At 71.3% G+C, this 115,343-nt stretch carries 93 protein-coding genes and 1 riboswitch (2 of these 94 only partly in view); of the genes, 42 read left to right on the top strand and 51 right to left on the bottom strand.

Features of this window, described 5'->3' with window-relative positions; genetic code table 11:
* Positions 1 to 1,414: the 5' portion of a PfkB family carbohydrate kinase gene (locus RAN62_RS01245; RefSeq protein ID WP_305782542.1), read on the bottom strand. The gene continues 152 nt to the left of window position 1, outside the view; 1,414 of the gene's 1,566 nt are visible here — the first part of the coding sequence; its start codon is at positions 1,412 to 1,414; its stop codon lies beyond the left edge, outside the window.
* A 138-nt stretch (positions 1,415 to 1,552) separates the two neighbouring features.
* Between RAN62_RS01245 and RAN62_RS01240 the strand changes: the two genes are divergently transcribed.
* Entirely contained in the window at positions 1,553 to 1,819 is a 267-nt protein-coding gene (locus tag RAN62_RS01240; RefSeq protein WP_305782541.1) for an acylphosphatase, read from the top strand.
* On the opposite strand, the gene RAN62_RS01235 is transcribed toward RAN62_RS01240, so the two are convergent.
* From RAN62_RS01235 to RAN62_RS01225, 3 genes are read right to left on the bottom strand one after another with little or no spacing between them, the layout of a single operon-like run.
* On the bottom strand, positions 1,816 to 3,096 hold the full coding sequence (locus RAN62_RS01235; RefSeq protein WP_305782540.1) for a hypothetical protein: 1,281 nt from the start codon (positions 3,094 to 3,096) through the stop codon (positions 1,816 to 1,818). The two genes, RAN62_RS01240 and RAN62_RS01235, sit on opposite strands and share 4 nt — an antisense overlap.
* Positions 3,097 to 3,119: 23 nt before the next feature.
* Positions 3,120 to 4,286 carry a type III PLP-dependent enzyme gene (locus tag RAN62_RS01230; RefSeq protein ID WP_305782539.1) on the bottom strand — a complete coding sequence of 389 codons (1,167 nt, stop codon included), beginning with the start codon at positions 4,284 to 4,286 and terminating at the stop codon, positions 3,120 to 3,122.
* The gene (locus RAN62_RS01225) at positions 4,283 to 7,084 is read right to left on the bottom strand and encodes a putative bifunctional diguanylate cyclase/phosphodiesterase (RefSeq protein ID WP_305782538.1); all 2,802 of its coding nucleotides are present in this window, start codon (positions 7,082 to 7,084) and stop codon (positions 4,283 to 4,285) included. The genes RAN62_RS01230 and RAN62_RS01225 overlap by 4 nt, the downstream gene beginning before the upstream one ends.
* A gap of 189 nt (positions 7,085 to 7,273) precedes the next feature.
* Here RAN62_RS01225 and RAN62_RS01220 point away from each other — a divergent pair, with 189 nt between their 5' ends.
* On the top strand, positions 7,274 to 10,474 hold the full coding sequence (locus RAN62_RS01220; RefSeq protein ID WP_305782537.1) for a GH92 family glycosyl hydrolase: 3,201 nt from the start codon (positions 7,274 to 7,276) through the stop codon (positions 10,472 to 10,474).
* A 52-nt stretch (positions 10,475 to 10,526) separates the two neighbouring features.
* Here RAN62_RS01220 and RAN62_RS01215 read toward each other — a convergent pair whose 3' ends face one another.
* On the bottom strand, positions 10,527 to 11,084 hold the full coding sequence (locus tag RAN62_RS01215) for a TetR/AcrR family transcriptional regulator (RefSeq protein ID WP_305782536.1): 558 nt from the start codon (positions 11,082 to 11,084) through the stop codon (positions 10,527 to 10,529).
* A 106-nt stretch (positions 11,085 to 11,190) separates the two neighbouring features.
* Between RAN62_RS01215 and RAN62_RS01210 the strand changes: the two genes are divergently transcribed.
* The 3 genes from RAN62_RS01210 (at position 11,191) to RAN62_RS01200 (ending at position 12,707) form a co-directional block, all read left to right on the top strand.
* On the top strand, positions 11,191 to 11,679 hold the full coding sequence (locus RAN62_RS01210; RefSeq protein ID WP_305782535.1) for an FBP domain-containing protein: 489 nt from the start codon (positions 11,191 to 11,193) through the stop codon (positions 11,677 to 11,679).
* Between the two features lie 9 nt (positions 11,680 to 11,688).
* A complete protein-coding gene (locus RAN62_RS01205) occupies positions 11,689 to 12,231 on the top strand; it encodes a DinB family protein (protein WP_305782534.1) in 543 nt (180 codons plus the stop codon).
* Between the two features lie 101 nt (positions 12,232 to 12,332).
* Positions 12,333 to 12,707 (top strand): nuclear transport factor 2 family protein, encoded by a 375-nt coding sequence (locus tag RAN62_RS01200; protein WP_305782533.1) that lies wholly within the window; start codon positions 12,333 to 12,335, stop codon positions 12,705 to 12,707.
* Between the two features lie 151 nt (positions 12,708 to 12,858).
* Here RAN62_RS01200 and RAN62_RS01195 read toward each other — a convergent pair whose 3' ends face one another.
* Positions 12,859 to 13,356: a MarR family winged helix-turn-helix transcriptional regulator gene (locus RAN62_RS01195; RefSeq protein WP_305782532.1), complete on the bottom strand. Its 498-nt coding sequence runs from the start codon at positions 13,354 to 13,356 to the stop codon at positions 12,859 to 12,861.
* Between the two features lie 82 nt (positions 13,357 to 13,438).
* On the opposite strand from RAN62_RS01195, the gene RAN62_RS01190 reads away from it, so the two are divergent.
* Positions 13,439 to 13,813, top strand: a complete 375-nt coding sequence (locus RAN62_RS01190; RefSeq protein ID WP_305782531.1) for a DoxX family protein — start codon at positions 13,439 to 13,441, stop codon at positions 13,811 to 13,813.
* Here RAN62_RS01190 and RAN62_RS01185 read toward each other — a convergent pair.
* On the bottom strand, positions 13,801 to 14,244 hold the full coding sequence (locus RAN62_RS01185; RefSeq protein WP_305782530.1) for a GNAT family N-acetyltransferase: 444 nt from the start codon (positions 14,242 to 14,244) through the stop codon (positions 13,801 to 13,803). The two genes, RAN62_RS01190 and RAN62_RS01185, sit on opposite strands and share 13 nt — an antisense overlap.
* 221 nt (positions 14,245 to 14,465) lie before the next feature.
* On the opposite strand from RAN62_RS01185, the gene RAN62_RS01180 reads away from it, so the two are divergent.
* On the top strand, positions 14,466 to 15,458 hold the full coding sequence (locus tag RAN62_RS01180; protein ID WP_305782529.1) for a class I SAM-dependent methyltransferase: 993 nt from the start codon (positions 14,466 to 14,468) through the stop codon (positions 15,456 to 15,458).
* On the opposite strand, the gene RAN62_RS01175 is transcribed toward RAN62_RS01180, so the two are convergent.
* The 6 genes from RAN62_RS01175 to RAN62_RS01150 all read right to left on the bottom strand — a co-directional run bounded on the left by RAN62_RS01175 (position 15,355) and on the right by RAN62_RS01150 (position 21,772).
* A complete protein-coding gene (locus tag RAN62_RS01175) occupies positions 15,355 to 16,269 on the bottom strand; it encodes a hypothetical protein (RefSeq protein ID WP_305782528.1) in 915 nt (304 codons plus the stop codon). The genes RAN62_RS01180 and RAN62_RS01175 overlap by 104 nt on opposite strands.
* A gap of 177 nt (positions 16,270 to 16,446) precedes the next feature.
* Positions 16,447 to 17,544 carry a glycoside hydrolase family 53 protein gene (locus RAN62_RS01170; protein ID WP_438874459.1) on the bottom strand — a complete coding sequence of 366 codons (1,098 nt, stop codon included), beginning with the start codon at positions 17,542 to 17,544 and terminating at the stop codon, positions 16,447 to 16,449.
* Between the two features lie 36 nt (positions 17,545 to 17,580).
* Positions 17,581 to 18,618 carry a LacI family DNA-binding transcriptional regulator gene (locus RAN62_RS01165; protein WP_305782526.1) on the bottom strand — a complete coding sequence of 346 codons (1,038 nt, stop codon included), beginning with the start codon at positions 18,616 to 18,618 and terminating at the stop codon, positions 17,581 to 17,583.
* Between the two features lie 25 nt (positions 18,619 to 18,643).
* Positions 18,644 to 19,498, bottom strand: a complete 855-nt coding sequence (locus tag RAN62_RS01160) for a carbohydrate ABC transporter permease (protein WP_305782525.1) — start codon at positions 19,496 to 19,498, stop codon at positions 18,644 to 18,646.
* A 1-nt stretch (position 19,499) separates the two neighbouring features.
* Positions 19,500 to 20,474, bottom strand: a complete 975-nt coding sequence (locus tag RAN62_RS01155; protein WP_305782524.1) for a carbohydrate ABC transporter permease — start codon at positions 20,472 to 20,474, stop codon at positions 19,500 to 19,502.
* Positions 20,471 to 21,772: an ABC transporter substrate-binding protein gene (locus RAN62_RS01150; protein ID WP_305782523.1), complete on the bottom strand. Its 1,302-nt coding sequence runs from the start codon at positions 21,770 to 21,772 to the stop codon at positions 20,471 to 20,473. Before RAN62_RS01150 ends, RAN62_RS01155 begins: the two co-directional genes overlap by 4 nt.
* Before the next feature lie 184 nt (positions 21,773 to 21,956).
* On the opposite strand from RAN62_RS01150, the gene RAN62_RS01145 reads away from it, so the two are divergent.
* Positions 21,957 to 24,203 (top strand): beta-galactosidase, encoded by a 2,247-nt coding sequence (locus RAN62_RS01145; RefSeq protein ID WP_305782522.1) that lies wholly within the window; start codon positions 21,957 to 21,959, stop codon positions 24,201 to 24,203.
* Positions 24,204 to 24,241: 38 nt separating this feature from the next.
* Here RAN62_RS01145 and RAN62_RS01140 read toward each other — a convergent pair whose 3' ends face one another.
* Both RAN62_RS01140 and RAN62_RS01135 read right to left on the bottom strand, forming a co-directional pair.
* On the bottom strand, positions 24,242 to 24,661 hold the full coding sequence (locus tag RAN62_RS01140) for a hypothetical protein (RefSeq protein ID WP_305782521.1): 420 nt from the start codon (positions 24,659 to 24,661) through the stop codon (positions 24,242 to 24,244).
* An 82-nt stretch (positions 24,662 to 24,743) separates the two neighbouring features.
* Entirely contained in the window at positions 24,744 to 25,145 is a 402-nt protein-coding gene (locus RAN62_RS01135) for a VOC family protein (RefSeq protein WP_305782520.1), read from the bottom strand.
* Positions 25,146 to 25,236: 91 nt separating this feature from the next.
* Between RAN62_RS01135 and RAN62_RS01130 the strand changes: the two genes are divergently transcribed.
* Positions 25,237 to 27,954 (top strand): HD domain-containing protein, encoded by a 2,718-nt coding sequence (locus tag RAN62_RS01130; RefSeq protein WP_305782519.1) that lies wholly within the window; start codon positions 25,237 to 25,239, stop codon positions 27,952 to 27,954.
* A 35-nt stretch (positions 27,955 to 27,989) separates the two neighbouring features.
* Entirely contained in the window at positions 27,990 to 28,598 is a 609-nt protein-coding gene (locus RAN62_RS01125; protein WP_305782518.1) for a class I SAM-dependent methyltransferase, read from the top strand.
* 107 nt (positions 28,599 to 28,705) lie between these two features.
* Here RAN62_RS01125 and RAN62_RS01120 read toward each other — a convergent pair whose 3' ends face one another.
* The 5 genes from RAN62_RS01120 to RAN62_RS01100 all read right to left on the bottom strand — a co-directional run bounded on the left by RAN62_RS01120 (position 28,706) and on the right by RAN62_RS01100 (position 36,438).
* Positions 28,706 to 29,593 (bottom strand): MerR family transcriptional regulator, encoded by an 888-nt coding sequence (locus RAN62_RS01120; protein ID WP_305782517.1) that lies wholly within the window; start codon positions 29,591 to 29,593, stop codon positions 28,706 to 28,708.
* A gap of 41 nt (positions 29,594 to 29,634) precedes the next feature.
* Entirely contained in the window at positions 29,635 to 29,955 is a 321-nt protein-coding gene (locus tag RAN62_RS01115) for a helix-turn-helix domain-containing protein (RefSeq protein ID WP_305782516.1), read from the bottom strand.
* 575 nt (positions 29,956 to 30,530) lie between these two features.
* Positions 30,531 to 30,950, bottom strand: a complete 420-nt coding sequence (locus RAN62_RS01110) for a TIGR03618 family F420-dependent PPOX class oxidoreductase (protein WP_305782515.1) — start codon at positions 30,948 to 30,950, stop codon at positions 30,531 to 30,533.
* A gap of 61 nt (positions 30,951 to 31,011) precedes the next feature.
* Entirely contained in the window at positions 31,012 to 35,232 is a 4,221-nt protein-coding gene (locus RAN62_RS01105; protein WP_305782514.1) for a GH92 family glycosyl hydrolase, read from the bottom strand.
* Between the two features lie 177 nt (positions 35,233 to 35,409).
* Positions 35,410 to 36,438, bottom strand: a complete 1,029-nt coding sequence (locus RAN62_RS01100; protein WP_305782513.1) for a MerR family transcriptional regulator — start codon at positions 36,436 to 36,438, stop codon at positions 35,410 to 35,412.
* A 179-nt stretch (positions 36,439 to 36,617) separates the two neighbouring features.
* Between RAN62_RS01100 and RAN62_RS01095 the strand changes: the two genes are divergently transcribed.
* From RAN62_RS01095 to RAN62_RS01085, 3 genes are read left to right on the top strand one after another with little or no spacing between them, the layout of a single operon-like run.
* Positions 36,618 to 37,658 (top strand): LacI family DNA-binding transcriptional regulator, encoded by a 1,041-nt coding sequence (locus RAN62_RS01095; RefSeq protein ID WP_305782512.1) that lies wholly within the window; start codon positions 36,618 to 36,620, stop codon positions 37,656 to 37,658.
* 19 nt (positions 37,659 to 37,677) lie between these two features.
* The gene (locus RAN62_RS01090) at positions 37,678 to 38,022 is read left to right on the top strand and encodes a hypothetical protein (protein WP_305782511.1); all 345 of its coding nucleotides are present in this window, start codon (positions 37,678 to 37,680) and stop codon (positions 38,020 to 38,022) included.
* A complete protein-coding gene (locus RAN62_RS01085) occupies positions 38,022 to 38,984 on the top strand; it encodes a DNA polymerase domain-containing protein (RefSeq protein ID WP_305782510.1) in 963 nt (320 codons plus the stop codon). The genes RAN62_RS01090 and RAN62_RS01085 overlap by 1 nt, the downstream gene beginning before the upstream one ends.
* A 3-nt stretch (positions 38,985 to 38,987) precedes the next feature.
* On the opposite strand, the gene RAN62_RS01080 is transcribed toward RAN62_RS01085, so the two are convergent.
* Genes RAN62_RS01080 through RAN62_RS01070 form a run of 3 tightly spaced genes read right to left on the bottom strand, consistent with a single transcriptional unit; the run spans position 38,988 to position 41,402 of the window.
* A complete protein-coding gene (locus RAN62_RS01080; RefSeq protein WP_305782509.1) occupies positions 38,988 to 40,250 on the bottom strand; it encodes an MFS transporter in 1,263 nt (420 codons plus the stop codon).
* Positions 40,247 to 40,798: a winged helix-turn-helix domain-containing protein gene (locus RAN62_RS01075; protein WP_305782508.1), complete on the bottom strand. Its 552-nt coding sequence runs from the start codon at positions 40,796 to 40,798 to the stop codon at positions 40,247 to 40,249. Before RAN62_RS01075 ends, RAN62_RS01080 begins: the two co-directional genes overlap by 4 nt.
* A gap of 43 nt (positions 40,799 to 40,841) precedes the next feature.
* On the bottom strand, positions 40,842 to 41,402 hold the full coding sequence (locus RAN62_RS01070) for an exonuclease (RefSeq protein WP_305782507.1): 561 nt from the start codon (positions 41,400 to 41,402) through the stop codon (positions 40,842 to 40,844).
* 149 nt (positions 41,403 to 41,551) lie between these two features.
* On the opposite strand from RAN62_RS01070, the gene RAN62_RS01065 reads away from it, so the two are divergent.
* Entirely contained in the window at positions 41,552 to 42,502 is a 951-nt protein-coding gene (locus RAN62_RS01065) for a dioxygenase family protein (RefSeq protein ID WP_305782506.1), read from the top strand.
* Between the two features lie 109 nt (positions 42,503 to 42,611).
* A complete protein-coding gene (locus tag RAN62_RS01060; RefSeq protein ID WP_305782505.1) occupies positions 42,612 to 42,986 on the top strand; it encodes a hypothetical protein in 375 nt (124 codons plus the stop codon).
* Between the two features lie 8 nt (positions 42,987 to 42,994).
* Here RAN62_RS01060 and rnhA read toward each other — a convergent pair whose 3' ends face one another.
* Positions 42,995 to 43,450, bottom strand: coding sequence for a ribonuclease HI (rnhA, locus tag RAN62_RS01055; protein ID WP_305782504.1), 456 nt, complete (start codon positions 43,448 to 43,450; stop codon positions 42,995 to 42,997).
* Positions 43,451 to 43,657: 207 nt separating this feature from the next.
* Between rnhA and RAN62_RS01050 the strand changes: the two genes are divergently transcribed.
* The 9 genes from RAN62_RS01050 to RAN62_RS01010 all read left to right on the top strand — a co-directional run bounded on the left by RAN62_RS01050 (position 43,658) and on the right by RAN62_RS01010 (position 50,221).
* Entirely contained in the window at positions 43,658 to 44,578 is a 921-nt protein-coding gene (locus RAN62_RS01050; protein ID WP_305782503.1) for an ABC transporter ATP-binding protein, read from the top strand.
* Positions 44,575 to 45,336 (top strand): ABC transporter permease, encoded by a 762-nt coding sequence (locus RAN62_RS01045; RefSeq protein WP_305782502.1) that lies wholly within the window; start codon positions 44,575 to 44,577, stop codon positions 45,334 to 45,336. The genes RAN62_RS01050 and RAN62_RS01045 overlap by 4 nt, the downstream gene beginning before the upstream one ends.
* A gap of 97 nt (positions 45,337 to 45,433) precedes the next feature.
* On the top strand, positions 45,434 to 46,261 hold the full coding sequence (locus RAN62_RS01040; protein WP_305782501.1) for an ABC transporter ATP-binding protein: 828 nt from the start codon (positions 45,434 to 45,436) through the stop codon (positions 46,259 to 46,261).
* The gene (locus tag RAN62_RS01035; protein ID WP_305782500.1) at positions 46,258 to 47,070 is read left to right on the top strand and encodes an ABC transporter permease; all 813 of its coding nucleotides are present in this window, start codon (positions 46,258 to 46,260) and stop codon (positions 47,068 to 47,070) included. The genes RAN62_RS01040 and RAN62_RS01035 overlap by 4 nt, the downstream gene beginning before the upstream one ends.
* 122 nt (positions 47,071 to 47,192) lie before the next feature.
* A complete protein-coding gene (locus RAN62_RS01030) occupies positions 47,193 to 47,432 on the top strand; it encodes a hypothetical protein (protein ID WP_305782499.1) in 240 nt (79 codons plus the stop codon).
* On the top strand, positions 47,432 to 48,337 hold the full coding sequence (locus tag RAN62_RS01025) for an FAD:protein FMN transferase (protein ID WP_305782498.1): 906 nt from the start codon (positions 47,432 to 47,434) through the stop codon (positions 48,335 to 48,337). Before RAN62_RS01030 ends, RAN62_RS01025 begins: the two co-directional genes overlap by 1 nt.
* On the top strand, positions 48,334 to 48,909 hold the full coding sequence (locus RAN62_RS01020) for a ferric reductase-like transmembrane domain-containing protein (RefSeq protein WP_305782497.1): 576 nt from the start codon (positions 48,334 to 48,336) through the stop codon (positions 48,907 to 48,909). The genes RAN62_RS01025 and RAN62_RS01020 overlap by 4 nt, the downstream gene beginning before the upstream one ends.
* The gene (locus RAN62_RS01015; RefSeq protein WP_305782496.1) at positions 48,906 to 50,030 is read left to right on the top strand and encodes an NADH-ubiquinone oxidoreductase-F iron-sulfur binding region domain-containing protein; all 1,125 of its coding nucleotides are present in this window, start codon (positions 48,906 to 48,908) and stop codon (positions 50,028 to 50,030) included. Before RAN62_RS01020 ends, RAN62_RS01015 begins: the two co-directional genes overlap by 4 nt.
* Positions 50,027 to 50,221, top strand: a complete 195-nt coding sequence (locus tag RAN62_RS01010) for a ferredoxin (RefSeq protein WP_305782495.1) — start codon at positions 50,027 to 50,029, stop codon at positions 50,219 to 50,221. Before RAN62_RS01015 ends, RAN62_RS01010 begins: the two co-directional genes overlap by 4 nt.
* On the opposite strand, the gene phoA is transcribed toward RAN62_RS01010, so the two are convergent.
* Positions 50,211 to 51,557, bottom strand: a complete 1,347-nt coding sequence (gene phoA / locus RAN62_RS01005; protein WP_305782494.1) for an alkaline phosphatase — start codon at positions 51,555 to 51,557, stop codon at positions 50,211 to 50,213. The two genes, RAN62_RS01010 and phoA, sit on opposite strands and share 11 nt — an antisense overlap.
* A 290-nt stretch (positions 51,558 to 51,847) precedes the next feature.
* A riboswitch (cyclic di-GMP riboswitch) is annotated at positions 51,848 to 51,927 on the top strand.
* Between the two features lie 14 nt (positions 51,928 to 51,941).
* Here phoA and RAN62_RS01000 point away from each other — a divergent pair.
* Positions 51,942 to 54,854: a beta strand repeat-containing protein gene (locus RAN62_RS01000; RefSeq protein WP_305782493.1), complete on the top strand. Its 2,913-nt coding sequence runs from the start codon at positions 51,942 to 51,944 to the stop codon at positions 54,852 to 54,854.
* Positions 54,855 to 54,917: 63 nt separating this feature from the next.
* Here RAN62_RS01000 and RAN62_RS00995 read toward each other — a convergent pair whose 3' ends face one another.
* The 3 genes from RAN62_RS00995 to RAN62_RS00985 form a co-directional block, all read right to left on the bottom strand.
* A complete protein-coding gene (locus RAN62_RS00995) occupies positions 54,918 to 56,837 on the bottom strand; it encodes an ABC transporter ATP-binding protein (protein WP_305782492.1) in 1,920 nt (639 codons plus the stop codon).
* A gap of 127 nt (positions 56,838 to 56,964) precedes the next feature.
* Entirely contained in the window at positions 56,965 to 58,701 is a 1,737-nt protein-coding gene (locus RAN62_RS00990; protein ID WP_305782491.1) for an ABC transporter ATP-binding protein, read from the bottom strand.
* Between the two features lie 3 nt (positions 58,702 to 58,704).
* Positions 58,705 to 59,331 carry a TetR/AcrR family transcriptional regulator gene (locus RAN62_RS00985; RefSeq protein WP_305782490.1) on the bottom strand — a complete coding sequence of 209 codons (627 nt, stop codon included), beginning with the start codon at positions 59,329 to 59,331 and terminating at the stop codon, positions 58,705 to 58,707.
* A gap of 106 nt (positions 59,332 to 59,437) precedes the next feature.
* On the opposite strand from RAN62_RS00985, the gene RAN62_RS00980 reads away from it, so the two are divergent.
* Positions 59,438 to 59,836, top strand: coding sequence for an Atu4866 domain-containing protein (locus tag RAN62_RS00980; protein WP_305782489.1), 399 nt, complete (start codon positions 59,438 to 59,440; stop codon positions 59,834 to 59,836).
* Between the two features lie 289 nt (positions 59,837 to 60,125).
* Here the strand turns inward: RAN62_RS00980 and RAN62_RS00975 are convergent, their stop codons facing one another.
* Complete coding sequence (locus RAN62_RS00975) at positions 60,126 to 61,301, bottom strand: SGNH/GDSL hydrolase family protein (protein ID WP_305782488.1); 1,176 nt, start codon at positions 61,299 to 61,301, stop codon at positions 60,126 to 60,128.
* Between the two features lie 95 nt (positions 61,302 to 61,396).
* On the opposite strand from RAN62_RS00975, the gene RAN62_RS00970 reads away from it, so the two are divergent.
* The 3 genes from RAN62_RS00970 to RAN62_RS00960 are packed head-to-tail and all read left to right on the top strand — an operon-like array spanning position 61,397 to position 64,418.
* Positions 61,397 to 61,921 (top strand): PadR family transcriptional regulator, encoded by a 525-nt coding sequence (locus RAN62_RS00970; RefSeq protein ID WP_305782487.1) that lies wholly within the window; start codon positions 61,397 to 61,399, stop codon positions 61,919 to 61,921.
* Entirely contained in the window at positions 61,918 to 62,592 is a 675-nt protein-coding gene (locus tag RAN62_RS00965) for an ABC transporter ATP-binding protein (protein ID WP_305782486.1), read from the top strand. The genes RAN62_RS00970 and RAN62_RS00965 overlap by 4 nt, the downstream gene beginning before the upstream one ends.
* Positions 62,589 to 64,418: an FtsX-like permease family protein gene (locus tag RAN62_RS00960; RefSeq protein ID WP_305782485.1), complete on the top strand. Its 1,830-nt coding sequence runs from the start codon at positions 62,589 to 62,591 to the stop codon at positions 64,416 to 64,418. The genes RAN62_RS00965 and RAN62_RS00960 overlap by 4 nt, the downstream gene beginning before the upstream one ends.
* On the opposite strand, the gene RAN62_RS00955 is transcribed toward RAN62_RS00960, so the two are convergent.
* Entirely contained in the window at positions 64,415 to 65,221 is an 807-nt protein-coding gene (locus tag RAN62_RS00955) for an SAM-dependent methyltransferase (protein WP_305782484.1), read from the bottom strand. The two genes, RAN62_RS00960 and RAN62_RS00955, sit on opposite strands and share 4 nt — an antisense overlap.
* 53 nt (positions 65,222 to 65,274) lie before the next feature.
* A complete protein-coding gene (locus tag RAN62_RS00950; RefSeq protein WP_305782483.1) occupies positions 65,275 to 65,550 on the bottom strand; it encodes a YggT family protein in 276 nt (91 codons plus the stop codon).
* Positions 65,551 to 65,731: 181 nt separating this feature from the next.
* Here RAN62_RS00950 and RAN62_RS00945 point away from each other — a divergent pair, with 181 nt between their 5' ends.
* Positions 65,732 to 66,679, top strand: coding sequence for a hypothetical protein (locus RAN62_RS00945; RefSeq protein WP_305782482.1), 948 nt, complete (start codon positions 65,732 to 65,734; stop codon positions 66,677 to 66,679).
* Positions 66,680 to 66,718: 39 nt separating this feature from the next.
* Entirely contained in the window at positions 66,719 to 67,522 is an 804-nt protein-coding gene (locus RAN62_RS00940; protein ID WP_305782481.1) for a PrsW family glutamic-type intramembrane protease, read from the top strand.
* A 7-nt stretch (positions 67,523 to 67,529) separates the two neighbouring features.
* Here RAN62_RS00940 and RAN62_RS00935 read toward each other — a convergent pair whose 3' ends face one another.
* The gene (locus RAN62_RS00935) at positions 67,530 to 68,381 is read right to left on the bottom strand and encodes a helix-turn-helix transcriptional regulator (RefSeq protein WP_305782480.1); all 852 of its coding nucleotides are present in this window, start codon (positions 68,379 to 68,381) and stop codon (positions 67,530 to 67,532) included.
* A 242-nt stretch (positions 68,382 to 68,623) separates the two neighbouring features.
* Between RAN62_RS00935 and RAN62_RS00930 the strand changes: the two genes are divergently transcribed.
* Positions 68,624 to 69,619 (top strand): aldo/keto reductase, encoded by a 996-nt coding sequence (locus RAN62_RS00930; protein ID WP_305782479.1) that lies wholly within the window; start codon positions 68,624 to 68,626, stop codon positions 69,617 to 69,619.
* A 295-nt stretch (positions 69,620 to 69,914) separates the two neighbouring features.
* Here RAN62_RS00930 and RAN62_RS00925 read toward each other — a convergent pair whose 3' ends face one another.
* The 5 genes from RAN62_RS00925 to RAN62_RS00905 all read right to left on the bottom strand — a co-directional run bounded on the left by RAN62_RS00925 (position 69,915) and on the right by RAN62_RS00905 (position 78,112).
* On the bottom strand, positions 69,915 to 71,204 hold the full coding sequence (locus RAN62_RS00925) for a multidrug effflux MFS transporter (protein WP_305782478.1): 1,290 nt from the start codon (positions 71,202 to 71,204) through the stop codon (positions 69,915 to 69,917).
* Positions 71,205 to 71,567: 363 nt separating this feature from the next.
* Positions 71,568 to 73,223: a beta-1,3-glucanase family protein gene (locus RAN62_RS00920; protein WP_305782477.1), complete on the bottom strand. Its 1,656-nt coding sequence runs from the start codon at positions 73,221 to 73,223 to the stop codon at positions 71,568 to 71,570.
* A gap of 539 nt (positions 73,224 to 73,762) precedes the next feature.
* Entirely contained in the window at positions 73,763 to 75,232 is a 1,470-nt protein-coding gene (locus tag RAN62_RS00915) for an ATP-binding protein (RefSeq protein ID WP_305782476.1), read from the bottom strand.
* A 1-nt stretch (position 75,233) separates the two neighbouring features.
* Entirely contained in the window at positions 75,234 to 76,892 is a 1,659-nt protein-coding gene (locus RAN62_RS00910; protein WP_305782475.1) for an NAD(P)/FAD-dependent oxidoreductase, read from the bottom strand.
* A 29-nt stretch (positions 76,893 to 76,921) separates the two neighbouring features.
* The gene (locus RAN62_RS00905) at positions 76,922 to 78,112 is read right to left on the bottom strand and encodes an NAD(+)/NADH kinase (RefSeq protein ID WP_305782474.1); all 1,191 of its coding nucleotides are present in this window, start codon (positions 78,110 to 78,112) and stop codon (positions 76,922 to 76,924) included.
* A 184-nt stretch (positions 78,113 to 78,296) separates the two neighbouring features.
* Here RAN62_RS00905 and RAN62_RS00900 point away from each other — a divergent pair, with 184 nt between their 5' ends.
* Together RAN62_RS00900 and RAN62_RS00895 are read left to right on the top strand one after the other, a co-directional pair.
* Positions 78,297 to 79,817, top strand: coding sequence for a ricin-type beta-trefoil lectin domain protein (locus tag RAN62_RS00900; protein WP_305782473.1), 1,521 nt, complete (start codon positions 78,297 to 78,299; stop codon positions 79,815 to 79,817).
* A 191-nt stretch (positions 79,818 to 80,008) separates the two neighbouring features.
* Positions 80,009 to 82,969 carry an MXAN_6230/SCO0854 family RING domain-containing protein gene (locus RAN62_RS00895; RefSeq protein ID WP_305782472.1) on the top strand — a complete coding sequence of 987 codons (2,961 nt, stop codon included), beginning with the start codon at positions 80,009 to 80,011 and terminating at the stop codon, positions 82,967 to 82,969.
* Between the two features lie 45 nt (positions 82,970 to 83,014).
* Here the strand turns inward: RAN62_RS00895 and RAN62_RS00890 are convergent, their stop codons facing one another.
* The 6 genes from RAN62_RS00890 to RAN62_RS00865 all read right to left on the bottom strand — a co-directional run bounded on the left by RAN62_RS00890 (position 83,015) and on the right by RAN62_RS00865 (position 92,197).
* Positions 83,015 to 83,518, bottom strand: a complete 504-nt coding sequence (locus RAN62_RS00890; RefSeq protein ID WP_305782471.1) for a mycothiol transferase — start codon at positions 83,516 to 83,518, stop codon at positions 83,015 to 83,017.
* Positions 83,519 to 83,642: 124 nt separating this feature from the next.
* On the bottom strand, positions 83,643 to 84,482 hold the full coding sequence (locus RAN62_RS00885) for a hypothetical protein (protein ID WP_305782470.1): 840 nt from the start codon (positions 84,480 to 84,482) through the stop codon (positions 83,643 to 83,645).
* Between the two features lie 125 nt (positions 84,483 to 84,607).
* A complete protein-coding gene (locus RAN62_RS00880; RefSeq protein ID WP_305782469.1) occupies positions 84,608 to 85,906 on the bottom strand; it encodes an MFS transporter in 1,299 nt (432 codons plus the stop codon).
* A 102-nt stretch (positions 85,907 to 86,008) separates the two neighbouring features.
* On the bottom strand, positions 86,009 to 87,766 hold the full coding sequence (locus tag RAN62_RS00875; protein ID WP_305782468.1) for a S9 family peptidase: 1,758 nt from the start codon (positions 87,764 to 87,766) through the stop codon (positions 86,009 to 86,011).
* A 21-nt stretch (positions 87,767 to 87,787) separates the two neighbouring features.
* Entirely contained in the window at positions 87,788 to 89,554 is a 1,767-nt protein-coding gene (locus RAN62_RS00870) for an N-acetylglutaminylglutamine amidotransferase (protein ID WP_305782467.1), read from the bottom strand.
* A gap of 60 nt (positions 89,555 to 89,614) precedes the next feature.
* Positions 89,615 to 92,197: a carboxylate--amine ligase/circularly permuted type 2 ATP-grasp protein gene (locus RAN62_RS00865; protein ID WP_305782466.1), complete on the bottom strand. Its 2,583-nt coding sequence runs from the start codon at positions 92,195 to 92,197 to the stop codon at positions 89,615 to 89,617.
* 246 nt (positions 92,198 to 92,443) lie between these two features.
* Here RAN62_RS00865 and ppdK point away from each other — a divergent pair, with 246 nt between their 5' ends.
* On the top strand, positions 92,444 to 95,089 hold the full coding sequence (gene ppdK, locus RAN62_RS00860) for a pyruvate, phosphate dikinase (protein WP_305782465.1): 2,646 nt from the start codon (positions 92,444 to 92,446) through the stop codon (positions 95,087 to 95,089).
* Positions 95,090 to 95,197: 108 nt separating this feature from the next.
* Here ppdK and RAN62_RS00855 read toward each other — a convergent pair whose 3' ends face one another.
* Positions 95,198 to 95,452 (bottom strand): sigma factor-like helix-turn-helix DNA-binding protein, encoded by a 255-nt coding sequence (locus tag RAN62_RS00855; RefSeq protein ID WP_305782464.1) that lies wholly within the window; start codon positions 95,450 to 95,452, stop codon positions 95,198 to 95,200.
* A gap of 114 nt (positions 95,453 to 95,566) precedes the next feature.
* On the opposite strand from RAN62_RS00855, the gene RAN62_RS00850 reads away from it, so the two are divergent.
* The 6 genes from RAN62_RS00850 to RAN62_RS00825 all read left to right on the top strand — a co-directional run bounded on the left by RAN62_RS00850 (position 95,567) and on the right by RAN62_RS00825 (position 102,211).
* Positions 95,567 to 97,519: a sensor histidine kinase gene (locus RAN62_RS00850; RefSeq protein ID WP_305782463.1), complete on the top strand. Its 1,953-nt coding sequence runs from the start codon at positions 95,567 to 95,569 to the stop codon at positions 97,517 to 97,519.
* Positions 97,504 to 98,163, top strand: coding sequence for a response regulator (locus RAN62_RS00845; protein ID WP_305783030.1), 660 nt, complete (start codon positions 97,504 to 97,506; stop codon positions 98,161 to 98,163). The genes RAN62_RS00850 and RAN62_RS00845 overlap by 16 nt, the downstream gene beginning before the upstream one ends.
* Positions 98,164 to 98,370: 207 nt before the next feature.
* Entirely contained in the window at positions 98,371 to 100,521 is a 2,151-nt protein-coding gene (locus RAN62_RS00840) for a SulP family inorganic anion transporter (RefSeq protein ID WP_305782462.1), read from the top strand.
* Between the two features lie 234 nt (positions 100,522 to 100,755).
* Complete coding sequence (locus RAN62_RS00835; protein WP_305782461.1) at positions 100,756 to 101,001, top strand: hypothetical protein; 246 nt, start codon at positions 100,756 to 100,758, stop codon at positions 100,999 to 101,001.
* 3 nt (positions 101,002 to 101,004) lie between these two features.
* The gene (locus RAN62_RS00830; protein ID WP_305782460.1) at positions 101,005 to 101,265 is read left to right on the top strand and encodes a hypothetical protein; all 261 of its coding nucleotides are present in this window, start codon (positions 101,005 to 101,007) and stop codon (positions 101,263 to 101,265) included.
* Positions 101,266 to 101,542: 277 nt separating this feature from the next.
* A complete protein-coding gene (locus RAN62_RS00825; protein WP_305782459.1) occupies positions 101,543 to 102,211 on the top strand; it encodes an RNA polymerase sigma factor in 669 nt (222 codons plus the stop codon).
* 661 nt (positions 102,212 to 102,872) lie between these two features.
* Here RAN62_RS00825 and RAN62_RS00820 read toward each other — a convergent pair.
* The 7 genes from RAN62_RS00820 to RAN62_RS00790 form a co-directional block, all read right to left on the bottom strand.
* The gene (locus RAN62_RS00820) at positions 102,873 to 106,415 is read right to left on the bottom strand and encodes a discoidin domain-containing protein (protein WP_305782458.1); all 3,543 of its coding nucleotides are present in this window, start codon (positions 106,413 to 106,415) and stop codon (positions 102,873 to 102,875) included.
* 98 nt (positions 106,416 to 106,513) lie between these two features.
* Complete coding sequence (locus RAN62_RS00815) at positions 106,514 to 108,793, bottom strand: galactose-binding domain-containing protein (protein ID WP_305782457.1); 2,280 nt, start codon at positions 108,791 to 108,793, stop codon at positions 106,514 to 106,516.
* Between the two features lie 10 nt (positions 108,794 to 108,803).
* Positions 108,804 to 110,363, bottom strand: coding sequence for a glycoside hydrolase family 13 protein (locus RAN62_RS00810; protein WP_305782456.1), 1,560 nt, complete (start codon positions 110,361 to 110,363; stop codon positions 108,804 to 108,806).
* Positions 110,364 to 110,393: 30 nt separating this feature from the next.
* The gene (locus tag RAN62_RS00805; RefSeq protein WP_305782455.1) at positions 110,394 to 111,251 is read right to left on the bottom strand and encodes a carbohydrate ABC transporter permease; all 858 of its coding nucleotides are present in this window, start codon (positions 111,249 to 111,251) and stop codon (positions 110,394 to 110,396) included.
* A gap of 103 nt (positions 111,252 to 111,354) precedes the next feature.
* Positions 111,355 to 112,254: a carbohydrate ABC transporter permease gene (locus RAN62_RS00800; RefSeq protein ID WP_305782454.1), complete on the bottom strand. Its 900-nt coding sequence runs from the start codon at positions 112,252 to 112,254 to the stop codon at positions 111,355 to 111,357.
* The gene (locus RAN62_RS00795) at positions 112,251 to 113,597 is read right to left on the bottom strand and encodes an ABC transporter substrate-binding protein (protein WP_305782453.1); all 1,347 of its coding nucleotides are present in this window, start codon (positions 113,595 to 113,597) and stop codon (positions 112,251 to 112,253) included. Before RAN62_RS00795 ends, RAN62_RS00800 begins: the two co-directional genes overlap by 4 nt.
* A gap of 183 nt (positions 113,598 to 113,780) precedes the next feature.
* The gene (locus RAN62_RS00790; RefSeq protein WP_305782452.1) at positions 113,781 to 114,758 is read right to left on the bottom strand and encodes a LacI family DNA-binding transcriptional regulator; all 978 of its coding nucleotides are present in this window, start codon (positions 114,756 to 114,758) and stop codon (positions 113,781 to 113,783) included.
* A gap of 158 nt (positions 114,759 to 114,916) precedes the next feature.
* Between RAN62_RS00790 and RAN62_RS00785 the strand changes: the two genes are divergently transcribed.
* Positions 114,917 to 115,343, top strand: the 5' portion of a protein-coding gene (locus RAN62_RS00785) for a methyl-accepting chemotaxis protein (protein WP_305782451.1). Its footprint extends 35 nt past the window's final position; only the first 427 of its 462 coding nucleotides appear in the window; it begins with the start codon at positions 114,917 to 114,919; its stop codon lies beyond the right edge, outside the window.

The raw sequence follows: 115,343 nt of genomic DNA, 5'->3' as shown, positions 1-115,343 counted from the left end.
ACAGCGCCACCTGCTCCGAGAAATCGCCGCTCTGGTCGATCAGCTTTGCGGCGAGTGCGGCACAGAAGGCGTCGCGGGCCGCCGCCGACTCCCGGTAGGGCGAAGGGATGGTCGGCACGTCGAAGGTGCCGGCCGCGGTCGTCGAATAGATCCGGCACCCACCGGGGACCGGCATGCACACCGTTTCCACCCCGTAATAACCCAGCAGGCGATCGGCCGCCGGGTCGGTGTCGAAGGGGGGATCGCCCGGCGGACCGTACTTCCCGATTTCCCATGGGTGGGCCACCAGATAGTCGACCTGGGCCAGCGCATTCCCGGACACGAGACCGTCCTCGTAGGGCTGGCCCGGGGTGACGATGACCAACGGTCGGTCGTCGCCTCGCTCGGCGATCAGGCTCATGATGCGCTGGAGGCTCTCCCGGGGAATCTCGAACGTGACGAGAAGGACGTCCGCGGCGACGAGAGCAGGAAAGGCGTGTTCGATGTCGCGGACGGCGAGGTGGATCTCGCGGTCGTTGCGCCAATTGACGGCAAGGCTGTCGCCCAGCTCGAACTCGATGACGCCGGTAAACGGAGATCGCGCGTCCTCCACTACCTTGACCATCGACGTGTCGACCCCATTGCGACGGAGGTGCTCGAGGATCTGCCGGCCGAAGGGGTCGTCCGCGACCGCGGTGAGCAGCGAGACTTCCAGGCCCAGCCGGGACGCCGCCATGGCTTGCATCAGCCCCTTGCCGCCGGGTGACAGGTCGAAGGCGTACGCCTCGCTGGACATCTCCCGGGCGGGCAGCACCCTCGTCTTGAACGTTACGTCCATGACCGCGCCGCCAATCACGACGACCCGCCCCCGATGATGCCCATTGCGCAAGGCCGGGGGACGGCTGTCCGCGACGGCCGGAGCGGGCGCTTGGGAGGAGTTCGACAACAGGCGCCGGGCCAGTTCGCGAAGCACTCGACCCTCGTGGTTGCCGCGCAGGCTGCGGTCGCTGGGCGTCTCGTCCGGCTCGGCCCCGAGGGCGTTGTGCAGCCGCAGCCAGGCCCCGAGCAACGCGCGCCGGCGGCGGCTGAGCAGGTCCGAGGCGATGTCGGCGACCACCTTCGGGTCGACGCCGGCCCGGGCGTACTCCGGGCCGAAGGCGCCGAGCCCGAGCACCGCGTCGGCGACGATGCGCTCGGAGCCGTGCAGGCCGGTGCGGACGCACTCGGTGACCACGGCGACCGCGGCGTGCGGGAGGTCGAGGTCGTGGAGGGTCGCCCAGCGCCGAACCGCCGCCAGGTCGAGCAGCGGCTCCGCGATGCCCTTGGCCTCGGCCCGCAGCCGGGCCGCGCGTAGCCCGCCCCGCCCGCGCAGCTTCTCCAGCGCGTGGCAGAGCACCTGTTCGTCGGCCGAGCCGGGCCGTAGCCGATCGCTCATGAGACATCTCCGCCGTCCACGGGCCGAAGCGCACAGTATGCGGTCAGTTACGCATTCTGGATAGGCGGCTTTCGCTGATCCGACGCCCAACCCGGAACGCCTCCTCCGGGCGGCAGACGCGTTCCGTACCCTGAATGAATGATCCAAAGGCGGGTGCTCGTGTCGGGCCGGGTGCAGGGCGTCTACTACCGCGACACCACGCGGCGGGTCGCCCGCGAGCACGGCGTCGCCGGCTGGGTGCGCAACCTGCCGGACGGTCGGGTCGAGGCGGTCTTCGAGGGCGAACCCGACGCTGTCGCCGCGACGGAGAAGTGGGCGCACGACGGCCCGCCGCACGCGGCCGTCACGGGTGTCGAGGCCGAGGACGGGCCGGTGGAGGGGTTGACCGGCTTCGAGATCCGCTAGACGTGAGCCTCGGCCCGGCGGATCCACGGCATCGTCGTCGCGGCCCATAAGGTGAGCGCCGCCAGGCCCAGGAGCAGGACGGCCACGCTCACCGCCTGATCGATCCGGTGGGCGGTCACCAGGGTCGGGAGCATCTTCACGGCGATCGAACCGCCCAGGGCGCGGACCGACGCGCTGTACGCCAGCGCCGTCGTCACGCCGTCGGCCGGCGCCTCGGAGGCGATCAGGGCGTCCATGTCGCCCTCGAAGGCGGTCTGGCTCAGGCCGGCCAGGAACTGGGCCGCGATCACCGCGCCCGCGTGGAGCGGGGCGCCGAGCCAGCCGATCAGCATGACGAGGCCCCACAGGATCCAGCGCAGGGCGGGCGACAGGTTGGACTTGTTCAGGAAGCTCACGGCGGCGGTGGCCAGGAGGCAGCCGACGCTGAAGGCCACGGCGGTGAGGGCGACCAGGTGGCGGCCGTGCAGCTCGGTGGTCAGGGGTACGGCCAGCAGTGTCGGACCGGCCGCGAGCAGCATCACGCCCCCGCCGGCGGCCAGCACGCGCGGGGAGACGGCGAGGCGGCGGCGCCGGTCGAAGTAGGCGCGGCCGAAGAACGCCCGGTCGAAGGCGCGGTCGGTGACGATCCGGGGCGCCGCGACGACCGGGCTGATGGCGCCGTAGCCGAGGGTGCGGGCGGGGATGACCCGGCGGGCCGCGCCGAGCGGGGTCATGCGGGCGCGGCGGGCGCTGAGCAGGGTCGGGATCAGCGAACCGCCGTAGACGACGTAGACGGCCACGAGCAGCGGGCCGTCCAGGGTGGCCGGGAGGAGGGCGGCGACACCGGTGCCGGCCGCTTCCACGGCGGCGATCGCCAGGGCGTACCTGGTCATGGCCCGGGGCCCGGCGTCGACGGCCGCGACCTCCGCGCGCATGGCCGCGAAGCCGGTCCAGGCGACGATGTTCATGGCGACGATCGCGACGGCGATCAGGGCCGACGGCAGACCGGCGAGCAGCCCGGCGAGGGCGCCGACGCGCAGGACCAGCTCCGTGCCGGCCGCGCCGCGCAGCAGCCCGCGCCCCGGGAAGCGGCGGGACAGCCAGCCGGTGACCGGCGCCGACAGGACGACGCCGAGCAGCATGGCCGCGTTGTAGAGGGCGGCCTCGGCCAGCCCGCCGCGCGAGACGGCGAAGAGGATGAGGATCGTCCAGCCCAGCGCCATGCCGAACGAGTCGGTGACGCCGGCGACGAGCAGCTCGCGCAGCCGCCCGGCCCGGCGCAGCCCGACCGCGCCCACCCGCCGGTGTCCGCCCCCGCGTTTCACCGCACCAGGGCCGCGTGCACCGACGACCCGACGAACAGGGGAGTCGGCGGCGGGAAGCCGTTGAACGAGGACGCGTACGAGACGGTGTAGGCGCCGGCGGCTCCGAGGTACAGGACGTCGCCGACGTCGATCGACGCGGGCAGGTGCAGGCCGTGGAACATCGTGTCGGAGCTGTCACAGCTCGGGCCGGTCACCGTGAAGGGCAGCGTGGGCATGGCGCCGTGGCCCGGCGCGGTCGTCCACACCGGGTAGTCCCAGCCGGTCGGCAGCTGGATCGCCTCCATCAGGCCGTGATAGGCGCTCACGTCGACGAACAGCCAGTTCTCGCCGCCGCGCACCTCGCGCCCGATCACGCCGGCCGCCATCACGCCGGACGAGGCGACCAGGTGCCGGCCGGGTTCGGCCACGAGCAGAGGCGGACGGTACGGCAGCAGCTCATCGACGGCTTGAAGCACAACGTCGCCGATCGAGGAGATCGCCGGCACCGGGGAGACATAGGAGGAAGGAAACCCGCCGCCGATGTCGAGCATGTCCAGCACGATGCCCTCGTCGAGCAGGTCGGACATGATCCGGCCGGACAACCCGATCGCGGCCCGCCAGGCGAGGGGATCCGGGCACTGCGAGCCGACGTGGAAGGTGATCCCGTACGGGCGCAACCCCAACCGCCGCGCGAGGACGACCAGGTCGCGGGCTTCGGACGGCTCGGCGCCGAACTTGCGCGACAGCGGGAACGAGCTCGACGCGTCGTCCACGTGCAGCCGCAGATAGACGGCGGCGCCGGGGGCGTACTGGGCGATCTTGCGCAGCTCGTTGGGGGAGTCGAAGGCGAAGCGCCACACCCCGGCGGCGTACGCGTCGGCGATGTGCGCCGGCGGCTTGACCGGGTTGCTGTAGAGCACCTCCGCGGGGTCGACGCCGGCGCGCTCGAGCATGCGCAGCTCGCCGAGCGACGCGATCTCGAAGCCGCCGCCGTGCGCGTGCACGGTCGCCAGGATCTCCGGCGACGGGTTGCACTTCATCGCGTAGTGCACGTCGAAGCCGGGCAGCGCGGCCCGGAACGCCAGCAGCCGGTCCGCGACGGTGTCGAGATCGGTGACCAGATAGGGAGTGGGCAGGTCCACGAGCGCCAGGAACTCGGGGGACAGCGCGTCGGGCCAGGTCATCGGGTCTCCAGGGCAGCGGCGGACTCGGACAGCAGCCGGCCCGCTTCGGGCGCGGGCACGGGACGGGAGAAGTAGAAGCCCTGCGCGAACGTGCAGCCCATGTCGCGCAACGCGGCGAGCTGCCCGTACTCCTCGATGCCCTCGGCGACCGTCGACATGCCCAGGCTCTGCCCGAGCTGGACGATCGTGCCGGCCAGCGCGGCGTCGTCGGCCTGGCCGCCGAGGTGCATCACGAACGAGCGGTCGATCTTGAGGGTGTCGACCGGGAAGCGCCGGAGGTACGCGAGCGAGGAGTAGCCCGTACCGAAATCGTCGATCGCCAGGGTGACGCCCAGCGCCTTGAGCCGGACCAGCTGCGCGAGGTTCTCCTCGGTGTCGGTCATGAGGACGCTCTCGGTCATCTCCAGGCACAGCTTGTCCGCCGGCATGCCGGTCTCGGTGAGGACGCCGCGGACGACCTCGGCCAGATCGGTCCGGTCGAACTGCCGCACCGACACGTTGACGGCCATCTTCACCGGGGGCTGCCCGGTCTCGGCCGCCCATGACATGGCCTGGCGGCACGCCTCGGCGATGACCCAGTGGCCCAGGGGCACGATCAGCCCGGTCGCCTCGGCGATCGGGATGAAGCTCAGTGGCGGGATCAGTCCGCGTTCGGGATGACGCCAGCGCACCAGCGCCTCGAAACCCACGACCCGGCTGTCCGTCATGTCGATGGTCGGCTGGTAGTGCAGCTCCAGCTCGCCGCGGTCGAGGGCCCGGCGCAGGTCGGCCTCCAGCTCGAGCCGCTCGACGAGCCCGGCCAGCATGGCCGGGTCGTACGTGGCCCAGCCGCTGCCGCCCGCCGCCTTCGCCTTGTACATGGCCAGGTCGGCGTTGCGCATCAGCTGCTCGGCGTCGTCCGCGTGGTTGTCGTCGCGGTCGCCGTCGCCGGGCCGCACGTCGGTCCGGGTGCCCGGGGCGGCGCCCAGGTCGCTGTACGCGGCGAGCCCCGCACTGCCCCGCACGTGCAGCTCGCGCTCGTCGATGCGGAACGGCTCGTGCAGCCCGTCGACGATGCGCCGGGCCACGGTGGTCGCGTCGTCGGTGCCGTACTCGGCGCAGATGAGGACGGCGAACTCGTCGCCGCCGAACCGGGCCACCACGTCGCCCTCGCGCACCGAGCCGGTGAGCCGGGCGGCGACCTGCACCAGCAGCTTGTCGCCGGCCAGGTGCCCGAGGCTGTCGTTGACCTCCTTGAACCCGTCGAGGTCGAGGAAGAGCACGGTCACGTCCTCGGCCGCCGTCCGCCGGGACAGCGCCTCGGCAACTTTCTCGCGGAAGAGCGCGCGGTTGGCGAGCTGGGTCAGCGAGTCGTGGTACGCCTCGTGGACCAGCTGCTCCTGCAGCTCCTTGCGCTCGGTGATGTCACGGGTGTTGAGCACGAGCCCGCCGACGCTCGCGTCGTCGAGCAGGTTCGTCACGGTGATCTCGGCGCGCAGCTGCCGCCCGTCGCGGTGCGGGAGCGTCACCTCGACCACGGTCGTCGCGTAGGGCCGGCGGGCGACCGAGGCGAGCGCGTGCATGAGGGTCCCGCTCGCGTCGGGGTCGAGCGCGACGGTGACCTGCTGCCCGGTGAGCATCGCGGCGGAGTAGCCGAACACCCGCTGCACGCTCTCGCTCTGGTAGAGCACCTCGCCGGTCGGGCTGACCACGCTCACGACATCGGAGCTGTGCTGCACGAGCGCCTGGAAGCGCTGCTCACTGGCGTAGAGCTCGGCGGTCCGGCCGGCGACGCGCTCCTCGAGCCCGCGGGTCAGACCCCGGTTCTCCAGCAGGGTGAGCAGCTGCCGGCCCACGATCAACAGGATCAGAGCAGACCGGCTGTACGCGACCACGGCGCTGCTCTGACCCGTACGGGCGAAGTAGACGACGCTCGTCACCAGCGCCGCGAGCACCGCCACATAGGGGAGCAGCACCCCGATCGGACGGGTGCCGTTGTCGGCGTCCGGGGTCTCGGCGGCCGCGGCGACCGGGCGCACGGCGGCCAGCAGGATCAGCGAGAAGCCCGCGAACCAGCCGATGTCCGTGACGCCGCCGGAGCGATAGGCGCCGATGAGGTTCAGGTACGCGTACCCGATGTCGGACATCGCGAAGGCGACGATGCCGGAGCCGACCAGCGCGAGGTGCGCCGTGTTGCGCCCGCCCCGCCGTTGCAGCGCCAGCATGTAGATGACGATCGTGACGATGACGACGTCGCCGAGCGGGTAGGCGAGGCTCACGTACAGGGCGAGGCGGTTGTCGTTGCCCGCCCGCAGCAGCGGCTCGACGACGAAGAGCCAGGCCATGAGCATGAGCGACGTGGCGACCATCAGGCCGTCGAGCACACTGCGGGCGCGTTGCGCGGCGGTGCGGTCGGCGACCGGGAGCACGAGCAGCCCGGCCGGCGCTAGCAGCACCATGCCCAGATAGCCGAGGTCGGCCTGGGACGGCAGCGGCACCGAGCCGGTGAACGTGTCGAGCCAGATCGTGCAGGCCTGGCCGAGCCCCCACGAGAGGACCGCCAGCCCGATCAGGCCCCAGCCGGCGCGCAGCCGGCCGCGCAGGGTGGTGGCCCGGCGCAGGCAGCCGGCGGCCGCGGCGACCGCGGCGACGCACAGGCCGAAGTTCGAGACGGTCTTGGCGACGTCCGGGGTGCCGGCGCTGAGCACCAGGCCGAACGCGGCGACGACGGCGGCCACGGCGACGCACAGGCGGAACCAGCGGCGGGTGCCGCGGGGCCTGGGTCGCTCGGCCGGCGCCGGCGATTCGGTGGTAGCCATCGCCCTCGTCTCCATCGGGGGAGGGCCGCCCGGGCGGGACGGCTCGCATGTGCCGCTATCGGGCGGGCGGAGGCGGGCTTGAGGCATCCCGGCGATCTTGTAGGTAGCAAGTCGGGAGCGCATTGACAGGCGTGATTGATGATGACAGCGTTGTCACGGACTCTTTGCAAAGTTGACCGGAGGTTCACCGTGCTCCGTTCGCTCCTGACGACCGCCGTGCTGCTCGCGGGGGTGGTCCATGCCTCGCCCGCCGCGGCGCAGGCCGATCCCGAACCCGTCGACCTCGTGCATCCGTTCGTCGGCACCCAGAACTTCGGGAACACGTTCCCGGGCGCGAGCGCGCCGTTCGGCATGGTGCAGGTCAGTCCCGACACCGGCGGCCAGGGCGGCTACGACTACCAGCAGACCTCGATCTACGGCTTCAGCCAGACGCACCTGTCGGGCGTCGGCTGCGGCGTGGCCGGCGAGCTGCCGATGCTGCCGACCACGGGCGCCGTCACGAGTACGGACGTCAACGTCTACAAGTCGCCCTACTCGCACGACGACGAGGACGCGTCGCCCGGCTACTACCGGGTCGGCCTGTCCAAGTACGGGACGCAGGCCGAGCTGACGGCGACGCAGCGCACCGGCTGGCAGCGCTACACCTTCCCGTCGACGGACGCCGCGAACGTCCTCTTCAACACCGGCAAGGCCAACCAGTCCGTCTTCGACTCCGAGATCCACGTGGTCGGGGACCGGACGGTCGAGGGCCGCGTGCACGCCGGGAACTTCTGCGCGGGCAAGGATCAGCACACCGTCTACTTCACCGCCACGTTCGACCGGCCGTTCGCGTCGTACGGCTCGTGGCAGGGGTCGTCGATCACGCCCGGCGGCCGCGACGGGACCAACGGTGCCTACGTGACCTTCGACGCCTCCGAGGACAAGGACGTCGTCGTCAAGGTCGCCCTCTCGTACACCGGTCTGGACGGCGCGCGGAAGAACCTCGCCGCGGAGACCGCCGACTCGTACGACTTCGACGCCACCCGGGCCGCCCTCCGCGCCACCTGGGCCGGCGAGCTGGACCGGATCAAGATCGACGGCGGCCCCTCGGAGCGGCGCAGCGCCTTCTACACCGCGCTCTACCACTCGCTGCTGCACCCGAACGTGGCCGGGGACGTCGACGGCCGGTACGTCGGCTTCGACGGCGAGGTGCACACCGCGTCGGGCTACACGCCGTACCAGAACTTCTCGCTCTGGGACACGTACCGGCCGCAGAACCAGCTGCTCGAACTGCTGACGCCCGACGTGGCCCGCGACGTGGCGCTCTCGGTCGTGGCGATCGGCCGCGACGGCGGGTGGCTGCCGCGCTGGGCCCTCGCGAACAGCGAGACCAACATCATGACCGGCGACCCGGTCACCCCGTTCCTGGTCGAGGCCTGGTCCAAGGGCCTGCTGAAGGGCTACGAGCAGGAGGCGTACGCGCTCCTGCGCAAGAACGCCACGTCGCAGCCCCCGGCCGACTCGCCCTACAACGGCCGCACCGGGCAGGACTACTACGCCGACCGGGGCTACATCCCGTCGGGCCTCACGCTCGGCGAGGATTGCGTGCACAAGGGCGGCGACAACGACTGCGTGCACCCGGCCTCGGCCACGCTCGAGTACTCGGCCGCCGACGCCGCCCTCGCGCTGATGGCCAAGGGGCTGGGCAAGACCGCGGACGCCAAGCTCTTCGCCGCCCGTGGCCAGTGGTACCGCAACCTGTGGGACTCCTCGATCAAGCAGTTCCGCCCGCGCACGGTGGACGGCACCTGGCTCACCCCGTACGACCCGGTGGCCGCGTCCGAGCAGTTCCACGAGGGCGGCGCGTACCAGTACCAGTGGCTCGTCCCGCAGGACCCGGCCGGGCTGGTCTCGCTGATGGGCGGCCGCAAGGCCACGGAGAAGCGGCTGGACGACTTCTTCGTCTACGACAAGCTGCTGACCGACCCTTCGTCGGTCGTGAAGCAGGACTGGATCGCGGCGCCGTACGAGTACTACTCCAAGAAGACGTACAACCCGAACAACGAGCCCGACCTGCTCGCGCCGTACATGTATCACTGGGCGGGTGAGCCGGCGAAGACCGCCACCGTGGTCCGCGCCGCGATGACGCTCTTCACCACCGGGCCCGACGGCATGACCGGCAACGACGACCTCGGCACGATGAGCGCCTGGTACGTCTTCTCGTCGCTCGGCCTCTATCCGACGATGAGCGGCGCGAACTTCCTCGCCGTCTCCAGCCCGCAGTTCCCGTCGGCGACCGTGCGCACCGGGTCCTCCACTCTCAAGATCACCGCGCCGGGCGCCTCGGACAGCAAGCGCTACATCCAGAAGGTGGCGCTCAACGGCAAGCAGGTGACGAAGAACTGGGTCTCGTGGCAGGACGTCGCGAAGGGCGGCACGCTTGCCCACACGCTCGGCACCACGCCGTCCCGATGGGGCACGGCGGCCAGTGCCGAGCCGCCGTCGGTGAACAAGGCGCCGGCCGACTCGCGTACCCACGTGGATCTGTCGGTCCGCCCGGCGTCGGCCGCGGTCCCGGCCGGCGCGGCGACCAGCTCGCGCGTGACCTTCGAGGCCGACGTCCTCGCGCAGGCGCCGCTGCTCATCGCCCCGCGCGTCACGGCGACGGCACCCAAGGGCTGGAAGGTGAGCGTCAAGCCGGCGCAGAAGGTGCTGCTCAGCAAGCATCTGCCGGTCGGCTGGACGGCGACGGTCACGGCGGAGGCCCCGGCCGGCACGGCGGAGGGCAACTACCCCATCACCGTACGGACGGGAGCAGTCACCCGCACCGCGACGGTCACCGCGGTCAAGCCGTTGACCTGTGTCACGTCGACGGCCGGCTGCCAGGTCGACCTGTCGTCGCTGGCGACCCTCGACGGCACGGCCACCGTGGCCGACACCACGTCCGGCAACTACGACGGGGGCGGCTGGAGCTACGACGCGTCGCTGCTGCCGGCCGCCGGCCCGGTGGCGTGGGGCGGCGTGACGTACCAGGCGCCGGACCCCACGGGCACCAGGGGCAACTTCGTCCCGGCGCGGGGCCAGTCCCTGCTGGTCCCCGGCTCCTCCACCGCGATCAACCTGGTCGCCGCCAGCCACAACGGCCCGGTGACCGGCGCCGTGACCATTGGTTACACCGACGGCACCACGTCGGCCGCCTCGGTGACGATCGCCGACTGGTGCGGCACCGCGGCGGCCGGCACCACCCAGGTGCTCGCCATGCCGCACCGCATCAAGGCCGGCACCGGGGTCGACGGGCCGCCGGTGAGCCTTTTCGCCGCGTCGCTCCCGGCGGCCGCCGGTAAGGAGATCCGCTCGATCACCCTGCCGGACGACCCGCGCATCACCGTGTACGCCCTGACGCTCTCCTGAGCCGTGCTGCCGTGCCCCCGGGTCGCCCCGGGGGCACGAGCGCCGTCCTCGGCTAGGCGCGCAGGCCGGCGACGAGCAGGGTCACCATGGATCGGGCGTCGTAGCGCGGGTCACTGCTGTCGCCCGCGCACAGGTTGCCGACACCGCGCATCAGTGTGTACGCCTGGATGCCCGGCTTGATCTCGCCCGCGCCCGCCGCGGCGGTGAGCAGGTCGGCCAGCACCGGCGCCAGGCGCTCGACGAACAGGCCGTGGAGTGCGGCGAAGCCGGGCGTGTCCGACTGCAGGACCTCGGCCAGCCCGTGCTTGGTGACGAGGAAGTCGGCGAACATGTCGATCCAGCGGGCCAGGGCCGCGTACGGGCCGGTGCTCTCACGCAGCAGGATCGGGCCCGCCTCGGCGCACGTCTCGATCTGGTGCCGGTAGACGGCGACGATCAGGTCGGCGCGGGTCGGGAAGTGGCGGTAGATCGTGCCCATGCCCACGCCGGCTTCGGCGGCGATGTCACGCACCGGGGCGTCGACGCCGGACGTGGTGAAGACGCTCGCCGCGGCGTCGAGCAGGACCTGCTCGTTGCGCTGGGCATCCGCTCGCTTGCGTGCCGGAGGCAACGCGCACCTCCAGGGCCGGGGACACTCCGTCCGATCGTCGCAGAGTGATCGGGTCGCTGCAACCTTCGCCTTTAAACCGATTGCCTAAAAGGTTTAGGCTTGTGCCATGACCCCGTTGACCGAGACCGAGATCCGTCGCGCCTTCGTGAACTGCAGCAAGGGCGAGGCCGCCCGCCTCCACGTGCCACGCGACCTGGCCGCCCAGCCCTGGGCCGACCTCGACTATCTGGGCTGGCGCGATCCCCGGGCGCCCGGCCGGGCGTACGTGGCGGTGCCCGGCACGTCCGTCGTCCTGCGCAGCCCCTCGGCCGGCGCGACCCGGATGCGCCGCAGCATGTGCTCGATGTGCACCGTGACGCCGATCGGCGGGGTGTCGCTGATGGTCGCGCCGCGCGCCGGTAGAGCGGGCAAGCGCGGTGACTCGGTCGGCGCGTACTTCTGCACCGACTTCGGCTGCTCGCTCTATCTGCGCGGCAAGCGGGACGCGGGGCCGGGCGCCCGGCTGCCCGAGACGATCACGCTGGAGGAGAAGACGGCCCGCCTGACGGCCCACCTCGACGCATTCCTGCAGCAGATCGTCCGGAACCCGGGCTAGCGTGCCCCCATGACCGAACCTCCCTTCGCCGGCACCGAGGAAGAACACCTCACCGGCGCCCTCGACCGGCAGCGCGTCACGTTCCGCTGGAAGGCCGACGGGCTCGACGCGGCGGGTCTGAGCGCCCGGGTCGGCGCGTCGGCGCTCACACTCGGCGGGCTGCTCAAGCATCTGGCGCTCGTCGAGGACCACTATTTCCAGGCGATGCTGGACGGCAGCCCCTACACCGAGCGCTGGGACCGGCTCGGTCACGACGGCACCGAGTTCACGCTGTCCGAGGAGGACACTCCCGAGGCGGTTTATGCGCTCTGGGACCGTACGGTGGAAAGGTCGCGGAAGCGGCTCGCCGCGGCCCTGGCCGACGGGGGTCTGGGGCAGGCGATCGCGCTCACCGGGCCGGACGGCAGCCCGGCCAGCCTGCGCCGGATGGTCTGCGACCTGATCGAGGAGTACGCCCGGCACACCGGCCACGCGGATCTGCTGCGCGAGGCGGTCGACGGGCGCGTGGGGCAGGATCCGCCGCCCGGCTGGCGTCCCGCGGGGGAGTTGTAGCCCTACTCTCCCCCGGGTGGGTGACAGAGCGCACGTGGCCGGAGTGGATCGCCGGTGCAAGGATCGTCGCACCGAACGCCACCGTCGTGAGGAGCGCGACCATGTCCGATCCGCTGACCGATCTCGCCTACGCCAACCTGCTCGGCGTCTTCAACGAGCGCGACGACGCCGCCCGCGCCAAGGCGGCCGAGCAGACCTACGCCGAGGACGTCGTCTTCCACGACCCCGACAGCACCGTCACCGGCCGCGCCGCGGTCGACGCCAAGGCCAAGGCGCTGCTGGAGAGCTCGCCGGGCTTCGCCTTCCGCCCCGCCGGTCCGGTCCGCATCTCGCACGACCTCGTCATGCTGCCGTGGCAGTTCGGCCCCGAGGGCGCCGACCCGGTCGTGAGCGGGCTCGACGTGTCGCTGGTCGCGGACGGCCGCATCACCGTGCTCTACACCCTGCTCGACGGGCCGCCGCCTACTCAGGCCTGACTTCAGGGCCGGGGCCGCGCCGCCCCGCACCGCTCTGCCGGGCCGCCACCCGGCCGGGCCGCTTTCCCGCGCCGGGCCGCTTTCCCGCGCCGGGCCGCCTTTTCCTGGCCGGGCTGCCCGCCGCTCGCCCGCGCGCACCCCGCCGAGCCCCTCACCGGCCGATGATGGCGTCGGCGCCGGGCGCGTCCGGGTCGACGGCGTGGACGATGCGGCCGGCGATCGCGCGGAGCTGACGCTGCTGCGCCTTGGTCAGCGGGTCGAAGACCACGCGCCGCACCTGCTCGACGTGCCCGGGCGCGGCGGCGACCACCACCTCCCAGCCTTCCTCGCTGAGCGTGGCGAGCGTGAACCGGCCGTCGTCCGGGTCGGGCCGGCGCCGGATCAGGCCACGCTTCTCGAGCCGCGCGACGACCTGGGACAGCCGGGGCAGCGATCCCTCCGCGAAGCGGGCCAGCACGCTCATGCGCAGCGTCCGCCCCGGCGCCATCGACAGGCCCGCGAGCACGTGATATTCGAACGAGCTGAGCCCCGAGTCGCGCTGCAACTGCGCGTCCAGCGCGCCCGGCAGCCGCATGATCAGGGCCAGGAGCGCGGACCAGACCTGCTGCTGATCCTCGTCGAGCCAGCGCGGCTCCGGGTGGTGCGGCATGCGGTCCAGCCTAGCCGATCACTTGCGCCTTGAAGTGATGCCCCGCTACGGTGACTTCACACATGAACTGAAATGGGGAGCCGTGAACGTCGTACTCTGGGTCATCGCCGCCGTCCTGGCCGTCGCCTTCCTCGCCTCGGGCGTCATGAAGGTGGTGCAGCCGAAGGAGAAGCTGATCGCCTCGGGCATGGGCTGGGCCGCAAGCTTCTCGAGCGGCGCGGTCAAGGCCATCGGTGCGCTCGAGATCCTCGCCGCCATCGGCCTGATCCTCCCGGCCGTCACCGGCATCGCCCCGGTCCTCGTCCCGCTGGCGGCGGTCGGCCTGGTCCTCGTCATGATCGGCGCGATCGTCGTCCACGCCCGCCGCGGCGAGACCCCGATGGCCGGCGCCAACGTCGTCCTGCTGATCCTGGCGGCGATCGTCGCCTGGGGCCGCTTCGGGCCCTACGCGTTCTGAGGGCGGGCCACGTACGCCGTCTTGACATCGCCGGAGAAGCCGCACGCCCGGTAGAACGCGTGCGTCGCCGGGTTGCGCGAGCTGGTCGCCAGCATCGCCTTGTAACAACCGGCGGCCCACGCCACCCGCAACACCCCCGCCATCAGCTGCTGGCCCAGCCCGGTGCCGCGCAGCCCTGCGTCGACCACCACGTTCTCGATGACCGCGTACGGCCGAGCCGAGCGCGACAAGTTCGGAATCAGGTTCAGATAAGCCGTGGCGACGACCCGCCCGTCGACCTCCAGCACGTACAGATCGCACGTGGACGCGGCGAGGATGCCGTCGAAGGTCGCCGCCGCGGTGGCCGGATCAAGGGGCGGGTCATCGGGGTTGAGCTGCCCGTAGAGGCGGAGAATCTCGGAAAGATCGCCGGGACCGGCTGCTCGGATCACGGGTCCGAGCCTATTGTCACTGCCTCCGGCCGGCTTCGGGGGAGCTGCTCGAAACCGGCCGGAACGCCCGGTCGGTCGTGCGATTGTTGATCTGATGGCAAGCAATACTCGTGGGCCGTCCGTTCGTTGGGGAATCGGCGGCTTTGGCGTCATCGTCCGTGGCGAGGCTGGTGTAGCCTCGCGAGGTCCGAGTCCGCCGGATTCTTCGGTGCGGAGGGTAAGTGGAGCAGAGAGCGATCTACGACCTGCGCTATTGCGGCGACGGTTATGACGCGAGATCGGCCGTGCGGGTGTTGACGGCCGAGGCGGTGGCCCTCGACCGCGCGGTCGGGCGAGCGCTTTCCTCGCTTTCCGGGCAGGGGCCCGTGACGCTCTTCGACTTCGGTTACGGAACTGGGCGAGTGACCAATGAATTCCTGGTGGAATTTCCTCGGACATTCGCGGACGCCGGCCGCGATCTCCGGGTGATCGCCTATGACGTGTCCGCTCAGGGCCTGCGGAAAGCGGCGCGCTCGCTGGCCGATGACCACGGCTTCCACCTCGGTGACCTGGTCTTCTCGGACGCGGCGGTGGAAGGGTACGTGGCGGGATCGGCCGGCCGGGAAGACGGCGGGACAAGGGTTTCCGTCACCTTCGTCCATGGGTCCGAGGGCGAGGGCAGTGATGCGGTCCAGAAGCTGATTCTGCGGGCCAACGATGACGTTCCGGTGATGGTGACCACCTCGTGGTACAGCGCCATCGCGCACATGCCGGGTGCGGAGGTGCGTGCGAGCTTCTTCCGCATGCTCAGCGAGGTGACCGACCCGCGCGGTGAGCTTCTCGTAGCGCCTTCGGTCTCCGGTGATCTGCCCGAACTGCAGGAATTCTGGACGAAGAAGCGCCTGGCGGGCGAGGCCGGCGGATTGCCGATCGAGATGGACGGCGACGTCATCTATCGGACCGAGCTCGAGCAGGACAACTATTGTCACGTCTTCGGCCCGGATCTGTGGGAGCTGCTCGAAGCCGTCACGCAGCCCGGCCAGCACGCTTGGCTGGAGGCCATCAGACTGCCCGACGAGGAGTTCCGCTCGCGGGCGGAGGAACAGGACAACTATCGTCGTCTGCGGGCCTTCAACCAGGAGGTGGGCCGTCGTCGGTGGACGGCGGACGACTATCGGCGAGTTCATACGGCGGCCGCGATCCGGAGCGGCTCGCCCGCCGCCGCAGGAGACTGAGCCGCGGTTCCCGGGCCCGGGTCCGTGGCAGCGGGCGCAACGCGACGATGTCCGTCTTCAGGAGTTGCCGCTGATGGACCTGGACGCGGAAGAGACACTCGAAGTTGTCGAGCGGGGCGACGGTGGCGAGGAAGTCGTCGTCGAACGGCAGGCGGGCCCCGGCCCAGGTGCCGAAACCGTAGACGCCACAGATCAGCAACACCATCTTGTCGGGCGCGAAGGGGTTCTGGCTGCGGACCAGGATGCCGTAGTCGGTGCGGAAACGCAGGGCCACCCGTGCGCCCTCGGCATCGGTGGAGATGAACCAGCTGTGATCGAGGTCGTGACGGCCGGAGCCGTCGAGCGGATCGACGTCCCATTCCGCGCGATAGGTCGTCCCGGTCCGCTCGTCCACCATGACCATCACCTTGTCGTCCAGGCGGAAATGAGATCCCACCTTGTCGAGAACGGTCGAAGTCAGGCTGTTCACGTCGGTGCCGCCCAGGACGATGATGTTCTCCCGCGGCTGGCCGTCGGTGATCTGCGAGGCATAGGCGATGCCGAACGACGAGCCGAACGCGGCCAGCCCGGTGGTCAATTCGTGCAGGGCATGGTAATCGCCGAGGCCGACCATTCCGGACGGCTCCAGGTGGTTGAACCGGGGGAACTCACCGACGAAGAGCAGCGTTCGCGAAGTGAGCATTCGCCGGCCCCAGAAGGCACGACCCCGGCGGGAGCGCTGGAGGCGGAAGATCTCCCGGGTCACGATGCCGGAACCAAAGGCGATGACGGCCGCGGCGAGGTTGATCGCGAGATCTCTGAGGTCGCCCACCTGTCGGCTCCGCTCGATCGTCAAGCAGTTGTCGCTCGTTCCCCCATCTGACGGACGGAGGCAAGATCTCCCGCTCGGGGGAGGGGGAGCGGCGGGGGGTGCGAGCCTTCTTCGCCATGATGACATCGGCGGGGAAACGCGGCCCGCTCTCTCGTGGGAAAGCGGGCCGCGTGCGGATCACGGAGTCCAGCGGATGTACGGGTTCACATGTCCCGTCCAGTCGAACGTCGCCATGTTGTCCCAGCCGTCGCCGGTGCCGTTGATGTTCGCCGGGTCCCAGCCGTTGCCGGGCACGGCGTACCAGGTCGGCTCCCAGTAGAAGACGCCGATCGCGCCGGCGTTGCGGGCCGTGTTCTGGACCCAGGCGAACTGCTGGGCCTGGCCTTGCCACGTGGCCGGGATGTTGTCGCACAGCACGGTGCCCGGGATCGAGTTCTTCTCGCTGTCCGCGTCGGCCGTCGTGAACTGGTACGCCGTCTCGGCGATCACGACCGGCTTGCCGTACCGGGTCCGGACGTCGGTGATGACGTTGTAGAGGTTCGCCAGCGTGCCGTGCCACATGCAGTAGTAGCTGAGCGCCGTGATGTCCCACTGGACACCTTGCGCCTTGATGCCGTCGTAGAACCAGCGCGCGTTGGCCATGCTGTCCGCGTCGGCGACGTGGATCATGACCTGGGTGGCGCTGTTGCACGCCTTCGTCGCGTTGTAGCCCTGCTTCAACAGCGAAGCGAGCGGCGCGAAATCATTGTTGCTGACTTGTCCCTGGGGCCACAGCATGCCGACGTTGATCTCGTTGCCGATCTGCACGGAGTCGGGCGTGGTGCCCTGCGACTTGAGCGCGGTGCAGACGTCGTACGTGTAGTTGTAGACGTCCGTGCCCAGCTGGGAGAGCGAGTGTGACGCCCAGGCCGCCGGCTTGAACTGCTTGCCGGGGTCGGCCCACGTGTCGGAGTAGTGGAAGTCGATCAGGAGCTTGAGTCCCTTGGCCTTGATCGCCTTCGCCTGCTGGAGCACCTTGGCCTTGTTGTTGTAACCGCTGGCCGGGTTGTTCCAGATCCGCAGCCGGGCATAGTTGACCCCGGCCGACTTCAGGATGTCGTACGGGTCCTTGCGCGCGCCGGCGGCGTCGTAATAGGGCGCGCCGAGGTCGAGGCTGCGCTGGAGCGACGACACGTCGGCGCCCAGCATGGACAGTGTGGTGGCCGCTCCCGCGGGAGAAGCGGGAGAAACAGAAGCGGCCAGAGCGAGGACAGTGGCGCCGAGAGCAACGGCCAGTGTCCGGACGGATCGGTGCACGGTGGATCCTTTCCGTCAGAAAGAGGGCGACGACTCCCGGAGGACGATCGTCGTAGGAACCGTGATGGAGAGTGGAGTACGTCCGGCGATCACGTCGGTGAGCAACCGGACCATCTCCTCGCTGATCCGATCGAGCGGGTTGCGCACCGAGCTCAGCGGCGGATGTTGAGTGGCCGCCAGCCCGGAGTCATCAAAACCGATAAGTCGGATTTGTGCGGGAACCGCGATGCCGAGCTCGCGCAGCACCGGAAGCGTGCCCGCCGCCATGGAGTCGGACGCCGCGAAAATGCCGTCGATGTCCGGCGCCGCGGCCAGGAGTGAGCGGACAGCCGCGGCGCCACTGGCATGGGACCAGTCCCCATAGGCCACCAGCGACTCGTCGAAGGCAAGACCATGAGCCCGCAAGGCGTCGGAGTAACCCCGGAGCCGGTCGACGCCCCCGGACGTGTCCTGCGGCCCGGCGATGTGCGCGATGCGCCGGCAACCCGCCGCGAACAGGTGCGACACGGCGGACCGGGCGCCGGCCCACTCGTCGGCGGCGACCGAGCTGATCGTCGCCTCGTGCCCGAGCACCTGGCCGCAGGCGACGATCGGCACGCCCGCGTTGACGAGCTGACCGAGCAGCGGGTCGCCGGAGTGCGGGGACACGAGCAGGATCCCGTCGACGTGGCCGCCGCTGAGATAGGTCATCGCCCGGGTGCGCTCCTCGGGCGTGGCGGCGATCATGAGGATCAGCGTCAGCTCGTGCGCGGCGAGGGCCTGGGCGACCCCGCGCAGCAGGACGGCGAAGTTGGGGTCCTCGAAGAGCAGGTGCTGCGGCTCGGTGAGCAGGAACGCGATGGACCCCGAGCGGCCCGTCGCCAGGGAGCGGGCGTGCTGGTTGGCGGTGTAGCCCGTACGCGAGATGGCGTCCCGCACGGCCCGGACCGCCTCCGGGCTCACCCACTCCCGGCCGTTGAGCACACGGGAGACGGTGGCGTAGCTGACCCCGGCCTCGCGCGCGACGTCGCGGATGGTCGGCCGCTTGCGCCCCGCGTTCGGCGAGGTCGGCACGGTAGGGATCATAGCCACGGCCGCCTCAGGCCTTGACCGCACCGGCGGCCAGGTCGACCTGCCAGAAGCGCTGAAGAGCCAGGAACAGAGCCACCAGGGGTACGACCGACAGCAGCGCCCCCGTCACGACGACCGTGTACATCGCGGGTTGCTGCGCGCCCTGGTTGAGCAGCCCGCTCAGGCCCACGGTCACGGGGAAGAGCTTGTCGTTGCCCAACATGATGTACGGCAGCATGTAGTTGTTCCAGATCGCGACGAACTGGAAGAGGAAGACGGTCACGAGCCCCGAGCGCATCATCGGCAGCACGACCGTGGCGAAGGTCCGCCAGTCGCCGGCGCCGTCCACCCGGGACGCCTCCAGCACCTCGTTGGGGACGGCCGCCGCGGCGAAGATGCGGGCGAGGTAAATCCCGTACGGGCTGATGATGCTCGGCAGCAGCACGGACCAGTAGGTGTTGGTCATGCCCACCTTGGCCAGCAGCAGGTACTGCGGGATGGCCAGGATGACGCCGGGCACGAGCACGCCGGCGAGCACCATGTTGAAGACGACGCCCTTGCCCGGGAACGAGAACTTCGCGAGCGCGAAACCCGCCATCGCCGAGACGAGCGTGCTGAGTCCCGCCCCGACTCCGGCGTAGAGCGCGGTGTTCGCCATCCAGCGCCAGTAGAGCCCGTCGCGATAGCCGCTCAGGTCCGCGATGTTGTCGAAGAGGTGCGTACTCGGCAGGAAGGTGAAGGTCGAGAAGAGCTCGTTCGGGCTCTTCGACGCGGCGACCAGCACCCAGAGCACCGGCAGCAGGCAGTACACCGCGCCGACCAGCAGCAGGATGGTGGCGGCGGGGGAGCGGCGGGCCTTCGCCGGCAGTGCAGCAACAGCCATGTCAGTCCTCCTGGCGGAAGGCACGCGAGCCGACGAGCTTCAGGAAGCCGAAGGACAGCGCGAACGTCGCGACGGCGATGATCACCGAGGTGGCCGCCGCGGAGTAGATGTCGTTGCGGATGAACGCGTCCCGGTAGACCTTCATCAGCGGCGTCCACGTCGCCGAGATCGTGTTGCTCAACGGGCGCAGAGTCATCGGCTCGGCGAAGACCTGCAGCGTGGCGATGAGCGAGAAGACGAAGGTCATCACGAGCGAGGGCGCGATGATCGGGATCTTGATGCGCCACGCGATCTGGACCTCCGAGGCGCCGTCGAGCCGCGCGGCCTCGTACATGTCCTGGGGGATGGCCTTGAGCGCCGTGTAGAGCACGATCATGTTGAAGCCGGTCCCGCCCCAGATCGCGATGTTGGCGACCGCGTAGAGGATCCACGAGGAGCCGAGCAGGTTGGGCGACCCGAGGCCGGAGCCCTCGAGGATGTCGTTGAGCGGGCTGATGCGCGGCAGGTAGAGGAACCCCCACAGCAGCGAGGCGACGACGGCCGGCACCGCGTACGGGAGGAAGATCGCCGTCCGCGCGAAGCCGCCGACCCGCGTGCGCCCGGCGTCGAGCAGCAGAGCGAAGAGCAGAGCGAGACCCAGCATCACGGGTACGACGATCAGGCCGTACGCCCCGATCCGGCCCACGCTCGGAAGGAACTCCGCGTCGGTCACCGAGCGGACGTAGTTCTCGACGCCCGCCCACACCTCGCTGCGCGCGCCGGAGCCCAGCCCGAGCCCCTTGACCTGCACCTTGCGGAGGCTCAGGTAGGCCGCGTACACGATCGGGGCCCCGAGGAACGCGGCGAAGAGCACGATGGCGGGGGCGAGGAACGCGTACGGGGTGCCCGCGCGCCGGCCGCGCCGGGGGCGGCCCGCCGCCGGGGTGGCGACGGACCTCTCCGCGATCACTTGCTCGGTGGCCGGAACCGTGGTCATCCGGCGACCTTGAAGCCGGTGTTCTTCATGTCGTCGAGCGTCTGCTGCTGCATGGTGGCCAGCGCCGCGGTGAACTGCGCGCTCTGCTTCGCCTCGGCGGCCTTGCCGAAGGTGTCGTTGAAGGCGCTGTACGCGACGTTGACGTTCGGCCCGTACGTGAACGGGTTGCCCTGCTTCGCGGCCTCGGCGGCGATCGTGTAGAAGTCGGCCTGGCCGGCGAAGAACGCCGGCGGGGTGGCCAGCGCCTCGGACGAGTCGAGCGCGGCGGGGTAGACGTTCGCCGTGCCGGCCAGCAGCTTGAGCGCCGCCGGGTCGGTGTTGAGCCACTGGATGAACTCGGTGGCCTGCTTCTTGTGCTTGCTCTGGGTCGTCACCGCGGTGGCGGAGCCGCCCCAGTTGCCGGTCTTCGGCGTGGCGGCGTCCCACTGCGGCAGCGGCGCGGCGGCCCACTTGCCCTTGGTCTTGCCGGCGTTGCCCTCGAGCACGCCCGGTGCCCAGACCGCGCTGACCCAGCCGACCTGCGAGCCGTCGTTGAGCGCCGCGTTCCACTCCGGCGTGTACTGCGGGGTGTTCGAGATGGCGCCCTCCTGCACGAGGCCGCCCCAGAAGCCGGCCACCTTCTGCGTCGCGGCGTCGTTGATGTTGACGTTCCAGGTGTCGCCGTCGACGCTCCACCAGGAGGCGCCGGCCTGCTGCGCGAGCCCGGCGAACTGACCGGCGTCGGCGGCGGAGAAGGTGCCGAGGTACTGCTTCGCGTCGGCCTGGTGCACCTTGCGCGCCGCTGCTGCGTACTCGTCCCAGGTCTTGGGGGCGGCCAGCCCGAGCTTGTCGAAGACGTCCTTGCGGTAGAAGAACATCAGGGGCGCGTTGTCCTGCGGCACGGCATAGACCGAGTCGCTGCCCACGGTGACCGACGTCCAGTTCGCCTCGGGGAACTTGTCCTTGAGCGAGCCGGCCTCGTCCTTGATGTCGGCGAGCGCGTCGGCCGAGACGAGCGTCGGGATCTTCTGGTACTCGGCCTGCATGATGTCGGGCGCGCCGCTGCCGGCCTTGATCGCGGTGAGCAGCTTGGTGACCGCGGGGTCGCCGCCGTCCTGCTTGTTGACCGTGACCTTGATGTCGGGGTGCGCGGCGTTCCAGGTCTCGACGACCTTGTCCATGTTCGGGGTCCAGGTCCAGTACGAGAGCTCGACCGGCCCGGTGGCCTCGGTGCTGCTGTCGTCGTCGGAACCGCCGCCGCACGCGGCTGTCAGGAGCAGAAGGGAAGCGGCGAGCACGCCGGCGAGAGTCTTCTTCAACGATCCTCCTCGATCATTCAGGCCGCCCGGCCCGGAGAAGGACGTCCGGGCAGGTGCCTGTGACCGGTTACAGTGAGCCTCGTTCACGCGGATGTCAAGGGCTTGATTCCAGCAGGTAAACCCGGTGTATCGTGCGGCGCAGTCGCCTGTGACCGGTTACAGGCCCAGATCCACGGGGGTCGCGTTGCCTCAAGACGAGCCGCTCACTGTCCGGCACCAGCCCTGGACGGCGCCGCTGCGCCGCCCGCGCATGAGCAACGACGAGGACAACCGCCCCGGCATCGCGCTGACCAGCCGTTATCTGGTCCGCGACGGCTCGCCGGTCATCCCGGTCTCGGGCGAGATGCACTACAGCAGGGTCCCCCGCGACCGCTGGGCCGAGCGCCTGCGGCAGATGCGCGCCGGCGGCGTCACCGTGGTGGCCAGCTACGTCTTCTGGCTGCACCACGTCGAGCACCGGGGTGAGCCACGCTTCGACGGCAACCTCGACGTCGGCGCCTTCGTCGACGCGTGCGCCGACGCGGGGCTGGACATCATCCTGCGGATCGGCCCGTGGGTGCACTCCGAGAGCCGCAACGGCGGGTTCCCCGACTGGGTGCAGCAGGCTCCCGTGCGTCACCGGACGGACGATCCGGCGTACCTCGAGCTGGTCCGCGAGTGGTTCGGTCAGCTCGCCGCGCAGGTGGCCGGGCGCGAGCTGCTGGGCATCCAGATCGAGAACGAGCTCTACACCGAGCCCGGGCACATTCTCACGCTCAAGCGCATGGCCCGCGAGGCCGGCTTGTCGGCGCCGCTGTGGACCGCCACCGCCTGGGACAGCGCGGAGCTGCCGCCCGAGGAGGTGCTGCCCCTCTACGGCGGTTACGGCGACGGCTTCTGGGTCGACGCCGAGGCCGACTGGGCGCCCACCTTCCGCGACCACTACTTCTTCTCGCACGTCTGGGACGACCCGGGCATCGGCGCCGACGTCCGCCGCGCGCAGAACATCGCCGCCGCCCAGGGCGGCCCGCGCGTACCGTCGGACCTCTTCCCGCCGGCCACCTGCGAGCTCGCCGGCGGCATGGGCACGGCCTACCACCGCCGCCCGCGCCCCTCCGGCCTCGACACCGCCACGGTCGGCCACACCAAGATCGGCAACGGGTCGGCCTGGCAGGGCTACTACATGTACGCCGGCGGCACCAACCCGCACGGCGACCACGGCATGCAGGAGTCGCACGCCACCGGCTACCCCAACGACATGCAGAGACTGGGGTACGACTTCCACGCGCCGCTGGGCGAGGCCGGTCTCGCCTCGGCGGCGTACGAGCTGTTGCGCCGTCAGCACGCCTTCCTCGCGGCCTTCGGTCCCGCCCTGGCCGAGATGCCGTCGACCCTGCCCGACCAGCGGCCGGCCGGCGTCGAGGACACGACGACCCTGCGCTGGGCCCTGCGCTCCGACGGCACGAGCGGCTTCGTCTTCATCGCGTGGCACCAACCGCACTTCCCGCTCGCCACCTACCGCGGCGCGCAGTTCCGGCTCTCTCTGGACCGCGGCGTGGTCACGTTCCCGTCGCGGCCGGTCGACATCCCGTACGGCACCCTGGCCCGCTGGCCCGTGGGCATCCACGGCTTGTCCTACGCCACGGCCTCGGCCCTGACCGTCCTGCCCGGAGCCGTCCCGACGCTGGTCCTCACCGCCGAGGAAGGCATCCCCGTCGAGGTGGGCGTGGGCCCGGAGGTCCTGGACATCTCACCGGGCCTCGCACCGACCCGCCTGGAAACGGCCGACGGCCCCCTCGACCTGCTCGTCCTCGACCCCGCCGCCGCGGCCACGGCATGGGTCGACGGCGACCGCCTGCTGCTCAGCGCCGACGAGCTCTTCTGGGGCCCCGATGGCAAGGTCACCGCCCGCGCGTCCGGCACCCCACGGGTACGGGTCTACGACCCGGCCGCCCGAACCTTCACCGACCTGCCCCTGGCCCCGCCGCCCGGCCCCACCGGCACCGCCACCCTGGACGCCGTCCTGGTGCGCCCGGCCGCCACGGTCCCCGTCGAGTACGGCAAGCACGACGGCCGCCAGTCCGCCCCGAGCCGCGCCACCTTCGCCGAGCTCGCCGCCGTCCACCGCCTCGACCTGCCCTCCTGGGCCGACGACCCGGGCCTGGACGCCCACCTCGACATCGCCTGGGTCGGCGACGTCGCCGAACTCCACATCGACGGCAAGGTCGCCACCGACCGCTTCTGGGACGGCGCCCGCTGGCAGATCAACCTCCGCGACGCCGGCTACCGCCCCGGCAGCGAGGTCACCCTCCACATCCTCCCGCTGGCCACGGTCTCCGCCGTCCACCTCCCCACCGACGCCCGCGACCGCCTCCTGTCCGCCGAAGGCCAACTCCTGTCCATCGACGACATCCAGCTCATCGGCCGCCGCACCTGGCACGAAGCCGCCTGACCGAGTCCCCGGGGCGGCGACGTTCTCCGTCGCCGCCCTCACGGGGCGAGGTCGTCCCCGAAGGGGGAAGTGAGAACGCGGAGCAGCTCGGGATCGGCGTAGATCTCGGCGGTGTGCTTCCACTCGATCACCATCTGCTGGACAGCCGCCGCCTCACCCGCCTCGACCGTCTCGGCGAACTCCGCGGCGAACCGGCCGACCTCGCCCGCCGGCAGGAACCGCAGCCACGGCAACGCGTCGTGATAGACCTGCGAATCCCGGCTGACGTCGGCGGGCAGGAGCCGGAGGAGAAGTCCGAAGACCTCGCTCTCCGTCTCGGCCACGTCGGCTGCCCGCAAAATGAGGTCGTCGGCCTTGCGGCGGCGTAGCCGCAACGCTCCACTGCGAAAAACTCGCTCCCAGGTCTCGTCCGGCCGCCGGCAGAGCTCCGAGTAGGACACGGCATCAAGCGTCTTCACGCCGCGACCCTAGGCGTACGAGAAATCGCTCGCACGATCCATCCGACATCGCGATGGCTCGTCGTCAGGGGATGACCACGACTCATGGCGCAATGACGGGATCCTTGAGGAGGCAGAACTCGTTGCCCTCGGGGTCGGTCAGGACCCAGAGGCCATCGGTCTCCCAGGCCGCCTGCGCGCCGATCGCCAGCAGCCGCACCAGCTCCAGCACCGGCTCCGGCGCCTCCAGATCGAGGTGCACCCGGTTCTTGACGGTCTTCTTCTCGGGCACCTGGGTGCACCACACACGCGGCCCGCCGTCGGGGCCCGGCAGCAGGAGCACGGCCGTGTCCTCTTCCGGTCCGCTCAGGCCGCGCGCCCGCAAGGAAGCCAGATCCTCCTCCGTGTACGGCGCGATCGTGTAGCCGTCGAGCACGGCGATCCAGAAGCGGGCGAGCGACGCCGGCCGCTCGCAGTCGATGACGATGTCTTTGAGCCGGGCCATGGCGATGTCCTTCGATCGGGTCAGGGATTCCGGCGTCCGCCGCACTACTGTTCCTGGTGTACCGGGTCAGACCCTACCGAGGGGCGATGCCGTGCCGGAGACCTTCGAGGAGACCCCGCTCTGGTGCCGCACGTTGGGTGCCCGCTGCGACGATGGCGACCAGGCGCGCGCCGCGATGGCCGCGGCGTTCCACCAGTTCCGCCGGGTGGTCAAGGACCTGGCGGGCGAGATCGGGCGCACCATGCCGCTGTTCACCGACCACTCCATCGAGCACGCCGACTCGTTGTGGGACATGGCGTCCCTGCTCTGCGGTGCGGACTTCCCGATCAACCCGGCCGAGGCCTTCGTCCTCGGCGGTGCTTTTCTCCTGCACGACCTCGGGATGGCGCTGGCGGTGCTGCCGGACGGCCTCGGCTCGCTGGAACGGGACCGGTTGTTCCCGGCGCTGCTCGCCGAGGCCCGGGCCCGGCAAGGCGCAGACGACCCGGCAGAGCAGGCCGTACGTGACGAGGCGCTGGCCGAGCTGGTGCGCCTTCGGCACGCCGAGAACGCCGAGCGGCTCGCCTTCGAAGTGTTCCGGACGCCGGACGGACAGCCGTTCCATCTGTTGCAGGACGCGGCACTGCGGCAGAACTTCGGCGCACTGATCGGCAAGATCGCCGCCAGCCACGGCTGGGACGTGGCGCGGCTGGCCGGCCTGGATCAGCGGCTCGGCAGTTGTGTCGACCATCCGCCGCACTGGGAGGTGGACCCGCTCAAGATCGCCTGTGTGCTGCGCCTGGCCGACGTGGCCCACATCGACCAGCGCCGCGCGCCGATCTATCTGCACTCCTACCGGCAACCGACCGGAGAGTCCCACCGGCACTGGTACTTCCAGGGGCGGTTGACCCGGCCCCGGGTCGAGGGCGATCGGCTTGTCTACACGGCCATGGACTCGTTCCGCCGGGACGAGGCGAACGCGTGGTGGCTCGCCCAGGAAACCATCCGCACGATCGACGAGGAGCTGCGCCGGGTCGACGCCCTGTGCGCGGATCTCGGCCGGCCCCGCTTCCCCGTACGGGCGGTGGCCGGGGCGGACTCGCCGCAGCGGCTGGCCCGGTACATCCCGGCGCAGGGCTGGGAGCCGATCGACGCTCAGCTGCGCGTCACCGACACGGTGGGGCTGGTCGCCAATCTCGGTGGTGAGGACCTGTACGGACGTAAGCCCGAGGTCGCCCTGCGCGAGCTGATCGCCAACGCCGTCGACGCCAGCCAGGCCCGCCGGCTCGTGGAGGGCGGCAGCGCCGCGGCCGTCCAGGTGGAGTTGCGCGAGGAGGCCGGGTCCTGGTGGCTCACGGTGACGGACCAGGGCATCGGCATGTCCCGCGAGGCGATGGTCGCGGCGCTGACCGATTTCGGCCGTTCCCGCTGGCACGCCCGTGACCTGGTCGAGGACGTCCCGGAGCTGTCCGGCCAGGGGTTCCGTCCGGTCGGCCGGTTCGGCATCGGCTTCTTCGCGGTCTTCATGGTCGCCGACGAGGTACAGGTGCGCAGCCTGGCCTACGGCGCGGCGCTCGCCACGACGCACATCCTCGAGTTCCCCGCCGGAGTCTCCGTGCGGCCGATTCTGCGCCTCGCCGACCCCGCCGAGCGGCTACGCACCTGGGGCACCTCGGTGCGGCTGAAGCTCCGCCTCGATCCGCGTTCCCTGGACGGCATGTTCCGGACCGACCAGCGCGGCCGGACCCACACCCAGTTGCTGCACAGCCGCGTGGCGCGACTGTGTGCCCTGAGCGAGGTCGACATCGCGGTACGCGGACCGGACGACATTGCACCGATCATCCTGATCAACGGTGGGGACTGGACGACGATCCCGGCGGACGAGCTGTTCCGCCGGGTGTACCCGCGCGACGATTTCGGTCGGCTGACCCGGATGATGATCGACGGATACGAGCAGCTCTTCACCGAGCGCGCCGCGACGGTCGAGGACGCGTCCGGTGCCGTCATCGGCCGCGCCATGATCGCCACCGGCTGGGAGCGCGTCTATCCCGACATGTACTGGTTCCAGCCGCCGCCTCAGGGTCATGTCTATGTGGGCGGCTTCCACGCCGACGAGCTGGACTACTGCCTGGGTGTCTTCGTCGGCGAGCCGCTGACGGCGGACCGGCTGCGCTCGTTCCCCGCCTACGACCTGGCCGAGTGGCATCGCTGGCTGGAGGAACAGGCCGACGCGATCACCACCGATCCGGGCGCTCACATCTATGAGCAGGACCTGGCGGGCGATCTGGTGCGGGCCTACGACGCGGGTGGCTGGTCCCTGCCGTGTGCCGGCATGGCGCACGGTCTGGCCGACCGGAGCGCTTTGGTCTCCTGGCTGACGGGCAAGGACGAGATCTTCCTGGTGTCCGGCAACGCGATGAGCTCGCTGCCCGACGCCACCGGCGGCCAGCAGTACTTCAGCCATGACGGCCGTGTCGTCGAGTTCCCGGACAACACGCTGCTGATCAGTCTGAACCCGATGTGGCTGTTCCCCGAGCAGATCATGCCTCGACCGCGGGACGAGCGGTTCGCCGATGCCGTCGAGACCGATGGCGGCTGGGACGTACGGTCCTGGTGGTACGACACGGGGAACTTCGGCACCCCGGGGCTCGTCGTGCGCACCGTCGCGGAGGTCTGGGGCATCGACGTGGTCGAGGCAGTGGGGTGCATGGAGGCGTTGCACGTCAGCGAGGGCCGGGACCGCCGACCGATTCTGCCGACCCGCGACGGGCCCGGAGTGCGGGCCACGGCGATCCGGATGCGGCGGCCCGGCGGGGGAACGGAAGCTTGACCCGGACCCCGGGGGGCGGGTTTATGTTCGCTCGCATGAGTGTCACAGCGGGCGGCGACGTCGATTACGAGACCACCGGACATGGGTACGCGACCCGGCGGCGAGCCGATCCCCGGATTGCCGCCGCGATCCACGCGGCCCTCGGCGACGCCCGGAACGTCCTCAATGTCGGGGCGGGTGCCGGGTCCTACGAGCCGGCCGACCGCTATGTGCTGGCCGTCGAGCCGTCGGCGCGGATGCGGGAACAGCGACCACCCGGAGCGGCGCCGGCGCTCCGCGCGTACGCGGAAAGTCTGCCCTTCGACGACGACAGCTTCGACGCGGTCATGGCCACGATCACCGTGCATCAGTGGTCGGATCCCATGCGCGGGCTGGCCGAGCTGCGCCGGGTCGCCCGGGCGGCCGTGGGGGTGCTGACCTTCGACGGTGACGCACTGGATCGCTTCTGGCTGGCGGACTACGTGCCGGAGCTGATCGTCGCGGAGCGCCGGCGGTATCCGCGGATCGCTGCCATCGCCGCCGCGCTCGGTGAGGGCACGGAGGTTGCCGAGGTGCCGATTCCGGTCGACTGCACCGACGGGTTCGCCGAGGCGTTCTACGCGCGGCCGGAGCAGTTGCTCGATCCGCGGGTGCGGGCCGCCTAGTCGGCCTGGACCTTCGTGGCCGACCCGGCGCCCGGGCTCGCCCGGCTGCGCGCCGACCTGGACTCCGGCGCCTGGGACGCGCGGCACGGCCAGCTGCGCACCCGGCCCTACTTCCGGGGGTCGTTGCGTCTGGTGAGCCAGCGCATGAGCTCGAGGGGGTGAGCGGCCGGGTCGGGGATGGTGGGGAAGACGTGTTCGATCAGGTTGTCCCGGATCACCAGGGTCAGCCGTTCGTAGAGGACGAGGTCCGCGGCGGCGACGGTGGGCAGGCCCATCGCGGCGGCGAGGGTCAGCTTCGGGTCGGGGATCAGCGGGTAGGGCAGGCGCAGCCGGTGCGCGAGCTCGCGTTGATAGCCGGTCGACTGGGCGGACAGCCCGTAGACCCGGGCCGCGCCGGCGGCGAGCAGTTCGGCGTGGTGGTCGCGCAGCCAGACGGCCTGGTCGGTGCTGCCGCGCGCGCCGTGCACCTCGAGCATCCCGCGGGGCAGGTCCACGCCGGGGCGGCCGGTCAGCGGGTAGACGAAGATGACGGTCCGCCCGCTGCCGAGCGCTCGCAGGTTCACCGGCTGCCCGTCGGTGGCGTAGAAGGACAGTGGCGGCAGGGCCGAGCCGATCGCGGGCACGGTGCCGGAGGTCCGGGGGCCGCTCACGACCTGGCGGGCCGCCTCGTCGATGCGGGCGTCGAGCGCGTCCCGCTGGGCGGTCAGCTCCCCGATGCGCCGCTGCAGACTCGTCACGGTGCTGCGGAAGGTCGCCACCGCGGCCGCGCACACGTCGTCCCCGTCGGCGATCGACTCGACGAACGGCCGCGTCTCCTCCACGGCCAGCCCCAGCGCCATCAGCTCCCGGATCTGCGCCACCTGCCGCTCGGCGATCGGCTCGTACTCCCGGTAGCCGTTGCTCAGCCGCCGCGGCACGACCAGCCCGGCCGCCTCGTAGTAGCGCAACGCCCGCACGGTCGTCCCGGTCCGGCGCGCCAGCTCACCCACCCGCATGGCCCGACCCTAAACCCGCACCCGGGGGTACGGGTCAAGTGTCAGGTGGTGCCGGTCTCCTGCTGACGCTTGTACTGAGCGTTCTCGCGCAGTGCCTCCTCGAGCTGGTCCTCGAGGATGATGATCCGGCAGGCGGCCTCGAGCGCGGTGCCGGCGTCGACCATCTCGCGGGCCCGCGCGGCGAGCCGCAGCTGATAGCGGGAGTAGCGGCGGTGGCCGCCGGCGGAGCGGAACGGGGTGATCAGTTTCGCCTCGTCGAGCCGGCGCAGGAAGTCCTGCGAGGCGCCGGTGATCTCCGCGGCGCGGCCCATCGTGTAGGCGGGGTAGTCGTCGTCACCGAACATGTCATCGGGTGGGGCCATACGCACGTCTCTCCATGACGAGGGCCCCGGCGTGAGACGCCGGGGCCCAGGGTTGCGGGTAAGAACACCATCTACCGACAGGTTCGTCGGTTTGTCGTATCCGCACCGGCCGCCGTCGGCGGCATGGGGTGCGAGGATCGCATAAGCGTGACCGGTAACCACCTCTCGTTCGATGGATACTGCGGTGACCGCCCCAGACCGTGTGTGCATCCAGGTAGCGGGCGATCCAACGGTGTGCTCGTCCCTCCCTTTCCTCTGCTTGCGACATTCTGTGGTGCTGTCGTGCTGCTCGCCGGCGCCGGGACCCACGCATTTCCTCGGCCCCGCCGCGTGCGGCGAGCTCAGCCAGAGCGCTGATCCTTACTTTCGCCCTGCCTGCTGTTTCGCGGTGTTACGGCCGATCCGAGCGAGCCACGAGAACATCCGGGCCCTGCTTGACGCTCGATCGGCCACGTCTGCGTCTTTCCGTGACCTCTTTGTTCGACACGAGATACGTTAGCCGCCCCCACCGAGAAAATCTAGCCCGCCGCGCCCAGATTTTCTCGCCGTGGCGCCGAGTATCGACGATCCTGCGGTCAGTCGCGCAGCCAGCCGTAGAGGCGTTCGACCTTCAGCCGCAGGATCAGCCGCCCATCTGCGACCATGGCCCGGCGGTAGTCGGCCCAGTCGGGGTGCTCCTGGCCGGCGATGCGGCGGTAGACGTCGATGAGCTCCTCGACGGTGGCGTCGTCCTCGGCCGACGACGGCGGGGAGAACGACGCGGTCACCTCGGCCGCCACGTAGCCGCCGCCGGGCGGGCCGACCCGGATCGTGCCGCGCGGGTCCCGGCGCAGGTTGTGCACCTTGGCCAGGGTGGCGCGGGTGGAGACGCGCAGCACCCGGTCGGCGGCGGTGTAGCTGACGTCGGAGAGCTGGGGGCGGCCGTCCTTCTTGATGGTGGCCAGCGTGCAGAGGGACGCCGCCTCGACGGCGGCCCACAGATCGTCATCGGACATGTGCCCAATGTAGAACGCCGCGGCCCCCGATGCGGGGACCGCGGCGTCTGCTACGAGCGGGCTACAGCTTGGCGCACTGGCCGAGCTTGAGCGCCTTGCCCTGCAGCGGCAGGCCGTTGTCGACCGGCGCCGGCTGGTTGCCGGAGCAGGTCAGGATGCCGCTGACGGTGTCGGCCGCGAGGACCGTCGCCGTCTTGTTGCCGAGCAGGGTGGCCCCGGCCTTGAGGGTCGACTGCTCCACCTGTACGGGACCCGAGCCGGTGATCGTCACCGGGCCGGTCACCGTGGCGCCTTGCAGCGACACCGAGCCCGCGCCCGTGGCGGTCACGGCCGCCTTGAGCGTGGCCCCGTCGACCCGCAGGTTGGCGCCCTTGGCCACGGTGACCAGGCCGGTGACCGTGGCGTCGCCGGTGATGCAGGTGGTGCCGGACTTGACCGTCACCGCGCCCACCACCTTGTCGGAGATGGTCGTGGTGCAGGCCGCGGCCGGCTTGCCGAGGAGCTCGATCTCGGACAGCGTCGCGCTGCCTTCGAGAGAAAGCTTGTAGTGCGTGTAGTGCCCCGGCGACGTGATCTTGAACGGCTTGGTCTGCTTCCGCCAGTCGAACGTGACGCCCTTGCGGGAGTCGATCGTCGTCCAGGTCGTGCCGTCGTAGGAGCCCGACAGCGTCCACGCCGCCGGGTCGCCGGCCGCCGCACCCGAGGTCAGGGTGTAGTAGTCGGCCTGCGAGCCGGCGTCGAACCGGTAGGTCCACGAGGTCAGCGCGGCCTGCGTGCTGCTCGTGTCGTCGACCAGTTCCGGCGCCGACGACGGGCCGCCCGGCTTGGTCAGGTCACGCAACGGGGCCGGGACAGCGTCTCCCTTGGTGATGGACGGCGGCGCCGCGTTGGCACCGGTGCCCCACGCCGACGGCGACGAGCCCATCTTGAAGTCCAGCGTCGCGCCGTTCGCGAGCAGCGAGTGGGGGAGCGACGTCGACGTGTACGCCTTGCCGTTCACCTTGAGCGACTGCACGTACACGTTGGACTTGCTGTTGTTGGGTGCGTTGACGACGATCTTCTTGCCGTTCTCCAGGTTGATCGTCGCCTTCTTGAACAGCGGCGACCCGATGGCGTACTCCGGGTTGCCCATCTGCAGCGGGTAGAAGCCGAGCGCGCTGAACACGTACCAGGCGCTCATCTCGCCGTTGTCCTCGTCGCCCGGGTAACCCTGGCCGATGTCGCTGCCCAGGTAGAGCCGCGACAGCGCCTCACGGACGATGGCCTGCGCCTTCGACGGCCGGCCGGCGTAGTCGTACATGTAGGGGATGTGGTGCGACGGCTGGTTGCTGAAGCCCCACTGACCCATGCGGACGTCGCGCGCCTCGAGCATCTCGTGGATGGTGCCGCCGTACGAGCCCGGGAACGTCCCGGTCTCCGGCGTCGAGAAGAACTTGTCGAGCTTGTCCGCGAGCCCGTCCTTGCCGCCGTAGAGGTTGGCCAGGCCCTGACCGTCCTGCGGCACGTGGAACGCCATGTTCCAGCCGTTGGTCTCGGTGTAGTCGTAGCCCCAGACCCGCGGGTCGTACTCCTCGGGAGTCCGGCGCCACTTGCCGCTGCTGTCCTTGCCCTGGAAGAAGTCGACGGAGGAGTCGAACATGTTCACGTAGTTGAGGGCGCGGTTCTTGAAGTACTCGGCCTGCTCGGCGTACTCCTTCGCCTTCGGGCCGCCCTTCTTCGCCAGCGCCGCGGCCATGTTCGCGATGCCGTAGTCGTTGATGTAGCCGTCCATCGCCCAGCTCATGGCCTCGCCGGTCTGGTCGAGCGGCGTGTAACCCTTGAAGATCGAGCTGGCCAGGGCCTTGCGGCCCACGTTGTCGTTGGGCGGGGTCACGGTCGCGTTCTTCACCGCGGCCTGATAGGTGGCTTCAAGATCCTTGACGGGTACGCCCTTGAGGTACGCGTCCGCGAAGGCGACATCGGAGCTCGTGCCGACCATGAGGTTGGCGTAGCCCGGCGCCGACCACCGCGAGATCCAGCCGCCGTCCCGGTACTGCTGCACGAACCCGTCGACCATCTCGCCGGCCTCGGAGGGAGTGAGCAGTGAGTAGGCCGGCCACGTGGTGCGGTAGGTGTCCCAGAAGCCGTTGTTCACGTACACCTTGCCGTCCTTGACCGGGGCCCCGGTCTCGGTCGGCGTGCTCGCCGGGCTGCTCACCGCGGACTGCACGGTGTGCTTGTAGACCGGGTTCGCGGCGGTGCCGGTGTTCTCGTAGGCCGAGTTCGGGTAGAGGAACAGCCGGTACAGGTTCGAGTAGAGCGTCACGAGCTGGTCCTCGGTCGCGCCCTCGACCTCGACGGTCTTCATCTTGGCGTCCCACGCGCGCTGCGCCTGATCCCGTACGGACGCCAGCGTCGCGTCGCCCGCGAGCTCCAGCTCGAGGTTGTGCCTGGCCTGGGCCACGCTGATCAGCGAGGTCGCGATCCGGAGGGTGACCTGCTTGTCCGCGCCCGCGTCGACCTTCACGTAGCCCGTGGACGGCCGGTTGCCCTGGGGCAGCATGCCGCTGGCGGTGATCGGGGCGTCGACGGTCGCGTACATGAACATGCGCGTCCACCCGGCGGAGAGGCCGCCGCTGTTGACGTCCGACCAGCCGGTGATTGCGTTGTTGGCGGCGTCGATGGTCAGACCCGCGTTGTTGTTCACGTTGTCGAAGACCAGGTTCGCGTTCGCGTCCGGGAAGGTGAAGTTGAACAGAGCCGCGTGGTCGGTCGGCGCGAGTTCGGTCTTGAGCCCGTTGTCGAACGTCACGCCGTAGTAGTACGGCTTGGCGACCTCGTTGTCGTGCGAGAACGAGAGCGCGCGGTTCTCCCGGTTCGCGTCCGGGGTGCCGGCGGCGGCCGACGGCATGACCTGGAACGTCTGCCGGTCACCCATCCACGGGCTGGGCTCGTGGCTGGCCGCGAACGCCTGCAGCTCCGGGCGGTTCTGCTCGTTGTTGCCCTGGTGGTACTCGTACAGCCAGCTGGTCGAGCCGGCGTCGGTCACCGGGGTCCAGAAGTTGAACCCGTGCGGGACGGCGGTGGCGGGGAAGTTGTTGCCCCGCGAGAAGCCGCCGGACGACTGGGTTCCGCGCCGCGTCTCCGCGTACTCGGCAAGGTGGGCCTTGGGCTTGGCCGGCGCGACCTCGGTCAGCGCGATGTCGTCGAACCAGGCCCGGAAGCTCGAGTCCTTGGTGCCGGACGGCTTGTCGTACGCGACCAGGATGCGGTCGATCGTCTTGCCCTTGGCCACGGCACCGAGGCGGGAGGTCCGCTTGTTCCACTGCGAGGTGTAGAGCGACTGCGACTTGCCCTGCGCGGACGGGCTGACGACGAAGCCGTTCTGGTCGACCGCGCCGAGGTTCGACAGGTACGTCCCGTCGGTGAACGCCAGGTCGACCGCCGTGTAGGTGGCCGGGTTGCTCGCGTCGTCCCGGTTGTACTCGGGGAAGACGAGGTACGACAGCTCGGTGTCCGAGGTGACCTTCACGTCGACGTCGAACACCTTGTTGTACGAGTAGCCGCGGCCCTCGGTCGTCTGCCGGCCGGACAGCTGGAACGCCTTGAGCCCGGTGTAGCCGACGCCGCCCTTCGCGGTCGGCGAGCTGGCCGGGCCGTTGCCGATCCGGCTGCGCACCGGTGTGCCGGCCCCGGGCGGCGTGACGTCCGCGCCCGCGAGGTCGAGATCCGCGAGCTGGGTCAGGTTGCCCGACGGGTGACCGGTGATGGTCAGGCGGTAGTAGAGGAACGAGCCCGGGTTCGCGACGGTGTAGGTCTTCCGCTGGAACCGCGCCGTGAAGGTCTGCCCGGTCTGCGTGTCGACCGTGGTCCAGTCGGTGCCGTTCGCGGAGCCCTGCAGCGTCCAGTCCCGCGGGTCTCGCTCGGGGGCGTCGTTCGCCGAGGTCAGCGCGTAGGTGGTCGCGGTCTGCGCGGTGTCGAGCTGGTATTGCGCCCAGCTGGTCGGGGTGTCGACCAGCCACTTGGACTCGGGGTTGGCGTCGTTGAGGTTGGTGACGCCCTCGTTGTTGTTGGGCTGGGCGTTGGCGGTGATCTCCACGACGTGCTCGTAGAGGCTGCCGGGCAGCCCGTGGGTGATCTCGCCGTCGACGCCGCCGCTGCGGTCGCCGTCGACGGTGTCGGTCCAGGTCGGCTGGGGGTCGTCCGCCTCGAACGACGACGCGAACGCCGTCGTGCCGGCGGCCTGTGCGGCTCCGCCGGGAGTCACGGCGACACCCGCGGCCACCAGACCCACCGATAACATTGCGACACTCCATCGTGGCCGATGCATGCCGTCTCCTCAGGGGCTCGGAAACATCCGCGACACATCGTCAGCTCTCAGTACGTCAATAATCAAGGTCTTGACTTCACGGCTTTGACATCGATGTCATACGAGCCGCCAGCCGCGGCCGCCCCGGTGGGCACGGCCGCGGCACCAGTTTCAGACGGCGACGACGTCGGCGACCACGCAGGCGATGTTGTCCGGGGCGCCCGCGTCGTCGGCCGCGGCGAGGAGGCGGTCGACCGTCGCCTGCGGATCGGTGCCGGTCAGCAGCTCGGCGAGCCCGGGGACGACGGCCCACAGTCCGTCGGTGCACAGCAGGTAGCGGTCGCCCGGGAGGGCGGTGCGCAGGGAGATGTCCGCTTCGCCGCTCGCGCCCAGGGCCCGTACGAGAAGGGGCCGTTCGGGGTGGGTCAGCGCCTCCGCGGCGGGCAGCTCGCCCGCGTCGACCAGCTGCTGGACGTAGCTGTGGTCGTCGGTGAACCGGGACAGCTCGCCGCCGCGCAGCAGATAGGCCCGGCTGTCGCCGATGTGGGCCACGCCGATCCGGCTGCCCGACCAGACCAGCGCGGTCAGCGTGGTGAAGGGCGCGTCGCCCTCGGACGGCAGGGCGCGGACGGCGGCTTCGGCGGCCCGGACACCCTGCTCGAGGGAGGCCAGCTCCGGCTGGAGGGAACAGAACGCGTCGACGGCAGCGGCGGCCGCCTGATCTCCGTGGGGACCGCCGCCGTCCGCGACGGCGAGGAGGGTGCTTCCCGCGTACGCGTGGTCCTGATGGGTCTCGCGGACCCGGCCTTGCGCGGTGCCGGCGGCGAACCGCAGACCGAGAGTGGCATGGGTGTCGGACATGGGTGCTCCCTTTCCGGTGAGGTAGTCGACGAGGAAATCGGCGAGCCGGCCGCGGGCGGCCAGCTCGGCCTCGGCCTCGGCCATCCAGGCGGTGATCGCCTCGGCCGCCTCCGGGCCGGGCAGTTCCGCGAGCTCGCGGATCCGGGCCAGCGGCAGGCCGACGCGGCGCATCCAGGCCACGAGCCGGGCGCGGTCCAGCTGCGCCGGGTCGTAGTAGCGGTAGCCCGTGTCGGCGTCCACCGCCGCCGGGCGCAGCAGGCCGAGCTCGTCGTAGAGCCGGAGCGCCTTCGGCGACAGCCGGGCTGCCCGCGCGAACGCACCGATGGTCAGCAACTCCACGACCCGATCCTCCCCGTCGGCGACGATGCCCCGACGGTGGGCCTTGACCTTGGGGGAAGGTCAAGCGCGACACGGCGCGAAATACGCCGATCGGCTGGATTCGGGCACGGCGGGGTGGGGCACGGCCGCCGTCGATGTCATACTTCTGTTCCCCAGCAGGAGCGACGACACGGAGCAGCATGTCCGCATCCCGTCCCGGCGACGGGGTCGTCGACGCGGCGGCCGGACGCCGGCCCACGCTCACCCAGGTGGCGGCCCTGGCCGGGGTCAGCCTCAAGACCGCGTCGCGTGCCCTCAACGACGAGCCCAACGTCGCCGAGGACACCGGCCGCCGGGTTCGCGAGGCCGCCGACCGCCTCGGCTACCGGATCAACGGCATTGCGCGCGAGCTGCGCCGCGGGGCCACGTCCGCGCTGGTCGGGCTGATCAGCGGCGACCTGACCAACCCGTTCTACTCGGCCGTGGCCAGCGGGATCGAGCGCGAGCTGCGCCAGCACGGCCTGCAGCTGGTGACCGCCAACAACGACGAGGACGCCGAGCTCGAGCGGTCGCTGGTCGAGGCGTTCCTGCAGCGCCGGGTCCGGGCCCTGCTCGTCGTCCCGAGCGGTGAGCGCCACGACCACCTCGCGGTCGAGGGCGTGCCGTTCGTCTTCCTGGACCGCCCGCCGGCCGGCCTCGCCGCCGACGCCGTGCTGATCGACAACGTGGGCGGCGCCCGGGCCGCGGCCGAGCACCTGCTCGCGGGCGGGCATCGCAAGGTCGCCCTGGTCGCCGATCTGGCCCGCAAGGTGCCGCAGCGCGGGCGCATCGACGGCTTCGTGCAGGCCATGGGGGCGGCCGGCAACGCGGACTGGGAGCCCTACCTGCGCACCGACGTGCACGACGTCGGCCGGGCCGAGCAGGTGGTCCGTGACCTGCTGGCGCTGCCGGCGCCGCCGACCGCGCTCTTCACCACGAACAACCGGCTGACCACGGGCGCCCTCCGGGCCTTGCGCGGGGTGCCGGATCCGCCCGCCCTGGTCGGCTTTGACGACTTCGACCTGGCCGACGTCATCGGGGCCACGGTGGTCGCGCACGACTCGGTGGCGATGGGGCGGGAGGCGGCCCGGCTGGCCCACGAGCGGATCAGCGGCTTCCGCGGCCCGGCGCGCACGGTGACGATCTCCACCAGCGTCATCCCCCGGGGGAGCGGGGAGCGCCCACCGCGCGAACAGCCCTGACCTGCCCTACAGTGCTGGAGTGACGGTCGAGTTGGAGCAGACCCGGCGCCCGGTCGTGCACCGGACGCCCGAGGAGATCCGCGCGGACCGCCGCGCCGCCGCCCGCCGGGTCGAGGCCGCGCTGCGCATCGCCGTCGTGACGATCGCGTGGCTGGTGCTCGTGCCGTTCCTGCTCGGCTGGGGCGTGCTCGGCGCCGAGCGCTCGGCCGCGGCGATCCTGCTGGCGGCGATGTGCGCGATCGTGCTGCCCTTCACCGCCGCGGTGCTCGCGACGCGCGTCGGCCTGTTCTTCACCAGCGGCTGCTATGCCGTGCTGACGCTGGTCATGGTGATCCCCGCGATCAGCATGGTGCGGGCGATCTGATGCCTGCCCCGAAGGAGGAGCGCGCCGGCGTCCCGCTGAGCAACCTCGACGAGGAGCTCTTCGCGGACGCCGGGGTCACCAAGCGGGAGCTCGTCGACTATCTCGACGCGGTGCGCGACCCGATGATCGCCGCGCTGCGCGACCGGCCGCTCTCCGTGGTGCGCCTGCTGCGCGGCCAGGACAAGTTCATGCAGAAGAACCTGCCGAAATACACCCCCGAGTGGGTGCCGCGCACCGCGGTGTGGGCCGAGGCGTCGCATCGCGAGATCACCTATGCCCTCTGCAACGACCGGCGCACGCTGCTGTGGTTCGGCAACCAGCGCGCGATCGAGTATCACCCCACGCTCATGACCGTCGCCGACCACGAGCACCCGACGCACCTGATCATGGATCTGGACCCGCCCGAGGGCGGTGACTTCGCCGTGGTCGTCCGGGCCGCGCTGCTGGTCCGGCAGGCGCTGACCGACGCGGGACTCGACGGCGCGGTCAAGACCAGCGGGTCCAAGGGCGTGCACATCTTCGTGCCGCTCGACGGGTCGGACCGTACGGAGGACGTGGCCGCCGCGACCCGGGCCGTCGCCGTCCGGGCCGAGCGCCTTGATCCGGCGCTGACGACGACGGCGTACATCGTGGCGGACCGGCACGGCAAGGTCTTCCTGGACGCGACGCGCTCCGGCGGGGCGAGCGTCGTCGCCGCCTACAGCCCGCGGGTCCGGCCCGGGCTGCCCGTCTCGTTCCCGGTCGCGTGGGATCAGCTGGGGCAGATCAAGCCCGCCGACTTCACCGTACGCACGGCAGCCGCGCTGCTCGGCAACGGCGACCCGTGGGCCGGGGCGATGCCGGGGCCCTTCCGGCTGCCGGCGGATCTCGTGGCGGAGGGGCACACCATTCCCGTCGCTCGCGTGGCGGCGATGCACGAAGGCAAGCGCCGGGCGCGGGCCCGGCGAGCCGTAGGAGAATGAGTCCTACTCCGGAGCCGTGGGCAGGTCGCGGCGCCGGGCGAACGGGCCGAGGAGCAGGATCACGGCGCTCAGGGCGTAGCCGACGGCCATGATCGTGATCGCCCCGCGCACGCCGGCGACGGCCGCCGTGGCCCCGCCCAGCACCGCCCCCAGCGGGATGGTCCCGTAGTTGACGAACTGCATGCCGGTGAGCACCCGCCCGAGCAGCCGCGGCGGACAGTAGGCCTGCCGGAAGCTGCCGGCCAGCACGTTGCCCGCCACCACGCCGAACCCGATCCCGGCCATGCCCGCGACGAAGGCCGTCAGCCCCGCCCCCGTCCCGGTCAACGGCAGCAACAGTGCGGCGACGCCGGCGAGTGACTTGCAGAGCACCATGCTCCGGGCGTCGCCGACTCGCCGCGAGAGCACGGGCACGGCGGTCGCGGCTCCGACGCCGGCCAGCGAGGACACGGCGAGCAGGACGCCCACGCCGGTCGTGCCGATGCCGGCCTCGCGCACCAGGAAGACGACGATCAGCGCGTTGATCCCGGTCAGGAACAGGTTGGCGGCGGCGCCGTGCACGGTGAGGTTGCGCAGGTAGCGGTCGCGGGCCAGCCAGCGGATCCCGGTCGCGATGTCCTCGGTCAGGCGCGGCCGCCGCTCCGGCCGGGGCACGCGCTTCTCCGGCCGGGGGATGCGCCACAGGAAGAGGGCCGAGAGCACGAAGCTGACGGCGTCCGCGATCAGCCCGGCGACCGCCGACACCGCCGCGACCAGGACGCCGCCCACGGCCGGCCCGGCCACCTGGGCCGCCGACTCGGTGGCCTGGAGGACCGAGTTGGCGCCGACGAGATGTCCCTTGTCGAACATGGCGGGCAGATAGGCGGTCCACGCCACCGTGAAGAAGACCGATGCCACGCCGAGCAGCATCGCCACGACGATCAGGTGGGTCATCCCGAGCACTCCGAGGGCGGCCGCGATCGGCACGCTCACCACCACCAGGGCCGAGGCCAGATCGGCGGCGAGCATGACCGGCCGGCGGGCCACCCGGTCGATCCAGGCGCCGGCGGGCAGGCCCACGAGCAGCCACGGCAGCCAGGCGGCCGCGGTGAGCAGGCTGACGGCGAAGGCGCTCGCGTCGAGCACCTGCACGGCGATCAACGGCGTGGCGACCGCGGCGATCGAGCTGCCGAACTTGCTGATCGTCATCCCGGCCCACAACCGCCGGAAGGCCGCGTCCCGGAGCACGCCGGGCTCGCGCCCGGCCGCATCCCGCGGCTTTGTCACGGACGGGCGGGGAACCCCCGGCTCAGGAAGAACACCGGCGCCCGGTCCGGGGCGTCCGGCCGGTTCGCGTAGCGGTCCATCACGGCCTGGATCTCCCGGCCCAGCTCGGCGAGCTCCGCCGGGCTGAGGCGCAGGAATCCGTCGGTGGAGAAGGCGCTCGTGGTCCACGGTTCCTCCTTCGCGGCGTCGCTGCCGAGCCACGTGGTGGTCAGCTCGACCTGTCGTTGCAGGCCCAGGGCCAGGGCGGCGTCCCGGGCGGCCAGCTCGGCCGGGTCGTCGAGGAAGTCGGCGCCGTCCCAGCGGATGCTCCGGTCGGGCATCCGCCACCAGTGCTCCTTGCGGTTGCGGGCCAGCTCCGGCGCCTCCTCGATGAGCCCGGCGGCCGCCAGCACGCGCAGGTGGTGACTGACGTTGGCGACGGCCTGCCCGGTGACGCGGGCCAGCGCGCTGGGCATCGCGGGGCCGTCGACCCGGAGCAGGTCGAGCAGCCGGCGGCGCAGGGGATGGGCGACGGCCCGGAGCACCGCCGCGTCCTTGATCTCGGGCACGACTCCACCGTCGCATAGTAAAGAGGTGTTGCGCAACAGTTCTTTACAAAAGGGCGCTGAGGAGGGCCGCCTGTTCGAGGGCGTCGTCGAGCACGTGACTCGCGGGCGCACGATGCCCGAGCAGCCGTTCCGTCATCTCGGCCCCGGTGACCGCGTGCAGGGGGCGGCCGGCGCGGAGGGCGTACAGGGTCGTGAGGTCGAGGTGCGCGGCGGTGCCGAGAGGGGAGCCGGTGCCGAACCGCGCGTGGTACCAGCTCGTGAACATCCAGTCGTGCCCCAGCGTGCGTCCCGCCAGCACGGGCCGGGCGTCGTGGCGGCCGGCCTGCTCGGCGAGCCACGCGGCGTTCTGGCGCATGGCCACGGCGGGCGCTGTGCCCGTACGGGCGAGGCCGGCCCGGTCGAGACCGGTCGCGGCCAGCGTCTCCGGCACGAAGCCCGCGGAGATCGGCTGCAGCTCGCAGTGGAACGTGGTGGGCTCGTGGCGGGTGAACGTCGTGCCGTCGAAGGTTCCGGCCGTGGCCATCCCGAGGGCGAGCATCGAGTACGGCCCCGGAACGGGACCGTCCGCCGCCACGCGGACGGCAATGTAGAGATCGACAGCCACCACGGGAGCGTAGGCCGGATGCGGGCCGGCGTGGCGGCCAGTTCACCCGTGCGGGGCCGACATGGTCGTCACACGAACGGCACAGGCGACTCACAGTGACACCGCGTTCCCTTGAGGCATCGATCCGACGAGGGAAGGAGCCACATTCGATGGCGGAGATCGAGGACAACGCCGCGTACGTCCGCCGGGTCCACGACCAGGGCCTGCGCTTCGACCTGCGGACCATGTCCCGGCGCCGGCTGCTCGCGGGGCTCGGCGGGGCCGGGGCGCTGACCCTGCTGGCCGCGTGTTCGACCGAGGCGGACGCGGAGGAGGCCACGGCCACGGCCACCGCGTCGGCGGGACTCACCGAGGTCGAGTCGGAGACGGCCGGCCCCTATCCCGCCGACGGCTCCAACGGACCGGACGCCCGGACCCTCGACGGTATCGTCCGCCAGGACATCCGCTCGTCCTTCGGCGATGCCAGTGGGACCGCGGCGGGCGTACCGCTGGAATTCGCCCTGGTCGTGCTGGATCTGACGGGTGCGCCTGTCGCCGGGGCGGCCGTCTATGCGTGGCACTGCGACCGCGACGGGAAATACTCGCTCTACTCCGAGGGCGTCACGGACCAGAACTACCTCCGCGGCATCCAGGAGACCGGCGACACCGGGACGGCGAGCTTCACCAGCATCTTCCCGGCGTGCTACTCGGGACGGTGGCCGCACATCCACTTCGAGGTCTATGCCTCGCTCGAGCACGCGACCAGCGGCGACGGCCCGATCGTCAAGACGTCGCAGATCGCCATCCCGGAGGCGGTGGCCGACGAGGTGTACGCGACCGACGGCTACAGCGCGAGCGTCACCAACCTGAGTCAGGTCTCGCTGGCCACCGACAACGTCTTCGGGGACGACTCGGCGGCCACGGAGCTGGCCACGGTGACGGGGTCGGTGACCGGCGGGTACCAGGCGACGCTCACCATCCACATCGACCCGGCGGGGGAGGAGGGCGGCGGCGGCGACGCGCCGGCCGGCGGTGACGGTGCTCCGGGGGGAACGCCGCCGTCGGGGGCTCCGGGCGGGGGTGGGCCGGGCGGCACGCCGCCGTCGGGTGCGGCCGGCTGAGGCTGGGTACGGCCGGCCCGCCGCACGCTGTCTCGACGGACTTCAACCGATCGTGGTACGCCGATCAGGCGATAGCTGTCCGTCTATGTGATCGGCGAGAATCGCAGCCATGACCGCGCCCGGTGACGACGCTCTCCTGATGACCCTGCTGGCCGCCTTCCTCGCGACCTCCGGGTACGTCGCGGGCCGTCTCCACCAGTGGCACCGCACGGCGGTCGACCGCGACGAGGCCTACCGCGACGGATACGACGAGGCGACCCGGAGCACCTTCTCGCTGGCCGCCCGGCTGATCGGCCCCCGGCGCCCGGCCTCGGCCGCCGCCGTCGCCGCGGTGCCGCCGGGCCGGCGTGGGCGGCATCACGTGCCGGACGAGCTGGTCGAGGGGCCGACCTATCGGCTCCCCTCCGACCGGGTCGCCCGCGCGAAGGTCCCCGGCTCCGAGGGCGCGGCCGTCCCTCTGGTGCCCAAGCCCCGGCAGCCCTGACAGGCGGGTCAGCTGCGAGCGGCCGCGAGAGCCTCCTGCAGCCCGCGGGCGGCCAGCCGGTCGGCGCGTTCGTTCTCCGGGTGGCCGGCGTGGCCCTTCACCCAGTGCCACTGCACGTCGTGCCGGCGGACGGCGGCGTCGAGGCGCTGCCACAGGTCGACGTTCTTGACCGGCTGCTTGGCGGAGGTCTGCCAGCCGTTGGCCTTCCAGCGGGGGAGCCACTTCGTGATGCCGTCGCGTACGTAGATGCTGTCGGTGTAGAGCAACACGGTGAGCGGCGCGCGGTTGAGGGTCTCGAGCGCGCGGATGGGCGCCATGAGCTCCATGCGGTTGTTCGTGGTGGGGGTGGCCTCGCCGCCGCAGAGGTCCTTCTCCGAGGTGCCCCAGCGCAGGACGGCGCCCCAGCCGCCCGGGCCGGGGTTGGGCGCGCAGGAACCGTCGGTGAAGATCTCGACCGCTGACATGCCAGCAATGTAGTCGTTCAGGCCGCCGGCCCGGTGATCCGCGTGACGTGCGGATCGACGGGGGGAACCGGGATCCGGGCCGGCGGCCTGCCCCCGCTCCGGTTTGGGAGCGCTCCCACAGCGCACAATACCGAATCCGGGCGTGGTAGGCCACACCCTGGCGTGGGGCGGGCGGCCGGTCCCGGCGCGGTGAGTACAGTTTCGTCCATGCCTGAGAACGCCGTCGACGTGCGAGACGTCGTCGTCACGTACGGCGAGGTGACCGCGGTCGACGCGGTGTCGCTGTCGGTGCCGCGCGGCTCGATCCTGGCCCTGCTCGGCAACAACGGGGCCGGCAAGACCAGCCTGCTCCAGGTCTGCGAGGGTTTCCGCAGCCCGGCCGGCGGGTCGGTGCGGGTGCTGGGCCTCGACCCGATCGCCGACCACGACGCGCTGATGCCGCGGCTGGGCATCATGCTGCAGTCCGGCGGCGTCTATCCGTGGGCCACGGCCGGCGAGATCCTGCGCCTCTTCGCGTCCTACTCCGCGCGTCCGCTCGATGTGGACATGCTGCTCGACCGGCTCGGCCTGCGGAAGTTCGCGCGCACCCGGTTCCGCCGGCTCTCCGGCGGCGAGCAGCAGCGGCTGTCGCTGGCGGTGGCCCTGGTGGGCCGGCCCGAGCTGGTCTTCCTCGACGAGCCCACGGCCGGCATGGACGTCGGCGCCCGCCAGACCACCTGGGAGCTGGTCGAGAGCCTGCGCGCCGACGGCGTCACCGTGCTGCTCACCACCCACCTGCTCGACGAGGCCGAGAGCCTCGCCGACCACGTCGTCATCATGGACAACGGCGTGGTCGCGGCCACCGGCACCCCGGCCGAGCTCACGGCCGCGGCGGGCATCGACCTCCTGCAGGTACGCGCGGATCCCGGCCTGCCCGTCGCCGACCTCGCGGGCCGGCTCGACGCCAAGGTCACCGAGGACGCACCCGGCGAGTACGCGATCGCGGGCGCCCTCTCCACCGACGCCCTGGCCGCCGTGCTGGCCTGGTTCGCCGCCCGCGACGCGCAGGTGACCTCGGTCAACAGCCGGCGCCGCACGCTCGAGGACGTCTATCTGGCCCTGACCGCCTCCGGAGGAGTGGTTCGATGACCGCCGGCACCTTCACGCCCGCGCCCGGCCGGGCCCCGATGCGCGCCATCCTCAAGAGCCAGATCCGCATGGAGCTCGTCCTCACCGCGCGCCGGGGCGAGGCCGTGGTGCTCGCCATGGGCGTGCCGCTGCTGGTCCTGCTCGGCGCCGGGCTGACCGAGGCGACCAACGTCCCGTCGGACGACCGCCTCGGCTTCGTCGTCCCCGGCGTGCTCGCGCTGACCGTGATGTCCACCGCCTTCACCGGCCAGGCCATCACCACCGGTTACGAGCGCAGCTACGGCGTCCTCAAGCGGCTCGGCGCCTCCCCGCTCACCCGGCCCGGGCTGCTCTTCGCCAAGACGGCCGCCATCCTGTGCCTCGTGGGCGTGCAGATCCTCGCCCTCGCCCTGGTCGGCGTGGCCGTCGGCTGGCGCCCCGGGCTGGCCCACCTGCTGCCGGCCGTCGGCGTGACCGTGCTGGCCACGGCGGCGTACTGCGGCTTCGCGCTCGTGATCGCCAGCCTCCTGCGCCCGGAGACCGTCACCGCCGGGGCCACCCTGATCTATGTGTTGATGCTGGCCGCGGGCGGCATCATGTTCGCCGCGCCGGACCTCGGGACGGCCGGCTGGTTCCTGCTGCCCCTGGCCGCCCACGCCGAGGCGCTGCGCGACACCCTCACCGACGGCACGGCCGTCCCGGGCAACATCTGGCTGAGCCTCGCCCTGTGGGCCGCGGTGGCGCTGACGCTGGCCGCCCGCAAGTTCCGCTGGGAGTAGCCCCCTGACCCCGCGTCCTGTCCACCGATCGACGGACAGGAGAAGACGGCCGATCGGTCGTCCCGGCGGGGCACCCGGATCCGGCAGGCTCGACGGCATGACAGCCATCCGCGTCCGCGGGCTCCGCAAGATGTACGGCTCCCTCGACGCCGTCGCGGGACTCGACCTCGACGTGCCGGCCGGCGAGGTGTTCGCGCTCCTCGGCCCGAACGGCGCGGGCAAGACCACGACCGTCGAGATCCTGGAGGGCCACCGCCGCCGGACGGCCGGCGAGGTCAGCGTGCTCGGCACCGACCCCGGGCGGGCGGACCGGCACTGGCGGGCGCGGATCGGCATCGTCCTGCAGACCGCCTCCGACGCCGGCGACCTCACCGTCGCGGAGATCGTGCGGCATCTGGCCGGCTGCTATCCCCGGCCCCGCCCGCCGGGCGAGGTGATCGAGCTGGTCGGGCTCACCGGCAAGGCGAAGTCCCTGGTCCGGACGCTCTCGGGCGGGCAGCGCCGCCGTCTCGACGTGGCGCTCAGCATCGTCGGTCGTCCCGAGCTGCTCTTCCTCGACGAGCCCACCACCGGCTTCGACCCCGAGGCCCGGCGCCGCTTCTGGGAGCTGATCCGCAAGCTGTCGGCCGAGGGCGTGACGATCGTGCTGACCACGCACTACCTCGACGAGGCCGAGGCCCTGGCCGACCGGCTGGCCGTCATCGCCCGCGGCGCCGTCGTGGCCGAGGGCACCCCGGCGACGCTCGGCGGGCGGGCGACGGCCGAGGCCCTGGTGAGCTGGGCCGGCCACCAGGAGCGCACCGCCGATCCCGCGGCGCTGGTCGTCCGGCTGGCGGCGGAGGGCGCCGACCTGTCCGCGCTGACCGTCACCCGGCCCACCCTCGAGGACGTCTACCTCGGCCTGATCAAGGAGCCTTCCGCATGAGCGTGGACATTTTGCCCGGCCCGGTCCGGCTCGGTTTGCGGCGAGGCGGGATCGAGATTCTGCAGTTCGTCCGGGACCGTACGGCCCTGGTCTTCACGTTCTTCTTCCCCGCACTGCTGCTCCTGCTCTTCGGATCCATCTTCGGCGGGGACGACGGCGACGGCGTGGGTGCGGCCCGGGTCTTCACGGCCAGCATGATCGCGTACGGGCTGGTGTCGACGTCGTTCGTGACGATGGGCGCCGGGCTGGCCATGGACCGGGAGGACGGCACCCTCAAGCGGTTGCGCGGGACACCGGTGACCGCCCCGGCGTACTTCCTGGGCAAGCTGCTCCTGGTCGCCGTCCTCAGCGCCGCCGAGGTTCTCGTGCTGCTCGCGTGCGGGGTGCTCGTCTTCGGCATGCCGCTGCCCGCCGACGCCGGCTCGTGGCTGACGTTCGGCTGGCTGTTCGTGCTGTCAGTCGTCGCCTGCGGCCTGCTGGGCATCGCCGCGAGTGCCCTGGTGCGCCACGCGCGTACGGCGGGGGCGATCTTGAATGTCCCGGTCGTGGCGCTGCAGTTCCTCTCCGGCGTGTTCATCAACCCGATCGATCAGCTGCCGGGCTGGATGATCACGCTGGCGTCGGTCTTCCCGGTGAAGTGGATGGCCCAGGGCTTCCGGTCGGTGTTCCTGCCGGACACCGCCGCCGGCTCCGAGGCGGCGGGCAGCTGGGAGCTCGGCCGGACGGCCCTGGTGCTCGGCGCCTGGTGTGTGCTCGGACTGCTGCTCTGCCTGGTCACGTTTCGCTGGTCCGATCGCGGCGAGTCGTGAACGAAGACCTGGTCTGAGCCGCGGGCCGGCCCTTCACAGCAGATGCGCAGGCGCGCCACAGGGCGGGGCGAAGTCGCTGCGGCATGTTGATTGAGTCGTCAACAAACGAGGGGGACGATTCGATGGACCGGGACAAGGCCCTGCGCCGCACCACGGCGATCACCGGAGCGCTGGTCGCCGCGAGCGTGGCCGGGACGCTGGCGGTCGGCGTGGCGGCGCACGCGAGCTCCGCCGACGAGATTTCCACGACCACCGAGGCCGGCAGCGGCTCTTCGGACAGCGGCACTACCACCAGCGACTGGCCGCAGCTCTCCGGCGGCGGCAGTGGCGACTCCGGCCAGGCCACCACCGGGGGGTCGTGATGCCGCTCGTCGAGACCCTGCCGGTCGGCGCCGACACCGCACAGTGGCCGGTCTGGGGCACCACAGCCCGGATCGTCGTCACCGACCCGGGCGCCGTGCCCGCGGCGGCCGCGCTGGTCCGGGCCGAGCTGGCCGCCGTCGACGCGGCGTGCAGCCGGTTCCGGGAGGACTCGGAGCTGCGGCGCGCCGGCCGGGCCCACGGCCGCCCGGTGCCCGTCAGCCCGTTGCTGGCCGAGCTGGTCGGCGCCGCCCTCGACGCGGCGCGGCAGACCGGCGGCGCCGTCGACCCGACCGTGGGCGCGGCGTTGTGCGGGCTCGGCTACGACCGCGACTTCGCCGCGATCACGGGACGCCGGGTCGCTCCGGCCGTACGGGTCTTCCCGGCCCCGGACTGGCGGGCGGTCACACTGACGTCGGACACGCTGGTCGTACCGGACGGGATTTTGCTCGATCTCGGAGCGACCGCCAAGGCCCTCACCGCCGACCGGGCCGCCGCGAGGGTGGCCGAGCGGCTGGGCGTGGGCGTGCTGGTCGCGCTCGGCGGGGACATCGCCACGGCGGGCCCGGCTCCGGAGGGCGGCTGGCGCGTGCTGGTCCAGGACCGGCCCGGCGATCCGAGCTGCGTCGTGCGGCTCCCGGCGGGGACCGCGCTCGCCTCGTCGAGCACGGCCGCGCGTACCTGGGGGAGGTCTCTGCACCACATCCTCGACCCGCGTACCGGCCGTCCGGCGCGCCCGGTGTGGCGTACGGTCTCGGTCGCCGCCTTCTCCTGCCTGCACGCGAACACGCTCTCCACCGCCGCCGTCGTCCTCGGTCACGGCGCCGCCGATCTGCTCGGCCGGGCCCCGGCGCGCCTGGTGACGCCGGCGCTCGACGTCCTGCGCCGGGGCGGGTGGCCGGCATGACGGACGCGCTCTGGTACTTCGGGCGGGGGACCGGGCTGGTCGCGCTCGTGCTGCTGTCCGTCGTGGTCGCGCTGGGCGTCGGGGCACGATCCGGGCGTACGGCCTTCGGGCTGCCCCGCTTCGCGGTCAACCTGGTGCACCGCAACGCCGCGCTGCTCGCCGTCGTCTTCCTGCTCGGACACGTGGTGAGCCTGTACTTCGATCCGTACGCGCAGCTGCGTCTCGTCGATCTGGTCGTGCCGTTCGCGGGGGAGTACCGGCCGTTCTGGCTCGGGCTCGGCACCCTCGGTCTCGACCTCCTGCTCGCCGTCGTGGTGACCAGCCTGCTGCGGCACCGCATCGGGGCGCGGGCGTGGCGGGCGGTGCACTGGCTCGCGTACCTGTGCTGGCCGGTGGCCCTGCTCCACGGCTGGCAGACCGGCACGGACGGCACGACCTGGTGGCTCCGGACGGTCGCCGTCCTCTGCGCCGCGCTCGTGGCGGCCGCCGTCGCCTGGCGGCTGTCGCCCGGGTTCGAACGCTTCCCGGACCGGGTTCCCCGCAAGCGCCCCGTGCTGGAGGAGGCTCGATGATCACCATGGAACGCCGGCTGCTGGCCGGGGACGACTCGCCGTTCGCCCAACCGACCGCTACGCAACTCGTCGCGTTGCTCCGAGAGGCCGGCTTGACCGGCCGGGGCGGCGCCGGGTTCCCGGCCTGGCGAAAGCTCGAAGCCGTAGCCGATGCCGGTCGCCCGCCCGTCGTCGTCGGCAACGGCGCCGAGGGTGAGCCGCTCAGTGGCAAGGACCGGGCGCTGCTCACGTACCAGCCGCAGCTCGTCCTCGACGGCCTGCGGATCGTCGCCCGGGCTCTCGGGGCGACGGCCACGCACCTGTACGTCCACCCCGCGCTCCGAGCCCTCACGGTGGGCATTCCGATGACGGTCGCGCCGGACGCGTTCGTGGCGGGGGAGGAGTCGGCGGTCGTGAACGCGCTGGCCGGGCGGGCGCCCGTACCGTCGGACAAGCGGATCCGGATTACGCAAGCCGGCCTCGGCGGGGCCCCGACGCTCGTGCAGAACGTCGAGACGCTCGCCCACATCGCGCTGATCGTCCGGCACGGGCCGCAGTGGTTCCGGTCGGCGGGCACCCCGGACGAGCCGGGCACGTTCCTGGCCACGGTCGGCGGGGCGGTCGCGGCGCCGGGGGTCGTCGAGGCCGGGTACGGCGTCCGCCTGGGCGACCTCGTCGACGCGGCCGGGGGCCCGGTGCAGCCGGTGCAGGCGGTGCTGGTCGGCGGCTACCACGGCGGCTGGGTGCCCGCGTGGCCGGAGCTTCCGGTGAGCCGGGCGGCGCTGGGGGCGTACGGGTCGTCGCCGGGCGCGGGGGTCGTCCTCGCCCTGCCGTCCTCCGCGTGCGGGCTGGCCGAGACCGCGAGCATCGCCGGCTGTCTGGCGGGGCAGGTCGCCGGGCAGTGCGGTCCGTGCGTCAACGGGTTGCCGCGCATCGCCACGACGCTGGCCGATCTGGCTGCCCGGCGCGCCCGGCCGGGACTGGTGGACGAGGTGACGCGACTGTCGGCCCTGGTGCAGGGGCGGGGCGCGTGCCGGCATCCGGACGGCACTGTTCGTCTCGTGCGAAGCGCCATGCGCGCCTTCGCGGCGGACGTGACCGCCCATCTGCACGGAGAGTGTCTGGCCGGAGGAGCGCGATGAGACTGCACGTCGACTGGACCGCTTGCGACGGCCGCGGCCTGTGCGCGGAGCTGCTGCCCGAGCTGATCACCGAGGACGAATGGGGATACCCGGTGGTCCGTACCGACGAGGTGTCTCCGCGGCTGGAGAAGGCAGCGGGCCGGGCAGTCGATCGCTGCCCGGCCCTGGCGCTGCACCTGCTCAGGAGATAGCGAGCGCGCGCTTCATCGTGAAGAAGAGGTCGGTCTGGTTCGTGACCCCCAGGACGTTGGCGGCCTGCGGGCCCCCGGCGGCGATCCGGACTTCGGTGCCGGTGTGCTGCTGCGAGCCGGTGATCTCCGACGTCGCATAGCTGATCGTCATGTTCGCCTTGTCGTGCGTGATCAGCGTGGCGGTGTAGCCCAGCGTCGCCGTCTCGACGATCTGGCTGGTGTGGCCGTGGTCGGCGGTCACGACGACCAGGGTGTCGGGGTGCGACTTCTGGTACTCGAGGACCTTTTTGATCGCGGCGTCGAAGCCGACGGTCTCACCGATCTGGCCGCACGGGTTGGCGGCGTGGTCCTGCTTGTCGATCGAGGCGCCCTCGATCTGCAGGAAGAAGCCCTTGCGGGAGCCGCGGGTCTGCTTGTCCAGCACGTCGATCGCCTTGGTGGCCATGTCGACCAGGTGTGGCTGGGTGGCGGTGCGGGCCGTGTTGGTCGCGCACGTGGCCGGGGCGGTGCCGGTGCGGGTCGGGGTCGGGCCCACCCACTCCAGGTCCATGTTGTTCTTGGCGAAGGCGCCGAGGATCGGCTGCTTGCCGCTCGCCTTGGCCAGCCCGGCCGCGTCGGTGACGACCTGGTAGCCGTTGGCCTGCGCCTGCTGCGTGACGGTCTTGCCCTTGTACTTGCCGGCCTTGACGGTCTGGTCGAAGTACTGCTTGCCGCCGCCCAGCAGGACGTCCGGCTTGGTCTGCACGAGCTGCTCGGCGATCGAGCCGGCGCCGCCGTTGACCTTGTCGTTGACCGCGCAGGTGGCCATCGCGTCGGGGCCCTTGCAGTCCCGGTTCACGACGTGCGAGCCGAGCACGGCCGGCGTCGCGTCTTGCAGCTCGGCGGTGGTGACGTCGCCCGTACGGTAGCCGGCCTTCTTGGCGAGCTCGAGGATCGTCGGCACCGGCTTCTCGTCCGGGGTGACCGAGATGGCGCCGTTGTAGGTCTTGTGGCCGGTCGCCCAGCCGGTGCCGGAGGCCGCCGAGTCGGTGACGTACTCGGGCAGCGCCGGGTTCTCCTTCTGCACGGCGTACGTGGTGTAGGCGCCGGTCAGCGGCAGCTTGTCCATGTTGAGCCGGCCGTTCGCGCCGACCTGGTAGTTGCGGGCGATGGTGATCTCACTGTCGCCCATGCCGTCGCCGATGAGCAGGATCACGTTGCGGGCCTTGCCGCCCTGGATCGCGTGCTTCGCGGCCTGCGTCTTGTCCGGGTGCGAGTCGCCGGCGAGCGCGACCGTGGGCACAGTCACCACGATCGCCGCCGCGGCGAGGCCGCTGAGGAGACGAGTTGCATTCATGCTCAATACAGCATCAGTCGTATCCGTCCAGTGTCTGGCCACCGGGCGAATGTCAGGGAAACGAGTTTGCTCCGAGCTTGTTTTTAAGGTCGGCGAAGTACCGATCCGTCGGTCACGAATCGGGCCGGACATGGCCGTTCGGACTAAAAGTCCAATTCCCGCACATGCCAATATTTCCGTGGTTACAGTACGAGCGGCGCAGTTCCCAGGTGCAGGTTTCCCCCGCGCTTGCCGGTGTGCGCCGCCGATTCCGGCCTCACGGCCGATGCTCCATCAGCCGTCGCGTGCGGCACCGAGAAAGGCAAACCCGTCGCAAGGCGGGGACGCAAAGCCAGGGACCTCCCGAGCGGGAGGCGGCCCAGCCGCCGAAGGAGACAGAAACACATGCGCTACAAGCCAGCCCACGCCAGCAAGAGCGGCTCGGTGCCGTTCGCGCTGCGTGGCCCGAAGTCGGCCAAGACGATCCTCTCGGCCGCAGTCGCCGGCGTCATCGGCCTGGTGCCGACCGTCCTGCTCTCGTCGCCCGCCATGGCCGACACGCACGGCTACATCACCGTGACCGCGGGCGCTGCCAGCGTCACTGAGGGTGGCACGGTCACCTTCACCATCGCCAACGCCGACACGAACTCCCACAGCGTCGCCCTGACCTGGACCGGCGGCACCGCGGCCAACCCGGCGGACTTCACTTTCACCCCGACCTCGCCGGTCACGGTGGCGGCCGGCTCGTCGGCCACCGTCACGGTCACCACGATCGCCGACAACACGTACGAGGGCGCCGAGACCATCACCATGCGTGGTGAGGTGGACGCCACCAACTATGGCGTGGCATCCGTCACCCTCAACGACGGCGACGCGGTCCCGACCTACACGCTGTCCGCGACCCCGGACCCGGTGCTCGAGTCCTCGGCCACGCCGACCGCGACGATCACGGCGACGCTGAACCGCCCGGTCGCCGGCGCCGCCACGGTCATCACGCTGAACACGGTGGACGGCACGGCCAAGGCGGGCACGGACTACACCGCCCTGACCAACGGCACCCTGACCGTCGCCGCGGGCCAGACCACCGGCACCGCGACGGTGAGCATCACCAAGGACACCGTCTACGACACGGCGGACATCGAGTCGTTCACGGTCAACGGCACGTCGGCCGGCACCGTCCAGGCGGCGTCGACGGCGGCCGGCTCGACCACGGTCAACATCCGCGACGCCCAGTCGGCGCCGGTCGTGTCGATCACCGGTGGCGGCAACGTCAACGAGGGCAGCACGGTCAACTTCAGCCTCGGCCTCGACCACGGCTCCGAGCGGGCCACCTCGGTCGACTGGGACGCGGCGGCCACGGCCGGCCAGAGCAACCAGGCCACCGCCGGCTCGGACTTCACCTACCCGACCGCCCGGACGGTGACCATCCCGGCCCTGCAGACGACGGGCTCGATCGCCGTCAGCACGCTGAAGGACAGCCTCAGCGAGCCGGACGAGTACTTCGACGTCACGCTGCGCAACCCGGTCAACGCCACGATCAGCGGCACGAACAACAAGGCGACCGCCACGATCACCCAGGGCGCCGACGCGCCGAAGGTGACCATCACGCCGACCTCGGTCACCGAGGGCGACTCGGGCAAGCAGTCCGCCACCTTCACCGCCACGCTGAGCACGGCGTCGACCCAGACCGTCCAGGTCAAGTGGTCGACCCAGACGGCGGGCTCGGGCCTGACCTACGCGCTGCCGGGCAAGGACTACGTCGACGCCACCGGCACCCTGACCTTCGCGCCGGGCGTCACCACGCAGACCTTCCAGGTCGACATCCTCGGCGACAAGATCGACGAGGGCAGCGGCGCGAGCCCGGTCGCGACCGACGGCGAGACCTTCAACCTCAAGCTGGACGTGGACTCCGCCTACGCCCAGACCGTCAACCTGAGCGACCCGGGCGCCAACCGGACCGTGAAGATCACGGACGACGACGCCACGCCGACCCTGGTCTTCGCGGACAAGGTGGCCAAGGAGGGCAACGAGGCCGCCGCGTGGCTCATGCCCGTCTCGCTGAGCAACCCGTCGGACCACCCGATCTCCGTCACGGTCGCGGTCGACAGCTCGGTCACCACCGGTGACCTGGCCGCCGCCGGCGCGATCGGGCAGAACGGCATGACCGACCTCCCGGGCGGTCACGACTACACCCTGCTGAACTTCAACTCGATCACCATCCCGGCCGAGGGCATGAGCGCCTACCCGGTCGTGCTGGTGAACGGCGACACGGTCAACGAGCCCGACGAGACCCTGCCGCTGAAGGTCACGCCGGACGCCGGCGCCGCCGGTGCCAGCTTCCTGGCCGCGGCGACCGCCAAGACCGCCAAGGCCGTCATCCAGAACGACGACGCCGTGCCGGACCTGGAAGTCAACAGCGTCACCGGCAAGGAGGGCGACACGGTCACCGTGACCGGCACGCTCACCGGCTGGCGGCAGGGCGACGCCTCGGCGATCGTCACCTTCATGGGCGGGTCGTCGAAGGGCAGCGTCGCCGCGAGCGACAACGACTTCGTCAACCCGGGCGCCACGGTCGTCGAGATCCCGTGGGGTGCCTCGACCGGCTCCACGATCAAGGTCGCGGACCTCAAGCTCAACACGGACACCACGGCCGAGCCGGCCGAGACGATCATCGCGAAGGGCACCGGCGTCAACAACACGTCGACGGTGACCGAGGGCATCGTCACGATCGCGGCCAACGGCACCACGCAGCCGCCGGCCGGGGCGCCGACGCTGAAGTCGGCCGCCAGCTTCCGGCTGGGCGCCGGTGACCTGCGGCTCACCGGTACGGCCGCCAACGGCGCCTCGATCAGCCTCTGGGGCAAGCCGGTGGGTGCGCCCGCCGACGCCGACTGGGAGAAGCTGGGCACCACGACCGCCAGCGCGTCCGGCGCCTACGAGTTCATGCCGGAGTTCACGACCACCGGCTGGTGGTTCAAGACCAACGACGGCACCAACGACTCGAACACGATCAAGGTGAACCTGAAGGAGGACCCGGACATCACGGCCCGGTCGTCCAGCAAGGGCGCGGTGACCGTGAACGTGGCCGGTGACCCGAAGATCCGGGGCCTCGCGGTCCGCGTGCTGCGCGCGCCCGCCGGCACCGACAACTGGGTGACCGTCGGCACGGGCATCATCAACAAGGACGGCACCTACACCCGCACCTGGACCGGCCAGAAGTCCGGCTCCAAGTGGGTCTTCCGGGCGTACGTCTACGGTGACGCCGACACCGGCGTGCTGACCAACTGGAAGGACAGCGGCACCGTCACGGTGCGCTGACTCTCCTGAGCAGCAAAGAGCGGGGCGGTCCGGAAGGACCGCCCCGCTTCGCGTTGCCCGGAACTACTCGACCTCCACTGCCGCCTGCGCGAACTGCGCGGCATAGAGCCGGGCGTACGCCCCGCCCGCCGCGGTCAGCTCCTCGTGCGACCCCTGCTCCACGATGGCGCCCTCCTCCATCACCAGGATCACGTCCGCGTCCCGGATGGTCGACAACCGGTGCGCGATCACAAAGGACGTCCGGCCCGTCCGCAAGGTCGTCATCGCCCGCTGGATCAGCACCTCGGTCCGCGTGTCGACCGAGCTCGTCGCCTCATCGAGGATCAAAATGCTCGGCTCGGCGAGGAACGCCCGCGCGATCGTGATCAGCTGCTTCTCGCCCGCGGAGACGTTGGACCCCTCCTCGTCGATCTCGGTGTCCATTCCCTCCGGCAGCGAGCGAACGAACCGGTCGACATGCGCGGCCTCCGCGGCCGCCGCCACCGACGCCGGCGTGGGTTCGTCAGCTCCGTACGCGATGTTGTCCGAGATCGTGCCGCCGAACAGCCAGGTGTCCTGCAGCACCATGCCGATGTGCTCGCGCAGCTCGGCCCGGGGCATCGTGGCGATGTCGGTCCCGTCGAGCGTGATCCGCCCGGCCGACACGTCGTAGAAGCGCATCAGCAGGTTGACCAGTGTCGTCTTGCCGGCCCCCGTCGGCCCGACAATGGCGACCGTCTGCCCGGGCTCGGCCACGAACGACAGGTCCTCGATCAGCGGCTTGTCCTCGGTGTAGCGGAACGAGACGTGCTCGAAGGCGATCCGCCCCCGCACCGCGGACACGCCCGAGCCGGCCGGGTCCGGGCTCTGCTCCGGGGCGTCCAGCAGAGCAAAAACCCGCTCGGCCGAGGCCACCCCGGACTGGATCAGGTTGGCCATGCTCGCGACCTGCGTCAACGGCTGGCTGAACTGCCGCGAGTACTGGATGAACGCCTGCACCTCGCCCAGCGACAGCGAGCCCGACGCCACCCGCAGACCCCCGACGACGGCCACGAGGACGTAGTTGAGGTTGCTGATGAACATCATGGCCGGCTGGATGAGACCGGAGATGAACTGCGCGCGGAAGCTCGACTCGTACAACTTGGTGTTGTGCTCCTCGAAGGTCTCGCCCGCCTCCTTGCCGCGGCCGAAGACCCGGACCAGCGCGTGCCCGGTGAACATCTCCTCGATGTGCCCGTTGAGCCGCCCGGTCGTCGCCCACTGCGCGACGAACTGCGGCTGCGACCGCTTGCCGATGCGCATGGTCACCCAGAACGACAGGGGTACGGTCACCAGCGCGATCAGCGCCAGCAACGGTGAGATCCAGAACATGACCGCCAGCACGCCGACGATCGTCAGCAGTGCCGTGGTCAGCTGGGCGAACGTCTGCTGGAGGGTCTGCGCGATGTTGTCGGTGTCGTTGGTGGCCCGGCTGAGCACCTCGCCGCGCGCCTGCTTGTCGAAGTACGACAGCGGCAGCCGCGACAGCTTCGCCTCGACGTCACTGCGCAACCGGTAGACCGTCCGTTGCACCGCGGTCGCGGTCAACCGGCCCTGCAGCACACCGAAGAGCCACGCCAGCACGTAGAGCGCCAGCACCCACAGCAGGACATGTTGCAGCCGGTCGAAGTCGATGCCCCGGCCCGGCACGATGTCCATCGCCTGCAGCATGTCGGCCCGGTTGTCCTGGCCCTGCGCGCGCAGCTGCTCGACGAGCTGCTCCTTGCTGACCCCGGCCGGCAGGTCCTTGCTCACCACGCCGTCGAAGATGATGTCGGTCGCGTGGCCCAGCACCTTGGGCCCGGCCACCGACAGGCCGACGCTCGCGATGCCGAGCAGCAGCACCAGGCCGACCAGCATCCGCTGCGGCTTGAGCATCCCGAGCAGCCGCTTGAGCGACCCCCGGAAGTCCTCCAGCTTCTCCGCCGGCATCCCGGCGCCCATCATCCGGCCCGGCCCGCCCATCGGCGGACCTCCCGCGGGCCGTCGTCCCCCCGGTGCGGTCACGCTGTGCCTCCCATGGGCATGCCCTCCTGGCCCTCGCCTGCGAGGCCGTCCGAAAGCGCGGCCGAGTGCCGCTCGGTGCAGTCGGTCATGCCGCAGCCTCCTGCTCAGTCAACTGCGACAAAACGATTTCCCGGTACGTGTCATTGGCGCCCATGAGCTCGTCGTGCGTACCGGTGCCGACGACCTTGCCGTTGTCCAGCACGACGATCCGGTCGGCGTCGCGGATGGTGCTCACCCGCTGCGCGACGATCACGACGGTCGCGTCCCGGGTCCGTTCGGCCAGCGCCGCCCGCAGGGCCGCGTCGGTCGCATAGTCGAGCGCCGAGAACGAGTCGTCGAAGAGGTAGATCTCCGGCCGGTGCACCAGCGTCCGGGCGATCGCGAGCCGTTGCCGCTGCCCGCCGGACACGTTCGTGCCGCCCTGGGCGATCGGCGCGTCGAGGCCGCCCTCCATGCGCTCGACGAAGTCCCGGGCCTGGGCGACTCCGAGCGCGTCCCACAACTCCTCGTCGGTGGCGTCCGGGTTGCCGTAGCGCAGGTTCGACGCGACGGTGCCGCTGAAGAGGTACGGCTTCTGCGGCACCAGGCCCACGACACCGGACAGTGCAGCCGGATCGAGGTCACGCACATCGACGCCGTCGACGAGCACTTGACCACCGGTGGCGTCGAAGAGCCGGGGCACGAGGTTGAGCAATGTCGTCTTGCCGGCGCCCGTACTCCCGATGACAGCTGTCACCTCGCCCGGCCGCGCCGTCAGGCTGACGCCGCTGAGCACCGCCGCCTCGGCCCCGGGATAGTGGAAGTCGACGCCGCGCAGCTCCAGGTGGCCGTGCAGCGGCAGCTCGGTGACCGGCCGCGCCGCCACGTGCACCGAGGTCTCGGTGCCCAGGACCTCCTCGATGCGCTCGGCGCACACCTCGGCCCGGGGGATCATGACGAACATGAAGGTCGCCATCATGATCGCCATGAGGATCTGCATGAGATAGCTCAGGAACGCGGTGAGCTCGCCCACCTGCATGGCGTTGTCGTTGATGCGGTGACCGCCGAACCACAGCACCGCGACGCTGGACACGTTGACGATGAGCAGGACGGTCGGGAACATCGCCGCCATCACCTTGCCGACCCGCAGCGACACGTCGGTGAGCTCGTCGTTCGCCCCGCCGTAGCGCGCCTGCTCCCGCTCGTCGCGGACGAAGGCGCGGATGACCCGGATGCCGGTGATCTGCTCGCGCATGATGCGGTTGACCTTGTCGATGCGCACCTGCATCGTGCGGAAGAGCGGCCGCATGATGGACACGAGCACCACGACCACGGCGATCAGCACCGGGACGATGACCAGCAGCAGACCGGAGAGCGGCACGTCGAGGCGCAGCGCGAGCACGATGCCGCCGACGCACATGATCGGCGCCGACACCATGAGCAGGAAGGACATCAGCACCAGCATCTGCACCTGCTGGACGTCGTTCGTGGTGCGGGTGATCAGCGACGGCGCGCCGAACTGCCCGACCTCCCGCGTCGAGAAGGCCATCACCCGCTCGAAGATGGCGGCCCGCACGTCGCGCCCGACCGCCATCGCGGTGCGCGCGCCGAAGTACACCGCCGCGATCTGCGCCACGATCGCCACGACGGTGATGCCGAGCATCTCCAGGCCGACCCGCATGACATAGCCGGTGTCGCCGGGCACGACGCCGTTGTCGATGATGTCGGCGTTCAGGGTGGGCAGGTACAGCGTCGCGAGCGTGGCGACGAACTGGAAAAGCACCACCAGCAAGATCGATTTTCCGTACGGCCGCAGCCGCGCGCGTAACAGTCGGATCAGCACCGCTCAGGCACCCCCGTGGTCGGACGAATCTCGGACAAGCAACCCGTCGAGGAGCAACGACACCAGCTCCGCCCCGTGGAAACGGTCGGGCTCGCCGAACGGGCCGAACGTGTTTGCTCCGCAATAGAGCAGAAGCAGCCGGGCCACTTCACCCGGTTTCCGCCGCAGCCGGGCGGCGTCGGGCGCGATGACCTCCACGAGCGCGGCGTGCAGGCGCTCGCGCGACGAGATCATCCGCTGCACCGCCTCGGGATGCGACCCGACGGCCATCACCAATTTGCGCGCGGCCGTCATGAGCTGCGCGTTTTCCTCGAACCGGGCCTGAATCAGCTCGGCCGCCCGGGCCAGCCGGGGCCGCAGCTCCTCGCGCAGATCGATCTCGCCCAGCGCCCGGAGCGTCGGCTCGGGATCGATCGCCCGGGTCACCGCGGCGACAAGCAACGAGTTCTTGTCCTTGAAGACGCCGAAGATGGTCCCCTCGGCCACCCCGGCGGCCTGGGCGATCTGCCGCGTGCTCACCTCCGTCCCGAACTCGTGCAGCAGCGGAATCGTCGCCTCCACCAGCGCCGCCCGCCGCTCGTCCGGGGCCATGGCCGGCACCCGCCGGCGCCTCACTTGCTCGTTGCTCACCCGGCCACTCTAATGAGCGAGTACTCACTCAGCCACTGACATTTGTCATGGATCCTGGTTGCATCGCACCCTGGCAAGTGGTCCCCGGGGCGAGCAGGCTTGATCCATGCACACGTTCGACCAGCCCACCACGCTTGTCCCGCTGACCCCCGGCGCCCTCACCGGCTTCGCCGTCCTGTCCGGCGCCCGCCCGGGCCCCTTGGAGCAGACGGTCTGGTGGCCCCGCGACGCTCTGCTGACGCACGGCGAGCCGGCGCCCGCCCCGTCGGACAGCCCCCACCTCGGCGCCTGGCACGACGACCGCACCGGCGTCATCCAATACCTGAGGCCCGACGGCCGCTACTCCGAGACCCGCAACGGCCGCCCCGACACCTACGTCGGCCACTTCTGGATCGCCGGCGACGACATCGTCTACCACGACGACCTCGACTTCTGGGCCTACGGCACCTTCGCCGGCGGCACTCTCGTCCACGCCGACTTCCGCTTCCGCCGCCGCCCGTCGTGACCCGCCGGCGGGCGGCGCCCTGCCCCGTGCCGGTTTCCGCCGCCCGCCCGCCGTCCGCCGCCCGCCCGCCGTCCGCCGTCCGCCGCCCGCCCGCCGTCCGCCGTCCGCCGTCCGCCCGCCGTTCGCCGCCCGCCGCCTGCGGCTCGCCGCTGACCGTCGCGTGCTACCGCCTGCCACTCGTCGCCGCCTGCCGCCTGCCGCGTGCCGTCGCCCGTCGCGTGCTGCCGCTCGCCGCCGGCCGTCGCGTGCCGCCGTCGTCGCTCGCCGGCCGCCGCGAGCCGGGGTCCGCTCAGTCGAAGAGCGCCAGGTCGATCGAGTCCGCCAGCGCCCGGTAGCCGGCGTCGTTGCCGTGCAGGTGGTCACCGGCGTGGAAGTCGTCGCGCATCCGGCTGGGACGCTCCGGGTCCCGCCACACGGCGTCGAAGTCGAGGACGGCGTCGAACGCCCCGCCGTCGCGGATCCAGGCGTTGACCTGCTGCCGGGCGCTCTCGCCGGCCGCGGTGAAGAGCTCCGACCCCTCGTAGGGCGCGATCGTCGTGCCGTGAACGCGGACCCCGTGAGCGCGTGCCCGGGCGACCAGCCCGAGGTACCCGGCGATCACGTCGTCCACCGACACGGGCGCGCCGGGGAACATCGCGAGGAAGCCGCCCACGGGACTGTCGGCACCGCGCGGCGCGAAGGACGTGATGATGTCGTTGCCGCCCACGGACAGCACCACGTGCCGCAGGCCGGGCGTCGCCAGCACGTCCCGGTCGAAGCGGGCGGCCGCGGCGGGCCCGATGCCGTCGTGGAGCATCCGGTTGCCGCTGATGCCCTGGTTGGCGACGTGAGCAGCGGGGGAGCCGCGCCCGGCGAGCCGTTCGGCCAGCAGTTCCGGCCAGCTGTGATGGGTGCCCGGCGTCGACCCGGCACCGTCGCTACGGGAGTCGCCCAGCACGACGACGCTCGCGCCCGGGCCGTCGGGGATCAGCTCGACGGCGGAGATCAGCGCCCGCACCGGCAGCGGCTCGACGTTGCCGGGCAGGGCAAGGGCGGCGGTCGCGTCCCCCGGAATCGTCCAGCCGGGGTCCAGGGCGGGATCGTGGTAGGTGCAGGTCTCGACGGTCTCCGGGAGATACAGGCTGACGGTCAGCTCGGACAGGGCGGGCACCCGCACGTCGACCGGATCGCTGAGCACGGGCGCCCCCGCCGGGACGACGGCCGTCACGGCGCCCGCGAAGGTCAGGGGGTACGCCCGCCCGCCGAGACCCAGCCGGGCCGCGCCGATGACGAGCGGCGTGGTCCCGTACTCGTTGGTGAAGCGCACCCGGACCCGCCGCCCGCCGCCGCCGATGCGCAGCACCTGGCGCACCGTCACGTCGCTCAGGGGCGGACGGCCGTCGAGCGAGCCGAGCCCGTCGTGGGGTGCCTGCGGCGACGCGCCCCAGCCGCGGACCCAGCCGGCAGTCACAGAAGTGTCGGTCATGCGCCCACCGTGGCGGAGGCGGCTGACACGGCACCGACACAAGACCGACATCCATGTATCCTCTCGGCGTATACGCCCGGCGTATAGTGCTCGTCATGACGGTGCCTCTGACGCTGCTGGGGCTGATGGAACGCCGGCCGCAGCACGGCTACGACCTCAAGCGCGACTACGACACCTGGTTCGGCCGGGACAAGCCGCTCTCGTACGGCCAGATCTACAACACGCTCGCCCGCCTCACCCGCGACGGCAAGGTCGTCGTCAGTGACATCGCGCCGGGGGCCGGGCCCGACCGCAAGCAGTACGTGATCACCGGCGACGGCGCCACGGAGTTCGACGCATGGCTGCGCAGTCCCGTCGAGCCCGAGCCGCACCTGCAGACCACGCTGTTCGCCAAGGTGACCCTCGCTCTGATGCTGGAGCGGGACGCGAGCGGTTACCTGGACCGGCAACGGGCGGCCCACCTGCGCCGCATGCGCGAGCTGACCGAGGTCAAACGCTCCGGCAGCCTCGTCGATGCCCTGCTCGCCGATCACGGGCTCTTCCACCTCGAGGCCGATCTGCGCTGGATCGAGCTGACCACCGCCCGCCTGGACCAGCTCGCCCGGGAGGTAGGCCGATGAGCCTGCTCGAAGCCCGCGACCTCGAGCTCCACTTCGGCCCGACCCCGGCGCTGCAGCGCGCGAGCCTGACCGTGCAGGCGGGCGAGCTGCTGGCGATCATGGGGCCGAGCGGCTCCGGCAAGTCCACGCTGCTGCACTGTCTCGCCGGCATTCTCGTACCCGACCGGGGCGAGGTGCACTTCGACGGCGCCCGGATCGACGGGCTCAACGAGACCGCGCGCAGCCCGTTGCGGCGGGATGCCTTCGGGTTCGTGTTCCAGTTCGGACAGCTGGTGCCCGAGCTGACCGCCGAGGAAAATGTCGCGCTGCCGCTGCTGCTCAACAAGGTCGGCCGCAGACAGGCGATCCAGGAGGCGCGGAGCTGGTTCCCGCGGCTCGGGCTCGACGGGCTCGAGCAGCGGCGGTCCGGCGAGCTGTCCGGGGGACAGGCGCAGCGGGTGGCGCTCGCGCGGGGGATGGTGGCGCGCCCGCGGGTGCTGTTCGCCGACGAGCCGACCGGAGCCCTCGACTCGCTGACCGGCGAGCACGTCATGGACCTGCTCGTGGAGTCGGCCCGGGCGCACGGCACGAGCGTCGTCGTCGTCACGCACGAGCCGCGCGTGGCCGCGTACGCGGATCGGGAAGTTGTCGTCCGGGACGGGCGCGTGCTGGCCGTGGCGGCGCTGTCGTGATCCGCTTCGGGTTGCGGCTGACCGTCGCCGGCGGGCGGGAGTCGGCCGTGCGGCTGGGCATCATCGCCGTCGCCGTCGCGCTCGGCGTCGCGATGCTCCTCGCCGCGGTCGCCGCGATGACGGGCGTGCAGAAGCAGGCCGACCGGTACGGCTGGGTCAACGCCGTGCCGGAGGAGGGCTGCTGGCACGACTGCTGGGCCGGGGTGCCGCCCTCGGCGATGCGAATCATCCTGGGCGTGGTCGCGGTCGCACTGATCTTCCCGCTGCTCATCCTGATCGGGTCGGCCACGCGCCTCGCCGCCACGCGCCGCGAGCAGAGGTACGCGGCCATGCGCCTGGCCGGAGCCACACCGAGACAAGTGGCGATCGTGTCCGCCGTGGAGTCGAGTGTGTCCGCCCTGGCCGGGACGCTTCTGGGCATCGGACTGTTCTACGCGCTCCGGGGGCCGGTCGCGTCGATCCCGCTGACCGGCGAGGCGATGTACCCGGCGGACCTCGCACCCGGGCTCCCCGGTTGTCTCGTGGTCGCGGTGGGCGTACCCGTGGCTTCGGCTCTTGCCGCCCGCTTCGCTCTGCGGCGCGTTCAGATCTCGCCGCTCGGGGTGAGCCGTCAGGCCCGCCGGCGTCCGCCGCGCGCGTGGCGCCTGGTGCCGCTCGGCCTCGGGCCGGCCGAGCTCGCCTCTTTCGTCGGCCGCCGCCCGCACGGCACCGACGCGCAGGTCCTCGCCTATCTGTCCGGCATCCTCGTCGTGATGATCGGCCTCGTGGTCGCCGGCCCGTGGCTGACCATGACCGCCGCCCGGCTGCTCGCCCGCCGGGCCCGCCGTCCCGCCGCCCTGATCGCGGCGCGCCGCCTCGCCGACGACCCGGGGGCCGGCTTCCGGGCGGTCAGCGGCATGGTGCTGGCGCTCTTCGTCACCACTGTCGCCGCCGGTGCCATCGCGACCAACGCGGCGGACCAGTCGTCGGCCGGCACCGGGGAGGCCTCGACCCTCTTCTATCCCTTCCGCGACGAGGCGACCCGGCCGACCGGCCCGGTGACGCCGCCGGGGCTGACTGGAGCCCTGGTCACCCGCACCGCCCCCGAGGGCCTGGCCGGCGCGCCCGACGGGATGTTCGCTCCCGACGTGCTCGCCTCCTGCGCCGACCTGGCCCGCGCGCCGGACACGCTCCCGTGCGCCCCGGGGGCGCGTACCGCCTGGGTGTTCGTCGATCCGACCGGCGTCCCGGCGGACTACCAAGCAAAGACCTGGCCTGCCGCGGATCTCGACCCGGCCCGGCTGGCGACCCTGCCCGCCGAGTCGATCATCGTCCGCACCGACGGCTCGACCGCCCAGGTCGAACGCGCTCGCACCCTCCTCGGCACCGCCTACCCGGCCAAGTGGGGCGCGCTCACCGGGGCGGACTGGGCGAAGGCGCAGGACGCGCTCTGGTCCGCGTGGCAGCGCCTCGCCGACGTGGTCACCGTGACCAGCCTGGTGATCGCCGGCCTGAGCCTCGCCGTCGCCGCCACCGGTGGCCTGGTCGAGCGCCGCCGCCCGTTCAGCATGCTCCGCCTGACCGGCGCGCCGCTGGGCATGCTCCGCCGCGTGGTCGCCCTGGAGAGCGCGGCACCGCTGCTGGTGGCGGCGACGGTCGCGGTGGCGATGGGTCTGCTCAGCGCCCATCTCTTCGCCCGGGCGCAGCTGGGGGAGTCACTGCGCTTCCCGGGTGTGACCTATGTGGTCGTGGTGGTGCTCGGAGTTCTCGCCGCGCTGGCCGTCATCGCCGGCACGCTGCCGCTGCTCCGCCGGGTCACCGGACCCGAGGCGGCCCGCAACGGTTAGTGCTTGCGGGCGACCACACCGTTGCAGGAGACGTCTTCGACGGCCGGGCGGGGCTGGCTCTCCGACCCCGCCCGCCACTCCGAGACCGACACGAGACCCGGGTCGACGAACTCGAGCCCGTGCAGCAGCTCCCGCAGCCGCTCGCCGGTGCGCGGGACGAACCGGCCGTCCCGGTTGCTGGCGGTCAGCTGCTCGATCGCCTCGGGCGACTGGAACTCCCAGGTCGCGTGGGAGGCGACCACATAGCTCCCGGCCGGCAGGGCGCCCACGAGCGTGTCGACGATGCCCTGCGGGTCCTCGTCGTCCCGGATGAAGTGCAGGACCGCGACGAGCAGCAGGGCGACCGGCTCGCCGAAGTCCAGCGTGGCCGCGAGGTCGGGGTGGGCCAGGATCTTGTCCGGCTCGCGCAGGTCGGCGTCCAGATAGGTGACCGCGCCCTCCGGCCCGCTCTTGATCAGCGCGCGGGCGTGGGTGAGCACGATCGGGTCGTTGTCCACATAGACCGTGCGGGTGGCGGGCTGGATCGCCTGGGCCACCTCGTGCGTGTTGCCCGGGGCCGGGATGCCCGTGCCTATGTCGAGGAACTGCCGGACGCCCTGCCGGGCCAGGAACTCGACCGACCGGCCGAGGAACATCCTGTTCTCCACGGCCATCAGGCGGATGCTCGGCATCGCGGCCTCGATCGCGTCGCCCGACGCCCGGTCGGCGGCGAAGTTGTCCTTGCCGCCGAGCCAGTAGTTGTAGCGCCGGGCGGGATGGGCGACGGTCGTGTCGAACCGGTCCGCGGATCCGCTGCTGGTCACCCGGCTGATCTTAGTCACCCTCCGTTGTCCCGGCCAGAGGGAGATCCACCGGATCAGATGAATGAGCGGATCAGCACGATCGCCAGGAACACGAGGAGGAACGCCACATCGATGCTCACCCCGCCGGCCCGCAACGGCGGGATCACCCGGCGCACGGGGGCGAGGATCGGCTCGGTGACCGAGTGGACCGCGCGTGTCGCCCGGGACCGGAACGACCCCGGCATGCTCGGTCCGGCCAGGACGACCGACCAGTCGAGCACCGCGCGCACGATGAGCAACACCTGCACCAGCAGCAACAACGTGTCCACCAGGAACAGCAGGGGACCCATCACAACCTCCGTGGAGTAATCGAGTCACCCCACTATGCGCGATCAAGTTGTGAGGCCGCTGAAAGCTGTCTGTGCCGCAGCTCCCCTCCGCAGAAAGCGAACAAGCGTTGTGCCGGCGGAGAATCTGGGAAAGCCTGGACACTTGAGTGGCTCGACGTGCCGGGGAGGGTACAGAGGCTGCATGACCGTCCGTGACGAACGGCTGAGGTTGGCGGACCGCAGCCGGGACATCACCGTTCGCTCCGCCCGTCCGGTGCCCCTCGACCCCCCGAGGAACGCCGGTGAGCTGCCACGCTATCTGCGTGCGCTGCGGCGGCTGGCGGACGCCGATGACCTGGCTGCCGCGTACGCGGGCTGCACGCTGGCCCGCGACGTGGCCGCGCGCGAGGGCGACCAGGCCGGCCTGGCCACTGTCTATTCCCAGCGTTCCTCGGTGGCGCGGCGGCTGGGGGAGCTGCCCGCCGCCCTCCGGGACGCGGAGGCCGCCGCCGCGCTGCCCCCGTTGCCGCCCGGTGCCGCGGCGCTGCTGACCTCGCGGCGGGTCGCCGTGCACCTCGACCGGGGCGAGATCGAGCGGGCCGAGCAGCTGATGAGCGACGCGGAGCTGCCCGACGAACCCGAATATCTGCTCCTGCGCTACGTCCGCGGCCGGCTGCACCTCGAGGCCGGCCGGCCCGGCGAGGCGCTGGCCGACCTCTACCGCTGCGGCGAGCGGCTGGCCGTGCGCGGCTCCGACCATCCGGCCGTGCTGCCGTGGCGCTCGGCCGCGGCGGAGGTGCTGGCCCAGCTCGGCGCGGGGGAGGCGGCCGAGCGGCTGCTCGGCGAGGAGATCGCGCTGACCCGGCGGCACGGGCTGGCCTCGGCGCTGGGCCGCGCGCTGCGGGTGCAGGGCCGGGTCACCGGGGGGACGGCGGCGGCCGAGGAGGCCGTACGCGTCCTGCACGGCACCCCGCGCCGCTTCGAGCTGGCGACGGCCCTGGTCGACCTCGGGGCGCTGCTGAACGCGGCCCGCCGGCGACCCCAGGCGCGGCGCATCCTACGCGACGGGCTCGAGCTTGCCCAGAAATGCGGCTCGCCCGCGCTCGTCGAGCGGGCCCAGCAGCTCGTACGCGGGCGGACGAACCGCTGACGCTGGCGCCCCGCGCCCGGGTGCGGAAGGATTCCGGCCATGCGTGATCTCTCCCGCCGCTGGGCGTGGCTCGGCGTCCTCGTGGTCGGCCTGGTGCTGTACGTCGTCGTGCTGCGCACCCTGGTCCACACGCAGAACCCCAACTTCGTCCCGGTGCTGCTCCTGCTCGGCGCGACGGTCGTACCCCTGGCGTTCCTGACGTTCGCCCAGGCCCGCACCGGCCACTGGCAGGTCCCCGCGTCCGCCCTGGTCACGGCGGCCTTCTTCGGCGGCGTCATCGGCGTGGTCGTCGCCGGCACGCTGGAGTACGACGCGCTGCGCGGCCTCGGCGCCCTGCCCATGCTCTTCGTGGCGATCATCGAGGAGGCGGCCAAGATGATCGTCCCGGTGGTCCTGCTCTTCGTGCTGCTCGCCCGGCACGGCCGCCGTCTGCCCTCCGACGGCCTGGTCATCGGCGTCGCGTCCGGCATGGGCTTCGCGGCGCTGGAGACCATGGGCTACGGCTTCACCGCGCTGCTCAGCTCGCAGGGCAGCATCGGCGCGGTCCAGGAGACCCTCTTCGTCCGCGGCCTCACCGCCCCCGCCGGCCACACGGCGTGGACCGGCCTCACGTGCGGCGCGCTCTGGGCGCTCATCGCGACCCCGACCGGCAAGAAGGCGCTGGCCTTCGCGGGCACCTTCGTCGGCGCGGTCGCCCTGCACACCGCCTGGGACACCTTCGGCGGCACGATCCCGTTCATCATCCTGGCGATCATCAGCCTGGGGTGGCTGTTCGTGGCGCTGCACCGCTACCGCGCCTTCGCCGAGCACACCCAGTGGGCGCCGCGCGAGCTGGTCGTCTGAGACCTTTCTAGTGCGCGGTGTCGCTCACCGGGAACTCCTCGACGCCGAGCACGCGCAGCAGCTCCAGCCGCTCCCGCGCCTCCCCGTCGGCCGGGGTGAGCACCAGCAGCTGCTGCCGCAGGTCCGGCGTGACCAGCGTCTCGCAGTCCATCAGCACCGGCCCGACCCGCGGATGCATGAAGGTCTTCCGGTCCGACCGCCGCACCTGCACCTCGTGCCCGGCCCACAGCTCCCGGAACTCCGCACTCACCGCCAGCAGCCGCTCGACCAGCCCCGTGACCTCGGGGTCCCCGGCCCGCCGCCCCGCGACCGCCCGCAAGTCGGCGACCAGTGACCGGGCGTGGTGCTCCCGCTCCTCCGCCCGGTGCACGGCGCCGACCTCCGGCTCGGTGAACCACCGGTAGATCACATGGCGCCGAACCCCGGTGAAGCCGGTGAGCCGTCCCCCGAGCAGCACGCTCATCCTGTTCTGGGCCAGCACCTCGCCGAGCTCGGTGAGCACCATCGCCGGATTGTCGCCGACCAGATCCAGCATGCGCAGCAGCCCCGCCCGGGCCAGCCGGGCCGTCCCCTCGGCGGGCGGCGGCTGATGCCCGGCCAGATGAAACAGGTGATCCCGCTCGTCGTCGGAGAGCCGCAGCGCCCGGGCCAGCGCGCCGAGCAGCTGGATCGAGGGCTGACTGCTGCGCCCCTGCTCGAGCCGCACGACATAGTCCACCGACATCCCGGCGAGCATGGCGACCTCTTCCCGCCGCAACCCCGCCGTCCGTCGTCGCGGCCCGTCCGTGATCCCGACCTCGGCCGGCCGGATCACCTCCCGCCGCCGCCGCAGGAAATCCGCGAGCTGTTCACGCTGCATGAACCCATCGTCGCTCGCCGCCCGCCCCCGAGACAGGGAGAGCCGCTCCCTGTCTCACCCGCCGCCGCGCGCCGCCCGCCGCCCGCCGTCCGCCCGCCGCCGGTGTCCGCCCGCCGTCCGCTGCCCGCCGCCCGCCCGCCGCCCAGACAGGGAGAGCCGCTCCCACGATGAGCGCTCCGCTCCCGTATCCGGGAAATCGGGCGCACCGTGGTCACCGGCACCGAACCTTCGAGGAGACCATGATGCAGACCCGAACCCTGGGCACCACCGGCCCGACCGTCTCCGCCCTCGGCCTGGGCGCGATGGGCATGTCGAACGGCGTCTACGGACCCAGCGACCGCGCCGAGAGCATCGCGACCGTGCACGCCGCCCTCGACGCCGGCGTGACCCTGATCGACACCGGCGACTTCTACGCCTCGGGGCACAACGAGATGCTGCTCGGCGAGGCCCTGCGCGACCGGCCGCGCGACAGCTACCTGCTGAGCGTCAAGTTCGGCGCCCTGATGAGCCCGGGTGGCTTGCCCGGCGGCCAGGACAACCGGCCCGTGGCGCTGAAGAACTTCCTGCTCTACTCGCTCAACCGGCTGGGCGTCGACCACATCGACATCTACCGCCCGGCCCGCCTCGACCCGGCCGTCCCGATCGAGGACACCGTCGGCGCCATCAAGGAGCTGATCGACGCCGGGTACGTCCGGCACCTGGGCCTCTCCGAGGTGGGCGCCGACACGATCCGCCGGGCCCACGCCGTCCACCCCGTCGCCGACCTCCAGGTCGAGTACTCCGTCCTGTCCCGGGGCGTCGAGGCGGAGGTGCTGCCGGTGCTGCGCGAACTGGGCATCGGCATGACGGCGTACGGGGTCCTCGGCCGTGGCCTGATCGGCGGCCACTACACCCCGGGCGAGCCCCGGCCCGGCGACAACCGGCACCGCATGCCCCGCTTCGCCGAGGGCAACATCGAGCACAACCTCGCCCTGGTCGACGCCCTCCGCCGCGTCGCCGAGGCCCGGGGCTGCACCGTCGCCCAGCTCGCCATCGCCTGGGTGGCCGCCCAGGACCCGGCCGTGGTCCCCCTCGCCGGCATCCGCACCCGCACCCGCCTGGCCGAGGCCCTCCCCGCCCTCGACGTCCACCTCACCCCCGACGACCTGACCGCCATCGCCGAGGCCGTCCCCGCCGGCGCCGCCCGCGGCGACCGCTACCCGACCGCCATGATGTCCACCCTCGCCATCGGCAACTGAAAGCCCGAGCCGTCGGCAACTGAAAGCCCGAGCCGTCGGCAACTGAAAGCCCGAGCCGTCGGCAACTGAAAGCGCACGCCGCCCGCTCGGAAGCCGCACAGACGTCGCGCCGCCGGCAAGGACAATCCGTGCCGCCGGCGACCGAAGCTGTCGACAACCGGAATCCGCGCCGATGGCGGCCACCGAAACGCCGCGGGGCCCGCACTCACCAGGAGTGCGGGCCCCGCTCAACAAGCCGACGCGTCAGCGCGCCGCCGGACGCGCGACCGCCAAGCGTCACGCGTGACCGAACACGTCAGTGGGCGACCACGACCGGCCCCTCGGACCGCTCCACGGGCAGCGTCCACGGGCGCACGACCAGCGCGAGCACGACATTCGCCGCGACCATGCCCCCGGCGATGACCAGCGACATGCCGACCGCGTCCGAGCCGAGCAGACCGACCAGCGGCGCCGACAGCGCGCCCACGCCGAACTGCACCGCGCCCAGCAGCGCCGCCGCCGTGCCGGCCGCCTCGCCGTGGCGGGAGAGGGCCAGGGCCGGGGCGTTCGGCATGGCCAGGCCCGTGGCGGCGAGAACCAGCCAGAGCGGGACCAGGATGCCGAAGAGGCCGCCGAAGTCGAGCGCCGCGAAGAGCAGCAGCACCAGGCCGGCCACGGCGCCCGCGGCCAGTGAGGTGACGAGGATCTGGGCCGGCGTCCAGCGGCGGAGCAGCACGACGTTGCCCTGGGTGGCCAGGATCAGGCCGACCGCCCCGGCGCCGAAGACGAAGCCGAACTGCTGCTCCGACATCCCGTACTCCTGCTGGAAGACGAAGGACGACCCCGACACGTACGCGAACATCGCCGAGAAGGCGAGCCCGGCGACCAGGATCAGGCCGATGTACGCGCGGTCCTGGAACAGCCGTCCGTAGTCGCGCAGCGTGCCGACGACGCCGCCGTTGCGCCGGCGGGCCGGTTCGAGCGTCTCGGGCAGGCCGAGGGCGGTGACGGTGAGGATGGCGACGCCGAAGAGGGCGAGCACCACGAACACGCCGCGCCACGAGGTCCAGTTGAGGACGATGCCGCCGAGCGTCGGGGCCAGGATCGGCGCGGCGCCCATGACCAGCATGAGGCGGGAGAGCAGCTTGGCGGCGGGCAGCCCGGTGAACAGGTCGCGTACGACCGCCATGGCGATGACGGCGGCGGAGGCGGCGCCGAGGCCCTGCAGCACGCGGAGCGAGCCGAGCACGGCCAGGTTGGGCGCGATCACGCACAGGACCGACGCCAGGATGTGCACGGCGACGCCGGCGAGCAGCGGGCCCCGGCGTCCGACCGCGTCGGAGAGCGGGCCCATCAGCAGCTGGCCGAGCGCGAGGCCGGCCAGCGTGCCTGTCAGCGTGAGCTGGATGGCCGCGTCGGTCGTCTGCAGGTCGGTCACGATCGTCGGCAGCGCCGGCAGATACATGTCGATGGTGAGCGGGCCGATGGCGATGAGGAAGCCGAGCACCAGCACGAGCCGCACCCGTGCGCCCGTCGACATCAGCTCGCCCGGGGTCTTGCCGGCCTGCGGGACAACCACGGCCTCACGGTCGGGGGCCTGGGTCATGAAGAATCCGTCCGTCGTCGGTACCTTGCCGCGGGCGTGCATGTGCATGAGGCACACAACGCCCACGACGTCGACAAGACCAGACCTGCAGACTGCATTCCCCGAATTGCGCTTTTCGTGGGCGCCGTCACAAACCAGGAAAACGGATTATTACGTACGCGTAAAACGGTCTCACGCCTCGGTAAAAGGCTGGACAAAAGCAGCCGGCGCGCCTGTCCCCCGTGGGCAGGCGCGCCGGCTGGTTCCTCGGCGGAGCAGTGAATGCCTCCGTCATGTCGTGCGGCGACGGGCAGTGGTTGCCTTCGTCATGTCGTGCAGTGGCAGGTGCGGCCGCCGTCACCCGGGCGGCGGCCGCGCGACCGGTCAGAACCGGCTGAGCACGATCCCGGCCTGACGCGGGTCGCCCGAGTGCACGAGCGACTCCTGGTTCTGCACGTCGTCGAAGGCGAACGCGTACGCCTTGCCGTCCTTCATCTGCTCGTGGATCACCTTGGCGTAGTGGTTGGCCGGCTCGCCCTGGTAGAAGTCCGCCGCGCCGCCGCTGGGCTGGGTGTCGAGCGTGCCGAGCGTCGTGCGTTGCATCGCGGCGCACAGCGTCCGGGCGATCGGGCCGACGACCAGGTCGTTCGGGGCGCCGAGCGCGCCGTCGCAGCCCCACACGTTGGCGGTCGACGGCTTGGTGAAGGAGGCGACGGTCTTGCCCGAGCCGTCGGTGAAGTTCATGACGTTGCCACTGGTCTTGCCGAAGAACTTGGTGTTCGGCTGGTCGCCGAAGGGAACCACGGTCAAAGTCTTCGACGTGTACGCGTTCCACGCCCGCGTGATGTACGGGTCGAGATACGTGGCGCTCATCAGCCCGGCGTCGGCCGCCTTGCCCGGGGCGAGCACGCGGAGCACCGTACCGTCGGCGCGGGTGACCACGCTCTTGGCGAAGTCGGGCTGGGCCTTGATCTGGTCGATGACCTTCTGCCGCCCGCCGTCCTTGAGCTCGCCGGTCTTGAAGGTGACCCCGTCGCCGCCCTGCACGCTGACCACGTGCGGCACCGCGAACATGTCGACCTGCGAGCTGTTGAGCCAGAGGCCGGAGTCGTTGAGCGTGAACTCGCTCCAGTCGAAGAGGATGTCGTGGTTCGGGTCGCCCCCGGCCCACGGCGCGGGCTGCACCAGGCCGTCGGTGGTGAGCCGGAAGTCCAGCTTCTTGCCGAACGACATGTAGAGCCGGCCGGACAGGTTCTTCGGCATCTTGATGGTCTTGCTCGACCCGTTGCCCGGGCCCGCGATCGACACGTCCGGCGCGGGCACCGGCACGGAGCCGCCGCCCGTCCACTGCGTGAACGCCCCGTCGGCGTTGACGTAGCCGAGCTTGCCCGTCGTCAGGTTCGTCCCGAGCACGTAGAGGTAGACGGCGTCGGAGCGGCCGGTGTCGTTGGTGACCTTGACCGGCAGCAGGTTCGAGGCCGGCGGCACGCTGGTGTCCTCGGCCGGCTTGGTCGTCGGCGCGGTCGTGGGCGTCTTCGAGGTGGGCGCCGTGGTCGGGGCCTTCGTCGTCGGCGCCACCGTCGGAGCTGTCGTGGCCGGTTTGGTGGGAGCAACGGTCGGCGCGGTCGTGGTGGTGCCGCCGCCGCCCGAGCCCGCGCACGGCTGCCCGTTGATCAGGCAGTTGATCGGCGTGGCGCCCGAACCGACGAACCCGAAGGAGACCTTGCCGTCGCCGGGCACATTCCCGTTCCAGGCCCGGTTGGTGAAGGTCCGGTGCTGACCGCTGGCCACCATGTCGGCTTCCCAGAAGCTGCCGATCGTCGCGCCCGCGGGCAGGTCGAACTCGACCTTCCACGAGCTCATGGCCGACGACGCGCCGTTGGTGATCGTCACGTCACCCTGCCACCCGGTGCCCCAGTCGGACGTCTTGGTGAAGACCGCGGTCGTGGCGGCCGCGGACGCCGGCAGGGCGATCCAGGCGGTCCCCGCGGCTGCCACCACGGCGGCTGCGGAGAGGATGAGTGTTCGCTTGCGACGCATCAGGGGTGCTCCGGGGATGACGGGGGACGGTCACGGCCGGATCGAATTATTGAGGCCCCCGCTCTGACCAGGCGTTCCTTAAGATCATCATTAAAGTTCCGCACAGTCGCTTCGCCCGGTCTCGCGGTGATATGCCGGAATATCCCCGACCGCCTCGTTAAGGTCGGCCCGTCACCAAGGGCAACCACCACGGCAGCAACGGGCACCCGCCCGGACGCGATGCCCAGCAGCGAAGCGGGCATGGCCACGAGTATCAACGCAAGCGTGAGGCCGGATGCGGTAACGCGCAGTCACACGAAATGCGGTGCGAGCCGGCGCTCGTGCGGCGTGGCGAGCAGGCCACCCCCCGGACGCGGCGGCGGGCACAACATGACGGCGTGGCGGCGAGCGACCGCCGACGTGGCGGCGGACACGACGACGCGGTGCGGCAGCGGACATGACGACGCGGTGCGGCAGCGGGCACGACGACCCGGTGCGGCAGCGGACATGACGAAACGGCGTGGCTCCCGGCAGGGAACCACGCCGCGTCAAGCCGCGGATCAGCGCGACGGCGGCTCGGAGACCGGCAGCTTCACCAGGAACCGCGTGTCGCCCGGCTGCGACTTCACGACGATGTCCCCGCCGTGCCCGTTGACGACGATGCGGTAGGAGATGTCGAGCCCGAGCCCCGTCCCCTCGCCCACCGGCTTCGTGGTGAAGAACGGCTCGAAGACCCGCTTGCGCAGCTCCTCGGGGATGCCCGGCCCGCTGTCACCGATCGACACGATGACGTGGTCGTCCACCCGGAAGGTCTTCACCGTGAGCGTCCCGGCGCCGTGCATGGCCTGGACGGCGTTGTCGATGATGTTGGTCCAGACCTGGTTGAGCTCGGCCGGGTGGGCGGGCACCTGCGGCAGCGACCGGTCGTAGTCCTTGACGACCTTGACCCCGTCGCCGATCTTGTGGCCGAGCATGACCAGCGTGCTGTCGAGGCCGGTGTGCACGTCGATCCACTGGTGGGCGGCCCGGTCGAGCTGCGAGTACTGCTTGGCCGCGGTCACCAGCGACGACACCCGGCCGGTGGCGTCCTCGATGTCGCTCATCAGCTGCTCGGTCTCGAGCGCGTAGCCGATCCAGTGGATAGCCTGGTCGAGCAGCTCGGGCGTGCCGACCCGGGCCTCGATGTCGTCGAGGCAGTCGATGTCGAGGCCGCCCTGGGCGAAGACCGGCGCGAGGTCCCAGGCGCCGGTGACGTGGCGCTCGTCCATCCAGTCGCCCAGCTCGTCCTCGCGGTCGGCGGCCTGGATGGCGGTCAGCGCGGGGGCCTTGGCGGCCCGCTCGATGACGTCCTCCTGCAGCTCGACCAGCGCGTCGAGCCGGTCCGGGGCGACCTTGCCGGCGGCGAGCATGCCCAGCTTGTGGCGCATGCCGGCGACCCGCTGCCGGAGGGCGCCGGTGGCCCGGGAGGCGGCCGCGGCCGGGTTGTTGAGCTCGTGCATGAGGCCGGCCGACAGGGCGCCGAGCGCGACGAGGCGCTGCCGCTCGTTGATCCGGGCCTGCTGGTTCTGCCAGCCGAGGGCCAGCCCCTCGAGCAGGTGGATCGCCATCGGGAACCACTCGCGCATCATCCAGCCGAAGTCCTCGGCGCTGAGCACGAAGAAGTCGGCGTCGTCGAGGGCCCGCGTCGTGGCCGGGTATTTCCGCTCGACGCCCTCGTCCTGGATGTAGGCCTGCGTGGCGCCCATGTAGACGCCGCGCTGCTCCGTGCGGCTGGTGCGCACGTCGTCCTCGCCGATCCGGCGGCTGAGCGCGATGGTGCCGCTGAGCAGGACCAGGAAGAGCTCGGCGGGGTCGCCCTCGCGCAGGACCAGGGAGCCGGCCGGGGCGTGCATGGTGCAGCCGTGCTCGACCAGCCAGGCCAGCTGGTCGTCGGTCAGCTTCTCGAACAGGAAGAGCGTCTTGAGCTCGGCGGCGGAGAGCTTGCCGGGCTCACAGGGCGCCAGCACCACGGTTTCGGCGACGTCGCTCATCTCACTGTGCCTCCAGGTAACGATGGACCAGCGTGACGGCCATCGCGCCCTCGCCGACCGCCGAGGCCACCCGTTTGACCGAGTTGGCCCGGACGTCGCCGGCGGCGAAGATGCCGGGAACACTGCACTCCAGGTAGAACGGATCGCGGTCCCGATCCCATCCCGCCGGACGGGTGCCGTTCGAGAGCAGATCGGGACCCGTGTAGACGAAGCCGCGCTCGTCGCGGGCCACGGCGGTGCCGAGCCAGTCGGTGCGCGGCTCCGCCCCGATGAAGATGAAGAGGTAGCCGCACTCGACGCTGGCCTGCGCGCCGTTCTTGCTGTCGCAGATCGTGATCGCCTGCAGGTGCCCGTCGCCCTCGGCCGCGACGACCTCGCACCGGGTGCGCACGTGGATGTTCTCCACTTGGGCGAGCTGCTGGATCAGGTAGTAGGACATCGACGCCTCGAGCGAGTCGCCGCGCACGAGCAGCGTGACGCTCTTGGCATAGCGGGAGAAGAACAGCGCCGCCTGCCCGGCCGAGTTGGCGCCGCCCACGATGTAGACGTCGCTGCCCGCGCAGGAGGGCCCCTCGGTCGACGCCGAGCCGTAGTAGACCCCGGAGCCGGTCAGCTGCGCGATGCCGTCGGCGGCCAGCGGCCGGTAGGCGACCCCGGTGGCCAGGACGATCGAGTGCGCCGAGATCTCGCCGCCGTCGGCGAAGGTCAGCGTGCGGGCCGAGCCGTCGGTGCGCAGCCCGGTGACCTCGCGCGTGTTGAGCACCTCGGCCTCGAACTTGCCGGCCTGCCGCCGCGCCCGGTCGGTGAGCTGCGCGCCGGAGATGCCGTCGGGGAAGCCCAGATAATTTTCGATGCGGGAGCTCTGACCGGCCTGCCCGCCCACCGCCTGCCGCTCGACCAGCAGCGTCTTGAGGCCCTCGGAGGCGCCGTAGACCGCGGCGCCCAGCCCGGCCGGGCCGCCGCCCACGATGACGAGGTCGTAGAACTCGCGGTTGGGGCTGGTGGACAGCCCGGCGACCTCGGCGACCTCCGAGGTGCTGGGCTGGCGCAGGGCCCGGCCGTCCGCGGTCACCACCAGCGGGATCGCCTCGGGGCCGACCGACGCGGCCTCCAGCAGGCGGCGCCCCTCCGGCTCCTCCGCGGAGAACCACTTGTAGGGCACCAGGTTGCGCGCCAGGAAGTCGCGGATCTGGTAGGACGGCTCGCTCCACCGGTGGCCGACGACGCGGATGTCCTCGACCTCGCGGTCGCCGGTGGCCTGCCAGGCGTCGAGCAGCGCGTCGATGACCGGATAGAGCTTCTCCTCCGGCGGGTCCCACGGCTTGAGCAGGTAGTGGTCGACGTCGACCACGTTGATCGCCTGGATCGCGGCGTCGGTGTCGGCATAGGCCGTGAGCAGCGCCCGCCGGGCGTTCGGGAACAGGTCCATCGCCTGCTCGAGGAACTCGATGCCGTTCATCTGGGGCATCCGGTAGTCGGCGAGCATCACCGCGACCCGGCCGCCGCGCAGCTTGATGTCGCGCAGCGCCTCGAGGGCGTCGGCGGCCGAGGAGGCCCGGATGATCCGGTGGTGCTCGCCGTAGCGGCGGCGCAGGTCGCGCGCGATGGCGCGCGACACCGAGGGGTCGTCGTCGACGGTCAGGATCGCGGGGTGGCCCATGAGCAGTCCTCAGCCGTAGTGGTTCGCGGTCAGACTTCGATGGTGTTCTCGACGCGCGGCTCGGGGGCCGCCGCGAGCACGTCGGAGTATTCGGGGTGGCGGTCGAGCCAGCCCGTGACGAAGGGACAGGTGACGGTCACCGGGGTGCCCCGGCGGCGGGCGTCGAGCAGCGCGGCGGCGGCCAGCCGGCCGCCCAGCCCGCGCCCCTCGAAGGCCTGGTCGATCTCGGTGTGCGCGAGCTCGACGCCGGTGCCGTGGCGGCGGTAGTGCAGCGCGCCGGCCTGCTCCCCGCCGAGCAGCACCTCGTAGCGTGACTGCTCGAAGCTGTCGACGACGATCGCGTCCTCCGGGTCGCCCGCGCTGACCTGGGCGCTGCCCTCGACCCGCAGCTTGCGCCGGGCCCGCTCGTAGAACGAGGTGCGCCCGAACCGGATGACCTGCGCGGCGCCGGGCACGGGCTGGACGCGCAGCTTGTCGCCGGCCTCGGCATAGCCCTGGATGATGCCGTCGACCTCGATGGCGAGCCGGCCGCTGGTCGCCGCCACGTCGAGCTCGAGCTGCTCGTCGGGCGACAGCATCAGTGAGCGGTTGAACGACGAGTGCGCGGCCGAGGCGCTGACCAGGATGCCCTCGACGTTGGGGGAGACGATCGGGCCGCCGGCCGAGAAGCTGTAGGCCGTGGAGCCGGTCGGGGTCGCCACGATCACCGCGTCGGCGGCGTAGCGCACGAAATTGCTGCCCTCGACATTGATGCCGATGTGGGCGAGGCCGTCGCCGGGCACCCGGACCATGGCGATGTCGTTGAACGCCGACACCTCCTTGCCGTCGGGCAGCACCGTGCGCACCGACGTGCGCGACTCGATGGTGAAGTCGTGCTCGTCGATCGCGGACAGCGCGCCGGCCAGGTCGGGCAGGTCGACCTCGGCGAGGAAGCCGAGCCGGCCGACGTTGACCCCCAGCACCGGCGTCTTGCGCCCCTCGACCAGCCGCATCGTGCGCAGCATGGTGCCGTCGCCGCCCAGGCTGACCAGGAGCCCGGCCCGCTCGACCATCTCGTCGGCGGAGACCGGCTCGGCCTCGCAGTCGATCCGGTCGATCTCGTCGTGCAGCCCGAGCACGGTGACATGCCGCGAGGCGGCCCAGCGCACGATGGCGTCGATGGCCGACCCGCAGTCGCGCCGCGGGTGCAGGACGAGCCCCACCACCTTGACCATGCCCATGCGTCACACACCTCTGCTCGTCGGAACGTCGGCGTTCAGCCTTGCACGTCGGCGGGGCAACGGCGAGAGCGTGCCCGGCGGCCTGGGGACAAAGCTTCTTGACATAACCTTTACAGATCGACAAACTCCGATAGTGAGAGCGCTCTCCGTCCCCATCGTCCCTGATCAGCGGAGGGATCCCCCCATGCTCCACATCCGCACAACCCTGGGCGTCGCCGTGACGGCGCTCACGCTCCTCGGCGTCAGTCCCGGCGCCGCCCACGCGCAGACCCCGGACCAGGCCGCGCCCGCGACAACCCTCGACCCCGGCATGGTCGCCGCCCTCCACCGCGACCTCGGCCTCGACGACGATCAACTGGCCGCGCGCCTGGCGACCGAGGCGGCGGCTCCGGTGGTGCAGCGCCGGCTCGCCGCCGCGCTCGGCGACACGTACGCCGGGGCCTGGATCGCCCCCGGCGCCGACCGCCTGACCGTCGCCACGACCGACCCCGCCCGCGTCGCCCGGATCCGCGCCGAGGGAGCCGTCCCGAAGCTCGCCGAGCGCAGCGCGAAGGATCTGGACGCGGACAAGAAGGCGCTCGACCGCACGAAGGCGGGAACCAAGATCCACGGCTGGTACGCGGACACCACGCGCGGCACCGTCGTCGTCACCGTGGCGCCGGGCGGGGAGGCCTCCGCCCGTACCTTCGCCGCCGCCGCAGGCGTCGAGGACGTGACCGTCGTGACCGCCGCCGAGGCCCCGCGCACGGTCTACGACATCCGGGGCGGCGACCAGTACGTCATCAACGGCAACACGCTCTGCTCGGTCGGCTTCTCCGTCGCGGGCGGCTTCGTCAGCGCGGGCCACTGCGGCGGCGTCAACAGCCCGACCCTCGGCAACAACAACGTGGCACAGGGTACGTTCGCCGGCTCGTCCTTCCCCGGCAACGACTATTCCTTCATCCGTACGAACGCCAACTGGACGCCCCAGCCCTGGGTCAACAACTACGCGGGCGGCAACGTGCTGGTCGCCGGCTCGCAGGACGCCGCGATCGGGAGCTCCATCTGCCGCTCCGGGCGTACGACCGGCTGGCGCTGCGGCACGCTGCAGGGCCGGAACGAAACGGTCAACTACGCGCAGGGCGCCGTGCAGGGCCTGAGCAGGATGAGCGCCTGTGCCGAGCCGGGTGACTCGGGCGGATCCGTCATCTCCGGCAACCAGGCGCAGGGCGTCACGTCCGGCGTCACGGGCAACTGCACCTCCGGCGGTACGACGTGGTTCCAGCCCGTCAACGAGATCCTCAGCGTCTACGGCCTGAGCCTCACCACCTCCGGCGGCGGCAGCACGAGTGCCGTGGTGAGCAACCTGAACAGCAAGTGCATCGACGTCCCGAACTCGCAGTTCAACGACGGCGTTCTCGTGCAGATGTGGACCTGCAACCAGACGAACGCGCAGCGCTGGACCTTCGTGAACGGCACTCTGCAGACGCAGAACAACAAGTGCCTCGACGTCGCGTGGGGCTCCACCGCCAACGGCGCTGCCATCCAGATCGTCGGATGCTCGGGCAACGCCGCGCAGCAGTTCGTGCTCTCCGCCGCGGGCGACCTCGTCAACCCGCAGGCCAACAAGTGCGTCGACATCAAGGACAACAACGCCGGCGACGGCGCCAAGCTCCAGCTCTGGGACTGCGCCGGCACGGCCAACCAGAAATGGCGCCGCGCCTGAGAACCGCGCTCTCAAGGCGCGCCTGAGAGACGCGCCGGAAAATGGATCGAACGGCCGCCCACCGCTCCGTATAGTCCCTGAGCAGCGGTGGGCGGCTCCCCGCGGCGCTTCCTTCTCATACCTCACGCCGGATGATCAGCAGCGTCGCCACTCCCCGCCCGCCGCGCTTTCTTCGGGGGAGGAGCCTGACCATGGACGCTGTCGCCACTGTGCTCGTACGCCGCACCGCGCAGGTCACGCTCCCCGCACACGAGGATCAGGCTCCCGGCGACGGCCCGGCCTGGGTCACGGCCCTCGAAGCCGACCTCGCCCTCCGCGGCCGGCTGCTCGGCGCCGATCTGCGCGCGGCCGCCGCCACCCTCCCGCCCGTCGTCCGTACGGCCTGGGCGGACTGGCTCCTCGCCACGCTGGACGCCGAGGTGGGCGCCGACCGTGACCTGACCCCGCTCTACCGCCGGTTCCCGGACACTCCGGCCGACCCGTCCGCGGTCTACGTCGAGCGTCTGCTGGTCCACCTCTTCGCAGCGCCCGATCTGCCGTGCGTACTGTGCGGTCGCGAGCACACCGCGGCGCCGCTCGACCCGTGCGGTCACGTGGTGTGCCACGACTGCTTCCCGCCGGAGGAGCACGGCGGCTGCCCGATCTGCGGCCGCCGCGCCGCCGCCGGTCAGGGTCATCTTCCCGAGCAGGCGCCGGCCGTCACGCCGCTGCGGATCCAGGTGCTCACCGTGGCCGGGCCCGGGGCGGCGGCCACGGTGCGGGACGAGCTCGTGGCCCGCCCGAGTGCTCTGGGCGAGGCCGATCTGACAGACCTCGAGACCCTCGTACGGGCCACGGCGCCCGGCACCCTCGACTGGCTCCCCGAGGTCGTGCCCGCGCGCGAGACGCTGGCGTCCGTCATCGCCTGGGCGCTGCACGCGACGGCTCTGACCCCGGACTTCGCGCGCGTGACCGAGCAGGCCACGGCGCGCTGGACGACGGCCACCGACGCCGCGCGTACCCTCTGGGCATGGTCCGGCGGCGACCCGGGCCTGATCCTGCCCGCCCGCACGTCCGGCCCGGGCCCCCGCGAGCACTGGCGGCCCGCCGGCGAGCCGGCCGTCGCCGCCCCCGTGACGCGCGTCCGGGCGATCCCGCGGGCACTGCGCCGGGCGGTGCTCACCCACCTCGACTCGCTCGGCCCGGCCGCCGCCGCCGAGGACCTGCAGCGCCACCCGACAGTGTGGAAGCGCCTCGGCGAGCGCCTGCACCCTCACGAGCGCCCTGCCGCCCACCCCGCCGCCGCTGTCGCCTTCGCGGCGCTGCGGGGCACCCGCGCGGATGCCGGCAGCACGCTCGGCCGCACGATCACCGCGGCCGGCCGGGCGCATCCCGGGCGCCTCGTCGCGCTCACCGCCGCCGACGGCACGATCACCATCCGGGTACGCACCCACGCCGCCCTCGTCGAGGAAGCGTTCACCACCGGCGACCCGGCGGCGGCGCTGACGCTGCTCGCCCAGCGCCCGGGCGACCTCTGGCGCGCCCTCGACCACCTCCTCCGCCGCGCCCATGCCGAAGCCGACGGTGACGATGTCGCCGACGGTGACGTCGACCTGAGCGTGGCGGTCCTCAACGCCGCCCGTACGGCCGCCGCGCACGTCTCCCCGGTCGTACTCGCCACGGCCGCCGCCGAGATCGCCGCCCGCGACACCACCGTCCCGGCTACCGCCGAGCAGCTCGCCGCGGTCGAGCAGGCCCGTGCCGCCGCCGGTGAACGCGCCGCCGAAGCCGCCCGCCGCCGGACCGCCGCCGCCGTCCACGTCGCACACGCCGCCGCCCCGCTGTCCGAACCGGTCGGCCTGCTCTCCCGCGCCCTCACCGACCTCCGCCGCCGCCTGAGCCCCGGCGACGTTCCGGAACGCACCGAGGATCGGCCCGGTGCCGCCCCGGCTACCGGCGATGCGAGCGCCACCGACCCCGGACGCCCCGGCGAGGACATGCCCCGGCGCGTCTTCTTCCCGCGCGGCAACGCCGTCCGCAGCTGGACCGAACCCGAGCGCCGCACGCCCCTGCCCGCCGCGGTCACGCGTACCGTCCGGGAAATCGCCGACGCCGAGCTGTGCCGCCGCGCCGGGGCCGGGGACCGCTTCGACCTCGCGGTTCTCGACGCCGAGCTGGCCGCGGTGCCGGCGCCCATGCGCGAACGGGCCGGATCGGCGCAGCTGGCCGGCTGGCCCCGCGGCAGCGTGCGGGACCTGCCCGGCGACGAGGTGCTGCGGCTCTTCCTGCACTGGGAGGACGCGGGCAGCACGCGCGTCGACCTCGACCTGTCCGCCGTGTTCTTCGACGCCGGCTGGCGGCGCCTGGGCCACTGCGACTACACGCGGCTGCGCTTCGCGGACACGGCCGCCGTGCACTCGGGCGACTTCACGTCGGCGCCGGCCCCGCTGGGCGCGACCGAGTTCCTCGACCTGTCACTGCCCGAGCTCGAACGCGCCGGCGTCCGCTGGGCGGTGCCGACGATCCTCAGCTACAACGACGTGCCGTTCGAGCTGCTGGGCGAGGCGTTCGCGGGCTTCTCCCTGCCCTCCGGCCGCGAACGTCCCGACGCGCCCAGCCGCGAGAGCAACCCGAGCCCGACCGCCGGCCCCGCGCGGGTCGTGCAGCGCTTCGACCTGCGCGGCACCAGCAAGGCCCAGCTCCCGATGGTGGTCGACCTCCGGGACCGCCGCCTCCTCTGGGCGGACCTCACCCTCCCCAGCCACGGGTACGCCCACAGCGTCGCCACCCACGGCGACCGCCTCGCCCGTGCGGCCGCCGACCTGTGGCACCACTTCACGTCCGGCTCCCGGCCCACCCTCCTCGACGTCGCCGCCTGGCACGCCTCCGCCCGCGCCGACCGCATCGTGATCCGCCACCCCGACGGCACGTACACGGAATCCGCCCCCGACCCCGCCGCCATCCGCACCGCCGCCGCCACCGACCGCACCGCCCGGAGTGTCGCCTCCCCGCCCTTCGCTGGCCGCCGCATCTTCGCGGCCGCCGTCGACACCGTGCCCACTGGTGATGTGGGCGACGGTTCTCTGGCGCTGCTGGTGACCGGCACCGCCCCGAACCCGTGGACCACGCTTCGCGGCGGAGACCTGCTCGGTCAGCTGCCGGCGGCGAAGTAAGACGTCAAGCTGGTGAAGTGACAGCCGAAGCCGGTGAAGTGCCGGTCAGAGCAGCAGGCCCCGCACATAGGCAGCCTGGCCGACGTGCTGGGTGTCGTCGTCGAGGATGCTCACGAGGCGGACGGCGAGGGTGACCGGCGGGTCCCAGCCCTCGTCGACGACCCGGTCGAGGTCGGTCTCGGACACCCCGCGCAGATACGCGATCGTCCGGTCGTGCACGGCGCGGTAGTACGCCACGAGCGCCTGCCCGTCGCGGGGGCGGACGGCGGTGACGTCGCCGGCGTCGTGACCGTAGCCGGTGTCGTTCGCGTCGGGCTTGCGGCCGAAGCTCTCCGCCCAGTCGCCGGTCACGTAGATCTGGTCCTGGCCGAGCAGCTCGGACATGTGATGGTCCTGGACCCGGGTGAGGTGCCACACCAGCCAGCCGACGGTGTTGGCGCCGGGCTCGGGCGCGGTGGCGAGCTTCTCCGCGCTGAGCCCCTCGACGGCGCCCTCGACCAGGTCGGGGAGGCGGTCGTAGGCCTCGATCAGCAGTTCGCTCACCTTCATGACGGGTGACTCCTCCCAGGGACACGGACGTTCCGTGGACCGTCATACCCCGGCAGCGGGGCACAAACGCCGACGGCCGGGATCCGCTGATGCGAATCCCGGCCGTCCTGAGGCGCTGCGCCGATCACTCCGTCGGGGGAGCCTCCTGCTGCTGCACGCCCTGCTGGTCCGAGCTGGTGCCGTTCTCGCTCGTACCCTGCTGGGTCGAGCCGGTGTCCGTCTCGTCCTGCTGGGTGTCGTCCGGCGTCGTCGGCGCGTCCGTCGTCGGGGTGTCCGTCGGCTCCTCCTCGGCCGGAGACGAGCTGTCGCCCGGGTCGGGGGAGTCGGACGAGCCGGGCTCCGGCGACGAGGTGGCGTCCGGGTCGGCGGTGTCCGTCGAGTCCGGGGTGGCCGACTCGGCCGGGGCCGGGTCCTGCTGCTCGTCGCTGCTGTCCGAGCCGCCCTTGAAGGTGCTCGTCAGCGTCGAGCTGCCGCTGGTCTGCTTGCCGGTGGTGATCGTGGTCAGCGACTCGCCCGCCATCGCCTCGACGGCGAAGATGCCGCCCATGGCGACGATGAACGCCGCTGCCGCCCCGATGACCACCGTCTTCCAGCGGACGCTGCGCCGCGGGCTGCCGCCGTACGCCGCACTGGCCGCCGCGGGCGTGGTGTCGGCGGCGGGCACGGTGTGGGCGGGGTTGTCCGCCTCGCCCGCCGCGGCGACCGGCGGGGTGCCGACCGCCGCCGGCGCCCGCACGAACGTCGGGGCCACCGACTGCAAAGTCTTGGTGCCGCGCTTGAGGGAGTTGTTGAAGATCTCCGTCCCGACGGAGCCGACCACACTGGCCAGTGCGGCGCCCGCCAAGGTGCCGGCGACTCCCAGGAAGGAGCCGAGCACCGCGGCGGCCACGGCCGCGAGTGTGCCGGCGATGACCTTGCTGATCTGGATACCGGACCAGAGCTTGTCCGGTTGAGCCTGGCTCATGTCCTCCTCACATCAGCATTACGCTGTGTCTCAAGGGCCCCGATCCGGGCCCATCGGTCATACGTGAACTTCGCACCGGAAGTTCAAACAGGATCGGACGGCCGGTCCGCGTCCACCCGAAGTGTTCAGGCTTTGCCTGTGGGCGCGGCGCTAAACCCCCCGGAGGGTACGGGCACCGGCGCCTCCGCCAGCCGCCGGCGCACCAGTCGCCGGGTGCGGAGGATGCCCAGCACTCCCACGGCCATGAGCGCGTACTGCACCGCCATGGCGACCTTGAAGTCGGCGATGCCGTAGCCGGCGCTGCCGCCCGTGCGCGCGTCGAGGATGAGCCCGACGAGCAGGATCGCGGTCAGCGACGCCGTGAAGCCGCCGACGTTGACGATGCCGGTCGCGGTGCCGAGGCGGTTGGGCGGGTTGAACGTGCGGGCGAACTCGAAACCGATCATCGACCCGGGTCCGCCCAGCCCGAGCGCCACGACCAGGGCGACGAGCACGGCCAGCGGCGCCCGGCCGGGCCACGCGAGCACCAGGCCCCAGCCCGCGGCGTTCACGCCGACGATGCCGAGGACGAGCCACGAGCGGCGCATCGGGTGCCGCTCGACGAGCACGCCCAGCACCGGCGCGGCCACCATGCCGACCAGCACGAAGAGCGTGAGCAGGGCTCCGGCCGTACTCCGGGAGAGGCCTTCCCCCGCGAGCAGGAACGGATAGCCCCACATCAGCGCGAAGACCGTGCCCGGGAACTGGGTGCTGAAGTGCGTCCAGAGCCCGAGCCGGGTGCCCGGGTGGCGCCAGGCGGTCGCGAGGTCGCCGCCCAGCTGGCGGGCGGTCGTCGCCGCGCCGGAGACCATCCGCCGGTCGGGCGAGTCGTGCAGGGCCACCAGCGCGAGCAGCGCCAGGAACACCCCGGTCCCGGAGGCCGACAGGAACGCCGTCGTCCAGCCCGGCCCGGCCAGCAGCGCGGCCAGCGGCACGGCGCTCAGCACCTGGCCGAGCTGCCCGATGATGCCGGTGAACTGGCTGACGACCGCCACCCGCTTGCCGGGGAACCACTGCGGCACCAGGCGCAGCACGCTGATGAAGGTCATCGCGTCGCCCGCCCCGACCAGCACCCGCGCCACGATCGCGCCGCTGAGGTCGCCGGAGAACGCCATGAGCGCCTGACCGCTCGCCATCAGGACCGCGCCGGCGACGACGAGCCGCATCGAGCCGAACCGGTCGAGCAGCACCCCGACGGGCACCTGCAGCGCCGCATAGACCAGCAGCTGCAGCACCGCGAACGAGGCCAGCGCGCTCGCGCCGATGTCGAAGCGCTGCTGCGCGTCGAGGCCGGCCACGCCGAGGGAGGTCCGCTGGAGCACCGCCACCGTGTAGGCGGCGAGCCCCACGGCCCAGACGATCCAGGCCCGCGCACCGCCTCGCATGTCACCGACTCCGTCCGCTCGCGGGAACACCTGCCTCATCCAGGTTTCCCCGCGAGCGCGGCCGCGGCAACGAGTTCGGTCACAAACCGGGCGTGTGTCCGGTCACCTCAAAAGGACGTCACCCGAAGCCAGGTGCCGCGTGAGCCACCCCACCGTCTCGCGCAGGTACTCGGCCCGGTTCGAGCGGTGCAGCAGCTCGTGCCCCTCGCCGGGGAACAGCAGATAACGATGCTCGACCCCCCGCTCGGCCAGCGCCGCCACGACCTGCTCGGCCTCGATCACCGGGACATTGCTGTCGTTCTCCCCGTGCACCACCATCAGCGGCGCGCGCAGCCGGTCGATCCGGGTGATCGGGGACAGGTCACGCAGCAGGTCCGCGTCGCGCACCGGGTCGCCGTACTTGCTGACCGCCGCCGCGGCGATCCACGGCTCGGTGTGCTCGTAGAACGTCGCGAAGTTCGACATGCCGCACACGTCGATGCCCACCGCGAACAGCTCCGGGTAGGTGGTCAGCGCGGCCAGGGTGAGATAGCCGCCGTACGAGCGGCCCATGCACCCGATCCGCGCGGGGTCCGCCACGCCGGTGGCCACGAGGTGGCCGACGCAGGCCGCCACGTCGCCGATGGCCGCGTACCGCAGGGCGCCGTTGTCCGCGTTGACGAACGTACGCCCGAAGCCGGACGACCCGCGCACGTTGGCCGCGAACACGGCGATGCCGCGGTCGACGAGCGACTGGAACAGCGGACCGTGGCCCGGCCGCTCCTGCGCCTCCGGGCCACCGTGCAGCCAGAGGACCGTGGGGTGCGGGCCGGGCGTCGCGGGCTCGAACAGCCAGCCGCTGATCTCCAGCCCGTCGTGCGAGGCGAAGCGCCGCAGCGTGGGGTGCACGGCGTCGCCCGCCACCTCCTCGACCGACACCGGGTGCAACGACCCGTCCCAGGTCCAGACCCCGTGCGGCTGCCCCGGACCCTCGGCCGTGAACGCCAGCGTGCTGCCGTCGGCACTCCACACCGGCTGCGACACGACCCAGCCGGGCAGCTCGACGTCGGTCACGGCGTCGCCCTCGTGCACGGTCAGCCGCGAGCGGCCGCCGTCGACGTTCCAGAGCACGGCGAGCTTGGTCCCGTCGGCGCTCAGCGCGAAGGACTCGGCCTCTCCCGGCCCCTCGACCTTGGAGGAGGCGGTCATGACGACCGGAAATTCCCCGGCGTCGCTCCGCGCCCAGATCGTTCCGTCAGGCGCGAAACACGCCTGCTCGCCGCTGGTCACGTACTCCTCGGAACCGGAGGTCAGATCACGCAGGACCACGTATCGGCCACCGCGTGACCCCCGGCGCAGGAGGGCGCGCTTTCCGTCCGCCGACACCTCGAAGAGCGAGATCAACTCACCCGTGGCGACGACGGATCTCGTGCCGTCGGACGCGTCGATCAGCAGTGTGGTGGACAGGTTCTCGGTGACGGCGAGCAGCGGGCGGCCCGGGAGCCACCGGACGTTCTCCGCGCTGTCCGAGCCGAAGCCCGCCACCTGGTGCAGCGCGGAGCCGTCCGGACGGACCAGCCAGACCTCCGTACGCGGGGCCCCGCCCGGCGCGATCACGCAGGCCAGCCACCCACCGCCGGACGACCAGTGCACCGACACGACCGGTTCCTCGCCGGTGTCGACGAGGAAGGTCAGCTCGCTGCTGACCGGCTGCACCCACACCTTGGGGGAGCCGCTGCGGTCGGACACGTACGCGGCGTGCCGGCCGTCCGGCGACAGGGCCGGCGACCAGCTGCCCGCCACTTCCGACGGATAGGACCCCTTGGTCCGCCACCCGGCGGGCAGCACAGCGACGTCGACACGGGTGAGCTGACCGGTCATACGGGGTCCTCCTTCGGTTAGCTATACGCCATTCTCTTGCAACCACATCTCGAGCAGCGCGAGCTGCCAGAGCTGGTTCGCTCCGAGGGTCGTACGAGGAGTGTTGGGGTCGGCGAGCAAACGGTCAACATAGTCCGTCCGGAAGAGTGCACGCTCCCGGGCCGCCGGTGCGTGCAACGCCTCGCGGACCATCTCCAGCATCGGTCCCTCGAGGTGCCGGATGCCCGGAACGGGGAAGTAACCCTTCGTCCGGTCGATCACCTCGTCGGGCACGACCCCGCGGGCCGCGTCCTTGAGCACGCCCTTGCCGCCGCGGGCCAGCTTGAGCTCCGGCGGGCAGGCCGCCGCGAGCTCGACCAGCTCGTGGTCCAGGAACGGGACGCGCGCCTCCAGCCCCCAGTCCATCGTCATGTTGTCGACCCGCTTGACCGGATCGTCGACCAGCATCACCTGGGTGTCGAGTCGCAACGCCGCGTCGACCGCGGTCTCGGCCCCCGGCCGGGCGAAGTGCGCGGCGACGAACTCCCGGCTGACGTCCTCCTCCAGGAACCACTGCGGGTTCAGCTGGGTGCGCAGGTCACTGTGCGGACGATCGAAGAATTCCCGGGCGTACGCGTCCGCGGCGCGATCGCGCGGCACGTCCCGCAGCGGCGGGTACCAGCTGTAGCCGGCGAGGATCTCGTCCGCGCCCTGCCCCGACTGCACCACCTTGATCTGCTTGACGACATCTTCGCTCAGCAGGTTGAAGGCGATCGCGTCGTGGCTGACCATCGGCTCGCTCATCGCCGCGACGGTCCGCGCGACGGCCGGCAGGAACCGGTCCTTGCCGATCCGGATCTGGTGGTGCCGGGTGTCGAACTGCTTGGCGATGATGTCCGAGTACGCGAACTCGTCGCCGCTCTCCCCGGCCGCCGACTCGAACCCGATCGAGAAGGTCGTCAGCCCCTTCTGGCCCTGCTCGGCCAGCAGCGCGACGATGTACGACGAGTCGAGCCCGCCGGACAGCAGCACCCCGACCGGCACGTCGGCGACCATCCGCCGCTCGACCGCGGTCTTCAGCGCCTCGTGGATGGCCTCCGGCCAGTTGTCCACGTCGTCGCGGCGGGTGTGCGAGGCCTCCCAGTAGACGGTCTCCGTCGAGGTGCCGTCCGGGCGGATGACGCGGACGGTCGCCGGCGGCAGCTTGCGCACCCCGCTCAGGATCGTCCGCGGCGCCGGCACCACCGAGTGGAACGTCATGTAGTGCTGCAGCGCGACCTTGTCGATCGACGTGTCGACCTCCCCGGCCGCGAGCAGCGCCGGCAGCGTCGAGGCGAAACGCAGCCGCCCCGGCGTCTCGGCCAGGTACATCGGCTTGATGCCCAGCCGGTCCCGGGCCAGCATCACCGTGCCGCTGCCGTGCTCCACGATCGCGAAGGCGAACATCCCGAGGAAGTGCCGCACACAATCAGCACCCCACCGGTGGTACGCCTTGAGGATCACCTCGGTGTCGGACGTCGAGGCGAACGTGTAGCCGTACCCCCGCAGCTCGTCCCGCAGCTGCTTGTAGTTGTAGACGCAGCCGTTGAAGACCAGCGACAGCCCGAGCTGCTCGTCCGTCATCGGCTGGGCGCCGGCCTCGGACAGGTCGATGATCTTCAGCCGCCGGTGGCCGAGCGCGACCGGGCCGCGCTGCCACAGGCCCTCGCTGTCCGGGCCGCGGTGCTCCAGGCAGGGCAGCATCCGGCGGACGGCCTCCGGGTCGGCCGCCCGGCCGTCGAACCGCAGTTCGCCACCGATTCCGCACATGACTTCTCAACCTCCACGGGTTCCGTTTCGGGGGTATTTCGCGAGCGTGAAAGACGTGACTCAGCCCATGAGCCAGGTGTCCTTGGAGCCGCCGCCGCGCGACGAGTTGACGATCATGCTGCCCGCGGGCGCGACCCGGGTCAGGGCGGCCGGGGCCACCACCGACTCGTGGCCGGTGAAGACGAACGCGCGCAGGTCGACGTGGCGCGGCGCGAGCTGGTGACCGTCGAAGACCGGGTGCGTCGACAGCTGGACGACCTCCTGCGCGACCCACCGGTGCGGGGCGGTGCGGATCTGGCGGCGTACGGCGGCCAGGTCCTCCTCGCTCGCGTGCGGGCCGATGACGATGCGGTCGCCGCCGTAGCCGTCCACGGGCTTGAGCACGAGCTCCGGCAGCCGGCCGAGCACTTCCTCGCGCTGCTCCGGGATGCCGCACAGATACGTCGGCACGTCCGCGAGCAGCGGCTTCTCGCCCAGGTAGTACTCGACGAGCTGGGGCACGTACGCGTACACGGCCTTGTCGTCGCCGATGCCGTTGCCGAGGGCGTTCGCCAGCCGGACGGTGTCCGCGTGCAGCGCCGTCACCAGGCTCGGGCCCAGCGGCATGCCGTCCGCACCCGGCGAGTGCACCAGGCTGTCCTCGCCCATGCGCAGGTAGACGACGTCGACGCGATGCTTGCGGCCGTTCTCGAGGCGGTGCACGAACCCGTCGTCCACGAGCAGGTCGGTGCTGCGGACCAGCGGGACGCCCATCTCCTCGGCCAGCATCCGGTGCTCGAACCACGCCGAGTCGTCCGGGCCCTGGCTCAGCACGACCAGCTTCGGATCGTCGCCCGCCGCCGGCCCGGCCGCGTCGAGCAGCGCCCGCTTGAGCAGCTGCGGCGTGCTCTCGGGGCTGAGCAGCCCGTCCGGCCGGGGCAGCTCGGCGAGGATCGTCTCGGTCAGGCGGCGGTTCTGCATGGCGTACGCGATCCCGGACGGCACACGCAGGTTGTCCTCCAGCACGCACCAGTCGCCCTCGGCATTGCGGACGAGGTCGACGCCCGCCACCTGAGCGCGCACGCCGGCGTGACTCACGAGGGCACCGCTGGGCCGCAACTCGGGCGAGCCGTCGATCACCCACTCGGGCACCACGCCGTCGCGGACCACCGTGCGGTCGCCGTACACGTCGTTGATGAAGGCGTCCAGCGCCCGCACCCGCTGCACCAGGCCGAGCCGCAGCCGCTGCCAGTCCCCGGCGGGCACGACGCGCGGCACCAGGTCGAACGGGAACAGCCGCGTGGCCGCCTCACCCGCGACGCTGAACGTGACACCGCGGGCGCGCTGCTCGTCGTCCCGGGCGTCCTCGCGGCGGCGCAGGCCCGCCGGTCCGAGCGCGCTGAGGACATTGACGATTCCCTCGTACGCGGGCACGACGTCCCCGTTCGGGAAAGCCTCGTCGCCGGGAGCCGCATAGGGCGTGAGCCCGGCCGGAACGGTCTGCCCGCTCGGGCCGATGCCGGTCGTCCCGCCGCGGGTGTCCGCGACCACGAGGTCGACCACGTCCGAGATGCGCCCGCGACGGGACATGGCCCGGCGCTGACGGGCGGCCGAGCTGCCCCGGCTGAGCGTCTGCACGGACAGGTCGAACACCTGCTCCCAGTCGCCCAGCTGCTCCAGCTCGGGCCGCAGATCGCCGACGAGCCGCTCGACGGCCACCGCGGCCGGCACGGGCACGGGCGAGCGCGGCAGGTCGAGCAGGTCGCCCTCGAGCCCCGAGCGCGCGGCGCGCCACATCGCCGCCCGGTGCAGCGGCGGGGGAGTCACCTGGGCGGGCAGGCCGGCCCGGTACTCCTCCCGGGCCCGCAGCGCCAGCGCCCGGAACAGCCCGGCGAGCAGCACGACGGTGTCCGCGTCGGGGCTGGAGTCGGTGACGCGCAACTCGACGGTGGGCAGGTGCGCGGAGGGGCGTACGTCGAAATAGACCATCTTGGGGTCGCTGATCGTGCCCGACGCGATCAGCTGCTCGACCAGCGCGTCGAACTCGGCGGCGCTGCTCACCACGCCGGGGTCGCCGGCCGTCGGCCAGCGCATCCAGACCAGCGAGCGCACGCTGGCGTAGCCGCTGTCCTCACCCATCCAGTACGGCGAGCTGGCCGACAGTGCAAGCAGGACGGGCAGCGACGAGGCGACCCGCTGGGAGACCGCCACGGCCTCGTCCCGGTCCGTGATGCCGACGTGCACCTGGGCGCCGCAGATGAGCTGCTCGCGGGCGAGCATCTGATACTCGTCGACCATGCGCTTGTAGCGTGAGGTGGGCGTGACCGGCAGCGAGTCGAGATCCACCAGCGGCACGGTGCCCGCGGCGACCAGGCCGAGCCCGAGCGACTCGGCGACGCCGATGGCCCGGCGCCGCAGCGACACGATGCCCTCGCGCAGCTCGTCGAGGGTCCCGGCGACCGGGGTGTTCGTCTCGACCACCGAGCGGTGCAGCTCCGCCGAGAAGTTCGCCTCGTCCAGCTGGGCGAGCACCTCGGGCGCTCGCGGCACCAGCTCCCGGGTCTTCAGATCGACGACGTGCAACTCTTCCTCGACGCCGAGGGAGAGCTCCGCACCGACGGCGCTGTTCTCGCCGCTCTCGCTGACCTTCACTGACTCCGTCATCAGACCGCCTACGTCCTTTTCTCGCTCCGAACGCCTCGCCCCGGAGCCTCGTCAGCTCGTGTGGCGAACTCGTGACGTGCCCATTTCCAGTCGTCGCCAAGCATGTCGCCGGCTCCCGGTGCGCGCCGCTGCGCATGTGAGCGTGCCCACGAGCGTCTTCACGCAGACGCTTGTGCAATTTTTCACGAAGCTTGTTCTTCTTTGCTCGCGGGCAATTAACCTCCGTTGATCCCCTGGAGGTGCGGCATGGCCGGAGAGAAGTACGTCTACGATTTTTCCGAAGGCAGCAAAGACCTCAAAGATCTGCTCGGCGGCAAGGGCGCGAACCTGGCCGAGATGACCCGGCTCGGGCTGCCCGTGCCGGCCGGGTTCACCATCACGACCTCGGCCTGCCGGGCCTTCCTGGCCACCGGCGAGAACCCGCCGTCCCTGGCCGCGGAGATCGACGACCACCTCGCGTCCCTCGAGCGCGACATGGGTCGTGAGCTGGGCGACCACGGCGACCCGCTGCTGGTGTCGGTGCGGTCCGGGGCGGCGTTCTCGATGCCCGGCATGATGGAGACAGTCCTCAACGTCGGGCTCAACGACGCCAATGTCGCCGGGCTGGCGGCGCAGGCGGGCGGCGACGAGCGGTTCGCCTGGGACTCGTACCGGCGGCTCGTGCAGATGTTCGGCAAAACTGTGTGCGACGTTCCGGGCGACGCATTCTCCGACGCGCTCGACGAGCTGAAACAGGCGCGCGGGGTCCGTAATGACGTCGATCTCGGCGCGGACGATCTCGCCGCCCTCACCGCGACCTTCAAACGCATTTTCGCCAAGCACACCGGCCACGACTTCCCGCAGGATCCACGCGAGCAGCTGCGGCTCACGATCGCCGCCGTCTTCCGCTCCTGGAACGCCGAGCGCGCGGTGCTCTACCGCAGGCAGGAGCGCATCCCGGGCGACCTGGGCACGGCAGTGAGCGTCGTCGCGATGGTCTTCGGCAACCTCGGCCCCGACTCAGGCACCGGCGTCGCCTTCACCCGCGACCCCGCCTCCGGCGCTCAGGGCATCTACGGCGACTACCTGCAAAACGCGCAGGGTGAGGACGTGGTGGCCGGCATCCGCAACACAGTCCCGCTGGAGCGGCTGCAGGAGATCGACCGGCGCTCGTACGACCGGCTGCTCGACATCATGGCGACGCTGGAGGGGCACTACCGCGACCTCTGCGACATCGAGTTCACCATCGAGCGCGGCAAGCTGTGGATGCTGCAGACCCGGGTCGGCAAGCGCACCGCGGCGGCCGCCTTCCGGATCGCCGCCCAGCTGGTGCAGGAGGGCATGATCGACCGGGACGAGGCGCTGCGCCGGGTGTCGGGAGCCCAGCTCGGCCAGCTGATGTTCCCGCGCTTCGACCTGTCGTCGGCGCCCGACGTGCTCGCCACGGGTGTCGGGGCGTCACCGGGAGCCGCGGTCGGCAAGGCCGTCTTCACCGCCGCGCGGGCCGCATCGCTCGCCGGTTCCGGGGAGGACGTCATCCTCGTACGCCGGGAGACCAACCCGGAAGATCTCGCCGGGATGATCGCCGCCCGGGGCATCCTCACCGCCCGGGGCGGCAAGACGTCGCACGCCGCCGTGGTCGCCCGGGGGATGGGCCGGGCGTGCGTGTGCGGCGCGGACTCCTTGGACATCTCGGGCTCGTCGCTGCGCGTGGGCGACGTCGAGATCGCCGAGGGCGACGTGCTGTCGATCGACGGGACGACCGGCCGCGTCTACCGGGGCGCTGTGCCGGTGCAGCCCTCGGAAGTCGTGCAGTACTTCGAAGGTTCCGCCTCCGAGGACGAGCTCGTACAGGCCGTGGACATGCTCATGACGCACGCCGACGACCGGCGGCGGCTGGCCGTGCGGACCAACGCGGACACCGGCGACGACGCGGCCCGGGCCCGGCGCTTCGGCGCGGAAGGCATCGGCCTCTGCCGCACCGAGCACATGTTCCTCGGCGACCGCAAAGAGCTGGTCGAGAAGCTGATCCTCGCGCACACCGACCAGGAGCGCGGCGACGCCCTCGCGGCGCTGCTGCCGCTGCAACGGTCGGACTTCGTCGACCTGTTCCGGGCGATGGACGGGCTGCCGGTGACCGTACGGCTGATCGACCCGCCGCTGCACGAGTTCCTGCCGTCGCTCGAGGAGCTCGCGGTGACCGTCGCCGTGGCGCGCGAGCGCGGCGAGGAGCACGCCGACGACGAGCGCCTGCTGGACGCCGTGCGCCGCATGCACGAGCAGAACCCGATGCTCGGCCTGCGCGGGGTCCGCCTCGGCCTGGTGATCCCCGGCCTGTTCGCCATGCAGGTGCGCGCCATCGCCGAAGCCGCGGCCCACCTCGCCGCCGAGGGCCTGCACCCCCGCCCCGAGATCATGGTCCCCCTCGTCGGCGCGGTCCAGGAGCTCGAGATGGTCCGCGGCGAGTGCGAACAGATCGTCGCCGAGGCCACCGGCGTCCCCATCCTGATCGGCACCATGATCGAGGTCCCGCGCGCGGCCCTGACCGCCGGCCAGATCGCCGAGGCCGCCGACTTCTTCTCCTTCGGCACCAACGACCTCACCCAGATGGCCTGGGGCTTCTCCCGCGACGACGTGGAAGGCGCCTTCTTCTGGCGCTACCTCGAACTGGGCATCTTCGGCATCTCCCCGTTCGAGTCCCTCGACCGCGACGGCGTCGGCCGCCTGGTCCGCATCGCCACCGACGCCGGCCGGGCCGAGAAACCCGGCCTCAAACTGGGCGTCTGCGGCGAACACGGGGGTGACCCGGAGTCGGTGCACTTCTTCCACGAGGTGGGCCTCGACTACGTGTCCTGCTCTCCCTTCCGCGTCCCGATCGCCCGTCTCGAAGCCGGCCGCGCCGCCCTCGACTGACGATGCCCGCGCGCCCGTCCCTGGTGCAGGGGCGGGCTGCTCGGGAAAGCCGGAGCGGCAGAGGATCCCGCCCCCCGAAGCCGCGGCTGCGCTGCGCCGCGATCGCGGTCAGCGGGTCGCGCGGTCGGTGGCGAGCATCGACGACAGGTCGCGCATTGCTTCGTAGAGCCTGACCTGCACGGTGGCCGGCGCGATGCCGAGCACCTGCGCCGCCTCGCGGGTGGTGCGGCCACGGAAGTACGTCGCCACGAGGACTTCGCGGTGCTGGTCCGGGAGGCGTTGCAGCATGGTCTCCAGCGGCGTGCCTCGGCGCGCGGTCGGCGGCGCTTCGGAAGTGACCGGGCGGGCTTGTCTGGTCAGCATTCCCAGGACTCTGCTCATCGGGGCGGCGCTTCTCCAGTCCGCAGATGCGAAGTAGTTCCCTGGTCACCCCCAGCCACGAGCGCCGGACGTGATCAGCACCTAGGCTGTGGCCCCATGTCGCGGTTCCGCCTCTGGCTGTTGCCGGCCCTGCTCGCCGCGGGTCAGCTCGCCCTGTGGCCCGGCATCGCGGCAGCCCGAGGGGACGCACTCGATCCGCGCCGCCTCGTCGTCACCTTGGCCGCCGTTGCGGTGGTCACGGCGGCTGCGGTCGGCCGGGTGCGCTTCCCCGTGGCGAGCGTGCTCCTGGCCGGCGCGGCCATCGGTGCGGGGAGCTGGCTGCTGCCCGATCAGTTGTTCTTCGTACCCGGTGACACTCTCCTCGTTCTCTCAGTCGCGGATCTCGTGCTGCTCTACAACGTGGGCGTGCGTACGGACCGTCGAGCCACCGCCCTCGCGCTGGCCGGGGCCGTCGGTCTGCAGACCGTGGCGACCGCCGGGCAGAGCGGCCTCGGCGCCGACCTCCTGGGGGACACCGTCGCCAACGTGGTGACCTATGGACTGGTCGCCGCGATGGGCCGGCTGCGGCAACGCTGGCTCGCCGATCGGGCCGACGCAGCCCGCCGGCTGGCCGAGGCCCGGGCCGCCGAACGCGAAGCCGCCGCCGCCGAACGCCGCCGCCTGGCCCGGGAGCTCCACGACGTCACCGCGCACCACCTCACTTCGGTCGTCGTCAACGCCTCGGCCGCCGACCTGCTCGGCGACCAGCGCCCCGAGTTGCGTACCGAGGCGGCGGCCTTCGCCGCACGCACCGGCCGGGAGACGTTGACCGCCCTGCGCGAGCTGGTCGCCGTCCTGCCGTCGGCGGCGGAGGCCGAGCAGACACCCGCTCTCGCCGATCTCGTCGACGACTTCCGCCAGCTCGGCCAGATCGTCTCGCTCGATCTCCGGGGCGAGCCGGCGTCGGCCGAGATCGCCGCGGCGGTGCACGGCATCGCGCGCGAGGCCCTCACCAACACACTGCGCTACAGCCCCGGCACCCCCGTGCAGGTGTCCGTCGACCACACCGCTCCGGACGGCGTCCGTCTCCTGGTACGCAACGACGGCACACCGGCAGCCCCCGTCACCGGGCTCGGCGGCGGAAGGGGCATCGCCGGGATGCGCGACCGGGCCGAGTCCCTGGGCGGCACGCTGACCGCGGGACCGCTGCCGGACGGCGGGTGGGAGGTGCGTGCGGTCATCCCGGGTGGACGCCCCACCCTGCCGAAGATCCGCCGGTGGCTGCGCAGCCAGCTCGCCTTCGACGCGGGGCTGGTCGCGCTGCTGCTGGTCTTCCCGGTGATCGGGGTGGTGCTGGCCGTCGAGGAGGACGGTCTCGCCCCCGGCCCGGCTGCCCTGCTGCTGGTCGTCGTGGTTGCCCACACCGTGCCGCTGATGTGGCGGCGCAACGCTGCCCGGGCGGTGCTCACCGCGGTCGTGCTGACCACGTGGCCGGCCGTGCTCCTGTTCGCCACGGACGTCGTACCCACCGGGGGTTGGGCTTTTGCCTTTGCGGCCCCGGCCGATCTGGCGGCCGTGTACGCGGTGGCGGCCTTCGGCGCTCGCCCCCGTCTGAGCTGGCTCGCGCCGCTCGCGGTCGCCGCGTCGGGGGCCGGGGCGTTCGTGGTCATGCTGGCCCTGCCCGGCCCCGACGTCGTCGTGTCCGGGCTGGTCACAGGCGGGTTCATCGGCTTCTTGCTGCTCTGGCCCGCGGCGGCGGCCTGGCTGGCGGGCCACCTCGTCCGGCGCCGGCGGCAGCGGCGATCGGACCGGGAGGAAGGCGCGGTGGCCGTGGCGACGGCGCAGGCCGAGCAGCAGGCCCGGGCCGAGCGCGCCCGCATCGCCGCCGGCCTGCGCGGCGCCGTCCTGCACCACGCCGCCGAGATCCCCCGCGCCGCCGACCGGGCCGACCTCGCCGCTGTCGTGACCCACGCGCGCGCCGCGCTGACCGCGATGCGTAGCCTGCTCGACAGCCTGGGAACGCGCCCGGCCCGGGAAGCGGAGGAGGTGCCGACATCACTGTCCGTGTGATGGTCGTCGACGACCAGCTGATGGTGCGCGCGGGCTTCGCCGCGATCGTCGACTCGCAGGACGACATGGAGGTCGTCGGCGAGGCCGGTGACGGAGCCGCCGCGCTCACCCTGGCCGCCCGGACCGCGCCCGACGTCGTGCTCATGGACGTCCGCATGCCGGGGATGGACGGCCTGACCGCCACCGCCCGGCTGACGGCGGGCGAGCGGCCGCCCCGCGTCCTGGTGCTGACCACCTTCCACCAGGACGCGTACGTCTATCAGGCGCTGCGGGCGGGCGCCTCGGGCTTCCTGCTCAAGGACGCCGACCCGGCCGAGCTCGTGGCCGCGATCCGGGTGGTGGCCACGGGCGAGGCCATGCTGTCGCCCGCCGTGACGCGCCGGCTGATCGACGCCTTCGCCGCGGGCTCGCTCACCGCGCCGCCCGGGGACGACCCGCGGCTGGCCGCGCTGACCCCGCGTGAGCGGGAGGTCCTGGGCGCCCTGGCCACCGGCCTGTCCAACGCCGAGATCGGCGTCGCGCTGGGCATCGGCACGGGCACGGTGAAGGCCCACGTCAACGCGCTGCTGCCCAAGCTGGGGGCCCGCGACCGGGTGCAGGCCACGATCGTTGCCTATGACATCGGGCTGGTTCGTCCGCGCTGAGCGCTGATTCATCCTCATACCAGGGCTATCGCAGCGGCGGGCCGAAACGGTTCACGGAACAGTCCTTGATCGACTGTGAAGGTCCTGAGAGTACCCGCGGGTAGCACGCTATGTAACAGTCTGTTCACCGAGCCTGGTTAGGGTGACCGAAATATCCCACTTGTGGGGTACCGCTGTCCTTCTAGCAACGGCTCGAAAGGGACCATCATGCCCACGCCGGACAAGACCGACGTAGATGTGCCCCACCGCCGGCAGGCCCTGCTCCGGCACGACCTGCCCGCATCGATCGTCGTCTTCCTGATCGCCATCCCGTTGTCGCTCGGCATCGCCGCGGCCTCGGGCGCCCCGCTCATGGCCGGGCTCATCGCCGCCGTCGTCGGCGGCGTCGTCGCGGGCGCCCTCAGTGGCGCCCCGCTCCAGGTCAGCGGCCCCGCCGCCGGCCTCACCGTGATCGTCGCCGGGACCATCGCCGACTTCGGCTGGGCCGCCACGACCGCCATCGTCGCGCTGGCCGGGCTGGTGCAGCTCGTGCTCGGCGTCTCCAAGCTCGGGCGGGCCGCGCTCGCCCTGTCGCCGGCCGTCGTGCACGGCATGCTCGCCGGCATCGGCATCGTCATCGCGCTCAGCCAGGTGCACGTGCTGCTCGGTGGCGCGCCGCAGAGCTCCGCCTGGGCCAACCTGCGCGACCTGCCCCGGCAGGTGCTCGCCAACCACACGGAAGCCGTCTTCGTCGGCCTGCTGACCATCGCGATCCTGCTGATCTGGCCGCGCTTCGTGAAGATCTCGCTGCTGCCGGCCGCCCTGGTCGCTGTCGTCGTGGCCACCGTCACCGCGAGCGTGGGCGGCTTCGACGTCGCCCGCGTCGACCTGCCGCCGAACCCGCTGGCGGAGATCACCTTCCCGCGCTGGCCCGACGGCAGCCCGTGGCAGATCGCCGTCGCCGTGCTCACGATCGCCCTGGTCGCCAGCGTGGAGTCGCTGTTGTCCGCGGTGGCCGTCGACCGGATGCACGACGGCAAGCGCGCCAACCTCAACAAGGAACTGCTCGCCCAGGGCGCCGCGAACACGGTGTCCGGCGCGCTCGGCGGCCTGCCCGTCACGGGCGTCATCGTGCGCAGTTCCACGAACGTCGCGGCGGGGGCGCGTACCCGGATGTCGGCGATCCTGCACGGCGTCTGGGTCGGCGTGTTCGTCCTGCTCTTCGCCGCGCTGCTGGAGCAGATCCCGCTGTCCGCGCTGGCCGCCGTGCTCGTCGTGGTGGGACTCCGGCTGGTCAGCCTCGCGCAGATCAAGGCGTACACGCGGCACCGCGAGCTGCCCACCTACCTGGTGACCGCGCTCGGCGTCGTCTTCACCGACCTGCTGACGGGCGTGGCGCTGGGCATGGCCACGGCCGTGCTGTTCATGCTCGCGCGGCTCGCCCGGTGCGAGATCACGCGCACGTCGCCGGCCGAGGGCCGCTGGACCGTGGTGATCACCGGAACGCTCGCCTTCATCGGCTCCGGCCGCCTGGCCCGCGAGCTGTCGGCCATTCCCGAGGGCGGCCAGGTCGATCTCGAGCTGCATCTCGACTATCTCGACCACGGCGCCTTCGAGACCGTGCAGGACTGGCGCGAGGCGTACGAGCGCGGCGGCGGCCACGTCACCATCCGCGAGATCCACGACAGCTGGTTCCACCGGGCCATGTCCGGCCGGCTCGGCGGCGCCCGGTCGCAAAGCCGCGTACCCCGGTTCCTCGGGTCGTGGTCTCAGTGGGCCTCGATCGACCAGCAGCGCCAGGACGCGATGCAGGCCGGCATCGACGAGTTCGAGCGCAGCGTGGCGCCGCTCGTCCGGCCCCACCTCGCCGACCTGGCCCGCGACGGGCAGAAGCCCGAGCAGCTCTTCATCACCTGCGCCGACTCGCGGCTGGTGCCCAACCTGATCACCACGAGTGGCCCGGGTGACCTGTTCACGATCCGCAATGTCGGCAACATCGTCCCCGCGTACGGGTCCGGCGACTCGTCGGTCGGCGCGGGCATCGAGTACGCCGTCGACGTCCTGGGCGTCTCCACGATCACCGTCTGCGGCCACTCCGGCTGCGGCGCCGTACGGGCGATGATGGGCGGCGCGGCGGGCGAGCCGTCGGCGCTGGGCTCGTGGCTCGCCGCCGCGGATCTCACCGTGGACGACGCGTCCGAGGAGGACTGCATCACCGCGAACGTCGCCCAGCAGCTGCGCAACCTGAGCAGCTATCCGAGCGTACGGCGGGCGGTCGGCGAGGGTCGCCTGACGCTCACCGGGTTGTACTTCGACCTGGCCGAAGCGCGCATGTACACAGTGTCCGGCGGTGAACGCCGGCCCGTCACCGTGGCGTGATCACTGCGGACCGCGGCGATGCTCCGCATGGGGCATCGCCGCGGTTCCGCGTGAATGCCACATGAATCTGCAATGTTAGTGCCAATTTCCGTCGCGACGATTGAGTCACGTGCCCGCACGGCCCAAGGTGGAGGCTGGCCGGAGGATGAATTCCGCGGTCCACCCGGCCGTGCGCGACATCAACTCCGTACGGCCGGACGAAGGCGAACGGGTCGCCCGGGCGGAGGTGGCGAAGTGGCGACGGCCGAGCGAACGGTCCGGGCCGGCGACGTGGTGCTCGTCGGCCGGGCGGCCAGCGTCCAGTTCGCCGGCCCCGCCGGATTCGCGTTCCGCGTCGTCGACGTCGATGTGCGGCCGACGTACGAAGGCTGGGTCTGGCTGGACGGTTACCAGCTCGACCACCGCGGCCACCCGGCCCTGCGCCGTCGGATATTCGTCCGAGAGGCTGGTTTACGCCGGCCGCAGCCCAGGCAACCATGAGACATGGCCGAACGTGAATCTTCACTGACACCCGGTGACGTCGTCCTCGTCGGACGCGCCGCGAGCGTCCAGTTCACCGGCCGCTCCGGCTTCCCGTTCCGCATCATCGCCGTCGACTCCCGCCCCACCTACGACGGCTGGATCTGGCTCGACGGCTACCAGCTCGACCGCCGCGGCCACGCCGTCGCCCGCCGCCGCATCTTCGTCCGCGAGGCGGGCCTCACCCGCGGCGGCGTCCCCGAGTCGGCGAAGGACCCGGCCTGACCGCGAGCTTCACCACCAAAAAGCGGAGAGTACGCCCGGCGGGGACCCCAGAAGCACCGCGTCCTGCTCGTGGCGGCCGCCCGGCTGCGTGCCCACTCCCGCTCCGCGCGCGGCCGCCGGGCTGTCCTGCGCGGTCACCCGCTACGCAGATCCGTGCACCTCGACCCGCTTTCGGGGACTTGCTCTGGAAAATCGTGGGCGGCGATGCGTAGAACAGGATAGGAGGGTTACGCCCACTCAGCTCCGGTCGCTGGAGCTGGAGCGTGCATTGTGAGAGGTGCCCATCGACATGGGTGGTTTCTTGCTTGACTCGGGACCTGACGGCACATCCGGACTTGTCGGCGAGATCGATCTCGTGGGCGACCCGGGTGAGAGCCCCGAGACTCCTGTATCGGGTCGCTGCCAGACGCAGCGGCGCGCCGCCGAGGCGGCGCCGGCAATTGATCTCAATGACGACTTCGCAGAGTGGTTCTCCGCCGGCGGGTCCGATCTGTTGCTCAGGTCGGCGCACGGTGTCTGCGGGCGTCGTGTCTACGAGGACATCGCCTTCGAAGCAGCCGGAACGATCTATCGGCGGTGGGGCGATCCGCGTAAGCGGCACTTGTTCAAGACCCAGCCAGGCTATGTCTTCCAGGTCGTCCGGAACACGTTCCTGAGTCATCTTCGTAAGGCGGCCAACCGCCCGGAGCTGCACCAGGAGCTCCCCGGTGAGGAGGACGGTGCCTTCTGGCAACGATTGGCCGAGGACCCCGGACACGAGGTGAGGCAAGCAATTCTTCTGCTGAACGCGGACGAAGCTGAGCTCATCTTCATCCGGTACTTCCTCAACCTGACGCTGAGCGCGACCGCCCGCGACATGGGTCTCAAGCGAAGCGAGGCAGAGAAACTTCACAACAAGGCCCTGGCGGAGCTTCGGACGATGTTGGGGCCGGAGGGGGCGGGTTGAGCGTCGAGAAGCGATTGCTCGAGCTTGCCGCTTCCTTCGCGGACGAGATCTCTCGCGGCGATGAAGAGAGATTTCAGGACAGCGTCATGGCTTTCCTGGAAGTTATCCGGTCGTCCGAGAGTCCGCGAGCCGTTCAGGGGGCCGGTCCGCACGCCGGCCCCCGCGGCGGGGAAGAGGTGACGGAAAGCCCGTAACGAATCAGGTCCGACGGCGCCAGGCCGTGGTTGCGTCGGACGACAGCGCCGGGAGTCATCCAGCGGGACCCCGGCAGATGCAGGGCGGAAAGAAAGATTGCGGCGGCACCCGGCGGCAACCGGGTGCCGCTGTTTCCATCCCACTCTTGGGAGGCCGCGTGAGCAGCAGACCGTGGCGCGGAGTCGGCGTTGTCGGAGGCGCGGTATCAACCATTCTGGTTGCCGCGGGCCGGGCGGGAACAGAACGGGGACTCGTGCTCTGGAGTTTGGCGATATTTGGCGTTCTTGCTCTCGCACTTCTGGCGTTCAGCGTGTTCGGTGACCATCTCAGGGACAAGGCAAGGCTCGGCGGCGTCGCTCCGGACTCGTCCGCCGTGAAGGAGCGGCAGGGTCAGGGGCGCGAGCGACCAAGATCCGAACTGCCGGAGCCCGCGCCGAGGGGCGCGGGCTCCGGGCGTACGGGTGGGTCAGTTGCGGTTGATCGTGAAGGTTGTCGTCGGGTTCTCGATGTCCCGGTAGTTGTTGGACAGGCGCAGGTTGGTGAAGGTGGCCGAGCCGACCGCCGGGCCCTGGCCCGCCTCGGGCAGCGGGTTGGCCCAGATGGCGAAGCCCGACTTGGCGTCGAACTCGTCACCGCTGCGGACGGCGCCGGTGATGGAGATGTTGGTGAAGGTGGTGTCCTTGATGATGTTCTGAGGCTGGCCGCCGATGTACTGCGTCTGGAACATGATGCCGCTGTAGGTCGGGTCGACGATGTCGACGTTGCTGACGCGGATGCCCTGGAAGACCTTGGAGGCCGAGAAGAGCCAGATGGCCGGGAAGGTCTGGCCGCCCCAGAAGTGGCCGCCCGCGCGGACGATCGAGATGTTGTCGAAGACGGTGGGCGGGCTGGCGCCGAAGCCGTTCATCGGGTAGCCGAAGTCGAGCGAGCTGATCGTGATGCCCGAGTAGACGAGCGTGTCGGCGATGTAGATGTTGCGGAAGGTGTTGGCGTAGCCGCCGTAGACCGCGACGCCCGCGGCCCGCCAGGTCAGCGTCGTGGAGAGGTTCTGGTAGACGTTGTTGATCTCGTCCGTGCCGCCCGCGTCGATGGCGGAGAACAGCGCGAAGCTGTCGTCGCCGGTGGCCCGGGCGTCGTTGTTGTCGACCAGGTTGTCGGTCGAGCCGTTGGTCATGTTGACGCCGTCGGCGAAGGTGTTGCGGATGCGCGAGTTCTTGATCGTCACGTGGTCGGTGTTGAGACCCCAGTAGAGGCACACCTGGTGCTCGGTCCAGATGTTGTCGATGGTCATGTTGGCGACGTTCTGCCAGTCGAAGACCTTGCCCGGACCGTCCTGCCGGATGATGTAGTTGCCGAAGAACGCGAAGTTCGCGAAGGTCGACCCGTTGGCCGACTGCTCGGCGCGGAAGCCGGCGTCCGTGCCGTTCTGGTCCTGCGGCGTGACGAAGCGGGTGTACCAGGGGCCGGCCCCGACGACCTTGATCGCCTTGCCGTAGACCTGGAACTTGTTGGTCGTGGTGTAGGTGCCCGGCGGCAGGTAGACGCCGAGCTTGCCGGTGGTCATCCGGGCCTGGTCGAGCGCGTTCTGCACGGACTGCTGGTCGAAGCCGGTGGGCACGACGTAGTTGGCCGCGTCCGGGTTGGCGAGCGGCGCCACCTGCTCGGTGTTGATGAAGTCGATCGCGATGTTTCCGCTGTTCGCCGCGTCCTTCTGCACCTTGACGACACTGCCCGCCGGATACGACTTCGAGAGCAGGATGTTCGCTTCGTCGTAGATGTGCCGCGGGCCGGTGCCGGAGTTCTGCGGGCTTGCCTCGTCACCGTAGAGCCAGGCGAACTTCGAAGTGAGCGGCAGCGTCTTGTCGAGCGTGCCGTTGACGTACACGTTGATCGAGCTGGTCGTGTTGTCCGGGATGGAGAAGCGGGCCACGACAGTGTTGGTCGCCGCGCGGGTCGTCCACTGCACGTACGCGCCGGTGCTGTTGAGCGTCACCGCCTTGCGCCCGGACGCCTCGCCCGCCAGGTCACCGATCTTGCGGTTGGGGCCGACGACCTGGGCGCCGCCGCCGGTCGTGCCGTCCTCGGCCTCGTACATGTCGTAGGGCATGTCGGCGCCGCGGCCCGCGAAGAACGTCTTCTCCGCGGTGTTGTTCGCCTGCTTCACCGCCAGCTCGTTCGCGTCCACGGCCACCACCGTGCGGACGGTGTAGCGCCCGTTCACCGCCGTCCACGAGCCGAGGTTGATCGCCGGCGACGAGGCGCCCGCCGCGAGCACGCCCGTCCACGATCCGGTCAGCGTGCGAACGGTCGCGCCGGCCCCGTCGAGCAGTGTGAGCGTCACCCCGTGCGACCCACCGGCCGACGCCGCCGTGCCCTGGTTCGTGAGCGTGACGCTGAACGTGACGGCCTGCCCGGCGGACGGGTTCGACGGCGACCACGTGACCGCCGACGCGACGAGGTCGGAACTGGAGACCGGAGCGACGACCAAGGACGAGGACGACGTGTACGAGTTATTCGCGTCGTTCTGTTCGATGATGGTGTTCGCCTCGTCCACGACCGCGCGCAGCTGATATGTGCCCGCGTCACGCGCGCCGATCGACGCGGTGACGGTGGTGGACGCCCCGGCGGCGAGCGCGCCGACCGCGGCGGTGCCCACGCGGGTCGTACCCAGATAGAGGTTGACGTTGGAAGCCGGCGAGGCAGCCGACCCGGCGTTGCGCACAGTCGCGGACAGCGTGATCGTGTCCGTCTCGACCGGTGCCGACGGCGCTGCGCTGACCGCGGTCACGGTGAGGTCCGGGTTCGGGGCGGGCACGCCGACGACCTGGAACTCGGCGACCTGCCCGCTGGGTGCCCCGGTGTTCGCCGTGAAGCTCAAACGAACATCCGCGACCGTCGCGCTGACCGGAACGGTCACCGTATTGCCCGACGCGGGATTGAAGGTGTACGCCGCCGAGCCCACCAGCGTGGTGAACGCCGACGCGCTCTGCTCGCGCCCGAGCACCGCGAACGTCTGCGTGCGCGTCGCCCAGTCGGTGCCCGGATTGAGCTTGACGATGACCGAACTGGTCACCGCGTTGGCCCCGAGCGCCACGGTCAGCGTCGCCGGATACGCGCTGCCCTCCCAGTACGTCGCCGTGTTGTTGTCGTTCGCGTTCGCGGCCACGAAGGTGAACGCCGTCGACGACGCGGTGATCGGCTTGCCCACGGCGAGGTTCATGCCGCCCGGGCTCGTGCCGTTGCGTGTCACCGAGTTGCTCGCCGCCGAGACGTTGCCGGCCGCGTCGCGCGCCTTGACGGAGTACGTCACGGTGGCGTCGGCCGAGCGGTTGTCCGTGTACGTGAGCACCGAGCCGCCGACCGTCGCGAGCAGTGCCCCGTTCGCCCAGATCTCGTAGCCCGTGACACCCACGTTGTCGGTGGCGGCGCCCCACGTCAGCCGGATCTGCCCGGTGGCGGGCTGCGTGTAGGCGAGGTTGGTCGGCGCGACGGGCGCCTGCGTGTCCCCGGTCGCCGGCCCGTAGACCTCGAGCTCGGACACCTGACCCGCGGGCCAGCCGGTGTTGCCGGTGACGTTCAGCCGCACGAACCGCGTGGTCGCCGTCGTGAAGTCCACGGTCACGGTGTTGCCGGTCGCCGGGTTGAACGTGTAGCCCGCCCCGGCCTTCAGGTCGGTGAAGTTGCTGCCGGTGTTGCTGCCCTGCACGGCGAAGGTCTGTGTCCGCGTCGACCAGGCGGTCGCCGGCGGGAGCTTGACGACGACCTGGTTGACGCTGACCGTGGCGCCGAGGTCGACCTGCAGCCATTGGGGGAAGGCGTTGTTCGCGCTCTCCCAGTAGCTGCTCGCGTTGCCGTCGCCCGCGTTCCCGGCGCCGTAGACATCGGAGGTGCTGCTGGCGGAGAAGGTCTTGCCCGCGGCGAGGTTGGGCCCGGCCGCGACGGCGGGAGTGGTGGGGGAGACGGCTTGGAGGACGGCGGTGGCGAGCAGGGCGGCGGAGACGGCCGCCAAGGATCTGGAAAGTCGAGACACGACGAAGCGCCTTTCATCCAGCGGGGGGAGGAAGAGCAGGGCGGCGCTTCGGTGGGTCGCCGCCCTGCCCGGCACTGCTACGAGGTGTAGACCTCGAACTCGGAGACCTGGCCCGCGGGCCAGCCGGTGTTGCCCGTGAAAGTCAGCCGCAGATACCGCTGCGTGGTCGCGGTGAAGGAGACCGTGGCGGTGTTGCCGGACGACGGGTTGAACGTGTAGCCGGCGGACGACTTGACCGTGCTGAACGACGAGCCGTCGGACGAGCCCAGGACCGAGAGCGTCTGGGTACGCGTCGCCCACGCCGCCGCCGGCGGAAGCTTGAGCATGATCCGGCTCACGCTCCGGGCGGCGCCCAGATCCACGGTCAGCGACTGCGGCCACGCGTTGTTCGGGCTCTCCCAGTAGGTGTTCGCGTTGCCGTCGACCGCGTTGCCCGGCGCGTAGACGTCGGCCTGACCGGTCGCCGTGACCGGACGGTTGAGCGCCAGGTTGCCCGACACCGGGGGAGTGGTGGGCGGCGTGGTCGGCGGGGTGGTGGTGTTGCCCCACTGCGGCGCCGGCCAGGGACCGCAGTACGGCGTGTCGGTGTACCACCCGGTGTTCGTGCCGGTCCGGGTGATCTGGAAGCCCGAGCCGACACAGTTGTGGATCGGGTTCGGCTGCGCGATGCCCGAGGCGCGCACGTTGTTGAAGGTCACCTGCGACGGGGCCTGCACCTGCAACGCGTACGTGCCGGCGCCCTGGATGTTGATGTTCGACAGCGTGATGCCGCTCGACTGTCCCTCGATCCAGTGCAGCGCCGCGTACGAGCTGTCCAGGATGTCGGTGTCCGTGATGGTGATGGCCGCGCCGGTGATCGGGCCGTTGAGCGCGTCGAACCAGATCGCCCCGACGCCGAACTGCCAGTTGTAGTCGGAGTTGCCGGCGCGCAGCAGCGTGTTGCGGGCCAGCGTCCACGTCCCCGCCACCGCGGTCGGACCGTTCACCCCGGGATAGCGGTTGGCCACGTGCAGCCCGCCGCCGTTGGTCACGGTGTCCGACACGACGTTGTCGGAGATGGTGATGTCGCGGCCGCCGTAGCTGACGATGTTGTTCGCCAGGATCGGGGCGACCACGGTGTTGCGCGTGAACGAGTTGCCGACGTTCGGAACGTTCTCCGCCCACATCGCCAGCCCGTCGTCGCCGGTGTTGCGGACGAACGTGTTCGTGACGGACGAGTTCGTGACGCCGATGTGGAAGTTCACGCCGTCGGCGGTCTGGTCGAGGATGCGCGAGTTGCGGATCGTGAACCGGTCCATCGGCCCGTCCATCCACGCGCCGACCTTGGTGTGCTGCATCCACACGTTGTCGATGACCGAGTTGCTCATCGCGCCGCCGAACGCGTTCACCTGGTCCGCGTCGACCCGTTCCCGGATGTCGCCGATGACCGCGAGATCGCGAACGGTGACGTTCTGGCTCGGGCCGCCCTCGGAGACGTACTTGCCGTAGATGCCGGCGGCGAGGTTGCGCTGGGTGGGGTGCCGCCCGCCGAGCACGGTGTACCAGGGCCCGGCGCCCGCGAGCGTCACCCGGTCGACGATCACGTGGCTGTAGAGCGTGTAGTTGCCCTGCGGCACGTAAACCACCCTGCCGGAAGAGGCATTGACCGCGGCCTGGAACTGCGCCGTCGAGTCCCGGGCGCCGGTGGGGTCGGCGCCGTAGTCCGCGACGACGTCGATCGCCCCGGACGGCTTGCCGATCGGCGCGGGCACGTTCTCGAAGTCGGCCACGTCGATGGTGAACGACGGCGACTGCGCGGTCGACGACACCTGCAGCCGGATCTTCGTACCGGCCGCATAGGTGGTGCCGAAGAGCGTGCGCGCCTCGTCGTAGAAGTGGTGCGGGCTGCCGTCACCGGGGTTGTTCGAGAACGGATAGCCGCCGTAGTACCAGCTGTACTTCGACGTGACCGGGACGGACTTCACCAGCGTGCCGTTGGCGCGGACGTCGAGCGAGGCGTCCCGCCCGGTGCCGGAGGGACTGTCGGGAATGCTGTACCGGAAGGTGACCGCGTTGGCCGGCTGGGTCAGCGTGAACTCGACGTACTCGCCGGCGGCGTCGAGCGTGACGGCCTCGCGCCCGGACGCTTCGGACGACAGCTGACCGTAGAAGCGGCTGGTGCCGGTCGACGTGCCGTTCGACGCGCCGGCCACAGCTTCCTGTTCGGCGAACGGCACGGTGGCGCCGCGCCCGGGGAAGTCGAAGGGAGAGGGTCCGGCGGCGAGGGCGGGGGAAGCGGGCCAGGTGCTGACCGCCACGGCGGAGACGGCGAGAGTCAGCGCGGCGGAGACCAGGAGGGGGACGGATCGGCGGGGCATGGTTCTCCTTTCACGAACTAGAAAGGCGCAACCAGACGGCGGTGTCAGGGGGAAGCAGGTCGCCGTCCAGCGGATTGCTGGCGATCAGCACCTCACGGAACGAGGGCAGCGGAACGGGAGCGGACGACAGGTTGAGGACGCAGGCGAAGGACGAGCCCCGGCAGTACGCGAGCACGCCCGCACCGAGATCCGTCCAGGAGAACGGCGACGACCGGGGCCGCAGGGCGATGGCCGAGGTGTAGAGCGCCAGCATCGAGCTCGGATCGCCGGCCTGCGCTTCGACGGTGAGGTCCTTCCACTCCGGCGGCTGGGGGAGCCACGGCGACCCGGTGGAGAAGCCGAACGGCGGGGAGTCGCCCGACCACGGGAGCGGGACGCGGCACCCGTCCCGGCTGTGGCCGCGGCGTGCGTACATGGGGTCCTGCATCTGCTCCGGCGGGATGGCCTCGTTCTCCCACAGGCCGAGCTCCTCGCCTTGGTAGACGTAGGCCGCGCCGGGCAGCGACAGTGACAGCAGCGCGGCGGCCCGGGCCCGGCGGGTGCCCAGCTCGAGGTCGACCGGCGTGCCGTCGAGGTTGTTCTCGAAGCTGAACGTGGTGTCGGCGCGGCCGTACCGCGTGACGTGCCGGGTGACGTCGTGGTTGGACAGCACCCAGGTGGTGGGCGCGCCGACCGCGCGGTGGGCGTCGAGCGTCCGGTCGATGCAGGCGCGCATCAGCTCGGCGTCCCACGCGCAGCCGAGGAAGTCGAAGTTGAACGCGGCGTGCAGTTCGTCGGGGCGCAGGTATTTGGCGAAGCGCGAGGCGTCGGGCAGCCACACCTCGCCGATCAGGGCCCGCTCGCCGGGATAGCTGTCGGCGACGCGCCGCCAGGCCCGGTAGACGTCGTGCAGCTCGTCGCGGTCGTGGAAGGGGTGCGGCTGCCCGTCCACGACCGGGGGCAGGGACCGGTCCTTGAAGAGCAGCGCGGCCGAGTCGATGCGGATGCCGTCGACCCCGCGGTCGAACCAGAACCGGAGGATGTCCTCGAACTCCGCCTTGACGACAGGGTGGTCCCAGTTCAGGTCCGGCTGCTCCGGCGTGAAGAGATGCAGATACCAAGAGCCGTCCGGCGTACGCGTCCACGTGGTCCCGCCGAACTCGCCCACCCAGTCGGTCGGCATGTCGGGCGACGGTGGCCGGAACCAGAACAGCTCGCGCATCGGGGAGTCCGGATCGGCCAGCGCCTCCCGGAACCACGCGTGCGCGCTGGACACGTGGTTGGGCACGATGTCGACGATCGTGCGGATGCCCAGCTCGTGCGCCTCCGCGACCAGCGTCTCCGCCTCGGCGAGGGTCCCGAACACCGGGTCGACGTCGCGGAAGTCGGCGACGTCGTAGCCCGCGTCGGCCATCGGCGACGGGTACCACGGGCTCATCCAGATCGCGTCGACCCCGAGGTCCGCGAGGTGCCGCAGGTGCGCCCGGACGCCGCCGAGGTCGCCGACGCCGTCGCCGTCCGAGTCGGCGAAGCTGCGCGGATAGACCTGGTAGATGACGGCGTCGCGCCACCACGGTTCGGGTTCGGTCACCGTGACCTGCTTTCTGCTGGGAGGGGAGGCTCAGCCCTTGGTCGCGCCGGCGGAGAGGCCGCCGATGATGCTGCGCTGGAAGACGAGGAAGACGAGGATCATCGGCAGGCTGGCGATCGCGAGCCCGGCCATGAACTCGGTCGGTGGCACCTGGCTGGTGTTCGCCAGCCGGCTCAGCGCCACGCTCAGCGTCTGTGCGTCCGGGTCCGGCAGCACCAGCAGCGGCCAGAGGAAGTCCTTCCACAGCGCGACGACGATGAAGATCGACACGACGCCCAGCACCGGGCGCGACAGCGGGAGGACGATCGACCACAGCTGGCGCAGCCGGCCGGCGCCGTCGATGGCCGCCGCGTCCAGGAGGTCGTCGGGGATCTGGTCGAAGAAGCGCTTGAGCACATAGACGTTGAAGGCGTTCGCGGCGGCCGGCAGCCACAGTGCCCACGGCGTGTTCAGCAGGTTCACGTGGACGAGCGGCACGTCCACGACCGCGAGATAGGCCGGCACGAGCAGCGCCGTCGCGGGCAGCATCAGGCTGGCCAGCATGCCGCCGAGCACGACGCGGCCGAAGATCGGCTTCAGCTTGCTGAGCGCGTACGCGACGCCGACATCGACGAGCAGCGACACGAGCCAGCCGCCGAACGCGTAGAACAGTGTGTTCGTGAAGTACTTGGCGATGCGCATGTTCGTCCACGCGGTCGCGAACGTGTCCGGGTGGAACGACTCGGGGATCAGCGTCGGGGAGCTCCGCGCGTACTCGGCCGGCGCCTTCACCGCGCTCGCGACCATCCAGTAGAGGGGGAAGAGGAACACCAGCGTGAAGACGAGCAGGGTCAGGCCGAGCACCGTGAAGTAGAGCCGGCGATGCCGTTGCAGGTCGATCGTCGACACGAGGGTCCGCGGCGCCGTCCGGAACCGCCGGCGTCGAGTCGGCGGAACAACGACGGGAGCAGTGTCGCTTCGGGGAGGTGCGGTCAGAGTCATCGTCGGACCCTCACGAGGAAGAGTTGCGGGTGAGGCGGAGATAGAGCGCCGAGAAGGCACCCAGCACCACGAAGAGCAGCACGCTCATGGCGGCGGCGAGCCCGAAGTCGTTGTTGACGGTGAACGCGTACCGGTAGACCAGCACCAGCACGGTGATCGTGTCCGGGTTGGACGTGCCGGTCAGCGCGTACGGCTCGATGAAGACCTGCATGGTCGCGATGATCTGGAGCAGCAGCAGGACCAGCATGATGAACCGCATCTGCGGCAGCGTCACGTGGCGGATCCGCTGCCACAGGCTCGCGCCGTCGAGCTCGGCCGCCTCGTAGAGATCGCCCGGGATGTTCTGCAGCGCGGCCAGGTACATCAGCGTGGCGCCGCCCAGGTTGGCCCACGTCGACACGAGGACCAGCGAGATCATCGCGGTCGCCGACGACTGGGTCCACTGCGACTCGGGCAGGCCGACGCTGCGCAGGGCCGCGTTGAAGAGGCCGTTGCCCGGGTCGTAGAAGTAGCGCCACAGCAGCACCGACACGATCGGCGGGAGCATGACGGGCAGGTAGACCAGGACCCGGAAGTACCCGCTGAAGTGCCGGAACTCGTTGAGCAGCACCGCGATGACGAACGGCAGCGCGAAGCCGAGGACGAGGGCGAGCGCGGTGAAGACGAGCGTGTTCCTCCAGGCCGTCCAGAACAGCGGGTCGTCGAACAGCGCCCGGTAGTTGTCCAGGCCGACCCAGTAGGGCGGCACCACGAAGTTGTCCTGCTGGAAACTGAGGATGACGCCCTTGACCAGCGGGTACCACGAGAACAGGGCGAAGCACGCGAGGCCGGCGGCCATGAAGCCGTACGCGAGCAGGGTGTCGCCGGCCTTGCGCCGGAACCGGGACACCATCGGCGTCCCGGCGGTCACTTGACGCTCGTCAGGATCTGGTTGACCTGGGTCTCGGCGTCGGCTAGGAGCTGGTCGACGTTCGCGTTCCGGTCGGTGAGGACCTTCTGCATCGCCACGTCGAGGACGGCGTAGATCTGCTGCGCGTTCGGCGGCTCGAGCTTGACCGGGATGCTGCCCATGCTCGCGACGAACGGGGCGTAGTTGGCCTGCGGGACGTTCGCGTACTTCTTGTCGGCGGCCGCCTGGGTCTGCGCGGCGGCGCCGGTGAAGATGGCCGGCTCGGGCAGGCCCACCGGCTGCTTGGTCTCGTCGGCCCACTTGTTCTCCGCCTCGAACCGGTCGGCCGAGGTGAACCAGAACGTCAGCCACTTGAGCCCGGCGCGGATCTTGTCGGCGCTCAGGCCGGCCTTGAACATGTAGCCCTCACCGCCGCCCAGCGTGCCCTGGCCGTCGGGGATCGGGCCGAGACCGTACGTCTCGTACTTGCCCTTGTACTGGTTGACGATCGTCGGGATGTTGTCGGCGGTCGCCAGGTACATGCCGAGCTTGCCCGAGCCCATCTGGTCGAGCAGGTCGGCCCATTCGAGCAGCTGCTTGGCGCCCATGCTGTTGTCGGTCCAGCGCATGTCCTTCAGCTGCTGCAGCACCTGCTTGCCCTGCGGACTGTTGAACGCGGCCTTCCACGTGCCGCCCTCGTTCACCGCGACCTCCCCGCCGACCGAGTAGATCTCGGTCGTGAAGTGCCAGCCGCCGGTGTTGTTCTTGCTGTAGTCGCCGTAGCCGACGGTGCCCTGGCCCAGCGCCGCGATCTTCCGCGCCGCGGTGCGCACCCCGGCCCACGTCTTCGGCGGGTTCTCCGGATCCAGCCCGGCCTTGGCGAAGAGGTCGCGGTTGTAGAGCAGGCCCATCGAGTAGTTCTTGTACGGCAGCCCGTAGGTCTTGCCGTCGCCGTCCTGGAAGACCCGCAGCACCTCGGGCTTGACCTCCGAGGTGATCGGGAAGTCCTGGAGGTACTTGCTGATGTCGGACACCTGGCGCTTGGCGATCAGGTTGGCCGGGTCGGTGAAATAGACGTAGAAGACGTCCTCGAGCTGGCCGCCGGCGAGCTTGGCCGGGAAGGTCTGCGGGTCCATCTTGCCCTCGCGGGCGTCGATGTCGATGTCGGGGTTGGCCTTCTCGAACTCGGCGACGTTCGCGAGGAAGCGGTCATGGGTGGCCTTCTCGGTGCCCGGCGGGAGGCCGTTGATCACCAGCGTGACCTTGCCGCCCGCGGGCTTCTCCTCGTCGCCGCCGCACGCCGCGGCCGACAGGGTCAGCCCGGTGGCGAGGAGGACGCCGAGGGCCGTCCTGAGTGTGGACATGACGAATCCGCCCTTCCGTGGGCCTGTATGTGACGGAGGTCTCACGTTCTGTTTCGTGGCGATGACGATACAAAGTCGAACCGATAGTCGCAAGAACTCGACTGCAACGAGAAAAAACTCGACTGCGATGAGTACGCAAAAAAGGGCGGACCCCATCGGGTCCGCCCTCTCAGGAGGAAGCGGTCAGCTCGGCGCGGGCGCGGTCGACCCGCGGACCACCAGCTCCGGCTCGAACAGCAGCTCGTCGGTGGTCGAGGGGCCGCCCTCGATCTGCTTCACGAGCACGTCGACCGCGGCCTGGCCCATGAGCTCGATCGGCTGGCGCACCGTGGTGAGCGGCGGGTCGGTGCAGGTCATCAGCGCGCTGTCGTCGAAGCCGACGACCGAGACGTCGCGGGGCACCTCCCGGCCCAGCCGGCGGGCGGCGCGGATCGACCCCAGCGCCAGCACGTCGCTCGCGCAGATCAGGCCGGTGACGTCGCGCTCGAGGAGGCGGGTGGCGGCGAGGCGGGCGCTCTCCATCGAGAAGGTGGTCCGCTCGACGGCGCAGGGCTCGGGGACGGCGGCGAGCTTGCGGCGCGACGGGACGTGGTCCTCCGGGCCCAGGACCAGGCCGATCTTGTCGTGACCGAGGGCGCGCAGATGCCCGTACGCCTGCTCGACCGCCACCGCGTCGTCGGTGGAGATGTGCGGGAAGCCGAGGTCGTCGACGCCGCCGTTGACCATCACCACGGGCATCCGCCGGTCGAGCAGCCGCCGGTAGTGCCCGTGCTCGGCCTCGGCCAGCGCGTAGGAGCCGCCCGCGAAGACCACCCCGGACACCTGATGGTCGAGCAGCATCTCGATGTAGTCACGCTCGGGCACGCCGCCGATCGTGCGCGCGCACAGCGCCGGGGTGAAGCCGCGCTGCGCCAGGGCGGCGGTCACCACCTCGGCCAGCGCGGGGAAGATCGGGTTCTGCAGCTCGGGCAGCACCAGGCCGACCAGGCGCCCGCGCTCGCCCCGCAGCTTGGTCGGCCGCTCGTAGCCCAGCACGTCGAGCGCGGTCAGCACCGAGGCGCGGGTGCCCTCGGAGACGCCGGCCCGCCCGTTGAGCACGCGGCTCACGGTCGCTTCGGAGACGCCGGCCTTCTTGGCGACCTCCGCCAGTCGTTTCGTCACGGCGAGATCCTACGTCAGGAACGTGAAAATCTTGTACGGCTACTTGCAGCGCACGGCAATCCGATGACCGAGTTTGCAGTCTCGTGCGGAAACCGCAACACGGCTCCCGGGCGGCCGATCACTCTTAGGGTGGGACAGGGGCGAGCGAGGGAGCACGGATGACGGACAGCCAGTGGGAGGCCACGAGCCAGGACTCCGTCCGGCGGCTCGCCGACGTCAGCGGGGACATGGCCACGGCCACCCGGTCGGCGGTGCAGGCCGCGGAGACGGCGGTGACCGTCATCGGCAAGCTGGAGACCGCCAGCACCGAGATCGGCAAGGTCGTCGAGCTGATCGCCACCATCGCCAAGCAGACCAACCTGCTCGCGCTCAACGCCACCATCGAGGCGGCCCGCGCGGGCGAGGCGGGGCGCGGCTTCGCCGTGGTGGCCAGCGAGGTCAAGGACCTGGCGAACGAGACGGCCACGGCCACGAGCGAGATCGGCGGCCAGGTCAGCGGCATCCGCGAGGGCACCCGCAGCGCGGTCTCCGCGATCGAGGAGATGCAGCAGCTCATCGCCGAGCTCGACCGCTGCCAGCAGGTGA

This window comes from Symbioplanes lichenis (genome assembly GCF_030709675.1).
Taxonomy (GTDB): Bacteria; Actinomycetota; Actinomycetes; order Mycobacteriales; family Micromonosporaceae; genus Actinoplanes; species Actinoplanes lichenis.
Note: the sequence above shows the minus strand (reverse complement) of the source record. Positions and strands in the feature narration are given on the sequence as shown.

Excerpts from the sequence above, each read along its gene's own strand:
- RAN62_RS00855 (WP_305782464.1), bottom strand. The coding sequence starts at position 95,452 with ATGCTGACCAGACAAGCCCGCCCGGTCACTTCCGAAGCGCCGCCGACC.
- RAN62_RS00935 (WP_305782480.1), bottom strand. The coding sequence starts at position 68,381 with ATGCAGCGTGAACAGCTCGCGGATTTCCTGCGGCGGCGGCGGGAGGTG.
- RAN62_RS01110 (WP_305782515.1), bottom strand. The coding sequence starts at position 30,950 with ATGTCCGATGACGATCTGTGGGCCGCCGTCGAGGCGGCGTCCCTCTGC.
- RAN62_RS01040 (WP_305782501.1), top strand. The coding sequence starts at position 45,434 with ATGACAGCCATCCGCGTCCGCGGGCTCCGCAAGATGTACGGCTCCCTC.
- RAN62_RS00900 (WP_305782473.1), top strand. The coding sequence starts at position 78,297 with ATGCTCCACATCCGCACAACCCTGGGCGTCGCCGTGACGGCGCTCACG.
- RAN62_RS01020 (WP_305782497.1), top strand. The coding sequence starts at position 48,334 with ATGACGGACGCGCTCTGGTACTTCGGGCGGGGGACCGGGCTGGTCGCG.
- RAN62_RS00920 (WP_305782477.1), bottom strand. The coding sequence starts at position 73,223 with ATGCGTCGCAAGCGAACACTCATCCTCTCCGCAGCCGCCGTGGTGGCA.
- RAN62_RS01155 (WP_305782524.1), bottom strand. The coding sequence starts at position 20,474 with ATGACCACGGTTCCGGCCACCGAGCAAGTGATCGCGGAGAGGTCCGTC.
- RAN62_RS01230 (WP_305782539.1), bottom strand. The coding sequence starts at position 4,286 with ATGACCTGGCCCGACGCGCTGTCCCCCGAGTTCCTGGCGCTCGTGGAC.
- RAN62_RS00795 (WP_305782453.1), bottom strand. The coding sequence starts at position 113,597 with ATGTCCACACTCAGGACGGCCCTCGGCGTCCTCCTCGCCACCGGGCTG.
- RAN62_RS01025 (WP_305782498.1), top strand. The coding sequence starts at position 47,432 with ATGCCGCTCGTCGAGACCCTGCCGGTCGGCGCCGACACCGCACAGTGG.
- RAN62_RS01085 (WP_305782510.1), top strand. The coding sequence starts at position 38,022 with ATGCCTGCCCCGAAGGAGGAGCGCGCCGGCGTCCCGCTGAGCAACCTC.
- RAN62_RS00885 (WP_305782470.1), bottom strand. The coding sequence starts at position 84,482 with ATGAGCCAGGCTCAACCGGACAAGCTCTGGTCCGGTATCCAGATCAGC.
- RAN62_RS00995 (WP_305782492.1), bottom strand. The coding sequence starts at position 56,837 with ATGGGCGGGCCGGGCCGGATGATGGGCGCCGGGATGCCGGCGGAGAAG.
- RAN62_RS00950 (WP_305782483.1), bottom strand. The coding sequence starts at position 65,550 with ATGGGTCCCCTGCTGTTCCTGGTGGACACGTTGTTGCTGCTGGTGCAG.
- RAN62_RS00840 (WP_305782462.1), top strand. The coding sequence starts at position 98,371 with ATGCCCACGCCGGACAAGACCGACGTAGATGTGCCCCACCGCCGGCAG.
- RAN62_RS01210 (WP_305782535.1), top strand. The coding sequence starts at position 11,191 with ATGACCCCGTTGACCGAGACCGAGATCCGTCGCGCCTTCGTGAACTGC.
- RAN62_RS01200 (WP_305782533.1), top strand. The coding sequence starts at position 12,333 with ATGTCCGATCCGCTGACCGATCTCGCCTACGCCAACCTGCTCGGCGTC.
- RAN62_RS01030 (WP_305782499.1), top strand. The coding sequence starts at position 47,193 with ATGGACCGGGACAAGGCCCTGCGCCGCACCACGGCGATCACCGGAGCG.
- RAN62_RS01000 (WP_305782493.1), top strand. The coding sequence starts at position 51,942 with ATGCGCTACAAGCCAGCCCACGCCAGCAAGAGCGGCTCGGTGCCGTTC.
- RAN62_RS00890 (WP_305782471.1), bottom strand. The coding sequence starts at position 83,518 with ATGAAGGTGAGCGAACTGCTGATCGAGGCCTACGACCGCCTCCCCGAC.
- rnhA (WP_305782504.1), bottom strand. The coding sequence starts at position 43,450 with ATGTCAGCGGTCGAGATCTTCACCGACGGTTCCTGCGCGCCCAACCCC.
- RAN62_RS00850 (WP_305782463.1), top strand. The coding sequence starts at position 95,567 with ATGTCGCGGTTCCGCCTCTGGCTGTTGCCGGCCCTGCTCGCCGCGGGT.
- RAN62_RS00965 (WP_305782486.1), top strand. The coding sequence starts at position 61,918 with ATGAGCCTGCTCGAAGCCCGCGACCTCGAGCTCCACTTCGGCCCGACC.
- RAN62_RS01105 (WP_305782514.1), bottom strand. The coding sequence starts at position 35,232 with ATGTTATCGGTGGGTCTGGTGGCCGCGGGTGTCGCCGTGACTCCCGGC.
- RAN62_RS01225 (WP_305782538.1), bottom strand. The coding sequence starts at position 7,084 with ATGGCTACCACCGAATCGCCGGCGCCGGCCGAGCGACCCAGGCCCCGC.
- RAN62_RS01205 (WP_305782534.1), top strand. The coding sequence starts at position 11,689 with ATGACCGAACCTCCCTTCGCCGGCACCGAGGAAGAACACCTCACCGGC.
- RAN62_RS01035 (WP_305782500.1), top strand. The coding sequence starts at position 46,258 with ATGAGCGTGGACATTTTGCCCGGCCCGGTCCGGCTCGGTTTGCGGCGA.
- RAN62_RS00970 (WP_305782487.1), top strand. The coding sequence starts at position 61,397 with ATGACGGTGCCTCTGACGCTGCTGGGGCTGATGGAACGCCGGCCGCAG.
- RAN62_RS01045 (WP_305782502.1), top strand. The coding sequence starts at position 44,575 with ATGACCGCCGGCACCTTCACGCCCGCGCCCGGCCGGGCCCCGATGCGC.
- RAN62_RS00930 (WP_305782479.1), top strand. The coding sequence starts at position 68,624 with ATGCAGACCCGAACCCTGGGCACCACCGGCCCGACCGTCTCCGCCCTC.
- RAN62_RS01010 (WP_305782495.1), top strand. The coding sequence starts at position 50,027 with ATGAGACTGCACGTCGACTGGACCGCTTGCGACGGCCGCGGCCTGTGC.
- RAN62_RS00925 (WP_305782478.1), bottom strand. The coding sequence starts at position 71,204 with ATGACCCAGGCCCCCGACCGTGAGGCCGTGGTTGTCCCGCAGGCCGGC.
- RAN62_RS00975 (WP_305782488.1), bottom strand. The coding sequence starts at position 61,301 with ATGACCGACACTTCTGTGACTGCCGGCTGGGTCCGCGGCTGGGGCGCG.
- RAN62_RS01195 (WP_305782532.1), bottom strand. The coding sequence starts at position 13,356 with ATGCCGCACCACCCGGAGCCGCGCTGGCTCGACGAGGATCAGCAGCAG.
- RAN62_RS00915 (WP_305782476.1), bottom strand. The coding sequence starts at position 75,232 with ATGAGCGACGTCGCCGAAACCGTGGTGCTGGCGCCCTGTGAGCCCGGC.
- RAN62_RS00815 (WP_305782457.1), bottom strand. The coding sequence starts at position 108,793 with ATGCCCCGCCGATCCGTCCCCCTCCTGGTCTCCGCCGCGCTGACTCTC.
- ppdK (WP_305782465.1), top strand. The coding sequence starts at position 92,444 with ATGGCCGGAGAGAAGTACGTCTACGATTTTTCCGAAGGCAGCAAAGAC.
- RAN62_RS00875 (WP_305782468.1), bottom strand. The coding sequence starts at position 87,766 with ATGACCGGTCAGCTCACCCGTGTCGACGTCGCTGTGCTGCCCGCCGGG.
- RAN62_RS00940 (WP_305782481.1), top strand. The coding sequence starts at position 66,719 with ATGCGTGATCTCTCCCGCCGCTGGGCGTGGCTCGGCGTCCTCGTGGTC.
- RAN62_RS01015 (WP_305782496.1), top strand. The coding sequence starts at position 48,906 with ATGATCACCATGGAACGCCGGCTGCTGGCCGGGGACGACTCGCCGTTC.
- RAN62_RS01135 (WP_305782520.1), bottom strand. The coding sequence starts at position 25,145 with ATGGCCCGGCTCAAAGACATCGTCATCGACTGCGAGCGGCCGGCGTCG.
- RAN62_RS00865 (WP_305782466.1), bottom strand. The coding sequence starts at position 92,197 with ATGACGGAGTCAGTGAAGGTCAGCGAGAGCGGCGAGAACAGCGCCGTC.
- RAN62_RS00895 (WP_305782472.1), top strand. The coding sequence starts at position 80,009 with ATGGACGCTGTCGCCACTGTGCTCGTACGCCGCACCGCGCAGGTCACG.
- phoA (WP_305782494.1), bottom strand. The coding sequence starts at position 51,557 with ATGAATGCAACTCGTCTCCTCAGCGGCCTCGCCGCGGCGGCGATCGTG.
- RAN62_RS00910 (WP_305782475.1), bottom strand. The coding sequence starts at position 76,892 with ATGGGCCACCCCGCGATCCTGACCGTCGACGACGACCCCTCGGTGTCG.
- RAN62_RS01240 (WP_305782541.1), top strand. The coding sequence starts at position 1,553 with ATGATCCAAAGGCGGGTGCTCGTGTCGGGCCGGGTGCAGGGCGTCTAC.
- RAN62_RS00905 (WP_305782474.1), bottom strand. The coding sequence starts at position 78,112 with ATGGGCATGGTCAAGGTGGTGGGGCTCGTCCTGCACCCGCGGCGCGAC.
- RAN62_RS00880 (WP_305782469.1), bottom strand. The coding sequence starts at position 85,906 with ATGCGAGGCGGTGCGCGGGCCTGGATCGTCTGGGCCGTGGGGCTCGCC.
- RAN62_RS01065 (WP_305782506.1), top strand. The coding sequence starts at position 41,552 with ATGGCGGAGATCGAGGACAACGCCGCGTACGTCCGCCGGGTCCACGAC.
- RAN62_RS01115 (WP_305782516.1), bottom strand. The coding sequence starts at position 29,955 with ATGGCCCCACCCGATGACATGTTCGGTGACGACGACTACCCCGCCTAC.
- RAN62_RS01060 (WP_305782505.1), top strand. The coding sequence starts at position 42,612 with ATGACCGCGCCCGGTGACGACGCTCTCCTGATGACCCTGCTGGCCGCC.
- RAN62_RS01120 (WP_305782517.1), bottom strand. The coding sequence starts at position 29,593 with ATGCGGGTGGGTGAGCTGGCGCGCCGGACCGGGACGACCGTGCGGGCG.
- RAN62_RS01095 (WP_305782512.1), top strand. The coding sequence starts at position 36,618 with ATGTCCGCATCCCGTCCCGGCGACGGGGTCGTCGACGCGGCGGCCGGA.
- RAN62_RS00945 (WP_305782482.1), top strand. The coding sequence starts at position 65,732 with ATGACCGTCCGTGACGAACGGCTGAGGTTGGCGGACCGCAGCCGGGAC.
- RAN62_RS00830 (WP_305782460.1), top strand. The coding sequence starts at position 101,005 with ATGGCCGAACGTGAATCTTCACTGACACCCGGTGACGTCGTCCTCGTC.
- RAN62_RS01125 (WP_305782518.1), top strand. The coding sequence starts at position 27,990 with ATGAGTGTCACAGCGGGCGGCGACGTCGATTACGAGACCACCGGACAT.
- RAN62_RS01050 (WP_305782503.1), top strand. The coding sequence starts at position 43,658 with ATGCCTGAGAACGCCGTCGACGTGCGAGACGTCGTCGTCACGTACGGC.
- RAN62_RS00870 (WP_305782467.1), bottom strand. The coding sequence starts at position 89,554 with ATGTGCGGAATCGGTGGCGAACTGCGGTTCGACGGCCGGGCGGCCGAC.
- RAN62_RS01160 (WP_305782525.1), bottom strand. The coding sequence starts at position 19,498 with ATGGCTGTTGCTGCACTGCCGGCGAAGGCCCGCCGCTCCCCCGCCGCC.
- RAN62_RS00980 (WP_305782489.1), top strand. The coding sequence starts at position 59,438 with ATGCACACGTTCGACCAGCCCACCACGCTTGTCCCGCTGACCCCCGGC.